Source organism: Azospirillum sp. Marseille-Q6669 (assembly GCF_965111635.1).
Map to the genome: position 1 here is coordinate 739,136 of NZ_CBCOOP010000004.1, position 111,239 is coordinate 850,374.

102 protein-coding genes and 8 pseudogenes (1 of these 110 cut by a window edge) are annotated in these 111,239 nt (G+C 67.7%); 52 read left to right on the forward strand and 58 right to left on the reverse strand.

Annotated features, from left to right (window positions below):
- Window positions 1-4,285, reverse strand: partial view of a trifunctional serine/threonine-protein kinase/ATP-binding protein/sensor histidine kinase gene (locus tag ACWPXE_RS24725; protein ID WP_454019954.1) — the 5' portion only. Its footprint begins 1,448 nt before the window's first position; only the first 4,285 of its 5,733 coding nucleotides appear in the window; its start codon is at window positions 4,283-4,285; its stop codon lies off the left edge, out of view.
- A gap of 292 nt (window positions 4,286-4,577) precedes the next feature.
- Here ACWPXE_RS24725 and ACWPXE_RS24730 point away from each other — a divergent pair, with 292 nt between their 5' ends.
- The gene (locus ACWPXE_RS24730; RefSeq protein WP_454019955.1) at window positions 4,578-6,872 is read left to right on the forward strand and encodes an NAD(P)-binding protein; all 2,295 of its coding nucleotides are present in this window, start codon (window positions 4,578-4,580) and stop codon (window positions 6,870-6,872) included.
- A complete protein-coding gene (locus ACWPXE_RS24735; protein ID WP_454019956.1) occupies window positions 6,869-7,834 on the forward strand; it encodes an acetoacetate decarboxylase family protein in 966 nt (321 codons plus the stop codon). The genes ACWPXE_RS24730 and ACWPXE_RS24735 overlap by 4 nt, the downstream gene beginning before the upstream one ends.
- A gap of 39 nt (window positions 7,835-7,873) precedes the next feature.
- On the opposite strand, the gene ACWPXE_RS24740 is transcribed toward ACWPXE_RS24735, so the two are convergent.
- The 4 genes from ACWPXE_RS24740 to ACWPXE_RS24755 all read right to left on the reverse strand — a co-directional run bounded on the left by ACWPXE_RS24740 (window position 7,874) and on the right by ACWPXE_RS24755 (window position 13,581).
- Window positions 7,874-9,253, reverse strand: a complete 1,380-nt coding sequence (locus ACWPXE_RS24740; RefSeq protein WP_454019957.1) for an OmpP1/FadL family transporter — start codon at window positions 9,251-9,253, stop codon at window positions 7,874-7,876.
- A 13-nt stretch (window positions 9,254-9,266) separates the two neighbouring features.
- Entirely contained in the window at window positions 9,267-11,276 is a 2,010-nt protein-coding gene (locus ACWPXE_RS24745) for an FAD-dependent oxidoreductase (RefSeq protein WP_454019958.1), read from the reverse strand.
- A gap of 116 nt (window positions 11,277-11,392) precedes the next feature.
- The gene (gene eutC / locus ACWPXE_RS24750; RefSeq protein WP_454019959.1) at window positions 11,393-12,190 is read right to left on the reverse strand and encodes an ethanolamine ammonia-lyase subunit EutC; all 798 of its coding nucleotides are present in this window, start codon (window positions 12,188-12,190) and stop codon (window positions 11,393-11,395) included.
- Window positions 12,187-13,581, reverse strand: coding sequence for an ethanolamine ammonia-lyase subunit EutB (locus ACWPXE_RS24755; protein WP_454019960.1), 1,395 nt, complete (start codon window positions 13,579-13,581; stop codon window positions 12,187-12,189). The genes eutC and ACWPXE_RS24755 overlap by 4 nt, the downstream gene beginning before the upstream one ends.
- Before the next feature lie 487 nt (window positions 13,582-14,068).
- Here ACWPXE_RS24755 and ACWPXE_RS24760 point away from each other — a divergent pair, with 487 nt between their 5' ends.
- The 13 genes from ACWPXE_RS24760 to ACWPXE_RS24820 all read left to right on the forward strand — a co-directional run bounded on the left by ACWPXE_RS24760 (window position 14,069) and on the right by ACWPXE_RS24820 (window position 35,181).
- Complete coding sequence (locus ACWPXE_RS24760) at window positions 14,069-15,547, forward strand: phage tail tube protein (RefSeq protein ID WP_454019961.1); 1,479 nt, start codon at window positions 14,069-14,071, stop codon at window positions 15,545-15,547.
- Window positions 15,548-15,683: 136 nt separating this feature from the next.
- Window positions 15,684-16,136: a hypothetical protein gene (locus ACWPXE_RS24765; RefSeq protein WP_014199165.1), complete on the forward strand. Its 453-nt coding sequence runs from the start codon at window positions 15,684-15,686 to the stop codon at window positions 16,134-16,136.
- A gap of 62 nt (window positions 16,137-16,198) precedes the next feature.
- Complete coding sequence (locus tag ACWPXE_RS24770) at window positions 16,199-16,531, forward strand: hypothetical protein (RefSeq protein ID WP_014199164.1); 333 nt, start codon at window positions 16,199-16,201, stop codon at window positions 16,529-16,531.
- Between the two features lie 86 nt (window positions 16,532-16,617).
- A complete protein-coding gene (locus ACWPXE_RS24775; RefSeq protein WP_454019962.1) occupies window positions 16,618-19,887 on the forward strand; it encodes a hypothetical protein in 3,270 nt (1,089 codons plus the stop codon).
- Window positions 19,887-21,611 carry a hypothetical protein gene (locus tag ACWPXE_RS24780; RefSeq protein ID WP_454019963.1) on the forward strand — a complete coding sequence of 575 codons (1,725 nt, stop codon included), beginning with the start codon at window positions 19,887-19,889 and terminating at the stop codon, window positions 21,609-21,611. Before ACWPXE_RS24775 ends, ACWPXE_RS24780 begins: the two co-directional genes overlap by 1 nt.
- Window position 21,612: 1 nt before the next feature.
- Entirely contained in the window at window positions 21,613-22,392 is a 780-nt protein-coding gene (locus ACWPXE_RS24785) for a hypothetical protein (protein ID WP_454019964.1), read from the forward strand.
- On the forward strand, window positions 22,392-26,471 hold the full coding sequence (locus ACWPXE_RS24790; protein WP_454019965.1) for a phage tail tip fiber protein: 4,080 nt from the start codon (window positions 22,392-22,394) through the stop codon (window positions 26,469-26,471). Before ACWPXE_RS24785 ends, ACWPXE_RS24790 begins: the two co-directional genes overlap by 1 nt.
- Window positions 26,468-26,935, forward strand: a complete 468-nt coding sequence (locus tag ACWPXE_RS24795) for a hypothetical protein (RefSeq protein ID WP_454019966.1) — start codon at window positions 26,468-26,470, stop codon at window positions 26,933-26,935. The genes ACWPXE_RS24790 and ACWPXE_RS24795 overlap by 4 nt, the downstream gene beginning before the upstream one ends.
- The gene (locus tag ACWPXE_RS24800; RefSeq protein ID WP_454019967.1) at window positions 26,925-27,152 is read left to right on the forward strand and encodes a phage tail assembly chaperone; all 228 of its coding nucleotides are present in this window, start codon (window positions 26,925-26,927) and stop codon (window positions 27,150-27,152) included. Before ACWPXE_RS24795 ends, ACWPXE_RS24800 begins: the two co-directional genes overlap by 11 nt.
- Complete coding sequence (locus tag ACWPXE_RS24805) at window positions 27,149-29,572, forward strand: tail fiber protein (protein ID WP_454019968.1); 2,424 nt, start codon at window positions 27,149-27,151, stop codon at window positions 29,570-29,572. Before ACWPXE_RS24800 ends, ACWPXE_RS24805 begins: the two co-directional genes overlap by 4 nt.
- Before the next feature lie 75 nt (window positions 29,573-29,647).
- Entirely contained in the window at window positions 29,648-29,893 is a 246-nt protein-coding gene (locus tag ACWPXE_RS24810; RefSeq protein ID WP_014199154.1) for a hypothetical protein, read from the forward strand.
- Between the two features lie 2 nt (window positions 29,894-29,895).
- Window positions 29,896-30,738 (forward strand): lysozyme, encoded by an 843-nt coding sequence (locus tag ACWPXE_RS24815; RefSeq protein WP_454019969.1) that lies wholly within the window; start codon window positions 29,896-29,898, stop codon window positions 30,736-30,738.
- A gap of 372 nt (window positions 30,739-31,110) precedes the next feature.
- On the forward strand, window positions 31,111-35,181 hold the full coding sequence (locus ACWPXE_RS24820; RefSeq protein ID WP_454019970.1) for a tetratricopeptide repeat protein: 4,071 nt from the start codon (window positions 31,111-31,113) through the stop codon (window positions 35,179-35,181).
- Window positions 35,182-35,208: 27 nt separating this feature from the next.
- Here ACWPXE_RS24820 and ACWPXE_RS24825 read toward each other — a convergent pair whose 3' ends face one another.
- The 10 genes from ACWPXE_RS24825 to ACWPXE_RS24870 all read right to left on the reverse strand — a co-directional run bounded on the left by ACWPXE_RS24825 (window position 35,209) and on the right by ACWPXE_RS24870 (window position 44,480).
- The gene (locus ACWPXE_RS24825; protein WP_454019971.1) at window positions 35,209-35,979 is read right to left on the reverse strand and encodes a short-chain dehydrogenase/reductase; all 771 of its coding nucleotides are present in this window, start codon (window positions 35,977-35,979) and stop codon (window positions 35,209-35,211) included.
- Between the two features lie 3 nt (window positions 35,980-35,982).
- Window positions 35,983-36,873: a polysaccharide deacetylase family protein gene (locus ACWPXE_RS24830; protein WP_145703885.1), complete on the reverse strand. Its 891-nt coding sequence runs from the start codon at window positions 36,871-36,873 to the stop codon at window positions 35,983-35,985.
- Window positions 36,870-37,637 carry an ABC transporter ATP-binding protein gene (locus tag ACWPXE_RS24835; RefSeq protein ID WP_454019972.1) on the reverse strand — a complete coding sequence of 256 codons (768 nt, stop codon included), beginning with the start codon at window positions 37,635-37,637 and terminating at the stop codon, window positions 36,870-36,872. Before ACWPXE_RS24835 ends, ACWPXE_RS24830 begins: the two co-directional genes overlap by 4 nt.
- Window positions 37,638-37,652: 15 nt before the next feature.
- Window positions 37,653-38,534 carry an ABC transporter permease gene (locus tag ACWPXE_RS24840; protein ID WP_035681614.1) on the reverse strand — a complete coding sequence of 294 codons (882 nt, stop codon included), beginning with the start codon at window positions 38,532-38,534 and terminating at the stop codon, window positions 37,653-37,655.
- Between the two features lie 79 nt (window positions 38,535-38,613).
- On the reverse strand, window positions 38,614-39,600 hold the full coding sequence (locus tag ACWPXE_RS24845; protein ID WP_454019973.1) for an ABC transporter substrate-binding protein: 987 nt from the start codon (window positions 39,598-39,600) through the stop codon (window positions 38,614-38,616).
- A gap of 51 nt (window positions 39,601-39,651) precedes the next feature.
- The gene (locus ACWPXE_RS24850; protein WP_454019974.1) at window positions 39,652-40,461 is read right to left on the reverse strand and encodes an enoyl-CoA hydratase; all 810 of its coding nucleotides are present in this window, start codon (window positions 40,459-40,461) and stop codon (window positions 39,652-39,654) included.
- Window positions 40,461-41,654 carry a CaiB/BaiF CoA transferase family protein gene (locus tag ACWPXE_RS24855; protein WP_183179329.1) on the reverse strand — a complete coding sequence of 398 codons (1,194 nt, stop codon included), beginning with the start codon at window positions 41,652-41,654 and terminating at the stop codon, window positions 40,461-40,463. Before ACWPXE_RS24855 ends, ACWPXE_RS24850 begins: the two co-directional genes overlap by 1 nt.
- On the reverse strand, window positions 41,651-43,024 hold the full coding sequence (locus ACWPXE_RS24860; protein WP_454019975.1) for an amidase family protein: 1,374 nt from the start codon (window positions 43,022-43,024) through the stop codon (window positions 41,651-41,653). The genes ACWPXE_RS24855 and ACWPXE_RS24860 overlap by 4 nt, the downstream gene beginning before the upstream one ends.
- Before the next feature lie 95 nt (window positions 43,025-43,119).
- Window positions 43,120-44,022 carry a LysR family transcriptional regulator gene (locus tag ACWPXE_RS24865; protein ID WP_454019976.1) on the reverse strand — a complete coding sequence of 301 codons (903 nt, stop codon included), beginning with the start codon at window positions 44,020-44,022 and terminating at the stop codon, window positions 43,120-43,122.
- Window positions 44,023-44,156: 134 nt separating this feature from the next.
- Window positions 44,157-44,480, reverse strand: coding sequence for an FCD domain-containing protein (locus tag ACWPXE_RS24870; RefSeq protein ID WP_454019977.1), 324 nt, complete (start codon window positions 44,478-44,480; stop codon window positions 44,157-44,159).
- On the opposite strand from ACWPXE_RS24870, the pseudogene ACWPXE_RS24875 reads away from it, so the two are divergent.
- The 3 genes and pseudogenes from ACWPXE_RS24875 to ACWPXE_RS24885 form a co-directional block, all read left to right on the forward strand.
- Window positions 44,416-44,712: pseudogene (locus ACWPXE_RS24875) on the forward strand (4-hydroxythreonine-4-phosphate dehydrogenase PdxA); the annotation flags it as partial. The gene ACWPXE_RS24870 and the pseudogene ACWPXE_RS24875 sit on opposite strands and share 65 nt — an antisense overlap.
- Before the next feature lie 104 nt (window positions 44,713-44,816).
- Complete coding sequence (locus tag ACWPXE_RS24880) at window positions 44,817-45,149, forward strand: 4-hydroxythreonine-4-phosphate dehydrogenase PdxA (RefSeq protein ID WP_454019978.1); 333 nt, start codon at window positions 44,817-44,819, stop codon at window positions 45,147-45,149.
- Between the two features lie 16 nt (window positions 45,150-45,165).
- Window positions 45,166-45,534 carry an SDR family oxidoreductase gene (locus ACWPXE_RS24885; protein WP_454019979.1) on the forward strand — a complete coding sequence of 123 codons (369 nt, stop codon included), beginning with the start codon at window positions 45,166-45,168 and terminating at the stop codon, window positions 45,532-45,534.
- Between the two features lie 15 nt (window positions 45,535-45,549).
- Here ACWPXE_RS24885 and ACWPXE_RS24890 read toward each other — a convergent pair whose 3' ends face one another.
- The 4 genes from ACWPXE_RS24890 to ACWPXE_RS24905 form a co-directional block, all read right to left on the reverse strand.
- The gene (locus tag ACWPXE_RS24890) at window positions 45,550-46,512 is read right to left on the reverse strand and encodes a bile acid:sodium symporter (protein WP_454019980.1); all 963 of its coding nucleotides are present in this window, start codon (window positions 46,510-46,512) and stop codon (window positions 45,550-45,552) included.
- A 52-nt stretch (window positions 46,513-46,564) separates the two neighbouring features.
- Window positions 46,565-46,996, reverse strand: a complete 432-nt coding sequence (locus tag ACWPXE_RS24895; RefSeq protein WP_237906923.1) for a MerR family transcriptional regulator — start codon at window positions 46,994-46,996, stop codon at window positions 46,565-46,567.
- An 84-nt stretch (window positions 46,997-47,080) separates the two neighbouring features.
- Window positions 47,081-48,451, reverse strand: coding sequence for an aminotransferase-like domain-containing protein (locus ACWPXE_RS24900; protein WP_454020060.1), 1,371 nt, complete (start codon window positions 48,449-48,451; stop codon window positions 47,081-47,083).
- A gap of 44 nt (window positions 48,452-48,495) precedes the next feature.
- Window positions 48,496-48,825, reverse strand: coding sequence for a GntR family transcriptional regulator (locus tag ACWPXE_RS24905; RefSeq protein ID WP_454019981.1), 330 nt, complete (start codon window positions 48,823-48,825; stop codon window positions 48,496-48,498).
- 522 nt (window positions 48,826-49,347) lie between these two features.
- Here ACWPXE_RS24905 and ACWPXE_RS24910 point away from each other — a divergent pair.
- The 3 genes and pseudogenes from ACWPXE_RS24910 (at window position 49,348) to ACWPXE_RS24920 (ending at window position 50,342) form a co-directional block, all read left to right on the forward strand.
- Window positions 49,348-49,842 (forward strand): hypothetical protein, encoded by a 495-nt coding sequence (locus ACWPXE_RS24910; RefSeq protein ID WP_454019982.1) that lies wholly within the window; start codon window positions 49,348-49,350, stop codon window positions 49,840-49,842.
- Between the two features lie 72 nt (window positions 49,843-49,914).
- Window positions 49,915-50,186 (forward strand): annotated as a pseudogene (locus ACWPXE_RS24915) (transposase); the annotation flags it as partial.
- A gap of 15 nt (window positions 50,187-50,201) precedes the next feature.
- Complete coding sequence (locus tag ACWPXE_RS24920; RefSeq protein WP_454019983.1) at window positions 50,202-50,342, forward strand: integrase core domain-containing protein; 141 nt, start codon at window positions 50,202-50,204, stop codon at window positions 50,340-50,342.
- A 101-nt stretch (window positions 50,343-50,443) separates the two neighbouring features.
- On the opposite strand, the gene pcaD is transcribed toward ACWPXE_RS24920, so the two are convergent.
- The 12 genes from pcaD to ACWPXE_RS24980 form a co-directional block, all read right to left on the reverse strand.
- Window positions 50,444-51,274 carry a 3-oxoadipate enol-lactonase gene (pcaD, locus tag ACWPXE_RS24925; protein WP_454019984.1) on the reverse strand — a complete coding sequence of 277 codons (831 nt, stop codon included), beginning with the start codon at window positions 51,272-51,274 and terminating at the stop codon, window positions 50,444-50,446.
- A gap of 4 nt (window positions 51,275-51,278) precedes the next feature.
- Window positions 51,279-51,962, reverse strand: coding sequence for a CoA transferase subunit B (locus ACWPXE_RS24930; protein WP_454019985.1), 684 nt, complete (start codon window positions 51,960-51,962; stop codon window positions 51,279-51,281).
- A 20-nt stretch (window positions 51,963-51,982) separates the two neighbouring features.
- Window positions 51,983-52,684 (reverse strand): CoA transferase subunit A, encoded by a 702-nt coding sequence (locus ACWPXE_RS24935; protein WP_454019986.1) that lies wholly within the window; start codon window positions 52,682-52,684, stop codon window positions 51,983-51,985.
- Between the two features lie 20 nt (window positions 52,685-52,704).
- A complete protein-coding gene (locus ACWPXE_RS24940) occupies window positions 52,705-53,556 on the reverse strand; it encodes a 3-keto-5-aminohexanoate cleavage protein (RefSeq protein WP_454019987.1) in 852 nt (283 codons plus the stop codon).
- 30 nt (window positions 53,557-53,586) lie between these two features.
- Window positions 53,587-54,972: an MFS transporter gene (locus tag ACWPXE_RS24945; protein ID WP_454019988.1), complete on the reverse strand. Its 1,386-nt coding sequence runs from the start codon at window positions 54,970-54,972 to the stop codon at window positions 53,587-53,589.
- Between the two features lie 223 nt (window positions 54,973-55,195).
- Entirely contained in the window at window positions 55,196-55,996 is an 801-nt protein-coding gene (locus ACWPXE_RS24950) for a 1,6-dihydroxycyclohexa-2,4-diene-1-carboxylate dehydrogenase (RefSeq protein WP_454019989.1), read from the reverse strand.
- Window positions 55,993-57,012 (reverse strand): benzoate 1,2-dioxygenase electron transfer component BenC, encoded by a 1,020-nt coding sequence (benC, locus tag ACWPXE_RS24955; RefSeq protein ID WP_454019990.1) that lies wholly within the window; start codon window positions 57,010-57,012, stop codon window positions 55,993-55,995. Before benC ends, ACWPXE_RS24950 begins: the two co-directional genes overlap by 4 nt.
- A gap of 51 nt (window positions 57,013-57,063) precedes the next feature.
- Window positions 57,064-57,588, reverse strand: a complete 525-nt coding sequence (gene benB, locus ACWPXE_RS24960; RefSeq protein WP_454019991.1) for a benzoate 1,2-dioxygenase small subunit — start codon at window positions 57,586-57,588, stop codon at window positions 57,064-57,066.
- Window positions 57,589-57,602: 14 nt separating this feature from the next.
- Window positions 57,603-58,952 carry a benzoate 1,2-dioxygenase large subunit gene (gene benA / locus ACWPXE_RS24965; RefSeq protein ID WP_454019992.1) on the reverse strand — a complete coding sequence of 450 codons (1,350 nt, stop codon included), beginning with the start codon at window positions 58,950-58,952 and terminating at the stop codon, window positions 57,603-57,605.
- 53 nt (window positions 58,953-59,005) lie between these two features.
- Window positions 59,006-59,932, reverse strand: coding sequence for a catechol 1,2-dioxygenase (gene catA / locus ACWPXE_RS24970; protein ID WP_454019993.1), 927 nt, complete (start codon window positions 59,930-59,932; stop codon window positions 59,006-59,008).
- A gap of 52 nt (window positions 59,933-59,984) precedes the next feature.
- Entirely contained in the window at window positions 59,985-60,275 is a 291-nt protein-coding gene (gene catC / locus ACWPXE_RS24975) for a muconolactone Delta-isomerase (RefSeq protein WP_454019994.1), read from the reverse strand.
- 17 nt (window positions 60,276-60,292) lie between these two features.
- Window positions 60,293-61,435, reverse strand: coding sequence for a muconate/chloromuconate family cycloisomerase (locus tag ACWPXE_RS24980; protein WP_454019995.1), 1,143 nt, complete (start codon window positions 61,433-61,435; stop codon window positions 60,293-60,295).
- Window positions 61,436-61,608: 173 nt separating this feature from the next.
- On the opposite strand from ACWPXE_RS24980, the gene ACWPXE_RS24985 reads away from it, so the two are divergent.
- Window positions 61,609-62,523, forward strand: coding sequence for a LysR family transcriptional regulator (locus ACWPXE_RS24985; protein WP_454019996.1), 915 nt, complete (start codon window positions 61,609-61,611; stop codon window positions 62,521-62,523).
- Window positions 62,524-62,728: 205 nt separating this feature from the next.
- Here the strand turns inward: ACWPXE_RS24985 and ACWPXE_RS24990 are convergent, their stop codons facing one another.
- The 5 genes and pseudogenes from ACWPXE_RS24990 to ACWPXE_RS25010 form a co-directional block, all read right to left on the reverse strand.
- The gene (locus ACWPXE_RS24990) at window positions 62,729-63,238 is read right to left on the reverse strand and encodes a plastocyanin/azurin family copper-binding protein (RefSeq protein ID WP_454019997.1); all 510 of its coding nucleotides are present in this window, start codon (window positions 63,236-63,238) and stop codon (window positions 62,729-62,731) included.
- Window position 63,239: 1 nt separating this feature from the next.
- Window positions 63,240-63,653, reverse strand: coding sequence for a DUF5602 domain-containing protein (locus ACWPXE_RS24995; protein ID WP_454019998.1), 414 nt, complete (start codon window positions 63,651-63,653; stop codon window positions 63,240-63,242).
- Window positions 63,654-63,702: 49 nt separating this feature from the next.
- Complete coding sequence (locus ACWPXE_RS25000) at window positions 63,703-64,419, reverse strand: RNA polymerase sigma factor (protein WP_454019999.1); 717 nt, start codon at window positions 64,417-64,419, stop codon at window positions 63,703-63,705.
- 168 nt (window positions 64,420-64,587) lie between these two features.
- The gene (locus tag ACWPXE_RS25005) at window positions 64,588-65,538 is read right to left on the reverse strand and encodes an IS630 family transposase (RefSeq protein ID WP_454020000.1); all 951 of its coding nucleotides are present in this window, start codon (window positions 65,536-65,538) and stop codon (window positions 64,588-64,590) included.
- A gap of 227 nt (window positions 65,539-65,765) precedes the next feature.
- Window positions 65,766-66,257, reverse strand: a pseudogene (locus ACWPXE_RS25010) (transposase); the annotation flags it as partial.
- A 209-nt stretch (window positions 66,258-66,466) separates the two neighbouring features.
- Between ACWPXE_RS25010 and ACWPXE_RS25015 the strand changes: the two are divergent.
- The 10 genes and pseudogenes from ACWPXE_RS25015 to ACWPXE_RS25060 all read left to right on the forward strand — a co-directional run bounded on the left by ACWPXE_RS25015 (window position 66,467) and on the right by ACWPXE_RS25060 (window position 74,332).
- Window positions 66,467-66,859 carry a GreA/GreB family elongation factor gene (locus ACWPXE_RS25015; protein WP_454020001.1) on the forward strand — a complete coding sequence of 131 codons (393 nt, stop codon included), beginning with the start codon at window positions 66,467-66,469 and terminating at the stop codon, window positions 66,857-66,859.
- Between the two features lie 33 nt (window positions 66,860-66,892).
- Window positions 66,893-67,330, forward strand: coding sequence for a nucleoside diphosphate kinase regulator (gene rnk / locus ACWPXE_RS25020; RefSeq protein WP_454020002.1), 438 nt, complete (start codon window positions 66,893-66,895; stop codon window positions 67,328-67,330).
- 89 nt (window positions 67,331-67,419) lie between these two features.
- Window positions 67,420-68,244 carry a pseudouridine synthase gene (locus ACWPXE_RS25025; protein ID WP_454020003.1) on the forward strand — a complete coding sequence of 275 codons (825 nt, stop codon included), beginning with the start codon at window positions 67,420-67,422 and terminating at the stop codon, window positions 68,242-68,244.
- A gap of 366 nt (window positions 68,245-68,610) precedes the next feature.
- Window positions 68,611-68,835: a hypothetical protein gene (locus tag ACWPXE_RS25030; protein ID WP_454020004.1), complete on the forward strand. Its 225-nt coding sequence runs from the start codon at window positions 68,611-68,613 to the stop codon at window positions 68,833-68,835.
- A 75-nt stretch (window positions 68,836-68,910) separates the two neighbouring features.
- Complete coding sequence (rnk, locus tag ACWPXE_RS25035; protein ID WP_454020005.1) at window positions 68,911-69,303, forward strand: nucleoside diphosphate kinase regulator; 393 nt, start codon at window positions 68,911-68,913, stop codon at window positions 69,301-69,303.
- A 76-nt stretch (window positions 69,304-69,379) separates the two neighbouring features.
- A pseudogene (locus tag ACWPXE_RS25040) lies at window positions 69,380-69,651 on the forward strand (transposase); the annotation flags it as partial.
- Between the two features lie 15 nt (window positions 69,652-69,666).
- On the forward strand, window positions 69,667-69,909 hold the full coding sequence (locus tag ACWPXE_RS25045) for an integrase core domain-containing protein (protein WP_454020006.1): 243 nt from the start codon (window positions 69,667-69,669) through the stop codon (window positions 69,907-69,909).
- A gap of 620 nt (window positions 69,910-70,529) precedes the next feature.
- Window positions 70,530-71,150, forward strand: coding sequence for a (2Fe-2S)-binding protein (locus ACWPXE_RS25050; RefSeq protein ID WP_454020007.1), 621 nt, complete (start codon window positions 70,530-70,532; stop codon window positions 71,148-71,150).
- 3 nt (window positions 71,151-71,153) lie between these two features.
- The gene (locus ACWPXE_RS25055) at window positions 71,154-72,155 is read left to right on the forward strand and encodes an FAD binding domain-containing protein (protein WP_454020008.1); all 1,002 of its coding nucleotides are present in this window, start codon (window positions 71,154-71,156) and stop codon (window positions 72,153-72,155) included.
- Window positions 72,152-74,332: a xanthine dehydrogenase family protein molybdopterin-binding subunit gene (locus ACWPXE_RS25060; RefSeq protein ID WP_454020009.1), complete on the forward strand. Its 2,181-nt coding sequence runs from the start codon at window positions 72,152-72,154 to the stop codon at window positions 74,330-74,332. Before ACWPXE_RS25055 ends, ACWPXE_RS25060 begins: the two co-directional genes overlap by 4 nt.
- 555 nt (window positions 74,333-74,887) lie before the next feature.
- Here ACWPXE_RS25060 and ACWPXE_RS25065 read toward each other — a convergent pair.
- A pseudogene (locus ACWPXE_RS25065) lies at window positions 74,888-75,358 on the reverse strand (transposase); the annotation flags it as partial.
- A gap of 62 nt (window positions 75,359-75,420) precedes the next feature.
- Window positions 75,421-77,037, reverse strand: a complete 1,617-nt coding sequence (locus ACWPXE_RS25070) for an ISL3 family transposase (RefSeq protein ID WP_454020010.1) — start codon at window positions 77,035-77,037, stop codon at window positions 75,421-75,423.
- Between the two features lie 658 nt (window positions 77,038-77,695).
- Here ACWPXE_RS25070 and ACWPXE_RS25075 point away from each other — a divergent pair.
- Window positions 77,696-78,817, forward strand: coding sequence for a hypothetical protein (locus ACWPXE_RS25075; protein ID WP_454020011.1), 1,122 nt, complete (start codon window positions 77,696-77,698; stop codon window positions 78,815-78,817).
- Here ACWPXE_RS25075 and ACWPXE_RS25080 read toward each other — a convergent pair.
- Window positions 78,802-79,704 (reverse strand): LysR family transcriptional regulator, encoded by a 903-nt coding sequence (locus tag ACWPXE_RS25080; RefSeq protein ID WP_454020012.1) that lies wholly within the window; start codon window positions 79,702-79,704, stop codon window positions 78,802-78,804. The two genes, ACWPXE_RS25075 and ACWPXE_RS25080, sit on opposite strands and share 16 nt — an antisense overlap.
- A 182-nt stretch (window positions 79,705-79,886) precedes the next feature.
- Here ACWPXE_RS25080 and ACWPXE_RS25085 point away from each other — a divergent pair, with 182 nt between their 5' ends.
- Window positions 79,887-80,879 (forward strand): MBL fold metallo-hydrolase, encoded by a 993-nt coding sequence (locus tag ACWPXE_RS25085; RefSeq protein WP_454020013.1) that lies wholly within the window; start codon window positions 79,887-79,889, stop codon window positions 80,877-80,879.
- Window positions 80,880-81,091: 212 nt separating this feature from the next.
- On the opposite strand, the gene ACWPXE_RS25090 is transcribed toward ACWPXE_RS25085, so the two are convergent.
- From ACWPXE_RS25090 to ACWPXE_RS25115, 6 genes are all read right to left on the reverse strand, one after another.
- A complete protein-coding gene (locus ACWPXE_RS25090; protein ID WP_454020014.1) occupies window positions 81,092-81,766 on the reverse strand; it encodes a TerC family protein in 675 nt (224 codons plus the stop codon).
- A 290-nt stretch (window positions 81,767-82,056) separates the two neighbouring features.
- On the reverse strand, window positions 82,057-84,435 hold the full coding sequence (locus tag ACWPXE_RS25095) for a glycoside hydrolase family 31 protein (RefSeq protein ID WP_454020015.1): 2,379 nt from the start codon (window positions 84,433-84,435) through the stop codon (window positions 82,057-82,059).
- A gap of 80 nt (window positions 84,436-84,515) precedes the next feature.
- The gene (locus ACWPXE_RS25100) at window positions 84,516-85,817 is read right to left on the reverse strand and encodes a TRAP transporter large permease (protein ID WP_237906947.1); all 1,302 of its coding nucleotides are present in this window, start codon (window positions 85,815-85,817) and stop codon (window positions 84,516-84,518) included.
- A 30-nt stretch (window positions 85,818-85,847) separates the two neighbouring features.
- Window positions 85,848-86,357 carry a TRAP transporter small permease gene (locus tag ACWPXE_RS25105; RefSeq protein WP_454020016.1) on the reverse strand — a complete coding sequence of 170 codons (510 nt, stop codon included), beginning with the start codon at window positions 86,355-86,357 and terminating at the stop codon, window positions 85,848-85,850.
- Between the two features lie 46 nt (window positions 86,358-86,403).
- Window positions 86,404-87,387 (reverse strand): TRAP transporter substrate-binding protein, encoded by a 984-nt coding sequence (locus tag ACWPXE_RS25110; protein WP_454020017.1) that lies wholly within the window; start codon window positions 87,385-87,387, stop codon window positions 86,404-86,406.
- A 14-nt stretch (window positions 87,388-87,401) separates the two neighbouring features.
- The gene (locus ACWPXE_RS25115) at window positions 87,402-89,246 is read right to left on the reverse strand and encodes a glycoside hydrolase family 2 protein (RefSeq protein ID WP_454020018.1); all 1,845 of its coding nucleotides are present in this window, start codon (window positions 89,244-89,246) and stop codon (window positions 87,402-87,404) included.
- 209 nt (window positions 89,247-89,455) lie between these two features.
- On the opposite strand from ACWPXE_RS25115, the gene ACWPXE_RS25120 reads away from it, so the two are divergent.
- Both ACWPXE_RS25120 and ACWPXE_RS25125 read left to right on the forward strand, forming a co-directional pair.
- Window positions 89,456-90,538, forward strand: a complete 1,083-nt coding sequence (locus ACWPXE_RS25120; protein ID WP_454020019.1) for a LacI family DNA-binding transcriptional regulator — start codon at window positions 89,456-89,458, stop codon at window positions 90,536-90,538.
- A gap of 194 nt (window positions 90,539-90,732) precedes the next feature.
- Window positions 90,733-91,035, forward strand: a complete 303-nt coding sequence (locus tag ACWPXE_RS25125; RefSeq protein ID WP_454020020.1) for a hypothetical protein — start codon at window positions 90,733-90,735, stop codon at window positions 91,033-91,035.
- A gap of 142 nt (window positions 91,036-91,177) precedes the next feature.
- On the opposite strand, the gene ACWPXE_RS25130 is transcribed toward ACWPXE_RS25125, so the two are convergent.
- Window positions 91,178-92,038 carry a LysR family transcriptional regulator gene (locus ACWPXE_RS25130; protein ID WP_174437644.1) on the reverse strand — a complete coding sequence of 287 codons (861 nt, stop codon included), beginning with the start codon at window positions 92,036-92,038 and terminating at the stop codon, window positions 91,178-91,180.
- Window positions 92,039-92,304: 266 nt separating this feature from the next.
- On the opposite strand from ACWPXE_RS25130, the gene ACWPXE_RS25135 reads away from it, so the two are divergent.
- The 10 genes and pseudogenes from ACWPXE_RS25135 (at window position 92,305) to ACWPXE_RS25180 (ending at window position 98,630) form a co-directional block, all read left to right on the forward strand.
- Window positions 92,305-92,604 carry an EthD family reductase gene (locus ACWPXE_RS25135; RefSeq protein WP_454020021.1) on the forward strand — a complete coding sequence of 100 codons (300 nt, stop codon included), beginning with the start codon at window positions 92,305-92,307 and terminating at the stop codon, window positions 92,602-92,604.
- Between the two features lie 260 nt (window positions 92,605-92,864).
- Window positions 92,865-93,740 carry an NAD(P)-dependent oxidoreductase gene (locus tag ACWPXE_RS25140; protein ID WP_454020022.1) on the forward strand — a complete coding sequence of 292 codons (876 nt, stop codon included), beginning with the start codon at window positions 92,865-92,867 and terminating at the stop codon, window positions 93,738-93,740.
- A 21-nt stretch (window positions 93,741-93,761) separates the two neighbouring features.
- Window positions 93,762-94,586: an oxidoreductase gene (locus tag ACWPXE_RS25145; RefSeq protein ID WP_454020023.1), complete on the forward strand. Its 825-nt coding sequence runs from the start codon at window positions 93,762-93,764 to the stop codon at window positions 94,584-94,586.
- Window positions 94,544-95,485 carry an alpha/beta fold hydrolase gene (locus tag ACWPXE_RS25150; RefSeq protein ID WP_454020024.1) on the forward strand — a complete coding sequence of 314 codons (942 nt, stop codon included), beginning with the start codon at window positions 94,544-94,546 and terminating at the stop codon, window positions 95,483-95,485. The genes ACWPXE_RS25145 and ACWPXE_RS25150 overlap by 43 nt, the downstream gene beginning before the upstream one ends.
- Window positions 95,486-95,602: 117 nt before the next feature.
- The gene (locus tag ACWPXE_RS25155) at window positions 95,603-96,133 is read left to right on the forward strand and encodes a VOC family protein (RefSeq protein WP_454020025.1); all 531 of its coding nucleotides are present in this window, start codon (window positions 95,603-95,605) and stop codon (window positions 96,131-96,133) included.
- A gap of 63 nt (window positions 96,134-96,196) precedes the next feature.
- Window positions 96,197-96,554, forward strand: a pseudogene (locus ACWPXE_RS25160) (ISL3-like element ISAzba9 family transposase); the annotation flags it as partial.
- A gap of 33 nt (window positions 96,555-96,587) precedes the next feature.
- Window positions 96,588-96,992: pseudogene (locus tag ACWPXE_RS25165) on the forward strand (alpha/beta fold hydrolase); the annotation flags it as partial.
- Between the two features lie 103 nt (window positions 96,993-97,095).
- A complete protein-coding gene (locus ACWPXE_RS25170; RefSeq protein ID WP_454020026.1) occupies window positions 97,096-97,203 on the forward strand; it encodes an alpha/beta fold hydrolase in 108 nt (35 codons plus the stop codon).
- Between the two features lie 63 nt (window positions 97,204-97,266).
- On the forward strand, window positions 97,267-98,112 hold the full coding sequence (locus ACWPXE_RS25175) for a helix-turn-helix domain-containing protein (protein ID WP_454020027.1): 846 nt from the start codon (window positions 97,267-97,269) through the stop codon (window positions 98,110-98,112).
- Window positions 98,113-98,213: 101 nt separating this feature from the next.
- Complete coding sequence (locus tag ACWPXE_RS25180; RefSeq protein WP_454020028.1) at window positions 98,214-98,630, forward strand: nuclear transport factor 2 family protein; 417 nt, start codon at window positions 98,214-98,216, stop codon at window positions 98,628-98,630.
- 63 nt (window positions 98,631-98,693) lie between these two features.
- Here the strand turns inward: ACWPXE_RS25180 and ACWPXE_RS25185 are convergent, their stop codons facing one another.
- From ACWPXE_RS25185 to ACWPXE_RS25240, 12 genes and pseudogenes are all read right to left on the reverse strand, one after another.
- Window positions 98,694-99,284, reverse strand: coding sequence for an IMPACT family protein (locus tag ACWPXE_RS25185; RefSeq protein ID WP_454020029.1), 591 nt, complete (start codon window positions 99,282-99,284; stop codon window positions 98,694-98,696).
- 307 nt (window positions 99,285-99,591) lie between these two features.
- Entirely contained in the window at window positions 99,592-100,077 is a 486-nt protein-coding gene (locus ACWPXE_RS25190; protein ID WP_454020030.1) for a DUF1810 domain-containing protein, read from the reverse strand.
- Between the two features lie 103 nt (window positions 100,078-100,180).
- Window positions 100,181-100,603 carry a hypothetical protein gene (locus ACWPXE_RS25195; protein ID WP_454020031.1) on the reverse strand — a complete coding sequence of 141 codons (423 nt, stop codon included), beginning with the start codon at window positions 100,601-100,603 and terminating at the stop codon, window positions 100,181-100,183.
- Between the two features lie 68 nt (window positions 100,604-100,671).
- A complete protein-coding gene (locus tag ACWPXE_RS25200; protein WP_454020032.1) occupies window positions 100,672-101,259 on the reverse strand; it encodes a hypothetical protein in 588 nt (195 codons plus the stop codon).
- Between the two features lie 394 nt (window positions 101,260-101,653).
- The gene (locus tag ACWPXE_RS25205) at window positions 101,654-103,750 is read right to left on the reverse strand and encodes a heavy metal translocating P-type ATPase (RefSeq protein ID WP_454020033.1); all 2,097 of its coding nucleotides are present in this window, start codon (window positions 103,748-103,750) and stop codon (window positions 101,654-101,656) included.
- Complete coding sequence (locus ACWPXE_RS25210) at window positions 103,747-104,106, reverse strand: YtxH domain-containing protein (protein ID WP_454020034.1); 360 nt, start codon at window positions 104,104-104,106, stop codon at window positions 103,747-103,749. The genes ACWPXE_RS25205 and ACWPXE_RS25210 overlap by 4 nt, the downstream gene beginning before the upstream one ends.
- Entirely contained in the window at window positions 104,099-104,443 is a 345-nt protein-coding gene (locus ACWPXE_RS25215) for a hypothetical protein (protein WP_454020035.1), read from the reverse strand. The genes ACWPXE_RS25210 and ACWPXE_RS25215 overlap by 8 nt, the downstream gene beginning before the upstream one ends.
- Window positions 104,440-104,805, reverse strand: coding sequence for a hypothetical protein (locus ACWPXE_RS25220; RefSeq protein ID WP_454020036.1), 366 nt, complete (start codon window positions 104,803-104,805; stop codon window positions 104,440-104,442). The genes ACWPXE_RS25215 and ACWPXE_RS25220 overlap by 4 nt, the downstream gene beginning before the upstream one ends.
- Entirely contained in the window at window positions 104,802-105,143 is a 342-nt protein-coding gene (locus ACWPXE_RS25225) for a cation transporter (RefSeq protein WP_454020037.1), read from the reverse strand. Before ACWPXE_RS25225 ends, ACWPXE_RS25220 begins: the two co-directional genes overlap by 4 nt.
- 17 nt (window positions 105,144-105,160) lie before the next feature.
- Window positions 105,161-105,640, reverse strand: coding sequence for a hypothetical protein (locus tag ACWPXE_RS25230; protein WP_454020038.1), 480 nt, complete (start codon window positions 105,638-105,640; stop codon window positions 105,161-105,163).
- A gap of 279 nt (window positions 105,641-105,919) precedes the next feature.
- Window positions 105,920-106,048 (reverse strand): DUF3325 domain-containing protein, encoded by a 129-nt coding sequence (locus ACWPXE_RS25235; RefSeq protein ID WP_454020039.1) that lies wholly within the window; start codon window positions 106,046-106,048, stop codon window positions 105,920-105,922.
- Window positions 106,041-106,508: pseudogene (locus ACWPXE_RS25240) on the reverse strand (Tn3 family transposase); the annotation flags it as partial. The gene ACWPXE_RS25235 and the pseudogene ACWPXE_RS25240, both read right to left, overlap by 8 nt.
- Before the next feature lie 971 nt (window positions 106,509-107,479).
- Here ACWPXE_RS25240 and ACWPXE_RS25245 point away from each other — a divergent pair.
- The 6 genes from ACWPXE_RS25245 to arsH all read left to right on the forward strand — a co-directional run.
- The gene (locus ACWPXE_RS25245) at window positions 107,480-107,617 is read left to right on the forward strand and encodes a hypothetical protein (protein ID WP_454020040.1); all 138 of its coding nucleotides are present in this window, start codon (window positions 107,480-107,482) and stop codon (window positions 107,615-107,617) included.
- 82 nt (window positions 107,618-107,699) lie between these two features.
- On the forward strand, window positions 107,700-108,056 hold the full coding sequence (locus ACWPXE_RS25250) for an ArsR/SmtB family transcription factor (RefSeq protein ID WP_454020041.1): 357 nt from the start codon (window positions 107,700-107,702) through the stop codon (window positions 108,054-108,056).
- Between the two features lie 42 nt (window positions 108,057-108,098).
- On the forward strand, window positions 108,099-108,602 hold the full coding sequence (locus ACWPXE_RS25255; RefSeq protein WP_454020042.1) for an arsenate reductase ArsC: 504 nt from the start codon (window positions 108,099-108,101) through the stop codon (window positions 108,600-108,602).
- Complete coding sequence (gene arsN2 / locus ACWPXE_RS25260) at window positions 108,599-109,492, forward strand: arsenic resistance N-acetyltransferase ArsN2 (protein ID WP_454020043.1); 894 nt, start codon at window positions 108,599-108,601, stop codon at window positions 109,490-109,492. Before ACWPXE_RS25255 ends, arsN2 begins: the two co-directional genes overlap by 4 nt.
- Window positions 109,493-109,547: 55 nt before the next feature.
- The gene (arsB, locus tag ACWPXE_RS25265; RefSeq protein ID WP_454020061.1) at window positions 109,548-110,579 is read left to right on the forward strand and encodes an ACR3 family arsenite efflux transporter; all 1,032 of its coding nucleotides are present in this window, start codon (window positions 109,548-109,550) and stop codon (window positions 110,577-110,579) included.
- Window positions 110,580-110,621: 42 nt separating this feature from the next.
- Window positions 110,622-111,239 (forward strand): arsenical resistance protein ArsH (gene arsH / locus ACWPXE_RS25270; RefSeq protein WP_454020044.1); only part of this gene is annotated, 618 nt, incomplete at its 3' end.

Below are 111,239 nucleotides of genomic sequence, written 5' to 3' on the forward strand. Positions count from 1 at the left end.
CGTTCACGGCGTCGGCCAGGACGACCGGCTCGCCGGTCTGGATGACCGCGTCGACGACGCCGCGCACCAGGACCGGCACCGCGTCGTCGAGGGGGTGGGATTGCAGCACCTCCGCGGCGTCGCCCTCGCTCGTGGCGTCGGCCTCGATCCGCCACGCGCCGTCGGTCGGCAGGAGCAGGCAACCCCGCGTCGCGCCGGCGTTGGTGATGACCAGCTTCATCAGCGTCCACAGCAGGTCGCCCAGGCGGATGTCCTGCGCCAGCGCCCGCGAGGTGCGGATCACCGTCTCCACATCCACCATGTGCGAGCTGGACCCGGAGGAGGAGCGGCGCCGCGACGAGGCGGTGACCGGGCGTTGCGGCGGGAAACCATCGTCGGCCGGGCTTTGGTCCACCGCCGTCTCGCCGAACAGCTCGGCCAGCCGGGCGTCCAGCGCCCTGACCTTCGCCAGCGCGTCCCAGCGCCGGTAGGCGTGGCGGGCCTGGAACAGCATCGCCTTCGCCGTGAAGCGGTCGCCACGCGCCAACGCGGCCTCGCCAGCGCGTTCGCAGGCGAAAGCCTCGTCGTGGGTGAAGCCCTGCTCGCGGGCGCTCTCGGCGGCGGTCTGGTAGTAACGGTGCGCCTTGTCCAGCCGCCCCGTGGCGCGCAGCCGCTCGGCCACCACGAGCGCCAGCAGGTGGCGGAAGTTGGTCGGCGCGTGGCGGACCGCGCCGCGGAGCCGGCGCTCCAGCCCGAGAGCCGCGGCCCGCGCCCGCAGCCGTTCGGCGGGGTGGAGGCGGTCCCAGGCGGCGAAGTCGATCAGGGCGGCGACCACCCGCATGCGCAGGTTCATCACCATGCCCATGGAGGCATCGGCGAACGGACGGCGCTTCGCCATGCAGCGCCGCGCCTCGTCGATCCGGCCGAACAGCAGGTTCAGATAGGCCAGATGGCTGTGCATCGTGTCCAGGGCAAGGCGGTTGCCGCTGGCGGCCAGGGCCGGGACGTCGCTCGCCTCCGCGACGTGGGGTCCGGCAAAGGCGGTGGGGTCTTCGGACTCGCCCAGCAGGTTGGCGATGAGCTGCTGGTGGGGCCGCAAGACGCCGGCCGCGGTCTGCTGGTTCAAGCGCGCGATGGCGGCGGCGTGGCCTGCCGCGGTCTGCTGGAGCTGCCGCAGGGGATGGCCGAGAAACAGCCCTTGCGCGACCGCGTTGTTCAGGCAATAGGCGGCGTACTCGATGTCGCCGGTTTCCAGGCCGATCCGGTGGGCGTCGAGAAGTCCGGCCAATGATTTGGCCACCGGCTGGTGCCACACCTCGATGAACAGATGGACCACGAACAGCGTCTGGGCGCGGCCCTGGTTGGCGTTCAGGCGGTCGAGCACGCGCAGCGCCACCCGCCCGTACATGGCGCCCGCCGGAACGTCGCCGAGCATCGCGCAGTGCAGCAGCCCGTAGGTGGCGTAGGTGATGCCGGAGGCCGGCAGGATGCCCTCGGTCGCCGACAGGCGGACCATGCGCAGCAGCAGCACCGTGTAGAGGTTGGTGTCGTGCAGATAGGCGCTGGCCAGCACGCGCGACACGATGCGTCCGATCGTCAGCAAACGCGGGTCGGTGAGGGGCGGGCGATTGACGAGATCCTCCTCTCCCTTGCTGCGCAGCGCCAGCTTGGTCGTGGCGAGTTCCTTGAGCACATGCCGGGTGTCCGCCCGCTCGGGGATCGGGCTGCCGAGCTGGCCCAGGGCGGTGCGGCAGGCACCGAGCGCCGCCGGCAGGTTCTGCCGCGACACGTGCATCTGGATCTGCGTCTCGTAGGCCAGGGCGCGGTCGAGGACGGTGCGGGCGTTGGCCTCGATGGCCTCGGCCAGCGGCGTCGCCGCAGCGACGTCGCCGTTCACCGCCGCGATCTCCGCCGCTTCGGCGTGCAGGCTGAGCGCCAGGTCGTACAGGCGCGACCAACCGTCCGAGGGGAGCAGCCCGACCCCGGTGAGGAGATAGTCGAAGGCCGGCCCCAGCGCCGCCGAGGCGCGCGCCGCCTGTCCGGCCAGAAGGTTGTAACGGGCCAGTCGCTCCCGCTGCTCCGGCGACAGCAGGGGCAGGGCGCGGTTCAGCTGGTTGGTGATCGCGAACAGCCGATCGGTCGTCCGATCGCCCGTCAGGCCCTGGCTGCGTTCCAGCACGAGGCCGACGGCGAGATGGCAGGCCAGGGCGTCGGCGTCCGGCAGCATGCTGTAGGCCGCCTGCTGCACCCGGTCATGGACGAAACGGTAGGTGGCGCGCGGCGACACGCTGTCCATGTCGGCGTAGCGATAGGCGTCGCCGACCGGGACCACCAGCCCGCTGCGCAGGGCCGGCCACAGCGCCGCCGCCGTCGCGGCGGAGGTGCGCCGGCTCGCGTCGGCCAGGGTGGCGAGATCGAAGGCGCTGCCGATGCAGGCGGCGGTCTGGATGACGGTCAGCGTCTCGGCGGGCAGCTCGCGGATGCGGCGGACCACGAAGGTGACGACGTCGTCGACCATCCGTTCCATCCGCTGGGACTCGATGGCCTCCAGGTTCCAGTTCCACACCCCGGCGAGGCTGTCATAGGCGATCAGCCCACTCTGCTCCAGCGACTCCAGGAATTGCCCGAGGAAGAAGGGGTTGCCCAGCGTGTTGGCGATCAGCCGTTCGGCCAGAGGGCGCACGTCGTCGGGGGCCGCGTGCAGCGTGTCGGACAGCAGGGCCACCACCGCGTCGGCGTCGAGCCCGCCGAGAGAGACGTCGCGAACGGGAACGCCGCGCTCGCCGAAGGTCTGGATCGTGTGGCGCAGCGGGTGGGTCGCATCGACCTCGGTGTCGCGGCAGGTGCCGACCAGCAGGAAGTGGCCGAGGTCCGGATCGCCCGCCAGCCCCTCCAGGAGCTTCAGCGTGGCGAGGTCGGCCCATTGCAGGTCGTCCAGGAACAGCACCAGCGGGTGCCCCGCCCCGGCGAAGACGCGGACGAAATTGCGGAAGACGTAGATGAAGCGCTCGTGCGCCTCCACCGGGCCCAGCTCCGGCAGGGGCGGCTGGGGGCCGATCAGCCGCTCGACGTGGGGAATGACGTCGGTGATGACCCGTCCGTTGGGACCGAGCGCGGCGAGAAGGCGCGCGCGCCAGCGCGCCAGCGACTCCGGGCCGCTGGCGAAGGTCTGCCGTACCAGGGTCTTGAAGGCCTCGATCACCGGCGCGTAGGGGATGTCGCGCTTCAGCGGCTCGAACTTGCCGGTGATGAAGAAGCCATGGCGGGCGATCACCGGCTTGTGCAGTTCCCGGACCAGCGCCGATTTGCCCACGCCCGAATAGCCGGAGATCAGCAGGGCCTCGAACCCGCCCGCGGCGGCGCGCCCGAAGGCGTCGAGAAGGACGCGGAACTGGGCGGTGCGGCCGTAGAGCTTCTGCGGGATGCGCAGCACCGGACGGACGTCCCGGCTGGCCAGCGCGAAGGGCTCGATGCGGCCGTGGCTGCGCCATTCGGTCAGGCAGTGTTCGAGGTCGGCGCGCAGGCCGAAGGCGCTCTGGTAGCGCTCCTCCGGGTTCTTCGCCATCAGCCGGGCCACGATGGCGGCCAGCGGCTCGGGCACCAGCGGGTTGAGCTTGTGCACGGGCACGGGCGTCCGCGCGATGTGGCAATGCACCAGCTCCAGCGGGTCGCCCGACGGGAAGGGGGGCTGGCCGGTCAGGAAGTCATGGAAGGTGGCGCCCAGCGCGTAGAAGTCGGCGCGGTAGTCCACCGACCGGTTCATCCGCCCGGTCTGCTCCGGCGCCATGTAGGCGAGCGTGCCCTCCATGGTGCCGACGTCCGGGTCGCCCGCCTCTTCCCGCGATAATTCCGACGCGATGCCGAAGTCGATCAGGTTGAACTGGCCGGTCGCCGGGTTCCAGATCAGGTTGCCGGGGCTGATGTCCTTGTGGACGACCCCGGCGTCGTGCACGGCGGCCAGTGCGTCGACGGCCTGGAGCGCCATCCGCAGGAAGACCGCGATGTCCTCCGTCCGCACGTCCGGAAGGCTGTCCAGCGCGGCGCCGCCGATGTCGCGGAACACCATCAACAGCCCGTTGCCGTGGGGGACGCAGTCCAGCGCCTCCACGATCCCGGCGTGGCGCAACCGGCGGGCGATGGCGAATTCGCGCAGGAACGCCGCCTTGTCCTCGCCACCGATGTCTATCCCGGACAGCAGCTTGCAGATGACGGGCAGGCCGTCGTCGCGCCGGACGGCGCGCAGCACGGTGGAGCGCGACCCCACATGCAGCGTCTCGACAACGCGGAAGCCCGGTAAAGCGGGCAAGGTTGCGGTGGGGATGGCCCCGATCACGACGCAGCATCCTTATGTCGCGTGGTTGCGGTATCCGTTATAGAAGGTCGCGCCACGGTGGAGCAAGCGCAGGGCGTGCCGGCCGGGGTTTTGTACGATTTTTGCTTGGCGATCGCACGGGTCATAGACCTGTAGCATCGGCGAAACGGCGTAATAGTTCAATTGCGGTAAGACAATTTATGCTAATCTCCCCCGCAATTTCCGACGAGTGCCGCGAAATTCCGTGGCGCCGTCGCGGGGATGCCGGATCTGCCGGGGGGAGAGCATGGCGAAGACGAGAGTTGCAATTCTGGGTGGTGGCGTCGGCGCCCTCACCACGGCGCATTTCCTGTCCGACACGGACGAGAAGCGGGCACGCTACGACGTCACCATCTACCAGATGGGCTGGCGGCTGGGCGGCAAGGGCGCCACCGGGCGCGACCAGTGGAACCGCATCCAGGAGCACGGCCTGCATGTCTGGTTCGGCTTCTACAACAACGCCTTCAAGATGATCCAGGACGTCTTCGACGTCTGGAAGCGCTCGCCGGACAACACCTTCCAGTCCTGGCGCGATGTGTTGAAGCCGCAGCGCTTCACTCCCATCGGCATGGTGCTGGACGGCGGCAAGCCGGCCTATTGGCCGCTGACCTGGCCGGTGCTGGGCGGTGAGCCGGGCTCGGCCAACGTCATGCCGACCCTGCCGCAGGCCATCGCGTCGCTGGTCGGCGTGGTGCGCGACGTGTTCGAGAACTGGGACGAGCTGAGCGGCCTGATCGTCGACGGCAAGCTGGTCCACATCGACGGCCGCACCGTCGCGCCGATCCCCGTCCTGCCGCCCGACCGGCAGGTTCTTCCAGCGCCGCTCACCACCCGCTTCGCCGAGGCGATCCGCAGCTGGAAGGACCGCGAGGTCCGCCATCTGGCGCAGGCCGAGGCTCTGCTGAAGGGCGCCGCGGTGACCACCGCCAAGGACGCCGCGGTGGCCGCCCACCGGTTGATCCGGGCGCTGGCAGACGGGGCGCAAAATGGGCCTGGGTCCAACCCGTCGGCGGCTCCGCCGGTGGAGCATTTCCACGACCTGATGACGCTGTTGCGGCTGATCGAAGCCGCGGCGGCCACCCTGCCGAGCAACCATGTGGCCCGTGACCTGCTGGCCTTCGTGCTTCCCTTCACCATCGGCATCATCGCCGATTTCGGGATCGAAAAGCGCACCGCCGATTCGCTGGACGAGCTGGAATTCACCGACTGGCTGATCCGTCACGGCGGCGACGCCGAGGCGCTGAAGCAGAGCTGCTCGCTGCGCACCTGCTACGACACCTTCATGCAGTACAAGGACGGCGACTACCGTCAGCCCAACTGGGGCGCCGGCGTCGCGGCGCAGTCCTGCGTGCGCATGTTCGCCACCTGCCGCGAATCGGTGATGTGGAACATGGAAGCGGGCATGGGCGAGGTCATCATCGCGCCCATCTACCAGACCCTGCTGCAGAACGGCGTGAAGGTGAAGTTCTTCCGCCGCGTCGAGGACATCGGCCTGTCCGACGACCACGCACTGGTCGAAACCGTGCGCCTCGCCCGGCAGGTCGATCTGGCCGACGGCGGGGACGACTACCAGCCGCTGATCACCGTGCCGCTGGAGGACAAAAAGTTTCTCCTGGCTTGGCCGCTGGAGCCGCTTTGGGACCAGATCAAGGACGCCGACAAGGTCCAGGCGGCGCTCGCCACCAACAACTCCTCGCTGGAGTCGCACTGGTGCGCGTGGGAGCCGGTCGGGACCGAGACGCTGCAGCGCGGCCGCGACTTCGACGTGGCCGTCCTCGGCATCTCCATGGGCGGCTTCAAGGCGATGAACGACCAGCCGACCCTGGCGGCGGAGTTGCAGGCGGCCTCGCCGGCCTTCAACGCGATGACCAGCAACATCGGCATCATCCCGACGCTGTCCATGCAGCTGTGGTGCGGTCCAGACCTCCAGGGGCTGGGCTGGGAACCGGGCCAGCCGGCCGCCGTCGCCGGGCCGGAGCCCTGGTCGATCTGGGCGGAGATGGGGCAGACGCTGCCCTACGAGTTCCGCCCCGGCGAGACCGGCGCGCCGAAGTCGGTGCATTACATCTGCGGCGTCTGGCAGACCGGTCTGGTCGCCCGTCCGACCACCGACCTCGCGGTGCCGAAGGAGGCGCTGGACACTGTGACGGACAGCGCGGCGGAGTGGCTGGACGCCTACATGGGCAATTTCTGGCCGAAGGCGACGGTCTCCGGCCATGGCGGCGTCGGCTTCAACTGGAACGTCCTCTACGACCCGTGGAACGGCACCGGGCGGGAGCGGCTGTCGCACCAGATCATCCGCGCCAACGTCGATCCCACCGAAACGCTGCCGGGCAGCGCCGCCGGCTCCACCCAGTACCGGCTGCGCACCGACGCGAGCGGGTTCTACAACCTGTTCCTGGCCGGCTGCTGGGTCCGCACCGGCTTCAACACCTCCTGCATCGAGGCCACGGTGATGTCCGGCATGCAGGCGGCGCGGGCCATCTCCGGGACGCCGCTGTTCATCTCCGGTGAGAACTTCCTGAACGGGGCGCCGTCGTGACCGCCCCCCGCTACGTCTCCTTCGCCGGGCACGGCGAGGTGTCGATCGCCGCACCCGGCGTCTTCACCGACAGCCTCGCCACCGCCTTCGTCGTGCGCAGCAACCCGGTGAACACCCAGGCGCTGGTCGACAAGCTGCTCAACGTGGCGCCCGCCGGGGCGGTGCGCTACACGGTGGCCGGTCCGGTGGCGCTGTGCACCTTCCTGTCGGTGGGGCGCTGCACCAGCCCGACCGAGCCGTTCGGCTGGATTCCCTACCGGGAGGCCTCGCTGTGGCTGCCGCTGATCGAGCATCGGCCCGGCCAGTGGCCGCGGCTGGTGCTGTGGATGCCCTACGTCTTTCCGGACGCGACCATTCCGCTGGTCTGCGGGCGCGAGGGCTGGGGCTTCGCCAAGTCGCTGGGCCGCGTCACGCTGCCGGAGGAGGGGGCCGAGGCCCCGCGCTTCGTCTGCGAGACGACGCTGTTCCGCACCCTGTCCTCCGACTGCGAGGGGGTGTTCGCCCCCTTGCTGACCGTGGAGGGCGGGCCGTGGACCCCCGGCTCGGCGTGGCAGAGCCTTGAGGATCTCGCCGCCGACCTCGGCGACGCGCTGAAAGCCCTGCTGCGCCCCGGCGGTCTGGTCGAGGGGGTGGAGGTCGCCGTCAAGGCGGTGGAATCGCTGCTGGCCGGCACGGTGCCGGTCATCAACCTGAAGCAGTTCCGCGGCGCCCCGGACAGCGAGCTGGCCTGCTATCAGGCGCTGATCGACTGCCCGATGCACGTCGACCGCTTCCGCGGGGCGTGGCCGATGCGCGGCGACTGGACGCTGCGGGTGGCCGACTACGCCAGCCATCAGGTCATTTCGGACTTCGGCTTCACGGCCGGGCCGGACGGCAGCGCCACCGTCCATGTGGATTTCGCCATGCAGATCCACATGGACTTCCGCGCCAATCCCGGCCGGGTGGTCTGGCAGGCGGAGTGAGGGACAGGGCGCCGGCTCCGGAAAGGGCCGGCGCTCTCTTCAGAACGAGGCGCTGAGGCTCAGCGCCACGATGTCGGTACCGTTGCAGAACTTGCCCGGATTGACGGCGGAGCCGTTGGGCGGCGTGCTGTTGCTCACGCACTCCTGGAAGCCGTGGGAAAAGGCGCCGTCCAGCCGCAGCGTGTCGGAGAAGGCGTAGCCGACGCCGAAGCTGGCGTGCTTGGTGATGACCACCGGGATGACCGAGACGATGTCCTCCGCCGGGGCGATTTTGTCGGCCCAGCGGAAGCCGGCGCGCAGGGTCAGCGCGTCGGTCACCCGATAGGCGCCGCCGATGGCGAAGATGTTGATGTCGCGGTAGCGTTGCGGCAGCGTCTCCCACACCGTGCCGAGGCCCGGCACGTCGACGCGGATGTTGTACTGGCGCAGCGCCTGCGCCCAGAAGGCCCGCCGGTAGTCGAAGGCGACGGTCAGGTCGGGCCGCAGCCGGTGGCTGACGCCGACGCCGAACTCGGCGGGGAGCTGGAAATTGCCAAGCGTGTATTTCGCGGGCTGGGTCAGCCGCGACCCGTCGGGCGCCAGCACGATCACCGAGCCGTCGCCGGTCAGGTTGTTGAGCGCCGTGCGGAACTGGTAGAAGGCGCCGACGGTGGTGTCGGCCTGCGGTTTCCAGGTCAGGCCGAGCCGGCCGCTCACCCCGTCGCCCTCCACCCCGGCGCGGGTGATGGACGGGTCGAAAATGTCGAAATAGACGCCGCCGCCCATCCCGACCATGGCGCTGGCCGCGCCCAGCATCGGCCCCTGTCCGGCCAGCCGCCCGGTGGCGGCCAACGCGCCGAGCTGATCGGCCCCCTGGAGGACGCGGAAGCCGAGCCCCGCCCGCACGTAATCGACCGCTCCCGCCACCGTGACTTTCGGCGTCACGTCCCAGGCGGCGGCCAGCGGGACGCGCATGAACATCGCCTCGCTGCTGGTGCGCAACCCGCTGTCGACGCCGGAGGGCAGGCGGGCCATGAAGCTGCCCTCGCCGTAATCGGTGCCGAATCCGCCCTGTGCGTAGGCGCCCAGCCCGAGGGCCAGAGTCTCATGCCGCCAGACGAAGCCGCCCTGGGGGATGTAGTAGCCCTGGAAGGGGAAGGTGTCCTTGCCGTGCGCCACCTCGCCGGTTTGCGTCTGGGTGGCGCGCAGCCTGGTCGGGGCGGCAACCACCAGCCCGCCCTCCAGGTAGGAGGAAGAGCGCTGCGTCAGGGTCGCCGGGTTGAAGATCATGGCGGCGCCGCCGATGTCGGACGCCGCCCCGGTGCCGCCCATGCCCATGGACACGGCCCCGAATCCTTCGAAGGTGTAGACGTCGGTGGCATGGGACGGAAACGCGGCGGCCAGAGTGGCCGCCGCGGCAAACGCTGCGATTACGCGCATTGAATCAGGGTTCTCAATCGGACGGGGTGAGGTCGATGGTCTGGCGGGCGATGGCCTCGGCGGCCTGCTTTCCGGACAGGACGGCGATCTCGGCGCTGCCCGCGCTGAACCAAGTCCGCGTCCAGTCCCCCGCCAGGAAGGCATTGACGAAGCCGCTGTCGCCCGGCGTCAGGCGGGTTTCCACCGTCGCCGGGAAGCACTGCACGTAGAGTTCCGACGGGTCGAGGTTGTAGCGGTAGTAGGAGGAGTAGACCTGGCTCTGGTCGAACACGCCGTCCTTGACGGTGTTGGGCCACAGCACCCCGATGTTGGCGTTCAGCCACTCCGTGGCGTCGCGGCGGACGTCCGCGGCCATCCGCTGCGGCAGGCCGCAGGCGTAGGGCGGGGCACCGGCCGGCCAGCGGGCGGTGCCGCAGAAATACTCCACGGCCTTGACGGTGCCGGGCGGCCAGGATTCGGCGGGGATGAGGTGGCTCATCTCGCCCCAGCTGTCGAGTTCCTCGACATAGCTGGTCATGGCGGTCGGGCCGGCCTTCCAGCCCATTTCCTCGATGCTCGGCGTCATCCAGAGCTGGACCGCCTGGGTCGGCACGGCCGGGGTGACCTCGACCATCTGCTTGAAGCGCAGATTGGCGTCCATCAGCTCCGCCGCCGGGTCGGCCAGCGCGGCGGGCGGCATGGCCAGCACGACGAGATCGAAATCCTTGCCGACCTCCAGCACCGATTCCCCGGCGGTGCAATGGCAGAACACCGATTCCAGGTTGATTCCGGCGTCGCGGATCTTGTCGCCGTCGACGATCTGGCTCCAGTCCGGCTCGGACGGCCAACAGTAGAGCCACTTCCCGTCGTCGCCGTAGCCGACCTTGACGAACGGGTCATAGGCGCCGTTGACGAGATCGACCTGCCGGTTCAGGCGCACCCGCTCCACCCAGGCGCCGTTTTCGGAGGTTTCCAGCTTGGTCAGGCGGTGGAACAGCTTGATGTCCACCCCGCGCTGCTTCAGCACGAACCAAGCGGGCGTAAAGACGGTGTCGCCCATGCCGGCGTTCATCTTCCACAGCGGCGCGCCCTTGTAGGCGAAGCCCATCAGCAGAAGGATCTCCGCCGCGGCGCCGGCGGCGAAGCGCGCGTTCTCCGGCCCGTCGGTCGCTTCGCCGTTCTTATAGGAGAAGCACATGTCGTAGAGCAGGCGCACCGGGGCCGACCACGCGAAGGTGTCGGAGATGCCGTTCTTCTGCAGCCATTCGCGGAAGTCCTCGCCGTTGATGCGGTCGAAGCCGTCCTTGCCGTAGGGCAGCACGTCGGCGAAGCAGCCGATGGCGAAGGCGAGGCCGAAATCGGCGAAGCAGGCGAATTCCCAACCCTCGTCCGACAGCTTCAGCAGCGGTTCCAGGACCGCCTGGAAGCCCTTCTGGACGATCTTGAGCAGATCGACGATCAGCCCGTGGTCGAGGGCGCCGTCGCCGGCTTCCTCGATGTGGGCGCGCGCCTTCTCAAGGGCGTCCAGCCCGAGCTTCGCGGTGAGGTGGCCGGGCAGATGGTCGTGCTTGGCGACCAAGTTCTGCAGCGCACCGATCAGGAAGGCCTCAAAGCCGTTCGGGCCGAGCGACCGCGGGTCGCCGGGGGTGCCGGAGCGCTTGGGGAAATCGAGGTTCCAGGAATGCCAGCGGGTCTTGCCGAAGCGCGGGATGTCCTGCATCAGCGTCACCTGATACAGCGGGCGGAAGGCGTCCTGCCAAGTCTGGAAGGCGTAGTCGGCGGGCTCGTCCCACTCCGCGTAGGCGCCGCGCACCATCCGGAAGGCGTTGTCGTAGAAGCCCAGGAAGATGTGCAGCCCGTGCTCCTCGATGCGCTGGCCCTGCTTGGCGTTGCGGCCGCTGGCCCCCTTGCCGCCCAGCCGCCAGCCGTGGCTGACCAGCGTCACGTCGAACTTCTCGCGCAACGCCTCGGTCGCCGTGAGAGTCAGCGCGGCGGACACGCCCCCAAGCCCGCCGCCCAGCACCAGCACACGCGTCTTTCCCATCGCAGCCACCCCGAGCCCCCGGTTGTTTTGCCGGGGGATTGTGCTTGGCATCGCCGCTTGTCGCAATGGCATTAAGACGAATGCGAACATTCCGCCGCCGCACCGGTGCGGATCGGTTACGGAGCGCCGTCGCCCGGCAGGACCGGAGGGGTGGCGGGAGCCGCGCTGTCGAGCAGGATACCCGACCGCCGCTGGGTGAACATCGCGCTGAGCAACGCGGCCGCCTGGGCGGCGGCGGCGGTGGGGGCGAGGCCGCCGACTCGGACGTTGGAGATGCAGTTGCGCTCGCTGTCCACCCGGCCGGGCCGCGGTTCCCAGGTCAGATAGAGGCCCAATGAATCGGCGGCGCTCAGTCCCGGCCGCTCGCCGATCAGGACGACGCTCGCCCGCGCCTGGAGCAGCGCGCCGACCGGATCGCCCAGCGCCACCCGCGCCTGCTCCGCCACCACCACCGGCCCGACCCGCAGCCCGGCCGCCTGGAGCTTCGGGATCAGGGCTTCCAGCACCGCGACGGCGTTGGCCTGCACGGCGGTGCCGCTCAGCCCGTCGCCGACCACCAGCACGACGTCGGGGGCGCGGACCGGCTCCGACAGGCGGCGCTGCGACTCCTCCGACAATTGCCGGCCGAGGTCCGGGCGCTTCAGGTAGGCGGCGCGGTCGGGCGCCGCGCTGGTCACCGGCACCGCCGGCCAGCCGCGCTCCTCCAGCGCCACCAGCAGAGCCGCAACGTCGAGCGGGGTGTGCACCGCATCGCGCGCCCGGGCGTGGGCGGCCTGGAAGGCGAGGTGGGCGGCGGTGGGCAGGCCGCTTCCGGCGTGGCCCAGCGCGATCCGCGCATCGGTGTGGCGGCGCAGATGCGCCCAGCGATCAGGCTGGGCCGGGGAGGAAAGGGGCACCGGTTCGGACTCGGTCATGGCTGCTCCTCCGGCAGGGGCAAGGCGGGCAGAAGGGACGACGCGGCGGGGTCGAAGCGCAGGCGCCCGGCGGAATCGGTGATGCCGGCGGCCTGCTGCCACGCCTCGAACTCCGGCGCGGGGCGGCGGCCCAGCACCTGACGCACATAGAGCGCGTCGTGGAAGGAGGTGCTCTGGTAGTTCAGCATGATGTCGTCGGCCCCCGGCACCCCCATGATGAAGGTGCATCCGGCCACGCCGAGCAGGGTCAGCAGGGCGTCCATGTCGTCCTGGTCGGCCTCCGCGTGGTTGGTGTAGCAGACGTCGCAGCCCATCGGCAGGCCGAGCAGCTTGGCGCAGAAATGATCCTCCAGCCCGGCGCGGGTGATCTGCTTGCCGTCGTAGAGGTATTCCGGCCCGATGAAGCCGACCACCGTGTTGACCAGAAGCGGCCGGTAGCGGCGGGCGACGGCGTAGCAGCGCGCCTCCACCGTCTGTTGGTCCACCCCCTCGTGCGCGCCGGACGACAGTTCGCTGCCCTGGCCGGTCTCGAAATACATCAGGTTGTCGCCGACCGTGCCGCGGTTCAGCGCCCGTCCGGCCTCCCACGCCTCGTCCAGCAGGGCCAGCGAGACGCCGAAGGCGCGGTTGGCGGCCTCCGTCCCGGCGATGGACTGGAAAACCAGATCGACCGGCGCCCCGCGCTCCATGGCCCGCAGCGCCGTGGTCACATGGGCCAGCACGCAGGACTGGATCGGCGCGCCGGTGCGCAGGCGAAGCTCCTCCAGCATCTCCAGGAGGGTGGTCATCGCCTCCACGCTGTCGGTTGCCGGGTTGATGCCGATCACTGCGTCGCCGCTGCCGTACATCAGCCCGTCGAGGACGCTGGCCGCGATGCCGCGCGGGTCGTCCACCGGGTGGTTGGGCTGCAGGCGGGTGGAGAGGCGCCCCGGCAGACCGATGGTGTTGCGGAATCGCGTGACGACGCGGGTCTTGGCGGCGACGGCGATCAGGTCCTGCAACCGCATGATCTTCGACACCGCCGCGACCATTTCCGGCGTCAGGCCGGGGGCGAGCGCCGTCAGGGCCGCCGCGTCGGCCTCCTCCGACAGCAGCCAGTCGCGGAATCCGCCGACGGTCAGATGGGCGACCGGGGCGAAGGCGGCGCCGTCATGGCCGTCGACGATCAGCCGTGTCACCTCGTCCGTCTCGTAGGGAACGACCGCCTCGGTCAGGAAATGGCGCAGCGGCAGGTCGGCCAAGGCCATCTGCGCGGCCACCCGCTCCGCGGCGCTGGCGGCGATCAGCCCGGCCAGCGCGTCGCCCGAGCGCGGCGGCGAGGCGCGGGCGAGCAGCGTCTTCAGATCGGGAAACCGGTACCGCGTCCCGGCCAGAGTGTGGGCGAATGCCATGGCGTCCCCTTTTCCCCTTGTCGGTTCGTCCGTTCGACCCGCCGCCGTAGAGTTTGGCGATGCCGCCGCGCCCCGTCCAGCGCCCGCCCGAGCATCGACGTATCGATGATCCCGACCGCCGGACCTGGACCGCGCCGTTGGCGGTGAATATGGCGTTCGGGCGATGTCGCCGAAGCCTCTGCTGGGCGGGGCAAGAAAGTGCTTTACAAAGCAAGGAATATAATCCAATCTATAGGAGACAATGCGTTACCCGCGCCCGCCCGGCTCCGCCGCGGCGGGCGTCGTTGTTTTGATCGTGCGTCTCCTCGCCGGGGTGGAACCCGTGTTCCCGCCGGCGGAGGAACCCAAGGACCTGGGCGTTCCCTTTGCCCCATCGGGCGAACCGGAACGGCACGATCCCAACGGAGGGGCCGTCCCACGACCGGTCCCATCCGCCGTCAAGCCGCCTTCAGGCGGCTTTTTTCATGGCCGAAAGGAGCCGTTCAACATGACCAGTTCGAACCGGGTGCGCCTCGCCGGTGTCCTCGAAGCGGTGCCCGGCACCACCCCCGTCACCCCGCGCCTGCGCCAGCAGCGGGTGACCTCGATCGGCCTGACCTACAAGACCGATTATGAGGAATCCGGGGAACTGCGCGACGACCGCATGAACGCCGATCCGCTGAGCGTCGGCCAGAGCAACGGCGGCCAGATCGGCATCGAATGGCATTATCCGGTGCCGGGCAGCCTCCTCGACTCCGAGATCGCCAGCGCCTTCTGCGCCGACTGGGTGAACACGCCGTTCCGTGACAACGATGGCCTGCCGGCGTCGGCGGTGACCTCGGTGAGCGCCGATGCGCAGGTCGTCGCCGTGACCGACGGCCCGGCCTTCGCGGCCGGCCATCTGGTGCGCTTCACCGGCTTCGAGGCCGCCAACAACGGGGTGCGCAAGGTGACGGCCGGCTCCGCCACCTCTCCGGCCTTCGCGGGTGGCGGCCTGCTGGACGAGGCCGCTCCGGGCGCCGCGGCGCGGCTGAAGGTGGTGGGGTTCGAAGGTGCCTCCGGGGATCTCGCCACGACGCTGACCGGCCTCGGGTCCACCGTTCTCGACTTCACCACGCTGGGCCTGTCGGTCGGGCAGTGGATCAAGATCGGCGGGACGACCGACGCCTACCGTTACGGCACGGCGGCGTGCAACGCCTGGGTCCGCATCGTCGGTATCGCTCCGCATGAGCTGGCCCTGGACAACCGGCCGGCCGGCTGGGCGGTCGATGCCGGCCCCGACAAGACGATTCGCGTCTGGCACGGCGACGTCATCAAGAACGGGTCGCTGGTGCGTTCGGTGACGCTGGAGCGCGGCTTCATGGAGCAGAACCCGCCGAGCTTCATCGCCCAGACCGGCATGCGGGTGAACAGCCTGGAATTCGGCGGCGAAGCGAAGAAGCCGGCGACCGGGACGGTGGCCTTCATGGGTATGAAGGGCGGCTCGTCCGGCGTCGCGCTCGACGTTGCGCCGGCCGACGCTCCGGACATGGTCGACTATCCGGCGATGGCCTTCTCCGCGAACTGCGGCCGGATCGGCGTCGGCGGAGCGGCGCTGGGCAATCCCGACTGGGCCCGCGCCATCAAGTTCACGGTCACCAACAACCTGAGCACCCGCGACGCGCTGTCCGACGGCGACGGAACCGCCCCGGCGGCGGTGGCGATCCGCGATGGCGCCTGCGACGTGAAGGTGGAGCTGGACACCTATTTCGGGTCCCGCGCCCTGCTGTCGCGGATCGAATCCGGCGAGAAGATCGGCGTCAACTGCCGCCTGCAGAAATGCGGCCGGGCGATGATCTGGGAGTCGCCGCGCCTCACCGCCCGTGAGGGCGATCCGGGCGTCGGCGGCAAGAGCCAGGACGTCACGCTGCCGGCGCAGCTGACCGCCTCGCGCGATCCGCTGACCAACGCGCAGCTGATCCTGAACCGGATCGAATTCTTCCAGTAACCGGCCTCCCGGCGACCAACGGGAACGAGGCTGCCCCACCGGGCGGCAGACGGTTCGCGCGAACCGGGGCGGGCGTTTGGTCGGCGCCCGCCCGCTTGCGCGCATCCCGACCAACGACCAAGCACGAGAGACGCTCATGACCTTCGAACATGTTTCGCACGGCCTGCCGGCCGCCGCCCCGCAGACCGACGACCTCGGCGACCTGCTGGTGGATGAGCGCGTTGCGCGCGACGGCGTGTGGATCACCCCGGACCCCGACCGCAGCCTGCGCATCAGGACAAAGGGCCTGCCGGACGCCTACTACGACGCCCAGGCCCGACAGCAGCGCCAGGCGGCCAAGGGCTTCAACGGCGACACCAACCGGTTGCCGGTGTCGCACAAGCGCCGGATCAACGCCCGCTGCCTGATCGACCACAGTCTGGTCGACGTGGAGGGTTGCGTCATCGGCGGCCGCGAGCTGCCCTTCGCCGAATTCTGCGACCTGATCCTGGAGCCGCGCGGCGCCAGGCTGCTCGACCTCGCCTTCGGTGCGGCCACCACGGCGCAGGACGGCAAGGCCGAGGAGTTGGAGGCCGCCCGGGGAAACTGACCGCGGCGCTGCGGGACTGGCTCGACCGACGGGCCGAGACCGACGACCTGCTGGACGAGCTGATGGATGAGGATCCGGACGCCGTGGCGATCGTCGCGGCGCGCCGGGCCGGGCTCGGGGAGGCGGTGGAGGTCGAGCCCTGGTGCCGATGGGTCTGGCGCGCGTGGCACGACCTTGCCGACGACCGGCATTGGCGGCCGGGCGGACTCGGTCCGGCCATGCCCTGCCGGATTCCCTGGTCGGTGGTGACGGCCTACGCCGACCGCAACGCCGTCGACGCCGACCTCCTGCGGACGCTGCTCCATCACATGGACGAGCTGTACCTCGCCTGGTGGGCCGAGACGTCCAGGCAGAGCGCCGCCCAGACCGGCGGCGAGGCCGGGGAGGGAGCGTGAGCAACGCCCCCTCCATCCTGCCCGCCACGCCGCCCCACCGGCGGATTCGTCCGCCCTGATCATCACCTCTCGCCGCTGAGGCAGCCATGGCAGCAGAACAGCTGGTCGTCGGCTACGACGACTGGATATCCACCACCGTCCGCGCGACCAAATCCGGTGAGCAGCTTGCCCGCCAGTACGGGGATGTCGAACGGCTCACGACCAAGGTGACGGCGATCACCAGCCGCTTCGCGGATGAACTCACCAATCTGGAAGCCAGCGAACACGCGCTGGCCGACAAGGAACGGCTTCGCGCGGCCATCCTGTCCCAGCAGGACGCCGCCGTCCGGAAGGCCACCGCCGCGCACGAGCGGTGGGTGGCCGGCATGCGGGCGGCGGAAGCCGCCGCCGGCGCCCAGGCGGCCAGCACCGCCACCGCGACGGCCTCCGCCGGGTCCTGGGCCGGTGCGATGGCCAAAATCCACGAGAGCGCCGCCCAGGCCGCCGCTAATCTCAACGGTCCGGCCTTCGAGGCGCTGTCCGGCCGGATCGGAGACCTGACCAAGGCGCAGGGCTCCACGGGGTCTCTCCAGACCGCCGCGGTGCGGCAATCGGCCCCGGTGCAAACCAGTTCCGCCGGTGAAAAACGCGATGCCCCGGTTGCCGCCGCCAATAATTCGTCGGCCAATCCGAAGAAAGCCGAGGAAGCAGTTAATAAGGCCGGGATTGCTCTGGCCGAAAAGCTGGAGAAGGCGTTCGACAGCATGGGTGACACCCTGGTGAAGGCGTTCGTCACCGGCAAGACTGCGGCGCTGGACTGGGGCAAGACCACGAAGGCGATCATCGGTGAACTCGCCATCGATCTGGTCAAGATGGCGGCCATTCAGCCGCTGAAGAACGCGTTCTTCGGAACCAGTGGTCCAACGCTGTGGGGTGCCTTTGCGACATCGGGCAACAGCCCAGCCCAGGGTGGCAGCAATCCAACCGGGCAGGTTTCCTCCATGGCGAGCAATTGGGCCGGGGGGAAAGCGCTGTCATGGGTGGGAGACAAGTTGGGGCTGTCTGGACTTTACGACAGTGTGATGAACACCACACTTTGGGGCGGCACGGTGGCATCGGCGGCCTTGCCCGGCAGCATCACCGGCAGTGGGTCTATCGCCATGGGTTCGGTGACCGGTGGCGGAGCGCATGCCGCCGGTGTGGCTGCTTTGCCAGGCGGGATGACCAATGCGATGGCTGGTGCCGGGAATACAACCGTAGGCCTGGGAAGCGTCCCGTCCGGTGCAAGCACAGGCGGAGCGACCATTGGAGGCGTCCTCGGCTCGGCTGGGGTTGGCTTTGCGGCTGGTTCGTTGTTCGGCGGCTGGGCCGGCACTCAAAGCAACAGCAAGGTGGTGGGGGCCGGGGCTGGAGCCTTGTCTGGTGCGGCAGCCGGTGCGGCCTATGGTTCAGTCGTTCCTGGCATCGGAACGTTGGCCGGTGCCGTGGTCGGTGCCGTCGCCGGTGCATTGGGCGGCGGCATCGGTGCGCAGAAAGCCTCCGTCGGCCCGAACGCCGCCGCGACCTTGCGGGTCGAGAACGGCAAGCTGGTCCGGATCGGCGCCGATGCGGACAACGGCGGGAGCACCGACCGTGTGGTGGCGGTGACCGATGCCGTGGCCACCGCGGTCAACACCATGACCCAGCTCGGTGTGCAGGTCCGCGAGGGGCAGCAGTATTTCTTCGTGGACGGTGGCCCCAAGGTCGTGAACAACGGCAAAAAGGCCCAGACACCCGAAGCGTTCATCCGCGAGGTGATGGGCACGCTGACCGCCGATGGGCTGGTCGGCAAGGCCCTGGCGTCCGATGCCGCGCAGAACAGCGGCGATCTGAACAAGATCGTCCAGGGGCTGTCGCTGGCCAAGGCGATCGAGCAGACGAATTCGGCTCTGTCCAACCTCGACACGTCGCTGCACGCGGTCCAGAAATCGGCCTTTGCGGCGACCGCCGAGAGCCTCCAGCCGATGGTCGACCAGTTCAGGCTGGCGCAGGAGTTCGGCCTGGAAGCGGATTACGCGTCCATGGCAACGGGCCAGCTGACCGCGATCCTGGACAACATCCGGGACCCGGTGCAATGGCAGACGGTGCAGGTGGCGGTGGCGGAGCTGGACGGGCAGATGGCCGCCTTCCGCGATCAGGTGGGGAAGGTGAATCCCGCCCTGGTCGGCCTGATCAACGATGTCGAAGCCGCCGCGAAGGAGAAGATCTACGGCGATTACCGGAAGACGTTCGACGCCGGGCTGAACAGCGCCCGCGGAGCCGACTACCTGAACCAGCTGACCGACGTCCGGACCTGGTGGAACAACAATTGGGCCAACAGCCTGATGTCGGGCCGCAACCCGAACGACATGTACGAGGCCCAGGCTAAGGCGATCTTTGCCGGCCTCGACGTCAACCAGCTGGGAAAGGCGGTCGAGTATTTCGCTCAGCTCGACCCGGTGATGTCGGGGCTGGCTGCCGCGGCGCGCGACATCGCCCGCCAGGACTCCCTGGCCGGCCTGGATCAGCGCTACCGGGCCGCCCAGGTGGCGTTGGGCCAGCTGTCCCAGGCGGAGTTCGACCGTTACCAGACCGAGCTGGAGCAGGCGCGGGAGCTGTCGGCGGTCACCGATCCGGTCGTCCGCGCCCGCCTGCAGGAGGTGCAGACTCTCGAGAAGCAGGCCCAGGCTTATGAAAAGGCGCGGCAGTCCGGAGAATCGCTCACCGACTGGCTGACCAACAAGCTGGGCACCAGCTCCGCCGGGGTCTCGGCGTCCACCGCCTACACCAACGCGCTGGGCGCGTACCAGACGGATCTTGCGAAGGCGGCCGCCAACGACAACGACGCGCTGGGACGGATGGCCAGCACCGCCGATCGTCTGCTGACCGCCTACACCGATTATTTTGGCAGCCAGGGCGCCACGGCCTTCTGGCAGAAGATCATGGGGGAGGTCGCCAACCTTCCGGCCGTCAAATCCTACGACAGCTCCATCGTCGACGCGATCAACCGGCTTCCCCATGGCGCCGGCGGACCGGCCACCGGCCTCACCATGGTCAACGACGCCGGGCCGGAGCTGATCCGGCTGCCGACCGGCTCGATGGTGATGACCAGCCGGGCCAGCGTCGATTTCCTGCGGCGCGGCGGCGGCACCACAACCACGATGCCCGCCCCCGACACCGCGGTGGTGGAGACGCTGCGGCAATTGCTCCGCGCGGTCGTCTTCAACGGCGCCGACCTGACCACGGTCCTCGAAGGGCTGAAGGACAGCGGCTTGCGCCAGGAGAAGGCGCTGGCCGCGCTGCGCGGCCAGTTCAAGCGGGCCGGCGACGCCGGCACGCTGCCGGGGCGCGCGGCCTGATGCGTGTCTTCCTCGTCCGGATCGAGGAGCAGCCCTTGACCGTGACGGAACCGGCGCCGCTCGATCTGAGCGGCGTCGTCCGTCCGCCGCCCCGCGTCGAAGCGGGGCGGTCCCTGGCCATGGTCCGCGCCTTCACCCGCCGGCCGGTCTGGCGCCCCCCGGTGCCGACCGCCGTTCCGCCGCCGTTGCGGGCCTCCGCCCGCACCACCCTCGCCACCGTCCAGGGGTACGTCATGTTCGGCGCCTCTCCCTTCGGCGCGGCCCCCTTCGGCGCCCGCCGCGACCGCCTGTCCCTCGCCATCGGAGACGTCATGCTGCGTTACGGGACCATGAATTACATCGACCGCGACCACAGGGAGTTCGAGGACGGGTTGCGGACCCCCTCCTTCAGCCGCACGCTCCTGACCGGTGGCACGGTCGGCGGCTGGGCCAACGCCAGCCTCGGCGACCTCGAACTGGACAATCTGGAGGGCGAGCGCAGCGACCTGCTGCGGCGCGTCGCCGTCGACGGGCGTCCGGTCGAGGTGCTGCAGCCGCGGCCCGACGGGACGACCGAGGTGGTCTTCGAATGCACGGCCCGGGACATCGTGCCCGGCGACGACGACACGGTGCGCATCCGGCTGCGGGATTGGGATTACCTGCTCGACAAGCCGGCCCAGACCGCCACCTACCCGGACGACGCCCCGCCGGAAATCGCCAACCGCCGCCGGCCCTTCGGCTATGGCCCGTGCAACAACGTGACGCCGACCCGGATCGCAACGACGGTTCCGGCCTATCAGTTCAACGACGGCCCGTCGCGCGCCCTGCGGGCGGTCTATGTCGCCGGCGTCCCGCAACTGCCCACGGACCTTGCGGCCATCGATCTGGCGGCCTCGACCTTCACGCTGGCGGCGGAGCCGGCGGGCGACGTGACCTGCGATTTCGACGGTCTGGTTGTGGACGGGGTGTATCTCAACACCACCGCCCTGGTGATCGACGATCTGGCCTTCCGGCGCGGCGGGCTGCCGGCGACGCGGAAATCCGTCCGCCATTTCGAGCGTTTCGCGGCCGACATGCCCGGCGAGGTGCAGCTTTACGTCTCCCACGGCGAGGAGCCGACCGTCCTGTCGCTGATCCAGCGCCTTCTGGCGCCTTGCGGCTGGGGGGCGTTCTCGTGGCGCGGCCAACTCCAGGTCGGTGTCTGGAAGGTGGCGACGGGATCCCCGCGCTGCCTGCTCTCCAAGGCCGAAGGGACGCTGATCAGCCTGCAGCCGGCCGAGCTTCCCACGGAGGTCTATCCGCCGCCGTGGCGGTTGCGCGGCGGCTACGACCGCAACTGGACGCCTCAGACGGCCAGCCAGCTCAAGGGCGACGACACCCCCGGCGCGGCCGACCCCGTCGGCGGGCCGGAGCGGCGCCGCTGGCTGGCGCGTGGGCAGGAGATCGCGGAAGCGAAGGACGAGGTCACCCGCGACCGCCTTCATCTGGGCGCGCAGGATCCGGCCGTCGTGGAGACCTGCCTCGCCGACAAGATCGGCTGCGAAACCGTCCTGCAGGCGTCCCTGGCCCACTGGCTCGGCAACCGGGCCCATTACCGGGTCGTGCCCGACACGCCCCCCTTCTTCTTCGACATCGGGGACGAGGTGGCGATCCAGTGGGACGGCCATGGCCTGGAGGGCGGCCAGATCGGCGTGGTGGCGGAAGTCGCCGAGGGCGAATGGACCGAACTGGTTATTGAGGTGTGACATGGACAACCTGACGGCACGGGTCGGCTGGATCAACCACGCCGACACCGCCACCCTGACCGCCCTCCACCCCGGACCGGACACGCTGGGTGTGGAGCGGTTGCAAATCAAGCACGTGGCCCGCTATCACGAGCAGACCGGTCCCGAACTGGCGGTTCGTGCCGATCTGCACGCCGGCAAGGCGGTGGACGCGGTGGTGCTGCCTCTGGTCAATGCCGGGCCGGCGGCCACCCTGAGGGTGCGCGCGGCCGCGACGGTGGCCGATCTGTCGGCGGCCCCGGTCTACACCTACGCCGGGCCGGGGCACGTCGACGACGCGCACAACTACGCCATCCATCTGCTGCCGGCGACGGTCACCGCACGGGTGTGGGAGGTGGCCGTCACCGATCCGGACCGGGAGGTTTCGCGCGCCGGCCGGCTGGTCCTGACGCCGCTGCATCGCTTCGCCTTCAATTTCAAGGCGAACTGGGGCGTGCGCTGGGAAGACCTGTCGGAGGAGCGCGACGGCGCCGGCGGCCAGATGTACTCCCGCGCCGGGCCACGGCGCCGCGTTCTGAGCGCGGAATTCGGCGAGATGACCCGCCGGGAGCGCGACGAGGTCGCGCTTGAGATCGAGCGGCTGGCCGGCAAGACCGGCGACATCCTGATGGTGGCGCGGCCCAACGCCCCGAACCTTGCGCACTACACGGTGTGGGGAAAACCGGTGGACACCGGCGGCGTCAACGAAAGCCGCCTCGGCATCTTCACCAAAACCTTCCAGATCAAAGAACGGCGGTTCTGATGGCCTTCGTCTATCCTGACCGCGCCTCGGAAGTCACCACCTCGACCGGTGACCAGGGCGACATCATTCTTCAGGGGCCGGAACCGTCCTTCTGGTCCTTCACCAGCCGGATGGCCGTCGGCGACGAGACCACGGTGTGCCGGGAGGACGGCCTCACCTCGGAGCTGGTCCGGGTGCGGCTGGTGGCGCCGGACCGTCTGCGCTATCTGGCGGTCTACGGCTCGTCCAACGGCGGCGCCCGCGTCGTCTGGCCGGCGGGGCAGCAGCGGGTCTACGCCACGCAGCTCGGGCGCTACGCTCTGCTGCCGCCCGACGCCGGACAGGCCGGGCGGCCCGTGGTGGTGCAGCCGGATGGGACGTACGGCGCCGGGGCGCTGACCGTACCGGTACCGACCGGCCTCACTCTGGGCACGCTGCTCGACGCGGCTTCTGCCGGCGGGCGACCGGACGGGGTGGTGCTGATCCGGCTGGTGGTGACCTGGGACGAGGTCCCCGGTCTGGACTACGAGTTGGAGATCCGCGACGGCCTGACCACCGGCTGGCCGGGGACGGCGTCAAACCCGACCCCCATCCCGGCGGGCGGTGGGCGCTGCGTCGTCAATGTGGTCGGGGGCTACACCTACGGGGTGCGGCTGCGTGCCCGTGCCATCAGCGGGGTGTCCGGCTGGACGCCGGAAAAGACCATCGCCGCGACGGGCGACGACGTACCGCCGGGGCCGCCCACGGACATGGCGGTGACCGAGGTCTACGGTGGCGCGGTGTTCACGTTCACGCCCCCCGCAGACGCCGACACTCTGGAGGTCCGTTTCTACGCGGCGCCCGCCGACGATAAGACCGCCGCCATGCTAGTCGGGGCGGGCCTGCGCCGGGTGACGCTGACCGGCTTGCCGGCGGGGGCCACCCGGTGGGTCTGGGCCGCGTCCGTGGACACCAGCGGCAATGAAGGCGAGTGGATTGCCCTTGGCCCGGTGACCGCGCTGCGCATCGAGCCGGGGGACCTTGCGGAGGAGCTGGGCGAGCGCATCGAGCGCCTACCGGCGAGCCTGGATTTGGCCGGTGAGGCCGCCCTTGAGGCTGTGCTGGCGGCTCAAGAAGTCCGGCAGAGCGCCCAGGCACGCCTGGACCGGACGGCGACGTCCATTGATAGGACGATTGATGACGTGCGGACGCTGCTGGACGGCGTTGAGGGGGACGTCAAGACCCTGATCCGGACGGAGACCTCGACCCGCATCCTCGAGTACGAGGCCCTGACCGAGAGCATCAGTACGGTGGCATCGTCCGTGGGGGATGCCGTCTCCCTTATCTACGACGAGGCGCTTACCCTCGCAAACGAGGACCTAGCCCTCGCTGAGAGGATGACATTCATCGCCACCCAGATGGGTGAGGAGATCTCCGCGGCCATCCAGATGGAGGCCTCGGCCCGCGCCGACGAGGACGGGGCCCTTGCCCTCCGCATCGACACAGTCATCTCCCAGATGGACATAGACATCGCGGCGGCCATCTACACGGAGGCCTCCACCCGCGTCTCCGAGGACGAGGCCCTTGCCCTCCGCATCGACAGCCTCACCACCCAGATGGGCGAGGACATTGCGGCGGCCATCCATACGGAGGCCCTGGCACGAGCCGACAAGGACGGGGCCCTTGTTATCCGCATCGACAGCCTCACCACCCAGATGGGCGAGGACATCGCAGCGGCCGTACAGGAGGAGACCAACGCCCGTGTGACAGCCCTCGATGCGGTGGCCCAGGACATCACCAAGCTGTTCGCGCGGTTCTCCGGCGGGACCAACCTTGTGCAGCGCTTAAACCGCTGGACGAGCCCCTTCCCTGTCACAGAGGACGTGGCCTTCGCCAGCCGGTACCGGGTGCGGGTCTCAGGCAACGCCCAGAGCGTCGTCTCCCCGGCCCTCGCCGAACTGAAGCCGGACACCGACTATGTTCTGTCCTTCAAGGCCCGGCTGGTGGCAGGGGCCTCGAGCGAGCTGCACGCCGACCTGAACCCGGACACCCTCCCCGAGACGGCGTTCGCCGTCACGTCCTCGGAGTGGACGACCTTCAGCACTGTGTGGAAGTCGTCCCTGGCGGCGATCAGGAACTGCCGGCTGCGCTTCTTCCAGTACAACCTCGCGGGCGCCCAGGTGGACGTGACCGACGTCCAGCTTGAGGAGGGCAACACCCCCTCCGCTTGGTCGCTGGCTCCGGGCGAGATGGTGGCGCTGGTGCAGCAGGAGTCCGAGGCCCGGGCGTCCGCCATCGGCACTGTGTCTTCCCTCGTCAGCACCGTGGAGACTACTGCCAACGGCAACTCCGCCACGATCCAGGAGCAGGCCTCGAGCATTGATGGGCTGGAAGCCCAGTACACCGTCAAGGTCGACGTCAACGGCTACGTCTCGGGCTTCGGCCTCGCCTCGACGCCTATCAACGGCGTCCCGTACAGCACCTTCACCGTGCTGGCAGACAAGTTTGAGGTCGTCATGCCCGGGGCGGCCAAAACGGCCCCGTTCACCGTGCAGAATGGCAAGGTCTACATCAAGAGCGCGGTCATCGGGGACGCCTGGATTGCCGACACCCACATCGGCCCGAACGGCATCGACGCCGCCAAGCTCCGCGCTGGGACCGTTCTCGCGGGCACCATCACGGTCGGTGGCACGGCCCTGTCAACGGTCGCCAGCAATGCGGCCACGGGCGCGCAGGACCCGGTGACCCGCATCAATGACGGCGACACGTCCATCAACCCGGGCAAGATCATCGTCAAGGGGTCTAACACCCTGACGACTGTCGGAGGCTGGCTTTACGGGGACACCACCGAGATTAACGGGGGCAAGATTGCCGCTGAAACCGTAACTGCGCGGGAGATGAAGACCGGCACGCTCACCATCGACCTGTTCGCGGAGTTCTCCACCGGAAACCAGCTGGCAAACAGTGACTTCTCTGCCGGCTGGGAGTGCTGGGATAGGGCGCGATACCTCAGCGATGGGGAGCAGTCGATCATCTATGTCGCCGATCAGGAGGGCTGGCACCCGAAAGGAGGCCACTGCCTTGCCATATTCCAGAACAATGCATATGGCGCAGGGTTCTGCGACATAAACTACACCCACCCGGCGTCCAACTGGTCTGGTATTCCCGTGGTGCCGGGCACGTCCTATGAGTTCTCCGTCTTTGTCAGCACCCATAGGTGCATCGGGCAAATCTTCATCTCCTGGCTTGATGTCAATGGGAACGAGATTGCGTACGCCATTCCCGACGCAGATGGGCACTCCAATAATGAGCCGGGCGACCCCAGCGACGGCACGCGCATAGAGGCTTGGAGACGCCTATGGGTTCGCGGCGTCGCGCCTGTCAACGCGCGTATGGGCCGCCCAAAAATCCGCAAGCACGCGACCCTGTCCAACCCGTCCCACGTTGACAGCTGGCTGTTCGCGGCGCTGGCCCTGTTTGGTGAGTGCGCTCCGAACGCCACCTTGCCACAGTCCTGGCAGCCGGGGGGAGTGACCCGGATCACCGGCGGCCAGATTGCCTCCGACAGTGTCATCATCCGCAATAACTCCCAGCTTGGCGATGCGACGGTGAGGACGCTGTCCATCGGTGAAAATCAAGTGACGGTACCGGTGTCTCAGTATTTTCCTGGGCAAATCGAAATGGTCCAAGATTTCCAAACCGTGGCGGAGATTTACAATCTGGTGTCGATTGGTCAGCCCATCCTTATTATCGCGTCGCTGATGCATATCCTGCAAGGAAACTATGGGCTAAATGAGGATACAGCCCGGCCAATGGCCGAGCTTCGTCTTCTTCGTGGAAAACAGAACAGTGCACAAAATGGGTGGGATTGGGTGCCATTGCTGGAAAATCTTGGAGGTTCTCTTAGCAACATGAGTGCGTATGATGCTTGTTCTCGGCCCTGGACATATACTGTTGTTGATAATACTCAAGGGTCCGGAAATTTTGCATACGCGCTCCAAGCCAGAAAAGCTCCGGCATTGGATAATGCCAGAGCTTGGACTCCTTACGGGTATGCCAGTCTTCTTTCCAAAAGCTTCATGACCTACCGCTCCCTGACCGCTATTGAGGTGCGCCGATGACCGTCGCCATCCCAATGACGTCTCCTGCTGCGTCGGCTGTTCCGCGCGAAGCACAGGAGACTCCAGCAATGATCGACATGACGCTTTACGACCCGGCAACCGGTCGCATCGCGGGCGTGGCGACTTGCATGAATGTTATGCTCGATCTCGCATATCCTGATTATGCCAAGCATCTGGGCGAGAAACTTGACGGCAGAACGCTGTACATTGATCCAGTTACGAAAGAAGTGTGCAGACGCCCTCAGATTTCTCTTGTTGTCGACAAGACTAGGATCGCCGCAGATGGAGCGGATAGTGCGACTATCACCGGCTTGCGGACGGGCACGATGCTATACTTGAACGGGCGCAAGACTGTCGTGAATGATAGCGAAATAATTTTTTCAACACCACACCCTGGCCTGCACCGGTTGAATTTCGAGTCCTTTCCATACCAGGATATCGAGGTGGTGATCCATGCGACTTAACTTTGTACTGGCCGATTGGACCGGCATCAATGGCGAGGTCAGGCGTCGCCTCGACGCGACCCAGCATCTGGTGGCTGGCGACTACCCATTGACCGACGAGAGCCGCGCCGCGCTGCTTGCATGGCGGCAGGCGCTGCGCGACCTCAACCACACCTTCACCAGCCCGGCGGAGGTCGTATTTCCCCCGCAACCCACGATCGAGAAGGTGAAAGCATGAGCTGGTACAAAGTCGGCCGCGTGGCGGTCACCAACGGGTCCACGACCGTCCTCGGCTCCAACACGCGCTGGTCCGGCAAGCTGAAGGCCGGTGACGTCTTTACCCTGGACGGTGGGCGCCTTTACGAGATCGTGTCGTTCGAAGACGACCGGCTGACCCTGGCCACCCCCTTCGCCGGGACCTCCGGCGGGGCTTTGCCGTACGGGATCATTCAGAACTTCACGGCGTCCATCACCGCCGATCTGGCGGCCCGTACCAGCAACATGATCCAGCTCTACGAGGCGGCGGTCGCCGCTCCGCAAGAGGCGCTTTCGTCGTCCCAGGCGGCCCGCCACAGCGAAGAGGTTGCGGCGGAGCATGCCCAGGCGGCGGCGTCCTCGGCGGCTCAGGCCGCTGTGACCGCTCAGCAGGCGGTCCAGGTCGAGACCACCCGCGCCCAGGCGGCGGAACAAGCGCTGGCCGCCCAGAAGGCGGACAAGGCGGCGCTGGGCTCGGCGGCGGCCAGGAACGCCCCGGCCGGCGGCAACGCGGCATCGGGCGAGGTGGTGCTGGGCAGCGACAGCCGCCTCTCCGACGCCCGGACCCCGACGGCGCACAGCGTGACCGCGCACAGCGACTGGCCGGCGGCGGTGAGCGTGACGGAGTTGGGCTGTCTCGACGGCGTGACCGGGCCGATCCAGGCCCAGATCAACGGCAAAGCCACGGTCGGCACGACGGCTGGCTCGGCCGCGGGCACGGCCTCCGCCGGCACGGCGGCCACGGCGGCCCGGTCGGACCATGTCCATCCAATGCAGACCAGCGTGTCGGGCAACGCCGGCACGGCGACCAAACTGGCCAGCGCGGTGACCATCAACAACGTCCCCTTCGACGGCAGCGCCGGCATCACGATCAACGCGGCGGACAGCACGGCGCGGATCGCGGCCAGCGAGAAGGGCGCCGCCAACGGCGTGACGCCCCTCGGAAGCGACGGGAAGGTGCCGGCGTCCTATTTGCCGTCCTATGTGGACGACGTGCTGGAATTCTCCGCCACCGGCAACTTTCCGGCTTCCGGCGAGACCGGCAAGATCTACGTCGCCACCGGGACCAACAAGACTTACCGCTGGTCCGGATCGGGCTACGTCGAGATATCGGCCTCGCCCGGCTCCACCGACGCGGTGCCGGAAGGAGCGGCCAACCTCTACTTCACGACGGCCCGCGCCGCCGCTGCGGCTCCCGTGAAGACTGTGGCGGGCAAGAGCGGCGATGTCACCCTGAGCAAAGCCGACGTCGGCCTGGGCAGCGTGGACAACACCGCCGACAGCACCAAGGCGGTGGCGTCGGCGGGCAAACTGACCGCCGCGCGCACGATCACCCTGACCGGTGGTGTTACCGGCTCCGTGACCACCGACTTGTCCAGCGCCGTCAGCATCAACGCGACGGTCACACAGGATACCAACAACCGGTTCGTGACCGACGCCGAGAAGGCGATTTGGAACGGCAAGGCGACGGTGGGCAGCGTGACTCCCTCGGCCCCCGGCACGGCGGCCGTCGGCACCTCGGGGCAGGCGGCCCGTGCGGACCACGTCCACCCCGCCCAGACGTCCGTCTCCGGCAATGCCGGCACCGCCACCAAGCTCGCCACCGCCCGGACCATCTCCCTGAGCGGCGGCGTCACGGGGACGGCGACCTTCGATGGCTCCGCCAACGTTGCCATCGCCGCGACGGTCGATCCATCCAAGCACTCCCACCCCCTGCCCTTCAGCCTGCTCGATGACGGGGGCGCGGGTTTTGAACTCGACTCCACCAACCTGGGGTATTCCACCCAGTACACGTCCCCCGAGGACATCCGGTCGATGGTCGGGGCCGTGAACGTCTATGACGCAGGGTGCCGCGGGAACGCAGTCGGGATCACTGGACTGGTCCCCCTCCTCGTTGACATGCAGGTGGGCATCGGCAAGCTCGACAACCTCCTGACCACGGACACCTCCAGCCTCGTCAACGCGATCAACGAGCTGAAGACCAACGGCGGGGGCCGGCACTCCATCGTCTTCGACAACCACGATGGGATGTTCATGACCACCCTCAAGGTCAATAACGACACCTACGGGGACCAGGAGTTCCAGCTCCCGGATCAGTCTGCGGCCATACCCGTCATGGCCCAGGTCCAGAACCAGTTCGTGGAGATTGAGCGCTTCGGGAAGCGCCTGGACGGCGTCCTCTATGAGGGCGCTACCGATTACACCATCGATTACATGATGTTCGGGTACAACGACCCGAACACCAGCGTGGTGGTGCCCCTCATGGTCGACTTCACGACGTTCGTGCAGGCCGCCTTTTCGAAGCTCCCCGTCTACTCGTCCAACGCAGCTGCGGCGGCCGGCAACTTGCCGGTGGGCGGCGGGTATCGCACCCCCACGGGCGAGGTCCGCGTCCGGGTCTGACGCCCGCGACAACACCCCAACCGTCTGATGCCCGGCCGCCCTTGAGGCGGCTTTTTCATGCCCGCAGGACCCGCCATGACCGCTCGCACCGCCTTCGACCTTCCCGCTGGCACCGTGGCGGCCACCATTCCCCTCTGGGCCGCCGACCTGACGCTCGGCCTCCAGCTCGCCACCGCCGCGCTGGGGCTGATGCTCGTGCTGGTCCGCCTCGCCCTGGCGCTCGGCGACGTCGCCAAGCGCCCGCCGGTGTGGTGGACGCGCCTGCGGGCGCGGCTCCGCGCGCGCCGGAACGATACCCGCCCCGAACCATTACAGGAGTGACCATGACCGCCACCCTTCGGGCGGCTCCCCCGCCCGCCGCCCTCGATCTGGCCCGCCACTTCGAGGGACTGTCCCGAACCGCATACCGCTGCCCGGCCGGCGTGTGGACCATCGGTTACGGCCACACCCAGGCCGTGACCGCGGGCGACGCCATAACCACCGATCAGGCGGAGCGTCTGCTCGCCAGCGACTTGGCCGAGGCGGCCGCGGTCGTGGACGGCGCCGTGACCGTCCCCCTGACCGACGGACAGCGGGCCGCTCTGATCGATTTCGTCTTCAACGTCGGGCCGGGCCGGGCCAGGAAGGGCAAGGATTCCGGAAAGGACGGCTTCATCCGCCTGCGCAGCGGAAAGCCCTCCACCCTGCTGCGCAAGCTGAACGCCGGTGACAGTGCCGGGGCCGCCGCCGAGTTCGGCGCGTGGGTGTATGGTGGCGGCCGGGTGCTGCCCGGCCTGGTGCGGCGTCGGCGCGCCGAGGAACTGCTGTTCCGTGGGGCGGACTGGCGCCGCGCACTCGACGACGGTCCGATGGCGCAGACGGTCGAGCCGGCCACGCCCTCCGTCCCAACCGCCGCCGTCCGCGCCGCTGCCGGGACGCTGGCGATCGGCGGCTCGCTCGGCGTGGTGGCGGAGGTGTTGGCGCCGGTGCTGCAGGTGACCCAGCAGGTGCAGGACCTCGCCGAGCAGGCGCAGGGCGTGGCGGCCCAGGCGCAGGGCGTGACCACCCAGATCCACGGCCTCGCCCGGCTGCTCGGGTGGGCGCCGTCGCCGGCGGTCGCGGTCCTGGCCACCGGTCTGGTGGTCACGCTGGCGCTGCTGTGGCGGGCGCGCCGGACCCGGGGCTGACCGCAAGGACGGCTCTCGGATGCACTCATGGCAAGGCACGGAGCGAGTCCCGTCTTCGTGCCTTCGTCGCCGATCACGCAACCGTTGAGCGGCGTACCACGCCGCTCAACGGGTTTTTTAAAGCTGGCGGCACAATTCAGTGGAGAAAGCGGGCTGATCCCAGGATAGCATCTGTCCTCTGCTCGGAGCCTCTGCATGATGCCAACCTCCCTTGACGATCCGTCCGCCCTGGTTCGGAGCCGTTGCCCCCGCCGGGCCTTCGCCGCCGTTCGCGGCTGCGACGCCGTCCCCTCCGGCGGCGCCGGCAGCCGGACCGCCGCGTTCGCGCCGCAAGCCCTGCCGCATTTCCACGGTCCCTGATCCAGCGATACCATGTCTCCCTCCCCCCCCGCCGGCGCGATCGTCAACCCCATCGCCGATGTAATCCGGTTCCAACGCGCCGGCCATCCCGATGCGGCGGAGGCGCTGCTGCGCACTATGCTGTCCATCGACGGTTCCGACGAGGAGGCGTGGCTCCGGCTCGGCGGCATCGCGCTCGGGGACGGACGGAACCGTCTCGCCGCCCGTTGCTTCGCCCGCGTCATGCTGTTCGCGCCGGACCGCGCACAGGCCATGCACAATCTCGCCGAAGCCCTGCGCATGACCGGGCGGAAGGCGCAGGCGACCATTGCCTTCACGCGGGCGCTGCGGCTGCGCCCGGCCTATCCCAAAGCGTTGGCCGCCTTCGGGCTGATGATGAAGGACACGGGGAACGGGCGTGCGGCACGGCATCTGGCCGCACGCGCCCTGATCCTCGACCCGGCCTTCGCCATCGGATGGCGCAATCTGGCCGCGATGCTCCAGCCGATGAACCAGCCGGACACGGCGGCTCGCCTGCTCCGCCGGGCGGTGCTGTCCACTCCGGACAGCCCCAGCCTCCGGGCCGCTTACGGCGTCGCCCTGTGCGAGGTGAAGGAAACCCGCCGCGCCCTGGACGCGCTGCGCCAAGCCGTCGCGCTGGCCCCGGGCCATGCCCAGACGATGAACCATCTGGCCTTCGGCCTGATGCACGACGGCAACCTGGAAGGGGCCTTGCGGACCACGGGGCGCGGCCGCCGCATCAACCCCATGGCGGCGGAAGCGGACGCCCAGGATTCCCTGACCTGGATGATGAAGGGAGAATTCGCGCGCGGCGCCACCGCCATCCGGCGCGCCCTGATCCTCGACCCGGGCAGCTCCGGCATCCTGGTCAACCTCGCCCTGCTCCTGCACGCCGGGAACGAGGGCAAGGAGAGCATCCGCTGGAACAAGCGTGCCCTGCGCCTGGACCCGGACAGCACGGTGGCCCGTTTCAACCTGTCGATGGCCTTGTTGCAGCGCGGCGATTTCGCCCGCGGATGGGCGCTGTACGAAGCGCGCTGGTCGATGTGGGGCGCCGGCTACCCGCGCCATGCCCCGGCCTGGGACGGTGGCCCTCTGAACGGGCGGAGCATCCTGCTGACCGCCGAGCAGGGGCATGGCGACACCCTGCATTTCGTCCGCTACGCCACCCTGCTGGCCGAGCGCGGCGGGCGCGTGTTCCTGCATGTGCAGCCTATGCTGAAGCGGTTGCTCGCCAACACCCCCGGCGTCACGGCGGTTTTCGGAATGGACGAGGAGCCGCCGGCCTGCGATCTGTGCGCGCCGCTGCTCAGCCTTCCCCGGCTGGTCGGGACCCGGCTGGACAGCATTCCCGACGCCATGCACTATCTGCGCGCCAGCGAGGGCGACCGTCCGTCCTGGCGGGAACGTCTGGCCGGGGAGCGGCGGCTGAAGGTCGGCCTCGTCTGGGCGGGCGAGCCGCGCAAGGGGGATCTCAAGGCCAACTCCGTCGACCGTCGGCGCAGCCTGACGCTGGACGCTCTCGCGCCCCTGGCCGCCATTCCGAACATCGCCTTCTACAGCCTGCAGATCGGGGAGGCGGGCGCCCAGGCCAAGGCGCCGCCCCCGGGGATGGAGGTCATCGACTGGACCGGCCACATCCGCGACTTCGCCGACACCGCGGCCTTCATCGATGAACTGGACCTCGTGGTGACGGTCGACACCTCGGTCTGCCATCTGGCGGGCGGGCTGGGCAAACCGGTCTGGGTGCTGTCGCGATTTGACGCCTGCTGGCGCTGGCTGGGCCATCGGGAGGACAGCCCCTGGTACCCGACCATGCGTCTGTTCTACCAGGAGGAACCGGGAGCCTGGGACGCCCCGATCGCGCGGCTGGCCACCGCGCTGGCCAAGCTGGTCTCCGGCGGCGATGGTCCCGGACCGGCCGCCCGGCGGACGACGGACCGGGCGCCCGATCCGGCGGGCGCGTTTCGGGGCGATCCCCTCGGGGCGGGTTTGCAGGCGGCGGTCGCCGCCCACCGCTCCGGACGCCTGACGGAAGCCGCCGCCGGCTACCGCCGGGCGTTGACCGCCGACCCGGCGAGGGGGGACGCGCTGCATCTCCTCGGGTTGACGAATCTGGTCGGTGGGGACCAGGCCGCGGCGGAGCGCTGGATCGACCGCGGCGTGTCCGTCGAGCCGGGCCGCGCCACCTTCCGCAACTCGTTGGGCGAGTGCCGCCGCTCCGCCGACCGTCTGGAAGCCGCCGTCCTGTGCTTCCGGCAGGCCGTCGCGTTCGACCCCGCCTATGCCGAGCCGTGGGTCAACCTCGCCAAGCTGTCGGTGGCCGCCGGCCGGCCGGGCGATGGTGACCGACAGGCCCGGCGCGCGGTGCGCCTGTCGCCCCTGTTGCCGGACGCTTGGCGCACGCTCGGCCATGCGGCGCTGGAACGGGGTGGAGCCGGCCTGGCCGAGCGGGCTGGACGCCGGGGGCTGGCGCTTCTCCCCACCGACGGGGAGGCGCTGGGCCACGCCGCGCGATTGGCCGGGCAGCGCGGCGACCGGGATCTGGCCGAACGGCTGCTCGGGCGCGTCCTCCGCCTCGATCCGGAGGCGGCTCACGCGTGGCGCGAGCGGGCCGATCTGACGCTGAAGGTCGGCGCGCACGCCAAAGCCCTGCCAATGCTGCAACGGGCGCTCGCGCTTGCACCCGATTTTCCGGAGGCGCTCAACAACCTCGGCGGTGCGCTGCTCGGTCTGCGGCGCCGGGAGGACGCGGGACGCCACTACCGCCGGGCCATCCAGCTCCGTCCGGGCTATCCCGACCCCTGGAACAACGCCGGCAGCGCCTTGCAGGAGCGGGGCGACACGGCCCTGGCTCTGGACCATTACCGGCGTGCGGTGGCGCTGTCCCCGGTGCATCCCGTGGCCTATGCCAACATGGGCGAAACCATCCGCTCCTCGGCGGCGGGGATGCCGGATTTCCGGGTGGCGGAGGCGCTGTGCCGCCGCGCCCTGACGTTGGTGCCGGGTCATGGCGCCGCCCTGAACGCACTGTCGGTGCTGTGCCTGGACCTGCGGCGCCTGGAGGAGGCGGAGGCCGGCTTCCGCACGCTCATCGAGCGGAACCCGGAGAGCGCCCAGGCCGGCTTCAACCTGTCCTTGGTCCTGCTGACCAGCGGCCGGTTGCGCGAAGGGTGGGAGCATTACGAGGAGCGCTGGCGGATCGGTGAGATTCCCGTTCCCAAAGCGCCGGGCCGGCTGTGGATGGGCGAGCCGCTGGAGGGCCGGAGCATCCTGCTGCACGCCGAACAGGGCCATGGCGACACGCTGCAGTTCGTGCGCTACGCCCCGATGGTGGCGGAGCGGGGCGGCCGGGTCCATCTGGCCGTCCACAATGGTCTGCGACGCCTGATGGAGCGCATTCCCGGACTGGAGGGCGTGTACGACCTGTACGGCAGGCTGCCGGTGACGGACTTCCATTGCCCGCTGCTCAGCCTGCCGCGGGCCTTCGGAACGGAACTCGGCAGCATCCCCGCGGCGGTCCCCTACCTGAAGTCCGATCCGGCGGAGGTGGAGCGGTGGCGGGCGCGCTTGCCCGCGGACGGGCGGCTCAAGGTCGGCCTCGTGTGGTCCGGCGATCCGCGCCCGCACAGCCCCAAGGCCAACGCGGTGGACCGGCGGCGCAGCCTGACGCTGGCCGCTCTGGCCCCGCTGGCTGCCGCCGGGGATGCGCTGTTCGTCAGCCTGCAGAAGGGAAGTCCCGCGGCCCAGGCCAAGGAGCCGCCCCCCGGCATGGACCTGATCGACCCGATGGACGCGGTGACGGATTTCGCGGACACCGCGGCGCTGATGCGTTGCCTGGACCTCATCGTCACCGTGGACACGTCGGTGGCGCATCTGGCGGGCGGTCTGGGCCTGCCGGTCTGGGTGCTGTCGCGACACTCCGGCTGCTGGCGTTGGCTCACCCGGCGGACGGACAGCCCCTGGTACCCGACGCTCCGGCTGTTCCACCAGCCCAGTCCCGGCGATTGGGAGCCCGCCGTCGCCCAACTGGCGGAAGCGCTTGCGGAGCGGGTGCGATCGCACGGGACCCATCCGGCATGACCGGGGAGGGCCGTCGCGCGATCCGGTTCAGCGGAACCGTCCGCCGCCGTCCATGTCGACCACCGAGCCCGACAGGTAGGCGACGCGCGGCGAGCTGAGGAGCGTGACGAGGGAGGCGATCTCGGACGGTTCGGCGAGACGCCCGAAGGGAAGATCGCCCAGGGCTTCGGCCCAGCGTTCCTCGTCGTCGAAGCGCGTCTTGGCGCGCTTGCGGTAGACCGCCGCGACCCGGTCGGTGCGCGTCGCCGAGGGATTCACCCCGAAGACGCGGACGTTCCAGTCGGTGCTGCGGGCGCCCACCGCCTGGGTGAAGGCGATCAGGGCGGCGTTGCCCGCCGAGCCGCAGGCGTAGTCCCAGCGCGGCGTCATGCCCATCATGCCGATGACGTTGACGATGGTGCCGCCGCCGCACTGGCGCATTGCCTCGACGAAGAGCTTCGTCATGTGGATGTAGCCGAAGACCTTGAGCTGCCACGCCGCTTCCCATTCGGCCATGCCGAGGTCGAGGATGCTGCCGCCTGGGATCGCCCCGGCGTTGTTGACCAGCACGTCGATGCCGGGAAGCGCCGCGGCGAGGCGTTCGCGCGCCGCCCCGTCGGCGAGGTCGGCGGCCATGGTCTCGACCGCCACGCCGTGACGCGCGCGGATGCCCGCCGCCGCCGTCTCCAGCGCTGCCGCGTCGCGGGCGACCAGGACGGGCAGGGCGCCCTCGGCGGCGAAGGCCTCGGCGCAGGCGAGCCCGATGCCTTTTGAGCCCCCGGTGACGAGGACCCGCTTGCCGGACAGGTTCAAATCCATCGCTCAGCCCCCCGCTTGTTCCGCTGCCGGCTCCGCCGCCGCGTACCAGTCGGCGATCTGCGGGCCGGTGGCAAAGGCGACGTGCGGCGAGGCCTGCAACAGGTCCAGCATGGCTTCCAGCTCGTGCAGCCGGTGCGGCACCGCGATCAGGTGCGGGTGCAGGCCGATGGCCAGAACGCGCGGGTTCTCCGCGCATTCCCGCTCGAACAGCCGCAGGGTGTGGCCGAGTCGGCTCAGCATCTCCCCCGTCGCGTGCTTTTCGATGGCGTAGACGATGGAGTCGTTGATCTCCAGGTTGTAGGGCATGGCGAGCAGCGGGCCGTGCGCGGTGCGCATCCAACTCGGCAGGTCGTCCACCACCCAGTCGAACACATGGTCGATGCCCTGGCGGCGCAGCAGGTCGGGCGTCTGCACCGTCTCGCGCAGGCCGGGGCTCAGCCAGCCGCGCGGGCGCGTGCCGGTGAAGCGCTCGATGCGGTCCAGCGCCGCCTCGATCAACGCCTCCTCGCCGTCTCCGGCGTGGTTGATCGCCTTCTGGTGCATGCCGTGGCCGATGAACTCCCAGCCGGCGGCGAGCATGGCCTCGGCGGCCTGCGGGTAAGCGTCGATGACGCCGGCGTTGAGGCTGGTCGAGGCGGGCACGCCGCGGTCGCGGAACAGCGTCAGGATGCGCGGCAGGCCGCTGCGCATGCCGTAATCGGCCCAGCTGAAGTTCGGCACGTCCGGCACCGTCTCCCGCCCATGGGGCGGGGTGATGATGGTGCGCGGCATCGCCTCGTCGAAGCGCCAGTTCTCCACGTTGACGACCAGATGGGCGATGATCCGCCGCCCCTGGAAGTCCGGCAGCGCCGGCCGCGCGTCGGACAGGCGGTAGCTGATCCGGGGGTTGGTCATGCGTGTTCCTTCTGGGCTTCGCGCATCTCGGCCATGATGGCGGCCTTGTGCCGGATGAAGGCCGGGTCGGTGAGCTGGTCCACCGAGCGGGGCCGCGGCAGGTCCACGGTGATTTCGCGGGTGATCCGCCCCGGCCGGGCCGACATGATGCAGATGCGGTCGGCGAGCAGGATCGCCTCGTCGATGTCGTGCGTGACGAACAGCACCGTGGTGCCGAGCGTCTGCCAGACGTCGAGCAGCAACTGCTGCATGCTCATGCGCGTCTGGGCGTCGAGCGCGCCGAACGGCTCGTCCATCAGCAGCGCCTTGGGGTCCATGACCAGGGCGCGGGCGATGCCGACGCGCTGGCGCATGCCGCCGGAAAGCTGCGATGGCAGAGAGTGGGCGAAGCGTTCCAGCCCGACGAGGCGGAGCAGCTCGCGGATCTTCGGCTCGTACTCGGCGCGCGGGCGCTTCTGCACGCTCGGCCCGAAGGCGATGTTCTGCTCCACCGTCAGCCAGGGCAGCAGGGCCGCCTCCTGGAAAACGACGGCGCGTTCCGGGCCGGGGCTGTCGACCGTGCCGCCGTTGAAGGACAGCGCGCCGGAGGTCATCTCCTCGAAGCCGGCGATGAGGTTGAGCAGGGTGGATTTGCCGCAGCCCGAGGGGCCGAGCAGGGCGACGAACTCGCCCTCGCCGATGTCGAGGTTGACGCGGTCGAGCGCGACGACCGGCTGTTTGCCGGGATAGGTCTTCACGACCTCGCGGAAACGTATGGTGCCCATGTGTGTCTCCGTGCTTTAGCGCGAGGCGGATTGGAGCCGGCGCCAGCGCAGGGCCCAGTGCTCGACGGTGACGATCAGGCGGTCGCTCAGAAGGCCCATGGCCCCGATCGACAGCATGTCGGCGATGACGACGTCCATGCGCCCGACGTAGTAGGCGTCCCACAGCACGTAGCCGAGCCCCGACTTGACCGCGACCATCTCGGAGACGATGACCGCCGTCCAGGCGATGCCCAGGCCAATGCGCAGCCCCGTGAAGATCGCCGGCAGCGCCGCCGGCAGGACCACGCGCCGCAGCACGTCGAAGCGGCTGGCGCCCATCATCTCGGCCGCCCGGATCCAGTTGCGGTCGACGTCGCGGGCGCCGTGCGTGGCGTTCACCACGATCGGGTAAAAGCCGCCGAGAGCGATCAGGAAGATCGCGCCCATGTCCTGGATGCCGAACACGGCGATGGAGAAGGGCAGCCACGCGGTGATGGGGATGGGGCGCAGAAGCTGGATCGTCGGGTCCACCGTGCCGGACACGGCGCGGCTCCAGCCGATCATGACTCCCGCGGGAATGCCGATCGCCATGGCGAGCACGAAGCCCTGGGCGACGCGCATCGACGAGAACAGCACGTTGCTCAGCCAGGTGCCGCTGTAGGGGTTGAGGCCCATGCCCTGCGGGCCGAAGGCCCAGACGACCCAGGCGTCCCACACCCGGTCGGGCGTCGGCAGCACCCCGCCGGCCAGCGAACCGCCCGATCCGGCGAGCTGCCACGCCGCGATCACCAAGACGGGCAGCAGCGCCGCGCGCATCGCCGCCCCGGTGCGGCCCGCCGGGAACAGGCCCCGGCTCTTCACCTTGGGAGCCGCCGGCACGGGGGCCGCGTCCAGGGCTCTTGCGGGCGCGTCATTCATCACTCCAGTCCTCCGCCATTCTTGTCGGCCGCCACGCTGTCGGAAGGCCGCCCGCCGAAGCGGGCGGCGGCTTGCCGTGTCACTGAGCCTTCTCGACGAAGGAGGCGTCCCAGTACTTCTCGATGTCGCCCGACACGTCCTTCGGGATCACGCCCAGTTCGTTGAAGGCCTTGGCCTGACGCTTGATCTGGTCGACCGTGGTGACGGAGCCAAGCTCGATGACCTTGGACGCCTCGGCGGCGAGCTTGGTGTCGAGGCCGGTCAGCGACGCGTAGGCCTTGGTGAACGCGTCCGGCGAAGCGGCGAGCGTCTTCTGCGCCTGCAGATAGGCCCAGACGAACCGCTCCATGGCAGGCCGCTTCTCGGCCATCGACTTGCGGTTGGCGGCCAGCATGCCGAGTTCGGCGCCGACCGACTTGGACTGGCTGTATTCGAGATTCTTGGCGAAGAAGCCGTAGCCTTCCATCACGGGGATGGATTCGAACGGCTCCCAGGTGACGATGGCGTCGACCTCGCCGCGCTGCAGGGCCTGGTCGAAGTTGGCGCCGCCGCCCTGGATGTTCACGGCCTGGAAGCTGTTGTAGGGGATGTTCTTCTCGGTCAGGGTCGCGGCGAACTGGAACCACACCGCCGAACCGGGGGCGATGGCGACCTTCTTGCCCTTCAGATCGTCCCAGCTGTCGAGCTTCACGCCCTTGCGGCCGATCACGTATTTCGGGGAGCTGCCGACGCCCATGACGCCGACCATGTCGGTGGCGCCCTGGGCCAGCGAGATCGCGAGGTCGGCCGGCCCGACGGTGGCCATGTCGAGGGAGCCGGCGAGGAGTGCGGTGCGCGCGTCGGCGTAGCGGGCGAACTCGACCGTCTTCAGCTCGACCCCGAGCTTCTTGAGGTCGTCGGTGATCATCACCACCGGGGCGAGATGGCCCACCTTCTGATAACCCACCGTCAGCTCGACCGGCTTCGGCAGGGGAGCGGGTTCCGCCGCGCGTGCGGCGGGTGACAATGCCAGACATCCGGCGATGACCGCGCCGATGGTGTTGAGACCCAGATGCTTCCAGTCCATGACTTGTCTCCCTGTTTATGGTTCGCCGCCCCGTGGGGCCGATCCTCCGCCTTACTCTCCCTTGAACACGGGTTCTCTTTTTTGCGCGAAGGCGGCACGCCCCTCCGCGTAATCGGCGCTGGCGAAGCAGCGGGCGACCAGCGCGTCCACCGCTTCGGTGTCGGCCGGACCGTCGGTCCGCAGCGCTTCCAGCATGGCCCGTTTTGCCGCGCGCAGCGTCAGCGGCGCGTTTCCGGCGATCAGGCCGATATAGTCCTCCACCGCGCCGTCGAAGGCGGACGCGGCGGCCACGCGCTGGACGATGCCGAGGCTCGCCGCCTCGTCCGCCGTCACGATGCGTGCGCTGAACAGCAGGTCGGCGGCGGCGGCGGCACCCATCCGCTGCACGACGAGGCGCACCAGGGGGAAGCCGTAGCCGAGGCCGAGCCGGGCGCCCGGCATGCGGAACCGCGCGCCGTCGTCGCTGAGCCGCAGGTCGCAGCACAGCGCCAGCTCCAGCCCGCCGCCGAAGCAGATGCCGCGGATGGCCGCGACCGTCGGCACCGGGGCGTTGAGAAGCGCCTCGGTCGCCGCCGACACCGCTTCCTCGTAGGCGGCAGCTTGGGCGGCGTCGGCGCGGACGTTGCCGAATTCGGAAATGTCGGCCCCGGCGGAGAAGGCGCGCTCCCCGGCACCGCGGACCAGCAGGACGCGGACCTCGGGGTCGGCGACGGCGCGGCCGATGCGCTCGGGCAGGGAGCGCCACATCTCCAGCGTCATCGCGTTCAGCCGCCGGGGCTGGTCGAGCGTCAGGCGGGCGATCCCGCCGGACACGTCGAGTCCCACCACGCCGCCAACCGCTCCCGGTTCCTGCTCGCTCATCAGACGATCCCCTGCGCCTTGAGGGCGGCGACGTCCGCCGGGGAGAGGCCGATGGCGCCCAGCACCTCCGCCGTGTGCTCGCCCGCGTCGGGGGCGGGCCGCTCGATTCGGGCCGGGGTGCGCGACAGGCCGACCGGTTGGCCGACGAGGCGCATGGCGCCGCGGGCGGGATGCTCGCAGGGCACGGCGATGCCGAGATGCCCGACCTGCGGGTCGGCGAAGACCTCGTCCATGCGGTAGATCGGCCCCGCCGGAACCCCTTCCTCCTCCAGCCGCGCCAGCCAATCCGCGGTCTTGCGGGTGCGGAACACCTCCTCCAGCAGCGGCTTCAGCGTCGGGCGGTTGCGGAAGCGCTGTTCCTGCGTGGCGAATTCGGGGGCGTTGGCGAGGTCCTCGCGCTCGATGGCCCGGCAGAAGGACTGCCACTGGCCGTCGCCGCCGACGCCGATGTTCAGATGGCCGTCGGCCGTCGCCATCACGCCCATGGGGGTCGAATAGGGGTGGTCGTTGCCCGCCGGCTGCGGAACCTCGCCCTCCACCAGATAGCGCGCCGCCTGGAAATCCATCAGGGCGATCTGGGACTCCAGAAGCGAGGTCTGGACCCACTGCCCCTCGCCGGAGCGGTCGCGCTCCGACAGGGCGACCAGAATGCCGATGGCCGCATACAGGCCGGAGGCGCTGTCGGCGACCGCGATGCCCGCCCGGACCGGACCCTGGCCGGGAAGGCCGGTCACGCTCATCAGGCCGCCCATGCCCTGGGCGATCTGGTCGAAGCCGGCGCGCTCGCGGTAGGGGCCGGTCTGACCGTAGCCGGAGATGGAGGCCAGGATGATCCGCGGATTGACCGCCCGCAGCGCGTCGTAGCCGATGCCGAGGCGGTCCTTGACGTCGGGCCGGTAGTTCTCGACCACCACGTCGGCCGTGCGCACCAGCTCCAGGAACAGGTCCCGCCCCTGCGGGGTGCGGAGGTTGAGCGACAGCGACCGCTTGTTGCGGTGCAGGTTCAGCATGTCGTAGCCGTGCCGGGGGCCGCTCATCCCCTCGTTGCGGTCGACGCCCGGCGGCGCCTCGACCTTGATGACGTCCGCCCCGAAGTCGGCGAGCACGCGGCAGCAGGTCGGGCCGGCGCGCACGCGCGTGAGATCCAGGACTCGGATGTGCTCAAGAGCTTTTGCGGGTTCGGATCGGGTCATGAGCCACGCTGTGCAAGAGGGCTGGGAAAATCGGTGATCTCGCTGGGCCGCCGCCGGTGCCAGCCGGTCCGCGCCTGCAGCGCCGCGGCGAGCGCCAGCAGCGGGCCGTCCGTCCCGGGACGGCCGACGATCTGGAGCCCCACCGGCATCCCGCGGTCGTCGAAGCCGGCCGGGACGGCGACCGCCGGCAGTCCGAGGGCGTTGACGAAACGGGTGTAGGCGCTGAGCCGGTAGAGCGTCGCCGCGTGGAAGTCCGGGGAAGACGGATCGGCCATGGCGACCGGCGGCGTGCGGATCGGCATGATCGGCAGCAGGAGGGCGCCGGCTTCGCCGAACAGGCTGTCCAGAATGGGCGCCGTGGCGCCGGACAGCGCCGCCTTGGCCGCGGCGAGGCGGTCGGCCGCGATATCCCGGCCCTTGGCGAGTCGCCGGGCGAGGGTCGGGTCCCGCGCGGCGAGGGCAAGCCCGCCATGCTGGGCTGCCGCCTCGGCCTGGAGAATGAGGAAGAGGGGGTCGGACAGCGCCTCGATGGCGGGCAGGCCCGACCGTTGCTCCAGGAAGACGCCGCAGGCTGCGATGGCCTCCGCGCCATTGCGGCAGGCCGCCTGGATCGGCGCCTCGGATGCCTCGACCGCGTCGGACAGAAGGGCGACGCGGGCCGGCGGTTCGGATGGGAACCCCATATCCGTCGCCAGAACGGGCGCCAGGAGTTGGATGTCGCGCGCGCTGCGGGCGAGAAGCCCGATGGTGTCGAGGCTGGGGGCAAGCGTCATCGCCCCGGCGACCGGCACCGCGCCGTAGGTCGGCTTCCAGGCGGTGACTCCGCAGGCCTGCGCCGGAATGCGCAGCGAGCCGGCGGTGTCCGACCCCAGCGCGGCGAACACCGCGCCGGCCGCCACCGCGACCGCCGACCCGGAGGACGAGCCGCCGGGGACGATGTCGCGATTCCAGGGGTTGAGCGCCTTGCCCACGCCGGAGGGCTCGTAGGCCAGAGCCGTCATGGTGGTGAAGCCGATCCGCCGCGCCCCGGCCCGGTCGAGCCGCTCCAACACCACCGCCGCCCGCTCCGGTGCCGGGCCGGATGCGTCGTCCGCCGCGCCGGGAAGGCCGCAGCCGGGCGAGCGGCCCACGCTGTCGAACATGTCCTTGGCGGCGTAGGGCAGCCCGGCCAGCGGGCCGGCGGCTTCCGCTTCGGCGGTGCCAAGCGCGACGAAGCAGCCGAAGCGGGCCTGAACCTCCGCCGCCAAGGCCGCGCAGGCCGCCGCGGCGTCCTTGCGTGCCGCCGACGGGAGCCCGCTCCAATCCGCGAAACCGGGCTCGGCCCCGCAGGGGTCGTCAGGAACATCGGGGTTCTGGATGGTCCAGGACATTCGGCCCACTCCCTCATCGCCGGACCTGATGATGAGGGTCTGCACAGTTGCCTAGAAGAACAATTGCGACACACCTGATTTCGAATTTCTCGAAATCATGGCTTCGGCACGGCCTGCTCCCGCAGGAAATCCAGGAGCCGTTGGCTCGGCGCATCCAGCGCGTCGGGTGAGCGGACGCAAATCTCGAAGCTGCGTTCCGCCCATTCCTCGTCGAGGGCGACCAGTTCGACGCCGAGCGCGTTCGACAGCGGCAGCACGGCGCGCTTCGGCAGAACGCCGACGCCCAGCCCGAGGCTGATCATCTGGCACATCACCTCGAAACTGCGGACCTGGACGCGCACCTTGATGAAGCGGCCCTCCGCCCGCGCCCGCTCGGCGAGCAGGCCGTGCACGGCGGTGCCACCCTCCAGCGCCACATGCTCCTCGTCCAGAAGCTCGGCGAAGCGCAGGCTGGGCCGGCCGGCGAGACGATGCCCGCGCGGCAGCGCCACCCACAGCCGGTCCTTGGCGTAGGGGTAGCGGACCAATCCCTCCGTTCCCCGGCCGCCGACGATGACCCCGATGTCGGCCTTCTTGCGGTAGAGCGCGTCCAGCGTGTCGGCGCTGGGGCGTTCCTCCAGCTCCAGCTTGATGCCGGGATTTTCGGCGGCGAAGCGCGAGAGGTCGGCGGCGAGGCATTCCACCAGCGCCGAGGAGGAGGCGTAGACCCGCACATGGCCGCGCACGCCAGACCGGTATTCGGCGAGCATCGCCTCCAGCTGCGCCCCCAGATAGACCATGTCGTGGGCGTAGCGCAGCACGAGCAGCCCGGCCGGGGTCGGCTCGATGCCGTGCGGGCGCCGCTTCAGCAGCGGCATGCCGGCATCGTGCTCCAGCAGCCGGATGCGCCGGCTGGCCGCGGACACCGCGAGATTCAGGGCCTCGCTCGCGCGGCTCAGGCTTTTCAGCTCGCAGGCTTTCACGAACAGCCGAAGCGTCGCCAAGTCATGGTGAAGCACGGTCCACACACCCCATCCGCAAGTCACCGGCCATCCGCAATCCGCCGGTCCCGACAGAGTGCCATTCCGGGCGCGGGCGGGCGAGCGCGATGACAGGGGGAGGGGATTCGGTGACAGGATTCAGGGCGCCCGGATCACAGCGACAGGTCGAGCACCCGTCCCTCGAACACGCGGTCGCACGACCCTTCCAGATTCCGGCGCATGCGCGCCCGCGCGGTGTCGGCCTCGCGGTTGCGGATCGCCTCGAAGATGCCCCGATGTTCCTCCAGAACATGGGACAGCCCGCCGCTCGGCCCCAGCAGCGACGAGCCGTGGAACTTCATGCCCACGGCGATGTGGTCCTTCAGCGCCTGCATCGACGACGCGTAATAGTGGTTGTTGGCGGCGTCCGCGATGGCGGCGTGGAAGGCGAAATCAGCGTCGTCCCGGTGCCGGTGGGCGCGGGTCGCGTCGGCCATCAGGTCGAGCCCCGCGAACAAGGCCGGCTACCACTTCGCCGGCCACACCGACCTGCTGGCCGAGCTGACCGGCGCCCGCGGGTCGGTGATGATGCTGGCCCACGGCAACATGCGGGTCAGCCACGTCACCACCCACATCGCGCTGGAGGACGTGCCGAAGCGCCTGACGCCGGAGCGGCTGCGCTATGTCATCGACCGCACCGACGAGACGCTGGCCGGGCTGGGGCTGGAGCGCCGCCGCATCGCCAGCGCCACCCTGAACCCCCACGCCGGGGAAGGCGGGCTGTTCGGCCCCGGCAGGGCATCGAGATCACCACCCCGGTCATCGAGCGCTGCGTGGCCGAAGGCTTGGACGTGGTGGGGCCGGTGCCGGGAGACACGGTGTTCGTCAAGCTGCGCGCCGGCCAGTTCGACGCGGTGGTCGCCATGTACCACGACCAGGGGCACATCCCAGTCAAGCTGCTGGGCTTCCACGTCGATCCGGCGACCGGCCGGTGGGACGCGCTGAACGGGGTCAACATCACGCTGGGGCTGCCGATCATCCGCACCTCCGTCGACCACGGCACCGCCTTCGACATCGCCGGCAAGGGCATCGCCAACGAGCTGAGCCTGATCGAAGCCATCGATCACGCCGAGAAACCGGCCGCCGCCCGCCGGCGGACCGGCTGAGGAAGGAGCACCCGCCATGACGGAGTCCATCCACGCCACCCCGCCCGAAGCCATGCCGTCCGCCTTCGCGCCCATCGAGCAGGTCCGGCCCCCGCGCGTCCTGTTCGGCGGCGGTCTGGTCGCCTCGGTCGGCGCCTGGGCGCGCGAGAACGGCATCGCCCGCACGCTGGTGGTGGCCGACGCCTTCAACGCCGCCCGCGTCGGGCTGCTCGACCTGCCGGGAGCCGTGACGGTCTTCGACCGCGTGCAGCCGAAGCGGCCCCCCATCGGCCGCTTCGTGAAACCGGAGGAGGTGGCGGCGCTGACCGCCTTCCTGCTGTCGGACTCGGCGGCCAGCATCACCGGCCAGCGCATCGTGGTGTGCGGCGGCGCCTCTCTGGTGTGAAGCGCCTTTTCTGGTTCAGCGCGCCGGCACGAGGCGCGGCACCCAGCGGACGTAGGTGAGCATCGCCGCCAGTTCCACCAGCGTCTGCGTCACCACCACCGCGGGCACCAGCGCCCCGCCGTCCGGGACGGCGAAGGCCAGCGGCAGGACGACCAGGGAGTTGCGCGTGCCGCCGCTGAAGACGACGGCCCGCGCCGCCTCGGTCTCAAGCCGGAACAGGCGCGCCACCGCCCGGCCGGCGTAGGGCATCGCCAGCGCGAAGGCGATGTAGAGCGGCACGGCGAGGGCCACCGCCCGCGCCTGGGCGGCCACGTCGGCGGCGACCGCCGCGACGACCAGGAACAGCACCAGCGCCATGAGCGGCACCGGCAGCCACGCCAGGGCGCCCGCGACGGCCTTTCCAGTACCGCTGCGCGCAGCCCAGGCCTGCGTCACCCCGGCCAGCGCCAGCGGCACGGCGATCAGTCCGACGAAGGCGTCGACGAACGGACCCGGCTGCATCAGCGCCGCCGCTCCCTCCCCGGCGAACAGGCCGAGATAGACGGGCAGAAGCAGCATCTGGACGAGCAGCAGCACCGGCGTCGCGGCCAGCACCAGCCGCGCGTCGCCGCGCCCGAGATGGGTGAAGACGACGACATAGTCGATGCAGGGCGCCAGCAGGACCAGCAGCACGCCGAGCCGCACCGCCGACTGGTCCGCGGGCAGCACGGAGACCAGCCCGAAGACGACGCAGGGCACCACCGCGAAATTGACCAGCAGCAGGGCCGACAGGAAGCGGGTGTTCGTGACGCTCCGCCGCAGGTCGCCCAGCGGGACCTGAAGAAAGGTGATGTAGATCAGCGCGGCGAGGGACGGGTTGATGCCCGCTTCCCAGGCGTCGCCCGGCACAACGGCGGCGGCAAGCAGCCCGGCGACGACCGCCGCGAAATAAACGGGGACCTGATGGTTTTCCAGATCCGCGCGGGTGATGGCGGCCATGTCTCGGCTCCCGGTCATGGAATGTGTTTCTGGCCGTGCCGGACCCGCCGGGTCACGGGCAGCAGCGGCCATCCTCATGGTGCGGCGACAGCGCCTCGATGATGCGGCACTCAGCGATCCGGCCGCCGCGCCGGCACTGGTGGGCCAGCCGGTCCAGCTCCTCGCGCAGGCGTTCCAGATCGGCGATCTTGCGCTCCACCTCGTGAAGCTGTTCGAGCACCAGGGCATCGACCTCCCCGCAGGGGCGGTCCGGCTGGTCGGCCAGATCCAGCATCGCCCGGACGGTCTCCAGCGGAAAGCCGAGATCGCGCACCCGCCGGACGAAGGTCAGCCGCCGCACATGGTCGTGGCCGTAGCTGCGGTAGTTCCCCGCCGTGCGGGCGGGCGCCGGCAGGATGCCGATCTTCTCATAGAAGCGGATGGTCTCGACCTTGGTGCCGGTCATCTTGCCGAGCGCGCCGATGGACAGATCCTGCTGCGCCATCACAAACCCCTTTGACCCTGTAGTGACTTCAGGGTGGAGGATAGCGCAGAGCGGGCATCCGCGCATCCGCCGCCGAACGGGACCTCATCCTTCCGCCGCCGCGATCGCGCGTTTCAGCACTTCGAAAACGCGCGGATCGCTCATCTGGGCGACGTTGAACCGCAGATAGCCGGCGGCCGATTGGCTGACGCTGAAGACGTTGCCCGGGGCGAGAACCACCCGCTCGTCCAGCGCCGCCCGTGCCGCGTCCGCCGCGTCCCGGCCGTCCGGCAGGCTGCACCAGAGATAGAAACCGCCGCGCGGCATCAGCCAGGGGTGCAGGCCGAGGGCCGCCAGCCGGTCCGCCGTTTCGCGCCGCGCCCGAGCCAGACGACGGCGCAGGCCCTCCAGATGCTTGCGGTAGCCGGCATCGCCGAGGGTCGCGAGGACGAGTTCGGCGGCGACCGGACTCGGCCCGCCGAAGTTCGTCGCGACCTGCAGATCGACCAGCGCCTCCACCCAGTCCGGCCGCGCCGCGAGATAGCCGCAGCGCACCGAGGCGGAAAGCGTCTTGGAGAAGCTGCCGATCCGGATGACCTGGGACAGCCCGTCCAGGGCGGCGAGGCGCGGGGAGGGGTCCGGCTCGAATCCGGCGAAGATGTCGTCCTCGACGATGGTGACGTCGTGGGCGGCGGCGGCCTTGAGCAGCCGGTGCGCCGTCTGCGGCGACATCGTCGCCCCCGTCGGGTTGTGGAGCGCCGCGTTGGTGATATAGAGGCGTGGCCGATGTTCGGCCAGCGCTTTGGCGAAGAGCGCGGTGTCCGGCCCGTCGCGGGTGTAGGGCACGCCGACGATGCGGACCTGATGGGCGCGCAGCAGGGCCTGGAAGTTGAAATAGCAGGGGTCGTCGATCAGCACCGCGTCGCCGGGGCGCAGCAGGAAGCGGCAGATCAGGTCGATCGCCTGGGTTCCCGACCCGGTCAGGAGAATCTGGTCGGCCCCCGCCGCGATCCCTTCCTCCGCGAACTGCCGCGCCAGGAGCCTGCGCAGGGCGAGAGAGCCGCGCGTGCTGCCATAGTCGGCCAGCACGGCGTCGTCGGCGTGGGCGAGACGGCGGATGGCGCGGCGCAGGGTGGCGTTGGGCATCCAGTCCGCCGGCAGCCACCCGCATCCGGGTTTCAGCATCTCCGCGTCGGCGTCGAGCGACTGGCGCGACACCCAGAAGGGATCGATGGCCCGGTCGCGGCGCGGTTCGGCCTCGGCCAGGGCCAACGGCGGCAAAGCGCCGGACACGTAGAAGCCGGAACCGGGCCGCGAGCGGATCACGCCTTCGGCGGCGAGACGGTCGTAGGCCTCCACCACGGTCGACGGCGACACGCCCATGGCCGTGGCGAAGCGGCGGATGGACGGCAGCCGGTCGCCTGGGAACAGTCGCCCGTCCGCCATCCTTTGACGGATCGCGTCCATCACCTCCATGGTCCGGGTGACGTTGCGCGGTTCCGGCAAGGGCGAGCCCGTCCTCACCCGGTCTCCCGCAGGGATTTCGACGCCTTGGCGCGGCGGGCTTCCAGGGCGCCCCGCACCTCGATCGGCATCTCCGGGCTGGTGTCGTCCGCGTTGAGGGTGTTGTTGATGAGGCCGCGCAGCACATGCTCGCTGAGATTTTCCACCACCGTGCCGCGGCTGACGTCGAAGCGCCCGGCCAGCACCCGTTCCGCGGGCAGCTTCTGTCCCGCCTCGATGATCCGGCGGGCGATCAGGCCGTTGAACTGCTCGATGATGATGTCGGGCGGGCGTCGGACCTTGATTTTCTGCAGGTGGCGTGAGACGTCGGAATCAGGGTCTTCCATGCCGCTCTCCAGTCGCTGAACTGGTTCGCTGGTACGCAGCGGTTCCTGTTGTTTAGGCATCCCGGGTGGACAAGTCAATCGCACGCCATGGCCCGGGATCCCGGACCGCCGGCCATGAACGCGCGGACGGCTTGTTCACCGCTCCGTTCGGCATCCCGACCCGGGACGGAGCGGCGGAGGTTCAGCCGACGGTCTTGGTCCGTAGATGGTCATGAAGCCGCCATCGGCGAAGATGAACTGGCCGTTGACGAAGTCGGAGGCCGGGAACACCGCGATGCTTATGCCTCCGGCAGGTCTGGCCGGCAATTTGTGCCCATGGGCAGAGTCCCGCCAAGCGAAAGACGTCCGCACCGGCGTCACGGGTGCCCGGCATAGTGTTCATCGGCGGGAGGCGATGTGGCACAACTTTTGCTTTTGCTCGACACCGCATGGCCCGAGCCATGAACCGCAGTGGAGGTGAACATGCACGTCCTTGGGCACCCTGTGGCCGTTGGACAGGCTGCCGTTTCGGATCGGGGTCGGATGTCGGGTGCCGGCCAACCGACCGGTTCGACCAGCTTCTCGGATCTGCTGTCGGCGAACGCTTCCGAAGCGCCGGCTCCCATGACCGCGCCGGCATCGACCGAGCCGGCCGAGAGCGAAGAGATCGCCCGGCTGCAAAAGGATCTGGATGCTTACAAGCGCCAGCGGGAGAAAGTCGTCCAGAGCCGAACCAGCGACCCGCCGGCGTTTCAGATGGCGCTGCCTGTCAACGACCGCGGTTACATGCCCTACGTGACGGCCGACCAGCAGAAGCTGATGGACCGCATCACCGACTCCTATCTTGGCCGGCCGGAGCACGAGATGGAGAGGATGTGGGAGGAACTGCGGGCCAACGGCCTCACGCCGGAGCAACTCGTGCGGACCGCGACGTACTTCGTCAATCTTGACGGCGAGGTCGTCAGCCGTGCGGTGGCAACGGGAGGCCAGCGATCCGTCCAGCACGGGAGCACCGCCTGGATGGCATCGAGCGTTTGAGGGATCGTGACTGACCTGCTCCCCAGAAACTCCTCCAGGCTGAGTTAGAGTCCGTCGAGCAAGGAGACGGACATGAAGAAGAGCCGGTTCAGCGAGGAACAGATCATTGGAATCCTGCGCGAGCAGGAAGCTGGCAGGCCAACGGCGGAGGTCTGCCGGCGGAGGTCTGCCGCAAGCACGGGATCAGCGAGGCGACGTTCTTCCGGTGGAAGGCGAAGTAGGGCGGTCTGGAGGTGTCGGAAGCCAAGCGGCTGAAGACGCTGGAGGACGAGAACGCCCGCCTGAAGCGTCTGCTGGCGGAGGCGATGCTCGACAACGCGGTGCTCAAGGATCTCGCTGCAAAATAATTGGCCGGCGGTGTGCGTATCGGACAACGGCGCGACGAGTGCCTCAACGAGACGCTGTTCACCTCGCTCGTCCATGCCCGTGCCGTCCTGGCGGCGTGGCACAGCGATGACAACCACGTCCGACCGCATTCCGGCCTCGGCGCCGCCATCTGATCTCCGCCACCGAGTACCGTGCACCCGAGCGCGCCTTCACCATCTGGCGCGAGGTGACCGGCCTCGCCCTGACCGCTTGAACCATCCAGAACGCGGGTTCTTCAGACCCTCAGCTCGTCAACAGACCGTGAAGTTGACAGTACCCGTGTGAGCGTGTCCAGAAATCCGAGAAGATGCTGGTTCACGCGATCAGCGCGTTCAACGGCGAGGAGATGCGCCGCGCGGGGTAGGACGACCATCTCGGCGCCGCTGATGCGCGCGCGGATGTCCTCCATCAAGGGCACTGGGGTCGCGGGGTCGTCGGCTCCCGCGACGATCAGGGTCGGCGACCCGATGGCCGGGATCGCCTCCCTCAGGTCCATGTCCCGGATAGCGCGACAGCAGGCCGCATAGCCGCGAGGATCGTTCTTCAGGAACCGCTCACGAATCGCGGCGACCGCTTCCCCCGAAGATTCGATGAACGGGGGGGTGAACCAGCGGGGAATGATAGCGTCCACGATGGCCTCCATGCCGTCCCGGCACACCGTCCGCGCCCGCTGCTCCCAGCCCTCGGGCGGCGGCAGGCAGGCGGCCGTCGCCATGAGAACGAGGCCGGCGACCCGGTCTGGGTGTTCGATCGCGAAGGCCTGCGCCGTCATACCCCCCAGCGACAGGCCGACGACATGGGCCTTTTCGATGCCGAGCGCGTCCAGCAGCCCGGCAAGGTCGGCGGCCAGATCGCCGATGGTGGCGGGGCGGTCGATCACGGCCGACCGGCCATGGCCCCGGCTGTCGTACCGCAGGCAGCGATACCGCCCAGAGAGCGCCGGCACCTGGGCATCCCACATTTCCAGCGTGGTGCCGATGGAGTTGGAGAAGACGACGACGGGTGCCCCCGCAGGGCCGGAGAGTTCATAATGCAGTTCGACGCCGTTGGCGTTGATCGAAGGCATGGGACTATCCCTCCGCAAGGCAGAGCGAGGTTTGATCGCGGAAGCGGTCCGTATCGACGCCGAAGTCGGCTTCGGTCTTCTCGCGGACCTCAATCACGGTGACGCCGGGGGCCAGCTCGATCAGCGTCAGGCCGCCGTTGTGCTTATCGATGGTGAAGACAGCGAGGTCGGTGACGACCATGTCCACCACGCCCACCCCGGTCAGCGGCAGGGTGCAGCGCGTCAGCAGCTTGCGCTCGCCGTCCTTGGCCGTGTGGTCCATGACAACGACCACCCTTTTAACCCCGGCGACGAGATCCATGGCGCCGCCCATGCCCTTGACCATTTTGCCGGGGATCATCCAGTTGGCGAGGTCGCCGTTCTGGGCCACCTGCATGGCGCCCAGGATCGACAAATCGATGTGCCCGCCGCGGATCATCGCGAAGCTGTCGGCCGAGCTGAAATAGCTGGTGGTTGGCAGCTCCGTGATGGTCTGCTTGCCGGCGTTGATCAGATCCGGGTCCTCCTCCCCATCGTAGGGGAAGGGACCCATGCCCAACAGGCCGTTTTCCGATTGCAGCGACACCGTCATCCCCTCGGGGATGTGGTTCGCCACCAGCGTCGGGATACCGATGCCGAGATTGACGTAGTAGCCGTCGCGCAACTCCTTCGCGGCGCGGGCGGCCATCTCTTCGCGGGTCCATGCCATGGTTCGGTTCTCCCTTCTTGTCAGGCGCGCTGGCGCACGGTGCGCTGCTCGATGCGCTTCGCCACGCCCGGCGCGTGGACAATGCGCTGCACGAAAATGCCGGGGGTGTGGATGTGGTCGGGGTCGATTCCGCCGGGCTCGACCAGCTCCTCCACCTCGGCGACGGTGACCTTGCCGGCAGCCGCCATCATCGGGTTGAAGTTGCGCGCGGTCTTGCGGAAGACGAGGTTGCCCTCGGTGTCGGCCTTCCAGGCCTTGACGACGGCGAGGTCGGCCTTCAGCGCCGTTTCCATGACGTGGGTCTCGCCGTCGAACACGCGCAGTTCCTTGCCTTCGGCCACCAGCGTGCCGGCGCCGGTCTTGGTGAAGAAGGCGGGGATGCCGGCACCGCCGGCCCGGATGCGCTCGGCCAACGTGCCTTGCGGGTTGAACTCGATCTCCAGTTCGCCGGCCAGATACTGCTTGGCGAAGGTCTTGTTCTCACCCACGTACGACGAAACCATCTTGCGGACCTGCCTCGTCTCCAGCAGGACGCCCAGGCCGACGTCGTCGATGCCGGCGTTGTTGGAAATCACGGTCAGGCCTTCAACGCCGGAGTCCCGGATCGCCCCGATCAAGGTTTCCGGAATGCCGCACAGTCCAAAGCCGCCAGCCATGACGGTCATGCCGTCCTTGAGCAAGCCGGCCAGTGCCGACGTCGCGTCGGGATAGATCTTTCTCATGTCCATTTCTCCCTCGGGGATCACGAAGCGGTGACCGCGGTTTCCAGGGCCGGCAGGCCCAACATCGCCCTGGCCTCGGCAGGGGTCGCCGGGCGCGCATCGTGTTCGGCGCAGAGGTCCACCGCGACCCGCACCAGCTCGGCGTTGTTCTTCGCCAGCCGGTCCCTGGTGATGCGGACATTGTCCTCCAGCCCGGTCCGGACGCCGTCGGCGCCGCGCTCCAGCACCCAGCGCATCACTTCGGACTGGTGGCGGCCGATGCCCGCCGCGGTCCAGGTCGCCTTGGGCAGGACCCGCTTCAGCTCGATCAGCAGAGTGTCGAGAAGACGTTCCTCGGCGGGCATGGCGTTCTTCACGCCCATCACGAACTGCACGTGCGGACGGTCGTTCATCAGCCCCTCTTCCACCAGACGCTTGGCGCCGTGAATGTGGGAGAGGTCGAAAATCTCGATCTCCGGCAGCACGCCGTTGTCCCGCATCTTGGTCGCAAGATCGCGCACCAGGGTCGGCCCGTTCTCGTAGACGATGGTCGGGAAGTTGACGGAACCGGTCGAGAGCGAGGCCATGTCGGGCTTCAGGTACAGGGCGCTGCCGCGCGCCGCCGGATCGCGCCCGCGCCCGCCGGTCGAGAACTGGACGATCATCCCCGGGCAGTGCCTGACGATGCCCTGCTGCACGCGGGCGAAGAGTTCGGGGTCGGAGGAGGGGCTTTCGTCCGGGTTCCGGACATGGATGTGGACCAGGGATGCGCCGGCCTCGAACGCCTCGTGCGTGGACTCGACCTGCTCCGATACGGTAACCGGCACCGCCGGGTTGTCCTTCTTGCGCGGAACGGAGCCCGTGATCGCGACGGTGATGATGGTGGGTTTCATGACTAGGATCCTTGAACGCTGGGGCGGAGATCAGGCGACCTCGGCGGCCGGTTGATCAGTGGTTCGCGTATCGGGGAGGACATGAGCGGCCGTGGCGTGCGTCGGCTGGGGTGCGAGCCATCCCTTCACGAGCATGGCGATGCCGGCGATGACCACGGGGAGGCCCACGATGGCGAAGGCGGTCGACAGGCCCAGGCCACTGGCGAGGATCGCGCCTCCGACCATCGACCCCAGCACCGAACCGCTGCGGCCGATCCCGTTCGCCCAGGCGACGCCGGTCGCGCGGCTGGCCGTGGGGTAATAGCCGGCAGCCAGAGCGTTGACCCCGACCTGCGATCCGGCAAGGCAGAAGCCCGCACCGAAGACCGCAACCCCCAGCAGCCACGGCGACACCGTCGCACTGCCGATCAGGGCGATGAACAGGGCCGCCGAGGCGTAGGACACGCCGAGCACGCGATGGGGGTCCATCCGGTCCATCAGCGCCCCGATCAGCAGCGCACCGATGGTGCCGCCGATTTGCAGCAGCATGGCCATCAGGGACGCGTCCTTCAGGGACATGCCGGCGCCGCTGATCACGGTCGGCAGCCAGCTCGCCAGCAGGTAGAAAACCAGCAGGCTCATGAAGAAGGTGAGCCAGAGCAGAAGCGTGCCCTTGATCAGGTCGGGCCTGACGAGTTGCGCCACCGGCGAGCCCTTTGGCTTGGCGATCCCGACGAAGGTCGCACCATCGAGATCCGCATCGGGCGCGAGCTTGCGGAGCACGGCGGCGATCCGCTCGGACGGAGCGTTCCTCAGCACCAGGAAGCGCACGGATTCAGGCAGGGCGATGAGGAGGAGCGGAACCATGGCGAGCGGCGCAATGCCACCGATCAGCAGAACGGAAGGCCATCCGTAGCTGGCGACGAGCTGCGCCGCGGCGAGCCCGCCCAGGGCCGAACCCAGCGTGAAGCCGCAGAACATCACCGTGGTCAGGAAGGAGCGACGCTTCTCCGGACAGAACTCCGACGTCAGCGTGATCGCGTTCGGCATCGCCCCGCCCAGGCCCATGCCGGTCAGGAAGCGAAGCACGATCAGCATCTCGAGCGACGTTGACCAGGCGGAGAGCAGGCTGGTCGCGCCGAAGAACACGACGGTCAGGATCAGGGCGTACTTCCGACCGATCCTGTCGGCGAGCGGGCCGAAGATGAAGGCACCCACCATCAGGCCGAAGAGACCGGCGCCGAACACGGGCGCGAGCTGCCCCGGCGTCAGTTGCCAATCGGCCCTGAGGGCCGGCGCGATGAAACCGATGGCCGCCGTGTCGAAGCCGTCGATGGCCACGATGATGAAGCACAGGGCGATGATCGTGATCTGGAATCGCGAAAGTTTGTGCGAATTGATGAAGTCTTGGACGTCGATGGTCCGGGCGTGCGCCATGGTTTCCTCCCTCTTTGTGTTGTGATGGACGCCGATGCGGGATCAGACCGCGTCGCGGTGGATCTGGAAGCCGGCGAAGGACCGGCTGACCGGCATGATTTCCAGGCCGCTGACGTTCAGGGACGCGCGGGGCCGGCATCCGCCCGGCCGCGTTCGTTGGCATCCCAGGGGACGACCCGTTGACTGTCTCGATGATCTGTAGATGTGCCGTGGAGGAGGCGGCTCAGCCGAGGTCGCCGCCGGCAACCGGCAGTATGGTGCCGGTGATGTAGGAGGCCTCGTCGGAGGCCAGGAACAGGATCGCCGCCGCCTGTTCCTCAAGCGTCCCATAACGCTTCATGAAACTCGATTTGATCGTCTGGTCCACGATGCGCTGGTACCAGACCTTCTCCTGCTCGCTCTGCTCGCCGGGGTTCCGGGGAACCCGGCGGGTCGGCGCCTCCGTGCCGCCGGGGGCCGTTCCGACGACGCGGATTCCGTGCTCGGCGTATTCGAAGGCCAGGGAAGCGGTGATCGCGTTCACTCCACCCTTTGCCGCCGCGTAGGGCACGCGGTGCACGCCGCGCGTGGCGACCGACGACACGTTCACGATCACGCCCCTGCGCCGTTCGAGCATGTGCGGCAGCGCCGCGCGGCAGCACCACAGGGTCGGGAACAGCGAGCGGCGGACCTCCGCCTCGATCTCCCGCTCCCGGTACTCGGCGTAGGGCTTGGCCCAGATCGTTCCGCCGACGTTGTTGACGAGGATGTCGATGCGGCCGAACCCTTCCATGGCGGCGGCCATCGACGCCTCGGCACCGGCGTAGGTTTCCAGGTCGGCGGTAACCGCCAGCGCCTCGCCCCCATGTGCGCCGATCTCCTCGCGGACCTCGTGGACGAGGTCGGAACGATCCACCAGGACCACTCGTCCACCCTCGTGGGCGGCGTTGACGGCGACCGTGCGGCCGATGCCCTGCGCGGCGCCGGTGACGACCAACACCTTGCCGTCGAAACGCTGACGCCCCCCTTTGACAAATGGGCTCATGATGCGCCTCCCTCGCTCGGCGCGAACTTCTCATAGTGGAAGTTCACGGGGGTGATGCCCTGGTCGCGGAAGAAGGCGCGTACGGCTTCGACCATCGGCGGCGGGCCGCAGAGGTAGACGTCCACGTCGCCCGCGTTCAGGTGCCGCTCGTCGAGGTGATGCGTGACGTAGCCCTTCAGCGGGTGGTTGCTGTCTTCGCTGGCGACGCAGGTCGCGAAGGTAAGGCCGGGGATGCGCTTGGCGTGGTCTGCGATGGTTTCCACCTCAACGAGGTCGCCGTCGTTGGTGACCCCGTAGACGAGGTGGATCGGGTGGTCGCAGCCGGTCTCCACCATCGTGCCCAGCATGGACAGGAATGGCGCCAGACCCGTGCCGCCCGCCAGCATCAGAACCGGCCGCTTGGTGTCGCGCAGATAGAAGCCGCCGAGCGGCCCCTTGACGGTCAGCCGGTCGCCGGGCTTGGCCCGTTCGGCCAGATAGCCGCTCATCAGGCCGCCCGGCACGTTGCGGATCAGAAAGGTGGTGATATCCGCACCCGGCGGGGAGCTGAAGGAATAGGAGCGGGTCTCGCTGGTGCCCGGCACCTGGATGTTGACGTACTGGCCCGGCAGGAAGGCGAGCCGGCCGGCGTTCTCCAGCTTCAGGGACAGGTTGAAGGTGCTGTCGGAAAGCTTGTCCACACCGATGACCTCGGCGGCATAATCGGTCGCCTGCGTCTTGCACATCTCCGAAGAGGCTTCGATCCGCAGCACGATGTCGGATTGCGGCCGCATCTGGCAGGTCAGGCAGTAGCCTTCCCCGGCCTCCTCGTCGCTCAGCGCGTCCTCGATGTAGTCGCCGCCGTCGTAGCGCCCGGCCTCGCAGAAGCTCTTGCAGGTGCCGCAGGCGCCGTCGCGGCAGTCGAGCGGGATGTTGATCCCCTGGCGATAGGCGGCGTCGGCCACCGTCTCGCCGGGATTGCTCTGAATGAAGCGGGTGATCCCGTCTTCAAAGTTGAGAGCGATGTTGAAGCTCATGGTCGCCTCCCTGACCCCAAGTCCTCCAGCCCAAACACCGGAGCGAACGGATCAGACGTGATAGATGTCGATGACGTGATGGATGTAGTCGTTCTTAAGGACGACTTTCTTGTTCTTGATCAGCGGCGCCTTGCTCGAAACATCAAGCGTGTAGAACGAGGTGCCGAAGTAGATATCCGTGGTCTTGTAGCGGTGGTTCAGCGTGAACCAATTGAAGCGCAGCTTGACCGTGCCGCCCTGCCGCTCCAGAACCTCGACGTTGCTGATGTTGTGCGAGGTGCGCGGCTCGGGCAGGCTGGTGGCGCTCGACCGCTCGGTCTTGATGCGGAACACCCGGTCCTCCAGGCCGCCGCGATTGGCGTAGTAGATCAGCGAGATTTCGCGGTGAGGGTCGGCCACCAGGGTGCCGTCGTCGTCCCAGGCCGGCATCCAGAACTCGGCGTCCGGCGCGTAGAGGGTCAGCCACTCGTCCCATTGCTTGTCGTCGAGCAGACGCGCCTCGCGGTGGAGGAAGGCCAGGAGGGTCTCATAGGAGACGGTCGCGGGGGCAACGCTGGTCATTTCGGAAACAGTCATGGCGCAATCCTCCTTCAGGACGTCTTGTCCGCGTTGGCCGCCACGGCCTTGCGCATCGTGTCCTGCCAATGCTGGTGCTGCACGACGAACAGCCCCTCGTCCTCGGTCTTGACGCCGCTCATCAGCGGCTTGAGGCCGATCGTTTCCGCATTGGCGTCGGCACCCATGACCCAGTGGGCGGCACCGCGGGTCATGTCGTTCCACGCCGCCGCGCTGCCCATGTAGCCGATCTGGCAGGACCGGAACTCCTCCAGGTCGTCCGGCGTCGCCATACCGCTGGCGTTGAAGAAGTCCTCATACTGGCGGATGCGCCGGGCGCGCGCCGCAGCACTCTCGTTCTTCGGCGCGATGCAGTAGATCGTCACCTCGGTCTTATCGACGCTGATCGGCCGGTAAGTGCGGATCTGCGAACCGAACTGGTCCATCAGGTACACATTGGGGTAGAGGCACAGGTTGCGCGAGATGCCGATCATCCAGTCCGCCCGCGCCTCGCCATGCTGCGCGACCAACTCGGCGCGGCGCTCGTAAAGCGGACGGTCCTCCGGATTCGACCAGCGGCTCCACAGCAGCAGGTGGCCGTTCTCGAAGGAGTAGAAGCCGCCGCCCTGCTTGGCCCAACCGCCCGCGTCCATGGCACGCGTCGTGTCGGGGATGGCGGCGGTCTTGCGACGGCCGGTTGTCGCGGCGTAGTTCCAGTGGACCGCGCTGACATGATAGCCATCGGCGCCGTTTTCGGTCTGGAGCTTCCAGTTGCCGTCGTAGACATAGGTGGAGGAACCGCGCAGCACCTCCAGCCCGTCCGGCGACTGATCGACGATCAGATCGATGATCTTCGCCGCCTCGCCCAGATGTTCGACCAGCGGCGGGACGTCCGGGTTGAGGCTGCCGAACAGGAAGCCACGGTAGGATTCGAAGCGCGGAACCGTCTTCAGGTCGTGCGAGCCGTCCTTGTTGAAGGACTCCGGATATCCGGCACCCTCCGGGTCCTTCACCTTCAGCAGCTTGCCGGAGTTGTTGAAGGTCCAGCCGTGGAAGGGGCAGGTGTAAGTCGCCTTGTTGGCCCGCTTGTGCCGGCACAGCATGGCGCCGCGATGGCTGCAGGCGTTGATGAAGGCGTTCAGGTCTCCGCTCTTGTTGCGCGCGATGAAGATCGGCTGCCGACCCATGTGGGTCGTGAAATAGTCGTTCTTGTTCGGGATCTGGCTTTCATGGGCCAGATAAATCCAGTTGCCCTCGAAGATGTTCTTCATCTCCAGTTCGAACAGCTCGGGATCGGTGAAGATGTCGCGCTTGCAGCGGTACAGGCCGCGCTCCTTGTCCTCGACGACCGCACCCTCGATCCGTTCCATCAGGTCGATGGCCATGGCGTAACCTCCTCTTGCGTTCCGGCTCTTGCGCTCCGGGTGTGCGGATTGGCTCAGGCCACTTCGGCCTCGGCTGCGGCGCGGGGGCGCTCGATCAGGCCGCTGGGTAGACCTTCGACGGCGTGGGGAAGCGTGAAGTCGAAGGCGATCGCGGCGAACGGCCGGTCCACGCCCTTCTCGCGCCGCGAAGCTTCGTCGGCATGCCGCACCACGTCGGGGACGAGGCCGTCACGGGTGGCGAAGGCGAAGTCGTCGTTGACATACGGATCGTCCTGGATGTTGATCTGCGTGGTGAGTGTCCGGAACCCAGGCGCCGACACGAAGAAGTGGATGTGCGCCGGGCGCCGGCCATGACGGCCAAGCAGGGTCAGCAGTCGCTGCGTCGGGCCGTTCGGCGGACAGCCGTAGCCCGAGGGCATGATGCTGCGGAAGCGGTAGCACCCATCGGCATCGGTCACGATGGTGCGGCGCAGGTTGAACGGGCTCTGCGACGTGTCGAAGAACGAGTAGTTGCCGTAGGAGTCGGCGTGCCAGACTTCGACCTGGGCTCCGGCGATGGGGTTGCCCTGCGTGTCGGTGACCCGGCCGTTCATGAACAGGGGCTCACCGTTGTCGGTGCCGTCGTCCAGGCGCGCTTCGCCCCGGCAGACCGGGGCTCCGGCGACGTAGAGCGGCCCTTCGATGGTGCGCGGCGTGCCGCCTTCCATGCCGGCGGCCTGCTCCTTCTCATCGAGCCGCAGGTCCAGGAAGTGGTCGAAACCGAGGCCCGGCGCCAGCAGCGCGGATTCGTTGGCCTTGCCGAGTTCGGACAGGTAGTTGACCGCCGACCAGAACTCCTCGGGCGTGACGTCGAAGTCCTCGATCACGTTGAACAGGTCGAGCACGATGCGGTCCACGATGGCCTTGACGCGCTCGTTCGCGGGGCCGCTTTGCGTGGCGGCGATGCGACCGGCGACGTTCTTGATCTGTGCCTTGTTCATGGGTTTCCTCCCTAGCGTGTGTGGTTGTGCGTTCGGGTGCCCGGCAGCGGGGCTACCGGTCGTCTTCGTGGATGGAGGAGGGATGGCGGCAAAGGGCCGTGACCTTGACCGCCATGTACGGAAAGAGCGGCAGCGAGGTGAGAAGTTCGTGCAGTTCGTCGGCGCTGCGCACGTCGAAGATGCTGGTGTTGGCGTAGCGCCCGGCGACGCGCCAGAGGTGGCGCCAGATGCCGTCGCGCTGAAGCTGCTGCGCGCGCGCGCGCTCGATCCGCTTCAGCTCCTGAGCGACGTCCGGCGCCATATCCGGCGGCAGTCGGACATCCATTTCGACTTGAAAGAGCATGGGTTGCCTCTTTGGGATTAAGCGCTGTAAGTCCGCGTCGCGACGCGGTCCCGGCGGAAGAAGGCGACGCGGTCCTCATCCAACTCGATGCCGAGGCCGGGCTTGCGCGGCACCTTCAGCGCGAAGTCGCCGTAGGACAGCGGCTCGACGAGGATTTCCTCGGTCAGCAGGAGGGGGCCGAAAAGTTCGGTGCCCCAGGCGAGCCGGGGGAAGGTTGCGAAAAGGTGGGCCGACGCGATGGTGCCGATGCCCGCCTCCAGCATGGTGCCGCCGTAGAGCCCGATGCCGGCGGCGTCGGCGATGGCGGCGACGCGGCCGGCGGCGCGGGGGCCGCCCGACGGCGCGATCTTGACCGCGAACACCTCCGCGGCGCCACGGCAGGCGATGTCGAACGCATCCTCAGGCCCGTGCAGGGTCTCGTCGGCCATGATCGGGACGGCAGACCGCATCGCGAGCCGCGCCAGCCCGGCGCGATTGCTCCGCGCGATGGGCTGCTCGACCAGATCGACCCCGGCATCCTCCAGCATCGCGAGCCCGCGGCTCGCGCTGGCCTCGTCCCAGGCCTGGTTGACATCGACGCGCACGCTCGCCCGGTCGCCGAGCGCCTTCTTGATCGCAGCCACATGGGCCACGTCGGCGACGATGGCGCGCTTGCCGATCTTCAGCTTGAAGATGTTGTGCCGGCGGGAGCTGAGCATCTGCTCCGCCTCGTCGATGTCCTTGCCGGTGTCGCCGCTGGCAAGCGTCCAGGCGACCGGCAGTTCGTCGCGGAGTCGCCCGCCCAGCAGTTCGGAAACCGGCAGCCCGACGCGCTTGCCCATGGCATCGAGAAGCGCCGTCTCGACCGCCGACTTGGCGAAGTGGTTGCCGACCACGAACCGGTCGATGGCCGCCATCGCCGAGGCTGCCTGAAGGGCGTCGCAGGTCCGCAGGAGGGGTGCGATGTAGGTATCGATCGCCAGCTTGATGCCTTCCGGGCTCTCGTCGCCGTAGCTCAAGCCCCCGATCGTGGTGCCCTCGCCGATGCCGACGACTCCGTCGGAACAGCGGATGCGAACGACCACGATGGTCTGGCGATGCATCGTCGCCATTGAGAGAACATGCGGCCGAATGGTGGGGAGATCGACCAGAAAGGTCTCGATCTCTTCGATCTGTGCCATGAGCTTATTGCTCCCATAGCGGAATGTTTCTGCACTGACTGTTGGGTAACGAATACGGCTTGCTTAACGGGAAGTAAAAGACCATGTTTGTCTGAGTTCATACCCACCGGGTATGGACGGGCGGGTGCCCGAGAAAGGTCAGGGATCGCCGCGTCAGCAGCCGGAGGTGCCCCTTGGAACTCCGCCACCTGCGTTACTTCGTGGCCGTCGCGAGCGAGCAGAGCTTCACGCGTGCGGCTGAGAAGCTGCACATCGCGCAGCCGCCGCTCAGCCGCCAGATTCAGCAGCTCGAAGAAGAGCTCGGGCTTGTGCTGATCGACCGGGACAGCCGGCCGCTGCGTCTCACCGATGCCGGGCGCCTCATGCACGAACAGGCGGTCCAGGTTCTGGAGCGCGTCGACGAGATCCGGGCGATGGCCAAGCGCCTGCGTACGGCCGGGCGTGACCGGTTCGCCATCGGCTTCGTCACTTCGACGCTCTACGGTGGCTTGCCCGAGGTGATCCGCCGCTACCGGGCCGCACGGCCGGAGGTCGAGCTGACACTGCTCGAAATGACCACCATTGAGCAGGTGGCGGCGCTGAAGGAGGGGCGCATCGATGTCGGCTTCGGTCGCATCGCCCTGGACGACCCCACGGTGGACCAACGGCTCCTGAGGAACGAGGCGCTGGTGGTGGCATTGCCAACCGGCCATCCCCTCGCTACCCACGAGGATCCGCTGTGCCTGGACGACCTTGCCGGAGAAGGGCTGGTCGTCTTCCCAAAGGCTCCGCGACCGAGCTTCGCCGACATGGTGCTGTCACTCTTTCGTGAACGCGGGCTGCGGCCGGGCGCCGTGCACGAAGTGCGCGAGCTGCAAACCGCGCTGGGGCTTGTCGTGGCCGGTGAAGGGGTCTCCTTGGTGCCGGCGTCCGCGCAGCGGCTGCGGCGCGATGACATTGTCTACAGGCCGCTTCACGGGAACAAAGCGGTCGCGCCGGTGATCATGAGCCACCGGGCAAAGGATGGCTCGCCGGAAATCGGTATTTTGCTGGATCTCATCTACGATATGTACCAAGCGTATGGCATCCAGCATGAGCCGCGGCGCTGACCAGACGGTTCTGTTATGTGTATCTTTGGTTCTTTGATTGCGGGTACGGGAGGTAAGCCCTCGAAAGAGGCGTTGGTGCATTGAGGTCCGCGCAGGCACACTGATGCCAACCAGGACCCTTGATCAGGCCCTGCGGACGGAGTCCGGGCGTGCTTCCATGCCGATCAGGGGTCCCTATCTCAAGCCGATTGACAAAGACTCTGCCTTATCGGTCGATGCGCACGATTCCGCGGCGGACGATCTCCTCCACCGACGGGAGCAGCAGCCGCGCCGGCTCCGGCAGCGTGGCCGCGGACGAGCCACCTTGCGGACGGCCGACGACGAGGCGTCCGACCATGCCAGCTTCCTCGTGCGGAAGGCAGAAATAGTCGTAGACGCCCCCCACAATGAGGCGCAGCTCAAAGCTCTGGTCCGGCAGCAAATAGTCGGAGTGCCACGGCGTCGCCCCTTCCGGGATGCGCAACGGGTGGCCGTCGTTCACCGGGTGGTAGGCGGTGCTGGTGTGCGAATTACCGGGATCGGCGTTGATCCAACGGATCGTCTGGCCGGGCTCGACCAGCACGCCGATTGGATCGAACCACACCTTCGAGCCGTCGGCGTTGCCGCGCATGTGGATCTCCACAGCCCCTTCGGCCCCTGCTGGTGGAAGCGGGCCGAGCAGCGCCAGGCCGGCGGCCCAGCCGCCGGCCTGCAGCACGGTGCGTCGCGTGATCATGTTACTTCGCCACGCGCGCCTCGTCGGCCTCGGCGATATGCCAGAGGACGACGTGGTAATGTGGCTTCTCCACGCCTGGATGGCCGGCGTTGAAGTACATGTCGACATGGTCGACCTTGCCGCCGGAGGTCTTCAGGTTGTCGAGCTTCTTCTGCGCCTGGATGTCCTCGACTGGAACCATGTAAATGGTGCTGGCCAGCCGCCCGTCGCGGTCGTAGGCCAGGAAGGGGCCGACCGGAAGCGTCTTCGGGTCGACATAGAGCGTGCCCATGCCCGGCAGGAAGTCGGGCAGTTTCACCAGTTCGCCGACCTTCTTGTAAGCGCCGCCGGGTGGAGCCTTGTCCAGGCTTTGCGCCTGTGCGGGTACAGTAGCCATGGCGAAGGCTCCGGCGACCAGGATGGTGCGGATCAGCATGTTTGTCCTCCCTTGATGAGGGCCCGACGCCGGGTCGGACCGATAGGTGTCACTCGCCGTCGGGCGGCGGTGCTGGCAGGTCCAGGCGGTCGAGTACCCGGGCCACGATGCGTGCGCAGCGCTCACCGGCGAACGGGAACACGCCAGCCAAGTCGGGCGCGAGTTGCTGCCGCAGGCTGTGGCCGAGCAGGCGGCGGGCGCGATGCAGGCGGGTTTTCACGGTATCGGGCGGGATGCCGAGGGCAACGGCCGTCTCCTCGACGCTCATCTGCTCGATCTCACGCAGCACGAAGACGATGCGGAACGGGTCCGGAAGTGCATCGATGGCACGCTCCAGCAGGCGCCGCGTCTCGGCGCGGGCGGCGTTCTCTTCGGGCGTCGCGACAGGCTGTTGGCTCCCTGGGAAGGGGATCACCGCGGCGCCCGCCGTTTGACCGTCAGCGCCGCCCTCGTCCAACTCGGTCATGGGCCTCCTCTGCCGCAGCCGCCGCAGCGCCTCGTTGAGGACGATGCGGCCCAGCCAAGTTGCCAAACTGGAATCCTCGCGAAACTGGCCGATGCGCGTGAAGGCCAGGATGTAGGCGTCCTGTACGGCATCTTCGGCCTCGGTGGCATCGCGCAGCACACTGCGTGCCATGCGGAAGAGTCGCTGGTTGTGCCGCTGCATCAGAATGCGGAAGGCGTTGGCGTTACCGCGCCGGATCATTCCGGCCAGTTCGAGGTCGCTGTACACCGTGTGCCGCCCGCTGGCGTTTGCCTGATCCATTCCGCGCTCCCTGTCTTGTGGATTTGATCCACGACGTGGCGATTAGGTTCCCGCGTAGACGGAGTGCCCATTCCGGATAAGAGACGAAGTGGCAAGCCGCCGGCTCCGAAGCCGCTGTCCCATTTGCAACATGGCTCTGGTCGCGGTCGGCCCTAGAGCAGATTCCGATCATTCTGGTTCGTAGCCGGCAGCGGTGAAGAAGGCTCGACTGTCGGTTGGCGTCACGCTGTCGATTGCATCGCGGATGGCATCCGACAGTTCTGGGAGCGTCCTTGCGGCGGCTTTCCTGAGGTTCGCCTTGATCTTCGAGAATGCCATCTCGACGGGGTTGAAGTCGGGGCTGTAGGGCGGCAGGAGTTTCAGAACGGCGCCTGTCCGCTCGATTGCCGCCCGGACGGCCGGAAGCTTGTGGGCGGGCAAGTTGTCCATCACGACGACGTCTCCGTGGCTCAACGTCGGCCCCAGGATCCGCTCGACATAAGCGAGGAAGGCCGCGCCGCCCATGGCGCCGTCGAGCGTCATCGGGGCGGTGATCCCGGACAACCGAAGGGCGCCGACGAAGGTCGTCGTCTTCCAGTGCCCATGGGGAACCGCAGCACGGCAGCGTCCTCCTCGTAACGCGCGGCCATACATCCGGGCCATCTTGGTGGAGGTGCCGCATTCATCGATGAACACCAGGCGCTCCGGGTCCAGGCCTGGCTGGGCGTCGAACCAAGCCTGGCGGCTGGCGGCTATGTCCGCTCGATCCTGTTCGGCAGCGTGCGCCGTCTTTTTTTTCCGCGTTACGCCGTGACGCTGGAAGAACCGGTGCACGCTGCTGGGCAGCGGCCGATACCCCACCGCTGCGTCCAGACGCGCGGCCACCTCCGCCAAGGTCAGGTCGGACTTCTCTTCGATCCAGCCCAGAATGAGGTCCCGGTGCTCGTCGATCCGATGTGAGCGGACATTGCCACCACGCTTGTCCGGAGTCACGTCGCCGCGCGTCCGTGCATGGGCAACCCAGCGGATCGCTGAGGAAACCCCGACTTCGAAGCGTGCCGCGGCTGCCCGACAAGAGGCTCCAGCCGCAACCGCCTCCACCACGCGCCGACGAAGATCGACCGACAGTGCTTTCGCCATCCAGACCGGTCTCCTCCAACCAGTCCGAACCGTGAATCACAACGGCCCATCCTGGGGAATCCCCGATTCAGATGGCCGGCAATCCGTTCTAAGGCTGGAACTCATAAAAGGGGTTTCCAAGGATGGGCGGTCGTAATTCAAGGTTTCCGAAAGGAGACCTTTGTTGGACCGAGACTTTTTCTGGCTGACCGACACGCAGTTTGCGCGGCTTGGGTGGGGAGAGCTCAAGCGCACAGGCTGCGTCCGATCACAACCTTGTACCGGAGCATCGTCACCTCGGCCAAGGAGCGGCGACCGTACTGGACCGCCGTCTGCCAGCCGAGCCGACCACGCCGGTTGATCATCTGGATGTGGCGATCGTGTTGGCTGGGGGGCGCCCCCGGCCGTGTCCCTCGGCACCGCGGTCGCGCCCGGCGGGATGATCACCTCGGCGTCTGGGGCACGCTCGGCAATGGGTCGATAAACGGGCTCGCCATCGTAGGCGCAGTCCGCCAAGTCCGCGCTGGTCGGGGGCTTGATCTGGTCGAGCAACGAGGTGACCAGAGAGGCGTCACCCCCTCGTTGCTCGTCAACTCCGAGGTGAGAACCTCCCCCATAGTGGGGTTGACCGCCAGATGAAGTTTTCTCCAACTTCGGCGCGTCGTGCCGCCGTGCTTTTTCAATTGACAATCACCCTTGCCGAACACCTTCAGCCCCGTGGAGTCGATCACCACGGTCACCACCGGCCTTTTCTGCTCAGGAAGTGCTCGGATCAAAATATCCGTATTAATTCGGATAGCAATTAACTATTTGATCTTACACAAGAAATTTTTTGGAAAGCGAGCCGTGGAACAGGTTCCGTAATGATACGGATGGCGGCGGACGATGTGCGTGGGTGAGAATTCGTCCCGGCCTGCATCGCAGTCGCCGTTCATCCGAGGACGCACCAATGACCGAGGGAGCTGACCGACCGCTGATCTGGATCGGACGTACGGACTATGGCCGTCTGCTGAGGGCAATGGGTCGGCTGGCCGTACAGGCTCCGGATGTATCGGCGCTCCTATCCCGGGAACTGGATCGCGCGATCGTCCGTCGGGAAGGCGATCTGCCCCGGACCATCGTGGGCATGGGCAGCCGAGTGCTGTTTCTCCGCGACGACGACATGCCGTGCGAACGGGGCAAACCGGTGCACCCGGACCAGTCGGCCATAGAAGGCCAGATCAGCCTTGCATCACCTTTGGGCGTGGCCTTGCCCGGCCTCCGGGAGGGAGCCCGCATGCCCTACAGCGATGCCGACGCAACCATGCGCTGGCTGTCGGTCGAGCGCGTTCTGCCAGCCTGAGCCGCTTTCTCTTTCCCCTTGCAGGATCGAATTATGAGCACACCGCCGCGGCCCAGCCGGCTGCCGACCATCACTTTGGCCAACAGCGTTCACGAGCGGCTGTCCGAACTTGCCTTTGCCGCTGGCGACCGGATGCCGGAGGTGGCGGAATATCTGGAACGCGAATTGGAGCGTGCCCGCGTGGTGTCTGATGAGGCTTTGCCGCCGTCAACCGTCACCATCGGTTCGCACGTCACGTTCGTGGATTGCGATACCGAGCAACGGCACAGCGTTACACTGGTGTGGCCTATGGGGGAGGATGTCTCGCACCAACGGCTGTCCGTCATGACGCCGGTGGGTGCAGCTCTGATCGGGCTTCGCGCCGGTCAAAGCATCGGTTGGAAGAACCGCATGGGGACGTGGCGTCGCCTCAAGGTTGAGGCGGTTTCTCAGCTCGACGGCACAGAGGGCGCTGGAAATCAGATTCTCTGATCCCGCCGATCATCCGCGGCTTGGCGCCGGCGTGCCGGAGCCTATGGCATTACGCTGTTCTCCATGATTGAGGCAAGGACGACACCATCATGAAAAGGCCACCCCCATCGTGGGGAGTGGGTGGATTGAGGCGTCCAGATGGCGCCGTCGTCAGCCTGCCTCGCGCCCTGTCAAAACTCGGATTCTGTTCCCGCACGCAAGCCGAGGCTTTGATAGCCGAGGGGCGCGTGCGCGTCGACGGTCGGGTTATCCGCGCCGCGACGGCCCGCGTCGATCCCGGCCGCGCCCGCATCGCCGTCGATGGCGCGCTGGTCGTGGCCGAGCGTAAGGTCTACTTGGCGCTCAACAAGCCGCGGGGCCTTGTCACGACCCGGGATGATCCGCAGGAGCGGGCGACGGTCTACGATTGCCTTGAGGGGCTCGATCTCCCATTTGTTGCGCCTGTGGGGCGTCTCGACAAGGCGAGCGAGGGCCTTCTGCTCCTCACCAACGACACCCGCTGGGCGCAACGCGTCTTGAATCCCGCATCGGACGTCGAAAAGACCTATCACGTCCAGATCGACCGCCTGCCGGACGAAGGCATGCTGGAACGCGTGCAGGCGGGCATGGTGCTTGATGGCGAACGCCTTGTCGCGAAGTCGGCAAGCCTGCTCCGTGCCGGCGCACGCAATGCATGGCTCGAAGTTGTCCTCAGTGAAGGCAAGAACCGCCAGATCCGGCGCCTGCTCGGCGCTGTCGGGGCAAACGTGCTCCGCCTCGTGCGCGTCAATGTGGGCGGAGTGCGGTTGGGCGATCTCGCAAAGGGCTCGGTCCGGCATCTCACGCCGACGGAAAAGGCGATGCTTGATGTTCCAATCCCGACTGTTCCGGCATGTGTGAATGATGTGGTCTCTGTTCCCCGGGCAGTCGACTAGTCCGCTGCCTCGGTCAGGTTCGTCTTACCGACGTCTGGGCGCCCAGGACGATTGGCGCCGACGGCACGGATGCGGACCTCGGTTCCAGTCGGGGAGGGTGCTCCGTCCTGTGGAGCGCCAACGCGAACGGAGAAGCCCGGCAACACCAGCTTGCTACCGGGCCCGGCATCGGCCATGATTGGAGCTGCCATGATGATCGTCGCTCTCCAGAACCGTCCTCTTTTGCGCGCTGGTTGCGTGCATTCAGGCACGTCCGCCCCGGATCTGGACCGCTAGGCAGCGCCACGGTCCAGAACCGGGGCTCCACATTCCCGACATCGCCGCAGCTGGGGAGGACCCGCGTTTCATGCGGGCAATCCCCCTGGCTTGTTCCTGCTGACCGCCGTCGAGGCCGCCATCGCGACCTTGGACGTCAACTTTGGAGGTGATCCGATGATGACGGAGCGTGACGTGACGCCGCCGAACCGCCCTGCTGAAGCCGAAACCCGCACATCGCAGGTCGTGCCGTTCAAACAAAGGCCGCAGCGGCCGGCCGCTTCCCAGCCTCGCCCGCAGAACGGCGGCGATGACACCTCGCCGCCCGCCGCGTGACACGGTCCCTGGCGGGTGGGGATGTCTCCCGCCTCGCCATCAAATTTCCGGGCCCACGTGTGAAAGGATAGAACCATGCCTTCTCCCGACCTGTTTCCGGCTGTCACGCTGTCATCCGACGACTACGTCCGCCTGCTCGGTCTTGCCGCCGCTTCCGCAGCATCGGAACCTGATGTCTCCGACTATCTGGGCGCGGAACTCGAGCGAGCGATGGTGGTACGGTCAGGCGAGGTCATGCCGACCGTGGTTGCGATGAACGCGCATGTCACCTTTCGCAACGAGGCGACCGGACGGGTTCGGACCGTTACCCTCGTCTATCCCTCGGAGGCCGATTTGGCCGCAGGAAAGGTGTCTGTCCTGACACCGATCGGCGCCGCGCTCATCGGTGTCGCCGAAGGGCACTCGATCTGCTGGTACACGCGTTCGGGCGAGGCCAAGACGCTGACCGTGCTGGAGGTGGAAAAATGAGGGCGCAGCGTTCCTTGACCTGCTCCCCTGAAACTCCTCCACCCTGAGTTAGAGTCCGTCGAGCAAGGAGACGGACATGAAGAAGAGCCGGTTCAGCGAGGAACAGATCATTGGAATCCTGCGCGAGCAGGAAGCTGGCAGGCCAACGGCGGAGGTCTGCCGGCGGAGGTCTGCCGCAAGCACGGGATCAGCGAGGCGACGTTCTTCCGGTGGAAGGCGAAGTAGGGCGGTCTGGAGGTGTCGGAAGCCAAGCGGCTGAAGACGCTGGAGGACGAGAACGCCCGCCTGAAGCGTCTGCTGGCGGAGGCGATGCTCGACAACGCGGTGCTCAAGGATCTCGCTGCAAAATAATTGGCCGGCGGTGTGCGTATCGGACAACGGCGCGACGAGTGCCTCAACGAGACGCTGTTCACCTCGCTCGTCCATGCCCGTGCCGTCCTGGCGGCGTGGCACAGCGATGACAACCACGGCCGACCGCATTCCGGCCTCGGCGCCGCCACACCGATCGAGGTCGCCACGCGGATGTCGCCGAAAGCGGGGCTGGGGCATGCCCCGGTTGCCATCAACGCCCGGTCAGGGCATCACATGAGAGGACTCCCACTCTGAGCGGAGGAAACTTGGGGAGCAGGTCACCGGTTCCAGCGTCATCAGCCTGATCCACCCAAAGTGCGCGAGAACCGAAACGGGGACCCGTTCAGAAGAAATCGCCAGCTACAGGCGGCCAGTCCGCAGCGCGACCCCGAAGCCGCAGTGGTCATTCCATCAGGTGCTACCGCCGTTTCCACCGGGCTTTCCGGAGGCCATTCGGGGTGAGCCACGCCGCCATGCGGTGCTGTGTGCCACATCAGCCCTTCCTGATGGGCCTGGTAGACGGTTCTTGCGGTGGATCGGAAGCCGAGAGCGCGCGCCAGCGAACCGTCGACATGAAGATACCATGGATGTGAGAGAGGGGCGGAGTTCGCAGCCATTCCCGTGTCCAGCAAACCCGCAAGCTCGAAGATGCTCGGCGCCTGAGTTGCGCCGCCTGAATTGTCTCGTGAGCACCCGTCGGCATGGCCCGCATCGCCAGCCTCATCTGATTGCACAGAACAGCTTACCAGCCTGATCAGGATGAGACGCCTTATTCTATCGGCCCTCGCGAACCACTCTCAATGACCTGCGATCCCAAGGCGCCCGTCCGACCCACGGCCGGCGGCCAACATGGTGCAATCATCAAGGGAGTTCCGATGCCGGACCCGCAAGACAGGCAACCTTTCGACCTCACCCGCCGGCAGGTTCTGGAGGCCGGGACCATCGTCACGTTGACGGGAACGATGCTGCCCGCCGCCGGGCTCGCCCAGCACGCCGGTCCGCAACCCTCACCGGAGAACGGCATGACGCTCCATGTGTCCTTCCGCGTCAACGGCCGCCCGATGGCGTTGGACATCGATGCCCGGGCGTCCCTGCTGGACCTGCTGCGCGAGCGGCTGGGCCTCGTCGGCGCGAAGAAGGGCTGCGACCACGGTCAATGCGGCGCCTGCACGGTCCATCTGGACGGCCGCCGGGTCGCCTCCTGCCTGACCATGGCCGCCAAGGCCGATGGCCGCGACGTGACCACCATCGAAGGCATCGCCGGGGCGAACGGTCTTCATCCCATGCAGCAGGCCTTCATCGATCACGACGCCCTGCAATGCGGATACTGCACGCCCGGCCAGATCATGGCCGCGATCGCCTGCGTCAAGGAGGGACACGCGTCGACGCCGGAGCAGATCAAGGAATACATGAGCGGAAACATCTGCCGCTGCGGCGCCTATGTCGGCATCGTCGCGGCGATCGAACAGGCCGCTCCCCAGATCGAGAGGAGCTGAGCCATGAAGCCCTTGTCCTACGTTCAGGTCCGAACGGCCCGTGAGGCGATCGAGGCCTTCGTCGCGGCCGGCGAAAGCGCCCGCTACATCGCCGGCGGCACCAATCTCTACGACCTGATGAAGCTCGGCATCGAGAAGCCGGCGCATCTGATCGACATCGCCGACCTCGATGGCGCCAACCGCATCGACACCGACGGCGACCGGCTGTTTTTCGGTGGTGCTGCGCTGATGGCGGACGTCGCCGAGCACCCGGTCGTGCGCGACGATTATCCGGTGCTGGCGGAGAGCCTGTCGAAGGCGGCCTCCCAGCAGCTGCGCAACATGGCGACCGTCGGCGGCAACCTGCTGCAGCGGACGCGCTGCCCCTATTTCCGGAACGGCGCGAACGGCGCCTACCCGTGCAACAAGCGGGAACCGGGCTCCGGCTGCGCCGCCGTCGGCGGGCTGGACCGGTCCCAGGCCGTGCTGGGGGCGAGCGCGGCGTGCAACGCCGTGTCGCCTGGGGACTGGCCCGTCGCGCTGATGGCGATGGATGCCGCGATTGAGCTGCAGGGGCTCGACGGAACGCGGGTGATCCCGATCTCCGAACTCTACCGGCCGCCCAGCCGGACGCCTCACCTCGAATTCACCATCGGCTGCGAGGAGATCGTCACCGGCATTTCGGTGCCGAAGACCGCCGCCGGTCGGACTTCCACCTATCTGAAGGTGCGCGACCGCGAATCCTACGCTTTCGCGCTGGTGTCCGCCGCGGTGGCGCTGGAGATGGACGGCGATCGCGTGCGGCAGGCGCATGTGGCGCTCGGCGGGGTGGCCACCGTGCCCTGGCGCGCGCGTCCCGCCGAGGCTCTCCTGCGCGGTGAAACCCTGGATCGGGAGCGGGCGCTGGAGGCCGCCAGGGCGGCGTTCGCCGAGGCCCGGGCCGGCCGCCACAACGCCTTCAAGATCGAACTCGGCGCGCGGACCCTTGCCGACGCCATCATCAACGCCGGGAGCAAGAGCCAATGACGCCGAACCGCAACGTGGACCGTCCCAGGATCGACGCCCATGAGAAGGTGCTCGGCCGTGCCCTGTACGCCGCCGACCAGCCCTTTCCCGGGCTGCTTCACGCGATGACCGTGCCCGCGACGATCGCCAAGGGGCGGATCCTGTCCATCGACACGGCGGCGGCCCTGCAGGTTCCGGGCGTCGTGCGTGTCTTCACCCATGATGATTTTTCGCAGATCCGGACGACGCCCGCAGCCCGCGGCGCCTATGGGCGGCCGGGAAAGGGCTACCAGCCCATGACCGCCCCACAGGTCCGCCACCGGGGTGAACCGGTCGCCCTGGTGGTCGCCGAGACGCTGGAGGCGGCGGTCGAAGGCGCCGAAGCCGTGACGGTGCGCTACGCCGGGGAACCCTTCAGCGCGCGGATGGACGATGACCTTGCGAGCCCCGAGCCGGAAGCCGCCGGCCAGCTCGCGCCCGGCGATGCCGAGGCCGCCTTCGCCAACGCCGCGCACGTTGTCGACGTGGAGTATCGGCATCCCCAGCAGCATCACAATCCCATCGAGCTGATCTCGACCACCGCCGCCTTCGAGGACGGCACGTTGCGGATTTACGAGGGAACGCAGTCCGCCGCGGCCTTTGCCGGCGGTCTGGCCGGCATGATGGGGATGGAGCCGCAGGCGCTGCGCGGCGTGAGCCCCTACACGGGCGGAGGGTTCGGCCAGAAGAACGGCGTTCAGGAACAGAGCGTGCTGGTGGCGAGCGCCGCCCTGCTCCTGCGCCGCCCGGTCAAGCTCGTCATGCCGCGGGGCCAGCTGTTCCACACGGCGTCCTACCGCCCGCAAAGCCGGCATCGCGTCCGGCTCGCCGCGGACGGTGACGGCCGTCTGCTCGCCGGCATTTATGAAACGGTGCAGCAGAACAGCCGGTATGACGGCTTCGGCAGCGATCACGGCGCCACTCCGCCGCGCATGTACGGGTATGGCGCGTGGCGGGGAAGCGAGCGCATCGTCCGGGTCGACACCCAGACCCCCGGGCACCAGCGCGCCCCGCACGAGCATCCGGCCAGCCACGCCACCGAATGCGCGCTCGACGAACTCGCCGGGGCGCTCGGCATGGATCCCGTCGCGCTGCGCCTCGCCAACGACACCCAGCGTGACCCGATCACCGGCAAACCCTTCTCGTCCCGCCATCTTGCGGACTGCCTGAGGCGCGGGGCCGCGCGGTTCGGCTGGGAGCGATGGACGAACCAGCCGGGCGCCCTGGTCGCCGGAAACGGCGACCGCATCGGCCTCGGCGTCGCCTGCGGCAGCTACAAGGCGGCGATGACGCCCTCCGTCACCACGCTTCGGCTCTCCGCCGGCGGCCAATGCCGGATCGCGACGTCCGGTCACGAGATGGGACAGGGGATACGCAGCGTCATCGCCGCCGAGTTGATCGACGTCCTCGGCGTCGACCCCGATAAGCTCGACATCCGGATCGGAGACACCAGTTACGCCCCCCAGCACCTCACCGCGGGCTCCTGGGGTGCGGGGAGTGCCGCCCCGGCGGCGCGGGCCGCCGCCCTGAAGCTGCGCGAGGAGCTGGCCCGATTGACCGGAGCGGCGTTGTCGGACGAGCCCGTTCATGTCCAGCTTGCCCGGACCCGGCGCCCTTATCTGGAGGTGTCGGTCGACACCGTGCCGCTCGGCAAGGACCGGCAGGCGATCGAGCAGCTGCGCCGGGGCATGCCGGTGCCGACCGGGCCCGAATACCCCAACTTCCTGGCCTTCAGCTGGATCGCGCATTTCGCCGAAGTCCATGTCGAGCCGTCGACGGGTCGCGTGCGGGTCCGACGGGTCGTCAGCGTCGCCGATTGCGGACGGGTGATGAACCGCCGCACCGCGGAAAGCCAGGTCCGGGGCGGCGTGGTCTGGGGCATCGGCGCCGCCCTGCGCGAGGCCGCCGAATGCGATCCCCGGTTCGGCGGCGTTCTCAACAACGACCTTGCCGACTATGTCGTGCCGGTCAACGCCGACATCGGCGCCATCGACGTCGACTTCATCGACGAGCCGGACAGCCGGCTCAACCTGTCGGGCGTCAAAGGGCTCGGCGAAGTGGCCATGGTCGGCGCGGCGGCGGCCATCGTCAACGCCGTCCACAACGCGACCGGGAAGAGAATCCGGCATCTGCCGATCCGGATCGAGGACCTGCTCTAGCCCGGATCATTCATCAGTGTTTTGGAACGTCAGCCCGAAGGCGTGTCGATGGGTGGCGCCAAGGGCGCGGGATGACGGGGCTGGAGGGTTGCGGGGTCAGGTTCGTTCGGGGGCACGTCGCCCCGGCATTCACGGCGGCAGCTTGACGGTACGGGCGGCCAGCCCCGTCAGGCTCTCCTGGTAGGAGAAGCTGCTCGGCAGAGACACCTTGACGCGCGTCACCATCTCGGTGACCCGTGCCGCCACCTTGATGAGGCCGAGGCGCAGCGTGTCGAACTGGGGAACGACGCCTTCAGCGCCAAGCTGCGCAAGGTGTGCAGCAGCCAGCAGGCGGCGGTGTGGATGAGCAACCGGAACTGGTTCGCCGTCGCCTTGCTGCAGGAGGTCCGATCGGAAGCGAGGTGCAGCTTGTGGGCCTTGATGAGGTTCTCCATCTGCGCCACGGGCGCAGTAGATTGTCTCGTACAGCGCCTTGGGCGTGCCGGTCAGGTTGGTGACGATGAAGCGCGTGTCGGTGCCCTGGGCCGACGCCTCGATCCGGGCGATGATGTGCATCGGCAGGAAGCAGCGCCCGTCGTAATAGGCGTGGAAGAGGGACAACTGCTGGGCGCCGTGGACGCGGTCCTCGGTGTCGTCGATGTCCAGCACGATGCGTCGCGGCACCGTGGCGAAGCTGTCGCAGAACAGGTCCACCATGGCCGCCATCATGCGCTTGAGCGCCACCGGGCTGGGCAGGTTCTCCAGGGTCGGCTGCGAGCAAAGGTCGCCTCCGCTCTCGGGAAGTCGGCCGACCGCCATCTTGAAAGCGGGGTCGCTGCGCAGGGCGTCGCAGTCGTTGGCATCCGGGTAGCCGGCGGCGATCAGCAAGGCGCGGAAGCGGATCATCTCCGCCAGCGTGTGCTGGACGCGCTCGGGAGCGCGCGGGTCCTCGATGCAGCGCGCCAGACGCTCGCAGACGCCAAGCCGCCGATCGATCTCGGCCAGCAGCAGGACGCCGACGTCGGAGGTGAGACGGCCGCCATCGAAGGGTTCTTCCGCATTTCTGGTGCAAGACAGCCGCCGGTAGCTTCGCTTCTCGGGCAACAACTTTATGCGGCGGCCAACACTCGGCTTCGCAGCAGGTCGTGCTTCGCTCGGCCGTACATTTGCCGCTTCAGCCCTTTCAGCCGGTTGATCTGCCCTTCGACCGGGCTGGTACTCCACGATTCGGTGAAGGCGGCGCGAACCGCCGCTTCGTCCCGCATCAAGCCGTTCGCAAAGCCGCGCAACGTGCTGTCGCGCGCGGCGGCGATCCAGGCGTCGAACCCATCGGCCCGGCGCTCCTGGAGCAAGCCCGTGAAGGCCTTGGCCAAGTCCGCCGCCTGCACGAGATCCAGGGCGGTGGTGGCCAGACCGGCCACGAAGGCGCTCTCCTCTGGCGTGAGGTGCTCGGCCGCCTGGGTCAGCAGCCACGCACACCGCCGACCCGAGGGCGGTTTCCAGGCGGCGGTGATCGTCGCTTCCATGACGGCCGCGACGACGGGCTCACGGGCCGGGTCGCGGGTGCGCTGTCCGTAAGCCCACCGCCCGACGGTCTGGACACTGGCGGTGCAGCCTTGCTCCTTCAGTTCCCGATGAAGCTGGACGGCGTTGTGGCACCCCTCCCGCCAGCGGCGCTCCAGGTACGCCCGAAAGCCGTCGAGCACCGTTGGCCCACGGGGACGTGCATGTTCCGGGGCGCCATCGGCGGCGAGCCAGCGTTCGACGGAACGGCGGCTCATCCCCAGTACCGGAGCGATCAGCTTGGGCGGCACCCCTTGGTCGCGCAGACGCCGGATTTCCGCGAAGCGCTCCTCGCGGTGGTGCCGGTTGGCTTGCCGGGTCCGCTCCAGTTTGGTCCCGGAAACGGCCAATTCGTCCGGCGGTGCGGCCCTCTCGACCGCCCCGGCGATGCCGCGGGCGGCGTGGCGGATCGCACGGCGATGCCGATTGGCCACCGTGCGCAGGGCGTCGCCAAGGTTGCGCAACAGATGCCAGCGGTCACAAACCTGCTTCGCCTGCGGAGCGCCCTGGCGGATCCCGTCGGCGAAGACGCCGGCCCGATCCCGGGCGACGATCTCAACACCGGGGTGCCGGCGCAGCCACGCGGCCACGCTGTCCGCTTGGCGGTCCGGCAGCAGGTCCAGCACCCGGTTGTGTTCCAGATCGACGAGGATCGTGCCGTAACGCAGACCGCGGCGCCAGGCCCACTCATCCACGCCGACCACGCGCGGCGGCGGATACGCCGCGATCGGGGCGGCGCGGATCAGGCGCAGAAGCGTGTCGCCGCTGACCGGCATGGCGAGGCGACCCGCCAGGCGCGATCCGGGCTCGCCGCCCAGAGCCAGCCCGACCTCCCGTTGCGCCTGGGCCAGACGGGGCGTGCGTCGGGCCTTGGGCCGAGCAACCTCGGGCAGGCGCTCGGTGAAGATGCGGCGCCGGCACGTGGTGACCGAACAGCGGAACCGACGTGCAAAAACCTGGAGTTCCGCACGTTTGCCCTGCCAGGGCAGATCGGCGAGCCTGCGCACATAGGTGCTGTGAACGCGAGCGGACATGTGGCCGCACAACGGGCAGATGGACTCCCTTGCCGTCGGCTTGACGACAAGAACAATGCGGTCTGCGGTTGGGAGAAGCTGAACAACGGAGAGACCGGTCGGAAGAACCGCGTGGGGATCGAAAGGCAACGGTTACCCGGAGGCTGGAGAGTGCTGCGGCCATCTATATGAGCATGCGGTGACGATATGGCATCTCCATCCGCAGCACGGTGAGTGAACTTGACCGTCGCATAAAGTTGTTGCCCGAGAAGCGAAGCTACCGGCGGCTGTCTTGCACCAGAAATGCGGAAGAACCCATTTGAGGTGAGATGGCCGCCATCGAACGCAGCGATAACCAGCTTGCCGACAACCGGTGACAAGACGGGCAGAGCCCAGGTGCTTTCGGCTATCGCGGGCGTGAACTCCGTTGATCCGTGGTGAGACTGCTTCAGCACCAAAATCATACACGAACTCAGCGGCTTAACCTCGCACCCGCCACTTCAAATTCAGCTCTGGTGAATTATCTGGGTTGGCGTCCGCTCCGGTCCGTGGCCGGCGGCCGTGATGACGGCACGGCGCCGTTTGTCACGGCCGCGCGGTCCACCCAATGGAGTGGACCGCCGGCCATCGGATCAACCATGCCCTGAGATATCATCCCGTGCAAAATTGCTGGGGTCGCGGACGTGTTTGATCCCAACTGGAGGCAATTCTTCTTCCGCCGTTTTCATCGGGACATCACCCTGTTGTCGCGGCTGTCTTCCCGGCTGGACGACGCCTTGCAGCATTTTGCAGTGGAAGGATGGACAGCATGGCGGACCAGTCGATAAAATTCTCCTACGAGTACGGGAAATACAAATATTTCGAATTTTCCGGAAACAACAACAAGGTGGATGTCGAGTTCTCCTGGGACTCCCCGAAAACCGATCCGTCGGGAAAGCCGATGCCGAAGAAGGTGATCGATCTTTTCAACAAGAATGTGCGCGAGGCCATTCAGGAGTTGATGAAGACCGAAGAGAAGACGGTCGCCGAAATAAAGAAGCAGATCCAGGCGTGGGATCAAAAGATCGACAAGCACGAGATCGACGGCCGCAACCTGTTTTTGTTCATGAACACGATCAACGATACCATGGAGCAGCGGGCCGCCGACCGCTTCGGGGGAATCGTCGGCGGCATCGCGACGGTCATGAAGCTGATCGTGAAGAAGGCCTTTGCCGGCCTCGACGCGGCCGTGCGCAAGATGCTCGAAGACATGAAGTGGAAGGTCTACGCCAAGACGGTGGGAAAGATCGTTCTCGCCCTGACGGCGACCGCCCTCGCCATCACGGCCACGGTGCTGACCGGGGGTGCTGCGCTGCCGCTGGTCGTGGCGGGCGCCAAGATCACGCTCGACGTGGTCAAGGAAGGGAAGGCGGCCTACGACAGTTTCAACGATGGCGCGGACGAGGTGGTCGCTCTGCAAAGCGCCGTGAAGAAACACAGGGCCAGCGCGCAGGAGGCGATGAAGGCGGTCGAGCGGGCCGAAAGCCGACGCTACCTCATGGCGGAGTCGGTGAACAAGCTGGAGCGGCAGCTTAGCGCGGCGGAGGCCAAATACGCGGACGTGGAGCGGATCCTCAACCAGAAGAAGATCGACGGGATCACCATCACCGCGGATTCCACTCTCCTGGGTCTGGTCAACAAGGTGAAGCGGTACAAGGATCTGATCGACCGCCTCACCCCGCTGCTGAACGCGGCCCGCGCCGACCTGAAGCGCCTGGACGCGCTGATCGACGGAGCGCGGCGGGCGTTCGACCCGTCCACCTACGACGCGATTCCAAACGCCGACTGGAAGACGATCCTCAAGAAATACGCGGACGAGTACGGCGCGACGGTCAAGACGCTGGGTGATTTGGGCTCCAGCATCGCGACCGTCGTTCAGAAGCTGGCCTGATCCCCGGACCGCCAGTCGTAGCCCTTCATGTGATCGAGGAAGGCCCGCATGGCCGCGCTCGGAAGGCGGCGGTTCGGGTAATACAGAAACCAGTGCGGCAAGGTGGGGCTCCACTCCGGGAAAAGCTCCACCAGCCGACCGTCCCGGACATGGGGTTTCGCATAGTCGTCCAGGACGTGGGCAATGCCCCGGCCGGCCAGGGCGGCCTGAAGCTCGTTGTGCACCGTGCTGACCGTCAGGCGTCCGGCGGGCGTCACCTCCAGCGCGTCGCTCCCGCGGGCGAAGCGCCATGTGACGAGGGTCCCGCCGGGGAATCTCCGCCTGATGCAGTCGTGGTAGACCAGGGCATGCGGCGTCACCGGCAGCCCATGCCGCGCGATGTAATCCGGCGACGCGACGATCGCGTATCGGAGCGATGGCCCGAACGGGACCGCGATCATGTCTTGCGCCAACTGCTTGCCGAAACGGACGCCGGCATCGAAGCCCTGCTCCACGATGTCGATCACCGCGGCATCGCTGATGATCTCGATCTTCACCTCGGGGTAGGCGTCCATGAAGTCGAAGACCAGCGGACAGAGGAGATGATCGACGGCGGGCGCCGGCGCGTTGATCCGCAGCGTTCCCGATGGGCTGTCCCTCAATTCGCCGACCTCGGCGATCGCAAGCTGGATATCGCTCAGCGCCGGGGCCAAGCGATCGAGGAGGCGCTGCCCGGCCTCTGTCGGCGATACGCTCCTCGTCGTCCGATTGAGCAGCCGGATGCCGAGAGCCTCCTCCAGGGCGTTCATCGTCTGGCTCAAGGCCGATGACGAGACGCCCCGTTCGAGCGCCGCCGCGCGGAAGCCGCCACAGCGCACGATCGCCGCGAACACATCGAAGCTGTCCAAGCGAATTGGGCTCATTGCGAAGCAGGCCTAATCAAGCCGATCACATTTGACGAGCTTATCAGCGCAATCTTGCCGTGTCATGGTCGATCTGCGGTTGATCGTCGCGCCCGGATCGCCGTCCGTCACCGGTCCCCCCGGTCCCGTGGCTGGAAGCGGGGCGCCCCATTCGGGAGGAAACACCGATGAATGCCCTCACTCTGAACCGACGCAGGATCATGCTGTCCGCGGTCGTCGGCGCCTCGACCCTGTTCGTTCCCGGTGGTGGTGGCGCGTCTGCGCAGCCGACGCCAACGCCGACGCCCGCGACCGGCAACGCCGGCCACTACCGTTTCCGGGTCGGCGACATCAGCGCGACGGTGTTGAGCGATGGCGTGATCGGCGGTCCGCCCCGCGTCTACGCGAGCGACGCGCCCGAAGCGGAGCTTCAGGAGGTGCTGCGGCGCGCCTTCCTGCCGACGGACCACATGACGTTGAATCTGAACACCCTTCTGATCGATACCGGCGGACGGCGCATCCTCGTCGAGGCCGGCGCGGGCGCGACGATGGGGCCGAACGGCGGGCGGATTTTTCAGAACCTCGCGTCGATCGGGCTCGGTCCCGCGGACATCGACGCCATCGTGATCTCGCACACCCATCCCGACCATGTCGGCAATCTCAGGACCGCGAACGGCGGCCGGGCGTTCCCCCGGGCCACCGTCTTCGTGCCGAGGGCGGACTGGGATTTCTTCGTCCGCAACGATCCGGATCTGTCCTACATGCCCGTTCCGCAGGATTTCCGCCTGCGCTTCGCCGCCGCGATCAAGAGCAGCCTCGAACCGGTCAGGGAGGATGTTGAGCTTTATGAAGCCGGTGCCGAGATCGTGCCGGGGCTCACGACGATCGTCGCCTCCGGCCACACGCCGGGCATGGCGACCTTCCTCGTCCACTCCGGAAACGACCAGCTGCTGCTCACCGCCGACCTCGCCTACCACCCGGTCGTCAACGTCGACAACCCCTGGCGTCCCGGACCCGATCGCGACAAGGACACCGCGCTCGCCTCCCGCCGTCGCATCTTCGACCGGGCCGCCGCCGACCGTATTCCCGTGCTGGGTTTCCATTTTCCGTTTCCGGGCCTCGGCCGGATGCTCAAGACCGACGGCGGGTACGCCTGGGTCCCCGCGACCTGGCAATTTTGAGATCCGCCTATGAGACGCCCCGGCTCCTACACCACGCTCAGGGACGTGACCTTGCCGAGCAGGGCCGTCAGCGCATCCTCAATCTTCTCCGGCTGATGCAGCCGGACAACCTTGCTATCCCAGACAGTCCCCTGAAACGAATGAGGGCGCCCGGCACCGTCATGGTGCGGGCGCCCCCGGTCAACGACCCCGACCGTGATCGGCGGTCAGCCTCACGCCATGTGGCGGAGGACTTCGTTGCTGCCGCGCCAGATCATGTCGAGCGCCACGTAGGAGATGATGGCGAGGCCGACCCAGCCGATCCAGCGGTGCTTGTGCAGCACATGCGCGATCATGTTGGCGGCGGCGCCCATCAGAACGACCGACAGGACCAGACCGATGACCAGGATGGTCGGGTGTTCCTTGGCGGCGCCGGCCACCGCCAGCACGTTGTCGAGCGACATCGACACGTCCGCCACCACGATCTGCCAGATCGCCGCGCCGAAGGTGGTCGCACCGGCTGCCGCGACGGCGGCGTTGCCCGCCATACCGGCGGTGACGGTGACCGAGGAGGGGTCGGGCGCGTCCATCGCCTCGTCGGGGGCGATCTCGTCCGCGCCGTGGCTGCGCAGCTCACGGTACATCTTCCAGCACACCCACAGCAGCAGGACGCCGCCCGCCAGGGTCAGGCCGATGATGGCGAGGAGCTGCGTGGTGATGAGGGCGAAGAACACGCGCAGCCCCATGGCGGCGGCGATTCCCCAGAAGATGACCTTGCGGCGCTGGGCCAGCGGCACCGCCGCGGCGGCCATGCCGACCACGATGGCGTTGTCGCCGGCCAGAACAAGGTCGATGGCGATGACTTGGAGCAGCGCGGCGAGCGCGTCGGCTGTGAACAGATCGGTCATGCGGTGCCTTCCTCTTACATAGGGCAAGAGAGCAGCACCCACGGGCGGGACCAGGCACAGGGCAGAAACGCTGCCGGCAGGGGCGGGCGGGTGGGGCCACTCTGAATGTCTCCAGTCCGACATCACAGTTCAGGGAACTGTCAGAGGGGCCCGGCCTGGTAAGCCGGTCTTTATACCAACACTTCCGACACCACAACGTCGGTTTCGCCGGGGCGGCCATGCGATCGTGTGTGGGGTGAGGACGGCACGCCCATGGACGTGGGCGTGCCGTTTCGCTCAAAGCGGCCCTATCAAAGAGGCAGGGTGCCGACCGGCGTGCCGTCCGCCGTCTCGATGGACAGGGAGGTCCAGCGCGGCGCGCGGCCGCCACTGCGGCTCACCGACAGGGCGGCCGCGTCGGTGCCGGCAATGGTCAGCAGGCAGATGGTCTCGTCGCGGCACACGCTCTCCCCGTCGTCGTCGAACAGGGTCAGCGGGGCGTAGCCCTCCGGTCCGGGGAAGCAGCGCACCGTCAGCGGACCCTCGGCCCAGGAGGGGGCGGGGCCGAGCGGCAGCAGCGTGCCGGCCCGGACGAAGGCTGGGGCCACGCCCGGCGGCGCCGCCACGGTGACGCGCCCGCCACCGTCGTAACGCCGCCCGTCGCGCAGGTCGTACCAGCCGCCGGGCACCGCCGGCAGCCAGACCTCCAGCTCCGTCCGGCCGGGGTCGAGGACCGGGGCGACCAGCAGCCGGTCGCCGACCATGGTGCTGTCCTCCTCCCCGTAGGCGGCGGGCTGGTCGGGGAAATCGTAGAACAGCGGCCGCATCACCGGCGCATGGTCGCGGTGCGCCCGCCACAGCAGCGTGTAGAGCAGCGGCACCAGCCGCTCCCGCCAATCCAGCGCGGCCTTCACCCGGGGCAGCAGCTCCGGATAGGTCCAGGGCTCGGTAACGCTGCCGTCGTCGTTCCAGGAATGGATGGTGAAGCGCGGCCACCACACCGCCTGCTCAATCCAGCGCATCAGCAGTTCCGGCTCCGGCCGGGGACCGGCGAAGCCGCCCACGTCGTGGCCGTAGTCGAACAGGCCCGACAGGCTGAAGCCGTGCCCCATGCGCAGGTTCCAGCGCAGCGTCTTCCAGCTCGTCCGGTTGTCGCCCGACCAGGTCTGCACATAGCGCTGGAGGCCCGGCCCGCCGGAGCGCGAGATCAGGTAGGGGCGCTTGTCCGGCGCGTGCGCCACCTGGGCCAGATGCGAGGCGCGGATCATCAGATGGGTCTGCACCGGGCGCAGCGTCGCCATCGTGCCGCCATGGCCGTTGACGTCGCAGACCGCCGCGTCGTCCCAGATCTCGAACTCGTTGTTGTCGTTCCAGGTCGAGCCGATGCCGCGCTCCAACAACTCCTTCGTGACGTTGGCCATCCACCAGCGGGTGGTCGCCGGGTTGGTGAAGTCGAGATAAGCGCCGTCGCCGCCCCAGAACTGGGTGATCTGCGGGCTGTCCGGGGCGTCGCTGTCGCGCACGAAGCCGCCGAAGCCCTGGACCTCGGCGAATTTCGGATGGTCGTTGAGCAGCGCCGGCTTGATGTTGGCGACGAGATGGACGCCGGCCTCGGCGAACTTGGCGGTGACCGCCTCCGGCTCGGGGAACTTGTCGCGGTTCCAGTGGAAGACGTAGCGCTTGTCGCCGATCATCGTGTAGCCGGACGACATCTGGAACGAGCCGCAGGGCAGGCCGTGCTCCTTCAGCGCGTCGAGGAAGCCGAGCAGCCGCACCCCGGCGTCCGGCGCGTCGGTGTACTGCATGGTCGAGCCGGAATAGCTGATCGCCCAGCGCGGCCGGAAGGAGGTGCGGCCGGTCAGGGCGGTGAAGTTCGCCACGACCTGCGGAACGCTCGGGCCGAACAGGACGTAGCAGTCGAGATCGCCGTCCGACGCCTCGAACCGGATGAAGTCGCCGTGGTAGGCGTCGATGGTCTGACCGAGGTCGAAGAGGCCGCGCGACAGGTTGTCGTAGAAGACGCCGACCGCCGCCCCGCCGCGCTCCGGCCGCACGCTGAGGCAGAAGGGGATGTGTTTGTAGAGCGGGTCGCTCGTCTCGGCGTCGTAGCCGAGCGCGTCGGTCGTCCCCATGGCGAGGCGCCGTCCGCGCTTGTCGGTGCCGCCGCTCTTGTCGCCGAAGCCGTGGTAGCGCTCCCCGGCGTGGCTGACCAGATGGTGGGCGAAGCGGGGCGAACGGTCGTCGAACAGGTAGGGCTGGGTCGGCCGGTCGGCCAGGACGAGGCGCCAGCCGTCGCCCTCTGCCGCCGGCTCGTACCAGCGCAGCGCCAGGGGCGCGCGCTGGACCACGACGCGCCAGCCGGGGGTGGTGACGGTAACGCTGTCGGCGCCTTCCTCGACCGCCGCCGGCGTGCCGGGGAAGCCGGTCAGGTCGCGGCGGTCGCGCCCGTCGATGGGGTCGGCCAGCGCGGGGTCGGTCTCGCCCGACAGCTCGGGCGCCAGCGACCAGGTGCGCGGCGTGCGCAGCCCGTTCGGCCGCTCGATGAGGACGCGCGCCAGCGCGGGCCCAAGCGGGAACAGGGTCAGGCGATAGCCGCGGTCGAGGTCGAAGGCGATCCCCTGGGGGCCGGCTTGCGTCCCGTCGCGGGATGGGGCAGGCGCTGCGAGGGAGGCGCCGGTCAGCGTGCGCATGGCGCGTGAACTCCTGAAGTCATGAGACCTGAGGTTTGCGGGGGCCGGTTCCTGGGGGCAGGGCCCGGCTTGCGTCCCGCTTACTTGATGAGGCCGAACAGGCTGGGCAGCCAGAGCGACAGGCCAGGGACGTAGGTGACCACCAGCAGCGCCGCGGTGCTCCAGGCGAAGAGGGGGATCAGCGGCCGGATCACCTGCTCGATCGACACGCGCGCCACGGCGCAGCCGATGAACAGGGCGCTGCCGGTCGGCGGCGAGACGATGCCGAGCGACAGGTTGAACACCAGGATCACCCCGAAATGCACCGGGTCCACCCCCAGTTCCACCAGCACCGGCAGGAAGATCGGCGTGAAGATCAGGATGCCCGGCGTGATGTCCAGGAAGGTGCCCATCAGCAGCAGCACGATGTTGACCAGCAGCAGCGCGATGATCCAGTTGCCGGACACCGACTGCACCCAGTCGCCGATGATCTGCGGGATCTCGGCCAGCGACATCACGTAGGCCATCGCCATGGAGGTGCCAACCATCAGCGCCACCACCGCCGTCGCGACGATGGTGTCCACCAGGATCTGCATGATGTCGTCCATCGACAGCTCCCGGTAGGCGAGCGCCAGGGCGAGCGCGTAGACGACGGCGATGGCCGATCCCTCCGTCGCGGTGAAGACGCCGCCGACGATGCCGCCGATCACCACGATGATCAGCCCCAGGCTGGGCAGGGCGGACAGCAGCGCGCGCGAGGACTGGGACAGGGTGGGGGAAGGCAGGCGGGCGTAGCCGCGCTTCTTCGCCATGATCCAGGCCGGGATCATCACGGACAGGCCGAGCAGGATGCCCGGCAGGTAGCCGGCGACGAACAGCGCCGCGATGGAGGTGCCGCCCGACACCAGCGAATAGACGATGAAGGCGCCCGACGGCGGGATCAGCAGACCGGTGATGCAGGAGGAGATGTTGACCGCCGCGGTGTAGCTGCGGTCGTAGCCGGCCTTGTCCATCGACGGCTGCATGGTGCCGCCGATGGCCGAGGCGGCGGCCACCGCCGACCCCGACACGCAGCCGAACATCATGTTGGCGAGGATGGTGATCTGCGCCAGCGGTCCGGGCATCCAGCCGACGAAGACCTTGGCGCAGTCAATCAGGCGGCGGGCGATGCCGCCCCGGTTCATGATCGAGCCGGCCATGAAGAAAAAGGGGATCGCCAGCAGCGCGAAGCTGTCCAGGCCGGTGGCGATGCGCTGCGCCGTCACCGAGATCGCCGGCAGCGGCGGCATGATGGTCAGCAGCGCCGTGATCGAGGCGAGCCCGGTCGCGTAGGAGATGGGCACGCCGAAGGCCAGAAGGGCGACGAAGGCGGCGCTGAGGACGAGGGCGGGGGAGAAGTCCATGGCTGCGTTTCCGCGACGGAAGGGGGGGCGTCAGTCGAGCGAGACGGCGTGGCTGGTCACGCCCGGCCCTTCGCGCAGGCTCTCCATCAGGGCGATGACCATATAGATCAGGGTCAGCACGCCGGAGAGCGGGATCACGGCGTAGACCACCCACATCGGCAGCTGGAGCGCCGGCGTGACCTGGCCGAGCGTGCGCGCCTTGTCCACCAGCAGCCAGCCGCCGCCGCACAGGATCGTCACCGTGAACAGCGCGACCAGCGCCGCGATGGCGATCTCGACGCCGCACCGCGGCCGGGCCGGCAGAAGATCCACCAGCCCGGTGATGGCGATGTGCCCGCGCTTGCCCAGCACATAGGCCGAGCCGAGCAGGCTGACCCAGATGAAGGCGAAGCGGGCGATCTCGTCCGTCGCCGACGTCGAGACGTTGAGCGCATAGCGGGCGACGACCTGCCACACCACGCAGCCCAGCATGGCGACCGTCAGCGGGATCGTGATGGCGAGCACGACGCGGTCGAGCGTGCGGTGGATGGTGGCCAGCATGGAGGCGCTCCTCTGTTTCGACGCGGCGAGCGGGCGGGGCGGGGGCTTACTTGACCGCCTGGATGCGGTCGGCGAGCGTGGCCAGCGCCGGGGTGGCCTTCAGGTCGTCGTACATGGGCTGCACCACCTGACGGTAGGCGGCCTTGTCGGCGTCCACGAACTTCACGCCCATCTTCACGGCCTCGCCCTCGGCCTTCTCCAGTTCGGCCGTCCAGCGGGCGTTGTGGGCCTTGGCGCTGTCGCGGGCCGCCTGGCGCAGAAGCTCCTGCTGCTCCGGCTTCAGACGGTCCAGCGTCGCGGTGGCGACCAGCACCACATCGGGCACGCGGGTGTGCTCGTCGCGGGTGTAGACCTTCATCACCTCGCCGTGGCGGGCCAGGGTCAGAGCGGTCACGTTGTTCTCCGCCCCGTCGACGACGCCGGACTGCAGGGCCGTGTAGACCTCGCCCCAGGCCAGCGGGGTGGCGGTGGCGCCCAGCAGGTTGATCATGCGGGTGGCGATCGGGCCGGGCTGGACGCGGACCTTCAGGCCCTTCAAATCCTCCGGCTTGGCCAGCGGCTTGTTGGCGTAGAAGCTGCGCGTGCCGTTGTCGTAGTAGGCGAGGCCGACGAAGGCCTTGGCGCGGCTGGAGGTCAGGATCTCGTCGCCCACCGCGCCGTCGACCACCTTGAAGAAATGGTCGCTGTCGCGGAACAGGAAGGGCATGTCGTAGACGCCGAAGCTCGCTTCGAAGGCCGCGAGCGGCGAGGCGTTGGCGTGCACGAGGTCGAGCGCGCCGTTCTGCATCTGCTCGATCAGTTCGCGCTGCTGGCCGAGCTGGCCGGCGGGAAACACCTTGATGTCCAGATCGCCCTTGCTGCGCTCGCGCACCAGCTTGGCGAACTCGTCCAGCGAGACGTCCACCGGGTGGCCCTTGGCCAGCCCGTGGCCCAGGCGCAGCGTGGTCTTGGCGGCGGCCGGCCCGGCGAGGGTGAGGCCCAGAACGGCAGCGGCGAGAAGGGCGGCGTGACGACGGTTCAACGCGAACATGACGGTTCCTCCGATTATCGTGATTTGGCTGTATCGGTGTGCGGCGATGCGGGCGCCTCGGCGTCGGCCATCGCCCGGTAATGGTCCGCAAGGACGGCGAAGGCGCGCTTGCGGGTGGTCTTGTCCTCGGCGATCAGCCCCTTGCGGTTCCAGCCGCGCTGGAAGGCGGTCTGCCGCCGCTCGGTGCGGAAGTCGTAGAGGACCCAGGGCGTCATCCCGCGCACGTAGGGGGCGGTGGCGAGGATGGCGAGCTGCTCGCGGTAGACCGCCTCCTGGCAGTCTTCGGTGAAGAGCTCGCGCGGGCCGCCGCGCAAGCCCACCACCGCGTCGGCGCCGAACTCGGAGATGATCACCGGCTTTCCGGGGGCGGAGTTGGCGAGCAGCCGGCGCAGCCCGTCGAAGGAGGGCTCGTACCAGCCGAAATATTCGTTGAGGCCGATCACGTCGAGATGGTCGGCCAGCCGGTCGGCGATGGCGAAGCGCTCGCGGTCGATCAGGCAGGCCGCAGTCACCAGCCGCGTCGGGTCCAGCTGGCGGGCCAGTGCGGCCAGCCGCGCCATGAAGGACAGGCGGGCGTCGGTGTCGGCGTTCTCGTTGCCGACGCCCCACAGGATCGTGCTGGCCCGGTTGCGGTCGCGGGCGATCAGCTCGGCAAGCTGGTTCGCGGCGTCCTCGTAGGTGTCAGGGTTGGCGAAGTCGATGGCCCAGTAGACGGGAATCTCCGACCACAGCATCAGCCCGACCTCGTCGGCGATGGCCGCCGCCCGCGGGTCGTGCGGGTAATGGGCGAGGCGGAGGAAATTGCAGCCCAGCGCCTTGGCGTCGGCAAACCGGCGGCGGATGTCCGCCTCGTCGCTGGTCTTGCCGAGCGACAGGTCGTCCTCATGGACGGAAACACCGCGCAGAGTGATGTCGCGCCCGTTGAGAAGGATGCGCTCGCCCGCCACGGCGATGTCGCGGAAGCCGACGCGATCCGACACGGAGTCGGCGCCGAAGCGCAGGGTGACGCCGTAGAGGCGCGGCGAGTCCGGCGACCACAGCTCCGGGGCGAGGTCGAACTCCACCCGTCCTCGTCCGGCGATGACGGGAAGAGGGGAGGGCGGCAGCAGCCCGTCGATGGCGACGGTCGCCGTTCCGTCCACCGGGTCGGACAGGGTGACGTCCACGGCGACTCGGCGGAAGCCACTGCCCGGCACCAGTGCCACGCCGAAGTCCCGGATGAACAGCGCGGGCAGCCGCAGCAGCGTGACGGAGCGGTAGAGGCCGCCGTAGTTGAACCAGTCCGTGTGGCGCATCGGCACCCGGTCGGTCCGGCGCGCGTTGTCGACCTGGATCTGGAGGCGGTTCGGGCCGGGGCGCAGATGCCCGGTCAGCTCGACGCAGAAGGGCGTCGAGGCGCCGCGGTGCGCGCCCAGGAACTGGCCGTTCAGGAAGACGCGCGCCTCGTAAGCGGCGGCGCCGATGTGCAGGACAGTGCGCTCCCCGGCCTCGCCGGGTGTGAGGTCCAGCGTCCGCGTGTACCAGGCGCCACCCTCGTAATGCCGCCACTCCGGGTGCAGCATGTTCCAGCAGGCGGGAACCGGGGCGGTCTGCCACGCGCCGTCGTCGTAATCGCGCGGGGCGGTCCATTCCGAGGCCGGCACCGGCTCGTCGGCGTACCATGTCTGGCGCAGCCCCTCGTCATGAGGGTCGATGGCGAAGCGCCAGTCGCCATCCAGCGACTCGACGGAGCGCCCGGCGACGGTCACCAGGGCCGCGGAGCCCACCCGCCCACGGGTGAAGACGTCGGCGTAAGCTTCGTCATGCAGATGGTCGTAAGGGTCAACGACCGTGGCGCGGTCGGCGCCTTCGGCTGTCATGAGCGTCCTCTCCCTCGTCTTTCTTTCCGCGCCCGCATTGTTGAAGGGGCGAGGTTGGGCAATTCGTCCGTCCGCCGGCATCGTTACCGATATCACGACCGAGGGAAATCGATTACCCTTGCCGAAACAATAGGCGCGCGTGCATTTCTACGCAACCGGTTTTCACGCCGGCGCCGACCGCCAACCCTCTTGCGCAAACCGAGGTGCCGATGCCCCCGCCATCCGACCGCAACCGCGCGACGCGCACGGGGCGTGCGTCGCCCGCCCCGTCGCTCGCCCAGGTGGCGGCCCGCGCCGGGGTGTCGGTCGCCACCGCCTCGCGCGTCATCAACGGCGTCGCCAACAAGGCGACGGAGGAGACCGCGGAGCGGGTGAGGGCGGCGATCCGCGAGCTGGGCTACCGGCCGGGCAGCGTCGGGCGGGCGCTGCGCCGCCGGGAGAGCCGCATCGTCGGCGTCCTGGCCGCGAATCTCGCCAACCCCTCCATGGCCGCCATCGCCTCGTCCATCGAATGGTCGCTGCGCGGGGAGGGGCTGGTGATGTCGCTGTGCGACACGCACGAGCGCGCCGACGTGCAGGACGAGTACATCCGCGAAATGCGCGCCCAGCTCGTCCGCGCGATGATTCTGGTGGGTGCGGTGGACAGCCCGGCGCTGGACGAGGCGCGGGCTGCCGGCGACACGCTGGTCTTCGTGAACCGCCCGGACCCCGGCGACCCGTCCTCGCCCTATGTCGGGCTCGACAACGCCGGTGCCGGGGCGGAGATCGCCGAGCGGCTGCTGGACCGCGGCGTGCGCCGCATCGGCGTCCTCCACGCCTCGCTGGACCGCACCGCCGGTCACTGGCGCCTGCTCGGGCTGTTCGACCGGCTGGCCCAGGCGGGAGTGGACACGGCGACCATTCCCTGCGCCACCGGGCCGGGGCTGGATCACATCGTGGCCGGCTACCACGCCATGGGAACGATGCTTGAGCGGCCGGACCGCCCGCCGGTGATCGTCTGCCTGAGTGATCTGCTGGCCTATGGCGCTTTCCGCCGCGCGCGGGAGGCTGGGCTGGAGGTGCCGGGCGACGTGGCCTTCTTCGGGTTCGACGACAACCCGATCAACCCCTGGATCGCCGACTGGCTGAACTCGGTCCGTGTGCCGTCCGACCATTTCGGTCCGGCCATCGTGGGCATGCTGCACCGGCTCTGGGACGGGGAGGAGCGGCCGGCTCCGTTGCTCCTGACCCACCAGCTGACCATCCGCAACCGCCGCCTGCCGGGTGAGACGGCACCGGTCTCGGGGAGTTGATCCGCACGCCGAGCCCCGCAAGCCGGGGAGCTGTTGCACTGATGCCAAGCTTGCGCTTTGATACGGTGTTTGGTTTTCATTGGCACATAAATCCCATAAGATAGCTTATGGAAAGTATCGTGATCTTGATGCGCGTTTGAGGCACGTCGCTGACAGGCTTACCCTGGGTCTGTCAACGACGCAGCGGCTTCGCCATGTTCCTCCAGCGCGTCGTCATGCCATCGGGTTCGGTCAATCAGACGGCCTTTGACGACACCGGCGCCGTGGTGTCCGAGTTCCGCCTGGGCAACCATCTGAAGACTCTGGACAAGTGCTTCGCCAACCTGACCGCGCCGGAATTCGATCGCTTTCTCGCAGCCATCGAGCCGAAGATCGTGCCGCTGCATGGTCAAAGGTGCGCAACTTCCTACGCCCGGCAACCCGGCGCAACCAGCCCGTCTCTGCGGCGCAGCGACGGGCGATCCATGTCCAAAGAGTCTCTGCTCTGCGCGATATGATCGGCCTCGCGTGGTTCACGGCGCCCGCCGCCAGACTTTCGGCATCGTCGACTCAGGTATGGCGCGACACCTGACGGAACCGAGACGACTGCAGCGATCTTGGAGTTTCTCGGGCAACCTTGAATCATCTCCGGGCCGCACGTCATGCGGTCGCATTCACGAGATGGCCCGATACGGTCGAGATGAACGCACGAAGACGCTGAAGACGCCGTAGGTCCCGGTGATATCCCATCCAGATGTCTCGCGCCGGCGGCGGTGTCGGCAGGTCCAGTCTGCGAATACCCGGGATCTGATTGCCGACCACGCGGGGCAGGACGGCGATTCCGACGCCTTGCCTGCACATGCGCCCCTGGACGTTCCGGTTGTTCGATCGCAGGACCGGCCTCGCGTTGGGGAAACTCTCGATGAGCCACGCGATGTCGGGGAAATGGCCGGTGGACGTGTCGTGGGTGATCAGCCGGAAACCGGTCCCATCGCCATATTTCGGCTCCTGCGCCTCTTCCGCGATGTAAACGCCGTACTCAAGGCGGAAGAGCCGTCGCTGAACAACGTCAGCGGTGTCGAACGGAACGATACGGAAAGCGACGTCGGCCTCCCGCTGGGCGAGATTGAACAGGCGCGTGCCGGTCAGGATCTCGACGTCGACATTGGGGTAGGCTTTCGAGAAATCCGCCAGGATGGGAGGCAAGACATAGGCCCCGAACCAGTCCGCGGATGAAATGCGCAGACTGCCTTTGAGGTTCTGCTCCTGCCCCGCAAGCCGGCGCTCCATCGCCAGCGCGCTTTCCTCCATCTGCTCCGCCAGCGCGATGATCCCGTGGCCCTCTTCGGTCAGAACAAGACCGTCCGCGGTGCGCTGGAAGAGCGTGTGACCGATCGCCTGCTCAAGTGCGCGGAGGCGCCGGCCGACGGTCGGATGGCTTGTCTGAAGAGAACGCGCGGCAGCGCCGAGCGTGCCGGATCGCGCAATCGCAAGAAAGACTCTGACGTCACTCCATTCCATCACAACCACCCACACAAAACTGAACGCCGAGAGTACAGTTATGTCACTTATCGAACAAATCTAAATGCCTAGATTGCCATCATCGTCTGGAGATGCGTCCTTCTGCGGATTCGCCAGACCCATGCGGGCCGCCGCTTGGGTGAAGGAATCGTGACCCTGGCTGCGGGGTCCAAGGAAAGCTCGTCCGGACGTAACCGAGAGGAATTTCCTGAGGGGTCGCGGAACGCGGCGGCCCGCCTCGATACTCGCAAATGAGGACCTCGACGATGATCACGATGCTGGTGACCTATGCGGGCGATGAGGAAACACCGTTCGACCGCGACCATTGGATCAACGTGCACTTCCCGCTCGTGCGGGAAAGCTGGGGACGTTATGGACTGGTAAGCGCCGGTGGGTTCTTCCCGCAAGGTGATGGTGCCGGGCTAACCGCGGTCGGGGTCGTCAACTTCCGCGACGAGGCCGCCATGGAAGCGGCGCTCAATTCGCCGGAGACCGCCCAGGTCATGGCTGACGTCAACATCGTCACTGTCGTCAAACCGCAGCGCAGCATCGTGAAGCCTCTCTGAGCGGCACGGCGGTGCCTGTCAATTGCCGGGGCCGCTGATCCCTCCAGTCTGCGCCCCGGCGCGTCGCCGCGATCGGCGGTGCCCTCTGTGCGCTCAGCGGGGCGTGCGCCGATGCTGGCCAACTTGCTCACGTCTTCATTGTGGCTCTCCTCTGCATCGCCACCCGCCAACTCGTCGGCGCAGGTCTCGGCCTCACGATCGCCTGGCAGCCTGCGTCCGATCCCGCGCACAGCTCTCATCTGAACAACAGGAGATAGAACATGCAGATCGGGTTTGTCGGTCTCGGCAATATGGGCTCGGCAATGGCCCTGAACCTCGTGAAGGCAGGCCATGACGTGCGGGGCTGGAACCGTAGCAAGGTCGCTCAGGACAGCGTTCCCGGGGTAACGCTGGTCAAGCGCGCGGCGGATGCATTCCAAGCTGACGCAGTCTTCACGATGCTATCCGACGACCCTGCCATTCGGGAGGTGATCCTCGATGCCGGCCTTCTGGCAAGCGCGCAACCAGGGCTGACCCATGTTGTCACATCGACGATTTCGGTCGCCTTCGCGCGGGAACTGGAGCTGCTGCACGAAGAGGCAGGCCTTGGCTATGTGTCCGCACCGGTCCTCGGGCGACCGAACGTAGCGGCGAGTGGCCAGCTTAACATCCTGGCGGCCGGGAAGGCCGATGCCGTTGCCGCGGTCGAACCGCTGCTCGCTTCACTCAGCAAAAAGGTCTGGAGGTTGGGGCAGAACCCCGCTCGGGCGAATACGGCGAAGCTCGCCTGCAATATGATGATCGCCATGGCTATCGAGGCGATGGCTGAGGGTGTCGTGCTGACCGAGAGCGTCGGCCTCGACCGTGCGGATTTCTTTGAACTCATCCTAGGCACCCTTTTCTCGGGTCGCGCCTACGAGAGCTACAGCGCGCAGATCACGGAACGGTCATTCGAGCCGGGTTTCAAAGCCGAGCTCGCGCTCAAGGACATGCGTCTCGCGACTGAGGCCAGCAACGAGATCGGACGCACGCTCCCGATGCTCGATGCTGTCCGCGAGGGGCTCGGCAAAGCTGTCTCGGCGGGCTTCGGAAACAAGGATTGGTCGATCATGGCCGACATGACGGTTCGCGGCGGCGACAGCTTGGCTGTCGTCTGAAGCCAACTCGGAGAAGAAACAATGAAGACTTGGCTCATCACCGGCTGCTCGAGTGGCTTCGGACAGCGCCTCGCGCTCGCCGCGGCACAACGCGGCGATCAGATCATCGCGACGGCCCGCGATGTCGAAACAATCGAAGACATGGCCGAGCCTTTCGGCGGCCGCATGATCACCTTGCCGCTGGACGTGACGGATGTGGCGGCCGCCAAGGCAGCGGTCGCAAAGGCGGTCGAGACATTCGGCGGGTTTGACGTGCTCGTGAACAACGCCGGCTACGGACTGTTCGGCGCGATCGAGGAAGGCACACCCGAAGACTATCGGCCGATGTTTGAGGTGAACGTCTTCGGTCTGATCGAAACCACCAGAGCCGCCCTGCCCGTCCTGCGACATTCGGGCGGAACGATCGTCAACATGTCGTCCGGCGCCGGCATCGCGGGCAGCGGCGGCGGAGGTTATTACAACGCCGCCAAGTTCGCCGTGGAAGGGATTTCCGAAGCGCTCGCCAGCGAGCTGAAGCCCTTCGGCATCCGCGTGCTGATTGTCGAGCCTGGGCCGTTTCGCACCGATTTCCTTGGCCGTTCGATCAGGATGGCGGCCAACGAGATGCCGGAATACGCCGCGAGCTCGCGCAAGCACTATCGCGAAACCAACAACGGCAATCAGGCGGGCGATCCCGACAAGGCGATCACGGTGATCCTGCAGGCAGTCGACGCCGATGACGCCCCGCTTCATTTGCCACTCGGCCCCATCGCGCACGCGATCGCCGAACGAAAGCTGGCTGCGTTCCGCAGCGATATCGACGCTTGGCGCGACATTTCGATCGCCACCGATTTCGATCAGCACTGAGCGCTGGCCGCGAACTTTGTTTAAACGTCAACATCGACTGGAAAGCGATCATGATCGCAACTTTGAAGGGGTTCACCCAGCAGCTGGTGCCGGTGAATGGCATCAAGATCAACGCTGTCATGGGAGGCTCAGGCCCGCCGATCCTTCTGCTTCACGGCTGGCCGGAAACATGGTGGGAATGGCACAATGTGATGCCGCTGCTGGCCGAGCATGTCAGCGTGGTGGCCATCGATCTGCGCGGCGCGGGCTTTTCCGACTGCCCGCTCGACGGCTATGACAAGGCAACGATGGCGCGCGACGCGCACGAGGTCATGATTGCCCTTGGGCATGAACGCTACGCCGTGTGCGGACATGACATCGGCGGAATGGTCGCCTTGCCGCAGGCCGCCATCTACCGGGAGGCTGTCACCCACTTGGCCGTCCTCGACGTTCCGCTTCCCGGCTGGACCGGATGGGAGGCTACGACCGCAGGGCTCTGGCACTTCAGCTTCCATATGAACCGGGATCTACCCGAGCGCCTGATCCATGGCCGTGAATATGACTATGTTTCGACCTTCATGGCAGAGCGTTTCTACGATCACAGCACCTTCAATCCGGCGGACATCGAGATCTACGCGAAGGCGATGGCTCTTCCTGGCCGCACGCGCGGCGGCATGGAATGGTATCGCACCCTCGCCGCCGATCACGCGGCGGCTCTTGAGTACAAGAAGCACCCGCTCGGGATACCGGTGCTCGGTCTGGGTGGGGACCAGCGGTTCGGTGCGCAGATGGTGCCGATGCTCAAAGAGTTTGCCAGGAACGTGACAGGTGGCTCGATCGCGCGGTGCAGCCACTATGTCGCGGATGAGCGGCCCAATGAAGTCGCGGCCGCCCTGATCGATTTCCTCAAGGCCAACTGAAACTAAGACCAGCTGAAACTCTGCGCCCGCGCCGTCGCGGGCTGGGCGGATCGCGACGCTGCGGGCGAATTGCACCCGAAGCGGTCGCGATGGATCGACAAAATCAAGGAGACTGTCATGACCGCATCCCTCATTCGCGGCGTCAATCATATCGGCATTACGGTGCCCGACATTGAAGCGGCAAAATCGTTCCTGGCGGAAGCCTTTGGCGGCCAGGTGATCTACCAATCCTTCGGACCGCAGGATCCACCGCGGCAGGGACCCGAATTCGAGCGGGCCGTCGGCGCTTTCCCCGGAACGGTCGTGCGTGCGCAGGCGATGGTCAAGATCGGAACCGGACCCGATATCGAGCTCTTCGAAATGCACGGCCCCGAGCAAGCCCAGCCGATCCGGGCGAGCGACTTCGGCATCACGCACTTCGCTCTCTACACCGACGACATCGACGCATCGGTCGAGCGCTTCGAGAAGGCTGGAGGCACCCCCCTCACCGCGCCGCGCGCTATTCCCTATGCTACCGAGAAAGGTCCTGGAAACAAGGTCTGCTACTGCCGCATGCCCTGGGGCACGACGATGGAATTCATCACCACGCCGGACCGTATGCCCTATCATGACCGGACTGATCTGCGCAGGTGGCAGGACGAGGACTGAGCAGGGCACGATCGGACAGAACAGCGTCGTGTGGGATTAGGGAATCCGGCGCCGGCGAAGCAGTCCGAACCTCCAACGCCCGGGCATGCGGTTCGGCTCCTGGCTGACGATCCCGACAAGTTGACCGACGAGGACCGCCGCTTTGTCCAGGCGTTGCGGGAGCGCTCGCCGTCGATCGCGACGGCTGCCGAGTTCATCACCCGCTTCTGCGAGATGGTGAAGGGCAAGTTGCCCGACCCATTCGATGGCGGGCTGCGCGAGGCAGAGGTCAGCGCGCTGCGCCGGGATCCGCCGCAACGAGGACGCGGTGCGCGCCGCCCTGAGCGAGCCGTGGAGCAGCGGGCAGGTCGAGAGCCAAGTCAACTGGCTGAAGGCGATCAAGCGCGCGATGCATGGCCGGTTAACTTCGGCAGGACATGACCGTCGCGGCCATGGCCGGTCGAGCGACCCGGGAATCGGCTTCGACTTCGACAGGCTGGCCGACGACCTCGCAACCCTGCTCGACACGCTGGATCTGGACGGTGTTACGTTGGTCGGCCATTCCACGTCCTGTGGGGAAATCATCCGCTACCTGAGCAGGCACGGCAGCCGCCGCGTTTCCCGCACGGTTCTGGTCGGCACGATGACACCAACACTTTCCCGGACCGACGACCACCCCGACGGAATTGATCCTGCCATCTTCGAAGCCTTCCGCTCGGATTGGCTGATGCGGGACTTTCCGGCATGGCTGGAGGACAACATTCGCCCCTTCATGACGGCGAACAGTTCGCCCGGCATGATGGCGTGGATGAAATCGATGGCCTTGCAAGCCTTGATGAAGGCGCTTCTGGACTGCCATCGGGCGACGACGTCCACCGACTTCAGGCGGGAGCTTAGGGACATCACCGTGCCGACCCTGCTGATCCACGGCGATTTGGATGTCTCCAGCCCGCTTGGCATCGCCGGAAGGAAAACCGCCGAGCTTGATGCCGAACGCGGCGCTGACCGTCTACGAGGGGGCGCCGCACGGTCTGTTCCTGACGCATATGGACCGCTTCAACCGCGACCTGCTGACCTTTCTGGATGCATGATCGGCAGCGCTGGCATCATGTGGAGCGCAAAACACCGACAACACCGGACCGGAGGCCGGAACAATGCCGCAAACAGCCACCCGGCACCGACCGACCCCGAGGACCGTGCCGCGCCAGCCGGTCGGCGAGTTGCTGCGCGCGTGGCGCAAGCGGCGTGGCTTGAGCCAACTCGACCTCGCCTGCGAAGCCGACATCTCGACCCGGCACGTCAGCTTCCTGGAAACGGGACGCTCGCAGCCCAGCCGGACCATGCTGCTCCATTTGGCGGAGCGGGTGGACATTCCGCTGCGCGACCGCAACGCTCTGCTCGCCGCCGCGGGCTTCACGCCGGTCTTTTCCGAACACCGGCTGGGCGATCCGGAGATGCAGGCCGCCCGTCAGGCGGTCGATCTCGTGCTGACCGGGCACGAGCCTCACCCGGCGCTGGCCGTGGATCGGCACTGGACGCTGGTTGCGGCCAACCGGGCGGTCGCCCCGCTGCTCGCCGGAGCCGCGCCGGATCTTCTCCAGCCTCCGGTGAACGTGCTGCGCCTCAGCCTCCACCCCTCCGGGCTGGCACCGCGGATCGAGAACTTCGCCCAGTGGCGGGCGCACGTGCTGCACCGGCTGATCCGGCAGATCGACGTCAGCGCCGATCCCGTACTGGCCGCGCTGTTCGGTGAGTTGAAGGGCTACCCGGTGCCCGACGGGCAGGCTCCGCACAGCCGGAGCGAGCCGCTGTCGTCGCATGATGGCGTGGTGGTTCCTCTCCGGCTCAGGGCGGAAAGCGGGATGCTCAGCTTCTTCAGCACCACGACGGTGTTTGGAACGGCGGTGGACGTCACCTTGTCCGAACTGGCCATCGAGGCTTTCTTCCCGGCCGACCTCGCCACGGCGGAAGTGATGCGGCAGACCCTTGCCCAGTTGTGAGGAGCAGCCCCGCCCAACAGAGGCACCGCCTTTGCGCCGGCATGGCGCACGGGACCCGGCCCTATCATGGCGGACCATCCCATGGCGGGCGGAGATGCGGCATGGCGCAGACCGACATCGAGTTGCTTCGCGACCTGTACGACCGCTACGCCGTGGGCGATGTGGCGCCGCTGTTCGAGCATCTCGCGCCCGACGTCGAGTGGATATCCTGCGGCCGATCCCCGGCCCTTGCGGCCTTTTCCGGCATCTTCCACGGCCTGGATGGTGTCCAGCGCTATTTCCAGGGGTTGGCCCAGGAATGGACGATCACCAAGCACGAGATGCGGGACATCGCAAGGGACGGAGATCAAATCGTCACGCGCAACCTCGTTGAGGCCTTCAGCAAGGTTACCGGGAAACCGGTGGCGGTGACGACCGAACACCGGTGGGTGCTGCAGGACGGCCGAATCCGCCGCTTCGAGGAGCGTTGCGACGATGAGGCGGCCCTGGAGGCCGCTTGCCGCCCGTCCGAGCCCTAACGGCCCGGTTGCCCAACGGAGCGCAGTGATAGGACCGGCACTCGCCGGACGGATTCTCATTCGCTATCCGGGCGACTTTTGGACCTTGGCTTGACCGCGAGACGCATCCGAGATCATGCAAACGACATCGTCCAGCTGCCCGCAAGGAACCTTGATCTGGAGTTGCACGCCTTGGGGCGTGAAGCCGTTGGTCTCGGCAGAGGCTGCTGGGAAGGCGCCAAGCCCCGACCTGATCCTGGCCTCGTCGGCGAAGGCGCACGTGACCGTCAGGGCTGCAAAGCGGATGATCGGCTGACGTTCAGCGGCATGGAGACACGCCGCTGCGGTGCCGCCGTAGGCACGCACCAGCCCGCCTGCACCGAGAAGAACGCCACCGAACCAGCGGCTGACCACCAGCGCCACCCGATCCAGCTTCTGGCCGTCTATGGCCTGAAGAATCGGGCGTCCCGCCGTTCCCCCCGGTTCGCCGTCATCGCTGGACCGGTAGAGGTCGCCGATCCGGAAGGCCCAGCAGTTGTGGCCCGCATCCCGTTGGCTGCACGCAGCGATAAATCCACGTGCCTCCTCTTCGGTCGTGACCGGACCCGCCGAGGCCAAAAAGCGGCTCTTCTTGATCTCCTGCTCGAATTGCTCTTTCCGTTTAAGTGTGAACATTACCTTTTGCCACGATCATTCCTGCATGGGCCAGAAGCCGCCCCGGCCAGGGACCGATGGAATTTATTCATTCCATGGGGAGATTGCGACGTCGACGCAACGATATCCGCAACGAAACCGGCAATGACGGAGCTGTGCCCCTCCATCCATGTCCGCCATCAGCAAGTCTGCCGATGAGCGTGGGCTCAACCGTAGCGCCGCTCCAGTCAATCGACCGCAAATGTGGTGGTGGCGACCGCCTCGACCATCATGCTGGGCGCCTCCCCCACAGTCCCCTTTCATACTATCGGGCGTAAATCCTGACACATCAGGATTTACGCCCGCCCTCAAACGGCGGCCGCGGCCGCGCGGCCGCCCCGGGACTCCCCAATGCTGTTAGCGTCGCCTTGTCCATTCGGCCATCGAAGCAGAGCGCAAGCGCCTCATGGTAAAGGGGAACAGACTCCTTCGCAGCCAAGGCGAACAGGGTCATGCAGGAGTGGAACTTCATGTCGTCCGGAGAGCCGAAGATCTCATGAAGCGATCGCCCCCGGATCGCAAGAACGGCCCGCGTCGCGGCTTCCAATCGTGGGCCGAGCGTCGGATGCTCCAGATAGGCGCGCGCCTCGTCGAGTGAGGCGATGCCGTAGAACTCAGCGGTTGCCGAGCGGCCGAGGCCGCGCAGTTGCGGAAAAATGAACCACATCCAATGGCTCCGCTTGCGCCCGTCCTGCAATTCGTCGAGCACCGTCGTGAACACCGGCTCCTGTGCGGTCACGAAGCGTTGGAGATTGAAGGGATCGTCCAGTTGCATTCTAGCCCTTCCGACTGAGGAGTCCGCAGGATCGTCGCTCCGGTGATCTGATACCTGGTGGACGACTTGCCCCAGTCAACATTCCGCCCTTTCGCGACAGCACTCAGCACTCCTTGTCACCTTCTGCCCAGCGCCGGAGTTGGGCGAAGTCAGCTATCAGCCTTTGTCCTTCTACGCTGACTTCGCTGCCACGCGGCGTGTTGCGGATCATTAAGTATCCGATTCTCAGGGGGATTGTGCTGTCGATGACGAAATTTTTCGCACCGTCCGGTAGCTCCTGAACATCCATCGGCCCCTGATCCAAGAACTCTTTCCGGCATGCGGTGATCATGGTCTTAAGCCGAAGAACAATGAGGGTCGGCTCATCCGCAACTAGAAACCATGGTGCTCTGGGATGGATAAGAGTTGCAGTCGCCATTCGCGGCGGCTCTGCACAAGCGGACAGCGCTAAAGCTGCAAATACGGGAAGGGCCGGGCGGAATTTTGAGCGTACACATTCGGCAGCACTGACGAAAAAATCAATCATTACGCGCCTTTTCGCGACAGATTGCTTGACCATTCCCGCAGCGTGCCTGTGCTCTCGCAATACGTTGGTCACCGCATCGACCCTTTTTGGGAAAAGACTAATACTGCGCAGTTTGTAAAATTAAATACGAACTTTGAGGTCAATTGATCAGATTGATAAATAATGCTATACAGTATATCCTCGCTATTCACTGCTTTCATACTTTTTACCAAGCTTGTTAATGGGCCAAATCTCTCAATGAAATTCGGTTCGCCGAACACTCTCTTTATGTCATCAATCTCAATGCACGTATATTTAGTTTCAACAACCACACTAACGGCAAAATGTTGGGCCTTATCTTTGCTCTGGCATTGTATCAATATTTGAGAAATTATCTTTGCATTACTTGCATTCTGATACCAAGAATGGACAATAACACCATCAATAGATGTTGTATTTTCATACTTAACAGGACTTGAAAAAAGATACTCTGCAGTTTCCGCTTTGCAAGCCTCTCTATATTCGCCTATCGTTCTCACGGCGTTCAAAAGATCTTTTTTTGTTTCGATATTCTTTGATAGAATAACTATACTCTGCTTGTTGTGAGTAGAGCACCCTGATATGACAAAAATAGTTAATATTACAAGATAGTATTTAGCTTTTATCATCGATTTCATTTTGCGCCTCACCAAATAGCTTCAATCTACCGCACCTATTTTTAAGCGGATTTGATAATTATTTTCGCACGTCGCTCGTCTTAGCCATCATCGTGCGGTTCCGGCACAGGGCGCCTAAGTTATCGCTTTCGCCACTAAGCAGGGGGACGATAATGCGTAGCTGAGCTTAAGTTCATGCCGCGTTCTCATACCCCGGAAAATTTGTACACTTTCGTGTAATGGCCCCAAACTGACATGTCAGCGACGTGCAACCCCTTATTCCACACCATTAATCCGAACTTCACCCTAGGTAAATGGGAAATAGCAATGTCCACGATCCTCCGATCCAACGATGAGGCCGACAGACTGGATCGTGCCGACGGAATCGCGTTATGTCAGTGTCAGTGCGCTAGGCTCAAGGTACGGCCGACGGCGCGCGGCGCAGCGCGTTCAGAAGAATCCCGATCGTGGTTCCGTTGTGGAGCACGGCAGTGCTCACCGGAGACAGCAGACCCAGCGCGGCGGCGCCGAGGATCGCGCTGTTCAGACCGACAGTCAGGCGGTAGTTGCGGGCGATCAGCGCCATGGCGGCGTTCGCCGTCTCCTTGGCATCGGCCACCCGTTCGATCCGGTCCTCCAGAAGCGCCACGTCGGCGGTCAGCCGGGCGATATCGGCTCCCTTCTGCATGGCGATCCCGACATGGGCGCCGGCCAGCGCCGGAGCGTCGTTGATGCCGTCGCCGACGAAGGCGATGCGCGCGCCCTCGCGGCTTAGATCCTCGATGATGCGAGCCTTGTCGGTGGGCAACAGGTCGGCGTGAAAGCCGTCGAGATGCAGTTCCGCGGCCAGTTCGGCGGCGCGGTCGCGGTGGTCGCCGGTCAGCATCAGCACCTGCCTCACCCCGGCCCGCCGCAGCCGCGCGATGGTCGCCGCGCTGGTCGCGCGCACGCTGTCTTTCAGCGCCAGAACGCCGGCCAGCACCCCGCCGAAGCCGATGAACAGCAGCGTCTTGCCGTCACGGTGCAGCGCGTCGATGGCCTCCCGGTGAGCCGTGGTGTCGATCCCCTCGTCATCCTCGATGAAATGGCGGGAGCCGACGACGATGCGCTTGCCGTCGATGACGCTGGCCACCCCGTGGGCGACGATGAACTTCACCTCCTGATGGTCGAAGTGGCGGTTGTGCGTCTCCTTGGCGGCGTTGACCACGGCCATCGCCAGCGGGTGGAAGTAATGCTCCTCCACCGAGGCGGCGAGGCAGATCAGGTCGTCGGGGCTGAAGGTCGGGTCGAAGGCGATGGAATCGGTCACCTGGAGATCGCCGGTGGTCAGCGTGCCGGTCTTGTCGAAGATGACCGTGTCGGCCTGGGCCAGCCGTTCCAGCGCGTTGGCGCCCTTAATCAGGATGCCCGCCTGCCCTGCCCCATACATGGCCGACTTGAAGGCCACCGGGGTCGCCAGCTTCAGCGCGCAGGAATAGTCGGCCTGGAGCACCGACGCGGCGCTGCGCCAGTCGCCGGTCATCAGGAAGGAGCCGCCGGCCAGCTTCAGCACTGTGGGAACCAGCCGGTCGGCCAGCCGCGCCGCGTCGAGCTGCGCCTCGCTCTTGGCGGTCAGCGACTGTTCGACGTAATCGGCGATGCGGGCGGCGGCGGTGTGGCTGCCGACATGCTCGGCGTAGACGACCAGCCGGCCCTCCTCCATCAGCGTGCCGGACAGGACGGCGGAGCCGCGCTGTTTGACCACCGGGGCGCTCTCGCCGGTCATGGCAGCCTCGTTGACGGTCGCCTCCCCGCTCAGCACCGTGCCATCCACCGGGATCACCGTCCCGGCGCCGATGACCACGCTGTCGCCGACCATGACGGTGTCGGCGGGCACCTGAATCTCCACCCCGTCGCGCAGCAGCCACACCTGATCGCTCGACGGGCGCAGCAGCCGCTTCAGCAGCGCGTCCGACCGGCGGGCGATGGACTCCTCCATGTATTCGCCGAGCGCCAGCATGAAGACGGTGGTGTTGGCCGCGGTGAAATCCCGCCGCGCCAGGGAGATCGCCACCGCCGCCGCTTCCAGCACATGGGAATTGACGCCCTCCCGCCCGTAGATGGCCATGCCCTCGCGCAGCATCGGCATCGCGACGGCCAGCGACAGCGGCAGGCGCAGCGGCATGGGCAGCAGGAAGCCGCCGGCCAGCGTGGCGAGGCTGCGGACCAGCGTCGCGACGTGATTCTCCCCGCCCTCCTCCGCCGCCGCGGCGGGCGGCGGTTCCGGAATCGGCAGGGCGGCCAACGCGAGGCACAGCGCCGTGGCGTCCGTCATCGCCGGATCGTAGCGGACAGCCAGCGACCGCGCGGCGCGGCTCGCCCGGACCGACGTCACGCCGGCGACCGCCTCCACCACCCGGTGCAGGGTCGCCGCGTCGTCGGGGGCGCCGGGGCGGCAGGCGTAGCGCAGCCGGATGCGCCCCGGAACCCGATGGACCGGCTCCAGCCGCAGGAACCAGGGCAGGCCGCTCATAACGGTCCGGCCTGTTCCGCCTCCAGTTCGGCCTGGAGGTCGGCCATCTGCTCCTTCATCTCGGCAAGGCCGCCGGCGAGGTTGCCGTACAGCTTCAGGCCGGACTTCACGATCTTGCCGCGCAACTCCTCGTCGGACAGCACATAGGCCGCCGCCGCCCCGACCAGGAGCCCGACCAGGAACTGCTCGGACCGGCGCGACGGGAGAAGACCGCTCAGCCCGCCGAGAAGCCCCTGCCCCCGCGCCATGCCGGCCCCCATGCCACCTCCAATGGGGGCGCCGGCGGCCATGGCGGCTTCGTACTGGCGCTGCTGCTTCTTCAGCTTCCTCAACGCCTTCTTGGTCTTCTTAGCCATGGGAGCCCTCGTTCTTCGGCAGTTCTTGCGGCGGCTCGTCCGCCGGATTCAGCAGATGTTCGATCATGACCACGCCCGCCGCCCCGGCGGCGACCGCCAGGGCGAGGCGCGCGTAGTCGCGGTTGCGCAGGGCATCGGCGGCGACGCTGGCGGCGGCCAGCGCCGCACCGCCCTGCAGGCCGTGGCGCAGGATGGTGCGCGGCGCGGGAGGCTCGGCGCCCGTCACCCAGCGGTCCTGGACGGCGGTCAGCAGGCCGGTCGCCACCATGCCGCGGGTGAAGTCGGCGGCGAGCGTGCCGGAGCCCCGCGCCGCGCCGCGCCGCTTCGCGCGTTTCACGCGGCCCCCGGTGCGGCGGACGGCGTCGGCTCGGACTTCACCGGTTCCGCCACATCTTCCTTTGCGGGCGCCACATCCGCTGGGGCTTCCTCAACCGGCTCCTCCGCTGCCGCGTCCACGGGCGTGGCGAGGCGGGAGCGCAGACCGGCGGAGGTCCGCTCGATGGCGAGCAGGCCGGTGACCGCGGCCTCGCGCACCGCGGTCTGGGCCTTGCCGGCGCCCTCGCGGGCGGCGGCCTTCACATCGACGGACTTTAGGTCAGCGATCTTCGGATCGGCCTTGACCTTGGCGTTTTTCATCATCCGGACGCCGATGGCCCCGGCGATCACGCCGGACGCGAATGTCAGAAGCGGCAGCATCATGGTCTCCTTTCCGGCGCACCGCCCGCAAACCCGGCGGTGGCGATGCGCAGCAGCGTCCCCGCCGCCGCGCTGGCTTCCCCCCGCAGCAGATCCGGCCACGCCGAGGGCGGGATCACCGTGGGGTCGTATTCGATGGTGCAGGAGCGGGCGAGCGGGTTCAGCGCGACGGAGCGGATGCCCTCCGCCCCGGTGAGCGCCCGGTGCAGCGCCTTGGCGTCGTCCGCCAGCGCCGCCAGACCGCGCTCCGCGGCGCCGTCGAGCTTCAGCCGCACCCGGCCCGGAATGTGGTGCGCGATGGTCAGGGCGGCGGCCAGCCGGCTCAGGAAATCGTCGGGCATGCTTGGGTCACAATCCTTCATTGGAACAGGCGTTTGCGCTGCACGGTCATGTGGACGATCATGAAGGCGACGAACAGCGTGCCGAAGCCGGCATGGACGCGCTTGCCCACCCCCAGCGCCGCCAGGGTCGCCGCCATGCTGCCCATCATCCCGATCTTGGCCGTACGGTTGATCCGCCATTTCAGCTCCGGAGCGGCCGGCTTGCTTTCCGCGACGGGGGCGGGGTCGTCCGGTACCGGAGAAGCCTCAGCGGGGTGCAGGACCGCCGACAGCAGCGCCTCCACCTGGGACCGGGCGTCATTCGGCATCAACACGGCGGGATCGTAGCTCAGCAGAACACTGCCCACCGCCGGGTTGCTCCCGGTCACCCGGACGGCATTCAGAGTTTCCAGGCGGCCCAGCGCCTCCTGGAAGCGGTCGGTCCGGCGCAGCAGCGGGTGGCGCACGCGGATGCGTCCGGGTACCGCCGATGCGATGGGAGAGGTCCGTCCGCTCATTGCCCGTTCTCCTGTGTCGGCCACGGTCCGCTCACACGGCCGGGGGCATTCCACGGTTGTGCAGGATATCCATATTTTCACAATGGTGAAACATTTCCTCGGCTTCGCGCACAGGCGCCGGACGCAAGGCGGCGTTGCGGAAAAACCGCGTCCTCATCCAAGAAGTGCAGGGAACGGGGCGCAGAGCAGCGCCGTGGGACCGAGCCTCAACGCAGCCCGCGGCGCGTGTGGGAGCATCGACACCAGCACCGCGGGCGACAGCGACAGCACGAGCCCCAGTCATCCCGCCCACCCCAGCAGGCGGCTGGTCCGGACGGAAGGGCGGCGGGCGAAAACCTGCTCGTGATGGCGGTCCATGGCGAGCGCCAGGGCAAGCAAACCCGCACAGGGGTCACTACACGACGGCATGGCCCTGGCTTGCCAACTCGGCCAAGGCAGCTTCGAGATAGCGTGTGTTCCACAGGATGATCGCCGACACCAGCAGGTTCAGCCCCGAGGCGCGGAAGACCTGATTCTCGAAACTGCGATCACGCATTTCCCCCAGGCGATTGAAGAAGATCGCCCTGGCCGGGGCATTCCGTGCCTCTCCCTTGTTGAGTCAGGCGTTGGCGCGTCGACGAAGTTCAGGTTCACGCAACCACTGAAAGGTGAACGCGCTGCGTTCAATACGGCACAGTTCCCGAATTGCCAAGGCCAAGCCATTTTGCCGTGGGTAAGCCGCAAGCCGCCGTAGTATGGCCGAGGCCGTCGCAGTGCCCGAACGGATCGAGGTTGCCAGCCGCAGCAGTTCCGTCCAATTGGCCGTGGGGTGGTCGACGTCGATGGTTCCGCCGACCAAAGACTGCAGGATTGTTGGCGCCTCTCGGCCCGGCAGCAGAACACCTCGATAAACCGCCTCTGAGTGCGGGTTGATGGTAACAAGGGGCCACGGGAAGGGAAAAACGGCGTTTTTTTTGGGGGGATGAGCTCTCGGTTTTGGCTGAAAAGTCGGAAGTATGCGACGGTTTTGGCGCTATACGGGCGCAATTCGCCCCTCGAGCCAGATCAGGCGTCGAAACTTGTAGGCAACGTTGGCGATGCCAATCTTCACCGTCGCGCGACCGAGGCCGATGGTGCGGATGAACAACGCCATGCGCTCCTTCTGGTCCGCGAAGACATGCTCGACAACGGACCGCACCGCCGAGCGGGCACGGTTGGCGCGCTGGTGCGGCCCCGGCCCTGGCCCTCCCCCTGGGTGGAGACTCGGCCCAATCCAAACTCGATCACCTGCAGGCTGAGGATGCCGGCGGAAATTTCCTGCGGGGGAACGCTGACCGAGACGAACGGGTCGCCGACGTCCCGATGGACCCCTGCGACGGCCGCTCGCGCGTTGGCGATCAGCGCCATGGACAGCGGCCGGCCGATGAAGCCGGCGAGTGCCGTGCGCAACTCGCTCCGCAAGGCCGGATCGGGCTCCACACCTCCCAGGCCATATGTTGGCCGGCCGAAAGGCGAGTAGCGGCCCGTCCCACGGCATGTCCCCATCGATACCGGCGCTGACGGCCCCAGATACCACGCGGACGATCGACGCGGAGTTCCAGGTCACCGCCGAGGAGGCCGACGATGTTCCTCTCGATCCACCATCACATCGCGCAGGCCGTCCAGTTCGCCTTGGACGCCCATGGCCCCTTGCCGACCGGAAAGCTCCGAGCGCGCCAACGTCGTGCGGTGCTGCGCCAACTGTCCGCGACGGCGGTCCGATGCTTGAATCAAAAGGCATGGCGCGAAATGGCTGATGCCGCTCCTCACCACATTTCCACTCCGTCCCGGAGAACACGTTGAAGCCAACCCGGCTGGGTGTTGGCCAACATGGTCAGGGCGGGCGTGCTGACCGTCGGCGAAACGATCAAGGCGTTGACCGTGGTGACGCTGTTCTCCGTCTTCAAGCTGCTGGAGAGGGTGGTCGCAGGCATCGGACATCCACAACCGCCACATTGAGCGGATCGGCCAGAGAGCGAGGGGTGATGCACAGAGAAGCAAACCACTTGCCTCATATCGATGATTCGACTATCGTCGAAATATGGAAACGAAGAACGCCATCGATGCCTTCGCCGCCCTGGCCCAGGACACCCGCTTGGCCGTGTTCCGCCTGCTCATCCAGGTCGGACCGAACGGGCTGACCGCCGGGGACATCGCCCAGCAGGTTGGCGTGCCCGGCTCGACGCTGTCGCACCATCTGGCGACGCTGGAACGCGCCGGGCTGCTGCGCTCCTGGCGGGTCCAGCGGCAAATCTTCTACGCCTGCGACTACGAGGGCACCCGGCAATTGATCGCCTTCCTGATGGAGGACTGCTGCCAGGGCCGTCCCGAGCTGTGCTCAACCGACCTCCTCCAGGCGGGTGCTTGCAGCCCGGCGAGCTGCGGCCCCGACACCTGACCCGACCCGCCGCCCCCGCGGCTTGGAAAAGGCGATCCCGCAATGACCGACCACGTCTACAACGTCCTGTTCCTGTGCACCCACAACAGCGCCCGCAGCGTCATGGCCGAATGCCTGCTCAACCGCGAGGGCCGCGGCCGTTTCCGCGCCTACAGCGCCGGCAGCCAGCCGACCGGGCGCCTCAACCCGCACGTCCACGACCTGCTGGAGCGCCTCGACTTTCCGACCGCCACGCTGCGCTCCAAGAGTTGGGACGAGTTCGCCCAGCCCGGGGCGCCGCATATGGACTTCATCTTCACCGTCTGCGATAGCGCCGCCGGCGAGGTCTGCCCGGTGTGGCCGGGCCAGCCGATGACGGCGCACTGGGGCTTCCCGGACCCGTCGAGCGCCCAAGGCTCGGACGCCGAGAAGGCCGCCTTCACCGCCACGGTGTTCGGACAGATCCAGCGCCGCATCCAGGCCTTCGCCAGCCTGCCCTTCACCTCGCTCGACCGGCTGGCCCTGAAGCGCAGGCTCGACGACATGGCCGCGGGGAACGACGCATGACCAGGTGCGTCACCCCGCTGGCCGACGCGGAGCGCCCGGCGCTTGCCCGCCTGCTGGCAGCCAACGGCTTGCCGACCGACGATCTCGGCGAGCCCGGCCGGCGCTTCTGGCGCGTTGCGGACGATCAGGGGACGCTCGGCTATGGCGGGCTGGAGGTCCATGGCGCCGATGCCCTGCTGCGTTCCGTGGTCGTGCCGGCCGAGCGGCGCGGCGCCGGCGGCGGCCGCATCGTGGTGGCGGCCGTGTGCGCACAGGCGGTCACACTGGGGGTCGAGCGGCTGTGGTTGCTCACCACCGGCGCCGCCGGCTTCTTCCAACGTCTCGGTTTCCAGCGGGTGGAGCGGGCTTCGGCTCCGCCGGCGATCCGTTCCAGTGCGCAGTTCGCCGGCCTGTGCCCGGGGAGCGCCGTCTGCCTGCGCGCGGACCTCGCGCAGCCGGCCGAGGATCTGGTGGCCGGGAGCGTGGTGACCATCTATCACAACCCCAACTGCGGAACGTCGCGCAACACGTTGGGGCTGATCCGCAACAGCGGCGTCGAGCCGACGGTGATCGAGTACCTGAAGACGCCGCCGAGCCGTGACGAACTGGTGACGCTGATCCGCCGCATGGGAATTCCGGTGCGGGCCGTGCTCCGGCAGACGGGCACCCCCTACGCCGAACTCGGTCTCGACAATCCCGCGCTGACGGACGCGGCGCTGCTGGACGCCATGATGGCGCATCCGATCCTGATCAACCGGCCGATCGTGGTGACGCCGCTCGGCGTGCGCCTGTGCCGGCCGTCGGAAGCGGTCCTTGATCTCCTCCCCGCTCCACAGCGCGGCGCCTTCGCCAAGGAAGACGGCGAGCCCGTCGTCGACGCCGCCGGGCGGCGCGTCGCCCCAGCCTCCTGACAGGACCACCGACATGACGGCTGACATTCACACCGCCCCGGCGGAACGCCCCGCCATGGGCCTCTTCGAGCGCTACCTCAGCGTCTGGGTGGGCTTGTGCATCGTCGCGGGCATCGCCTTCGGCCATCTGGCACCCGGGCTGTTCCAAGCCATCGCCGCCGCCGAACTGGCCCAGGTCAACCTGCCGGTGGCGGTGCTGATCTGGCTGATGATCGTGCCGATGCTGCTGAAGATCGACCTCGGCGCGCTGGGCCGGGTCAAGGAGCACTGGCGCGGCGTCGGCGTGACGCTGGTCATCAACTGGGCGGTCAAGCCCTTCTCGATGGCGCTCCTCGGCTCCCTGTTCATCGGCCACCTGTTCGCTCCGCTGCTGCCGGCGGAGCAGATCCCCTCCTACATCGGCGGCCTGATCCTGCTGGCGGCGGCCCCCTGCACGGCGATGGTTTTCGTCTGGTCGAACCTGTGCGAGGGCGAGCCGCATTACACCCTGAGCCAGGTGGCGCTGAACGACCTGATCATGATCTTCGCCTTCGCGCCGCTGGTCGGGCTGCTGCTCGGAGTCTCGTCGATCACCGTGCCCTGGGGGACGCTGCTGCTGTCGGTGGCGCTCTACATCGTGCTGCCGGTGGTCGCGGCCCAGTTCTGGCGCCGCATGCTGCTGGCGTCGGGCGGCGAGCCCGCCCTGGCCCGCGCGCTGTCGCTGCTGCAGCCGGTGTCGCTGGTGGCGCTGCTGACCACGCTGGTGCTGCTGTTCGGCTTTCAGGGCGAGCAGATCCTGGCCCAGCCGCTGGTCATCCTGCTGCTGGCGGTGCCGATCCTGATCCAGGTCTACCTCAACGCCGGGCTGGCCTACTGGCTGTCGCGCCGGTTCGGGGTGGCGTGGTGCGTGGCGGCGCCGGCGGCGCTGATCGGCGCCTCGAACTTCTTCGAACTGGCGGTGGCGGCGGCCATCAGCCTGTTCGGCCTGGGCTCCGGGGCGGCGCTCGCCACCGTCGTCGGCGTGCTGGTCGAGGTGCCGGTGATGCTGTCGGTGGTGAAGATCGTCAAGGCGACCAAGCCCTGGTACGAGGGGCGGGCCGGCGCCTGATGGCCCGGCTCCGCCATGGAACCATCACCGGAGAGTGTCGGCATGTCTGAGCATGATAGTGAGAATGGCGCGGACCTTCCGAGCCTGGACGAGCGCTATTTCGAGCCGCCGGACCTTGGCAAGCTGACGCCTGGGCATGTGTCCACCCACCCGCCACGCATCCTGCTGCTCTACGGCTCCCTGCGCGAGCGCTCCTACAGCCGCTTCCTCACCGAGGAGGCCGCGCGTCTGCTCCAGCGCATGGGGGCGGAGACGCGCGTCTTCGATCCCCGCGACCTGCCGCTGCCGGACAGCGTACCCCCTGACCACCCCAAGGTGGCCGAACTGCGGGCGCTGTCGCAATGGTCGGAGGGGCAGGTCTGGGTCAGCCCGGAGCGCCACGGCACCATCACCGGCATTCTGAAATGCCAGATCGACTGGCTTCCGCTGGAGAGCGGCGGGGTCCGGCCGACGCAGGGGCGCACGCTGGCCGTGATGCAGGTGTCGGGCGGGTCGCAGTCGTTCAACGCGGTCAACGCCATGCGGGTGCTGGGGCGCTGGATGCGCATGGTGACCATCCCGAACCAGTCGTCGGTGGCCAAGGCGTTCCAGGAGTTCGACGAGGCCGGCCGGATGAAGCCGTCGCCCTACTACGACCGCGTGGTGGACGTGATGGAGGAG

Coding starts and splice junctions, on each gene's coding strand:
- ACWPXE_RS25015 (WP_454020001.1), top strand. CDS start 66,467: ATGACCGAGGGAGCTGACCGACCGCTGATCTGGATCGGACGTACGGAC.
- arsB (WP_454020061.1), top strand. CDS start 109,548: ATGGGCCTCTTCGAGCGCTACCTCAGCGTCTGGGTGGGCTTGTGCATC.
- ACWPXE_RS25110 (WP_454020017.1), bottom strand. CDS start 87,387: ATGTTCGCGTTGAACCGTCGTCACGCCGCCCTTCTCGCCGCTGCCGTT.
- ACWPXE_RS25225 (WP_454020037.1), bottom strand. CDS start 105,143: ATGCCCGACGATTTCCTGAGCCGGCTGGCCGCCGCCCTGACCATCGCG.
- ACWPXE_RS25200 (WP_454020032.1), bottom strand. CDS start 101,259: ATGAAATCGATGATAAAAGCTAAATACTATCTTGTAATATTAACTATT.
- ACWPXE_RS25085 (WP_454020013.1), top strand. CDS start 79,887: ATGAATGCCCTCACTCTGAACCGACGCAGGATCATGCTGTCCGCGGTC.
- ACWPXE_RS24895 (WP_237906923.1), bottom strand. CDS start 46,996: ATGGCGCAGCAGGATCTGTCCATCGGCGCGCTCGGCAAGATGACCGGC.
- ACWPXE_RS24940 (WP_454019987.1), bottom strand. CDS start 53,556: ATGAAACCCACCATCATCACCGTCGCGATCACGGGCTCCGTTCCGCGC.
- pcaD (WP_454019984.1), bottom strand. CDS start 51,274: ATGCCTTCGATCAACGCCAACGGCGTCGAACTGCATTATGAACTCTCC.
- ACWPXE_RS24980 (WP_454019995.1), bottom strand. CDS start 61,435: ATGGCACAGATCGAAGAGATCGAGACCTTTCTGGTCGATCTCCCCACC.
- ACWPXE_RS25135 (WP_454020021.1), top strand. CDS start 92,305: ATGATCACGATGCTGGTGACCTATGCGGGCGATGAGGAAACACCGTTC.
- ACWPXE_RS24945 (WP_454019988.1), bottom strand. CDS start 54,972: ATGGCGCACGCCCGGACCATCGACGTCCAAGACTTCATCAATTCGCAC.
- ACWPXE_RS24800 (WP_454019967.1), top strand. CDS start 26,925: ATGCGACTTAACTTTGTACTGGCCGATTGGACCGGCATCAATGGCGAG.
- ACWPXE_RS25100 (WP_237906947.1), bottom strand. CDS start 85,817: ATGGACTTCTCCCCCGCCCTCGTCCTCAGCGCCGCCTTCGTCGCCCTT.
- ACWPXE_RS25230 (WP_454020038.1), bottom strand. CDS start 105,640: ATGAGCGGACGGACCTCTCCCATCGCATCGGCGGTACCCGGACGCATC.
- ACWPXE_RS24910 (WP_454019982.1), top strand. CDS start 49,348: ATGTCGGGTGCCGGCCAACCGACCGGTTCGACCAGCTTCTCGGATCTG.
- catA (WP_454019993.1), bottom strand. CDS start 59,932: ATGAACAAGGCACAGATCAAGAACGTCGCCGGTCGCATCGCCGCCACG.
- ACWPXE_RS24900 (WP_454020060.1), bottom strand. CDS start 48,451: ATGGAGGTGATGGACGCGATCCGTCAAAGGATGGCGGACGGGCGACTG.
- ACWPXE_RS24870 (WP_454019977.1), bottom strand. CDS start 44,480: ATGGCCGACGCGACCCGCGCCCACCGGCACCGGGACGACGCTGATTTC.
- ACWPXE_RS24730 (WP_454019955.1), top strand. CDS start 4,578: ATGGCGAAGACGAGAGTTGCAATTCTGGGTGGTGGCGTCGGCGCCCTC.
- ACWPXE_RS24830 (WP_145703885.1), bottom strand. CDS start 36,873: ATGACCAACCCCCGGATCAGCTACCGCCTGTCCGACGCGCGGCCGGCG.
- arsN2 (WP_454020043.1), top strand. CDS start 108,599: ATGACCAGGTGCGTCACCCCGCTGGCCGACGCGGAGCGCCCGGCGCTT.
- ACWPXE_RS24815 (WP_454019969.1), top strand. CDS start 29,896: ATGACCGCCACCCTTCGGGCGGCTCCCCCGCCCGCCGCCCTCGATCTG.
- ACWPXE_RS25185 (WP_454020029.1), bottom strand. CDS start 99,284: ATGTTCACACTTAAACGGAAAGAGCAATTCGAGCAGGAGATCAAGAAG.
- ACWPXE_RS24765 (WP_014199165.1), top strand. CDS start 15,684: ATGACCTTCGAACATGTTTCGCACGGCCTGCCGGCCGCCGCCCCGCAG.
- ACWPXE_RS24885 (WP_454019979.1), top strand. CDS start 45,166: ATGACGGAGTCCATCCACGCCACCCCGCCCGAAGCCATGCCGTCCGCC.
- ACWPXE_RS24860 (WP_454019975.1), bottom strand. CDS start 43,024: ATGTCCTGGACCATCCAGAACCCCGATGTTCCTGACGACCCCTGCGGG.
- ACWPXE_RS25210 (WP_454020034.1), bottom strand. CDS start 104,106: ATGGCTAAGAAGACCAAGAAGGCGTTGAGGAAGCTGAAGAAGCAGCAG.
- ACWPXE_RS25175 (WP_454020027.1), top strand. CDS start 97,267: ATGCCGCAAACAGCCACCCGGCACCGACCGACCCCGAGGACCGTGCCG.
- ACWPXE_RS25005 (WP_454020000.1), bottom strand. CDS start 65,538: ATGGCGAAAGCACTGTCGGTCGATCTTCGTCGGCGCGTGGTGGAGGCG.
- ACWPXE_RS24845 (WP_454019973.1), bottom strand. CDS start 39,600: ATGGACTGGAAGCATCTGGGTCTCAACACCATCGGCGCGGTCATCGCC.
- ACWPXE_RS24755 (WP_454019960.1), bottom strand. CDS start 13,581: ATGGCATTCGCCCACACTCTGGCCGGGACGCGGTACCGGTTTCCCGAT.
- benA (WP_454019992.1), bottom strand. CDS start 58,952: ATGGCCATCGACCTGATGGAACGGATCGAGGGTGCGGTCGTCGAGGAC.
- ACWPXE_RS25090 (WP_454020014.1), bottom strand. CDS start 81,766: ATGACCGATCTGTTCACAGCCGACGCGCTCGCCGCGCTGCTCCAAGTC.
- ACWPXE_RS24855 (WP_183179329.1), bottom strand. CDS start 41,654: ATGACCCGATCCGAACCCGCAAAAGCTCTTGAGCACATCCGAGTCCTG.
- ACWPXE_RS24990 (WP_454019997.1), bottom strand. CDS start 63,238: ATGATCACGCGACGCACCGTGCTGCAGGCCGGCGGCTGGGCCGCCGGC.
- ACWPXE_RS24890 (WP_454019980.1), bottom strand. CDS start 46,512: ATGGCCGCCATCACCCGCGCGGATCTGGAAAACCATCAGGTCCCCGTT.
- ACWPXE_RS25120 (WP_454020019.1), top strand. CDS start 89,456: ATGCCCCCGCCATCCGACCGCAACCGCGCGACGCGCACGGGGCGTGCG.
- ACWPXE_RS25115 (WP_454020018.1), bottom strand. CDS start 89,246: ATGACAGCCGAAGGCGCCGACCGCGCCACGGTCGTTGACCCTTACGAC.
- ACWPXE_RS24795 (WP_454019966.1), top strand. CDS start 26,468: ATGACCGTCGCCATCCCAATGACGTCTCCTGCTGCGTCGGCTGTTCCG.
- ACWPXE_RS24745 (WP_454019958.1), bottom strand. CDS start 11,276: ATGGGAAAGACGCGTGTGCTGGTGCTGGGCGGCGGGCTTGGGGGCGTG.
- ACWPXE_RS25255 (WP_454020042.1), top strand. CDS start 108,099: ATGACCGACCACGTCTACAACGTCCTGTTCCTGTGCACCCACAACAGC.
- ACWPXE_RS24825 (WP_454019971.1), bottom strand. CDS start 35,979: ATGGATTTGAACCTGTCCGGCAAGCGGGTCCTCGTCACCGGGGGCTCA.
- ACWPXE_RS25060 (WP_454020009.1), top strand. CDS start 72,152: ATGACGCCGAACCGCAACGTGGACCGTCCCAGGATCGACGCCCATGAG.
- ACWPXE_RS25075 (WP_454020011.1), top strand. CDS start 77,696: ATGGCGGACCAGTCGATAAAATTCTCCTACGAGTACGGGAAATACAAA.
- ACWPXE_RS24820 (WP_454019970.1), top strand. CDS start 31,111: ATGTCTCCCTCCCCCCCCGCCGGCGCGATCGTCAACCCCATCGCCGAT.
- ACWPXE_RS25140 (WP_454020022.1), top strand. CDS start 92,865: ATGCAGATCGGGTTTGTCGGTCTCGGCAATATGGGCTCGGCAATGGCC.
- ACWPXE_RS24810 (WP_014199154.1), top strand. CDS start 29,648: ATGACCGCTCGCACCGCCTTCGACCTTCCCGCTGGCACCGTGGCGGCC.
- ACWPXE_RS25055 (WP_454020008.1), top strand. CDS start 71,154: ATGAAGCCCTTGTCCTACGTTCAGGTCCGAACGGCCCGTGAGGCGATC.
- ACWPXE_RS25125 (WP_454020020.1), top strand. CDS start 90,733: ATGTTCCTCCAGCGCGTCGTCATGCCATCGGGTTCGGTCAATCAGACG.
- catC (WP_454019994.1), bottom strand. CDS start 60,275: ATGCTCTTTCAAGTCGAAATGGATGTCCGACTGCCGCCGGATATGGCG.
- ACWPXE_RS24780 (WP_454019963.1), top strand. CDS start 19,887: ATGCGTGTCTTCCTCGTCCGGATCGAGGAGCAGCCCTTGACCGTGACG.
- ACWPXE_RS25250 (WP_454020041.1), top strand. CDS start 107,700: ATGGAAACGAAGAACGCCATCGATGCCTTCGCCGCCCTGGCCCAGGAC.
- ACWPXE_RS24785 (WP_454019964.1), top strand. CDS start 21,613: ATGGACAACCTGACGGCACGGGTCGGCTGGATCAACCACGCCGACACC.
- ACWPXE_RS25155 (WP_454020025.1), top strand. CDS start 95,603: ATGACCGCATCCCTCATTCGCGGCGTCAATCATATCGGCATTACGGTG.
- benC (WP_454019990.1), bottom strand. CDS start 57,012: ATGAGCTTCAACATCGCTCTCAACTTTGAAGACGGGATCACCCGCTTC.
- ACWPXE_RS24805 (WP_454019968.1), top strand. CDS start 27,149: ATGAGCTGGTACAAAGTCGGCCGCGTGGCGGTCACCAACGGGTCCACG.
- eutC (WP_454019959.1), bottom strand. CDS start 12,190: ATGACCGAGTCCGAACCGGTGCCCCTTTCCTCCCCGGCCCAGCCTGAT.
- ACWPXE_RS24740 (WP_454019957.1), bottom strand. CDS start 9,253: ATGCGCGTAATCGCAGCGTTTGCCGCGGCGGCCACTCTGGCCGCCGCG.
- ACWPXE_RS24905 (WP_454019981.1), bottom strand. CDS start 48,825: ATGGAAGACCCTGATTCCGACGTCTCACGCCACCTGCAGAAAATCAAG.
- ACWPXE_RS24935 (WP_454019986.1), bottom strand. CDS start 52,684: ATGAGAAAGATCTATCCCGACGCGACGTCGGCACTGGCCGGCTTGCTC.
- ACWPXE_RS25190 (WP_454020030.1), bottom strand. CDS start 100,077: ATGCAACTGGACGATCCCTTCAATCTCCAACGCTTCGTGACCGCACAG.
- ACWPXE_RS24790 (WP_454019965.1), top strand. CDS start 22,392: ATGGCCTTCGTCTATCCTGACCGCGCCTCGGAAGTCACCACCTCGACC.
- ACWPXE_RS24775 (WP_454019962.1), top strand. CDS start 16,618: ATGGCAGCAGAACAGCTGGTCGTCGGCTACGACGACTGGATATCCACC.
- rnk (WP_454020002.1), top strand. CDS start 66,893: ATGAGCACACCGCCGCGGCCCAGCCGGCTGCCGACCATCACTTTGGCC.
- ACWPXE_RS24840 (WP_035681614.1), bottom strand. CDS start 38,534: ATGAATGACGCGCCCGCAAGAGCCCTGGACGCGGCCCCCGTGCCGGCG.
- ACWPXE_RS25095 (WP_454020015.1), bottom strand. CDS start 84,435: ATGCGCACGCTGACCGGCGCCTCCCTCGCAGCGCCTGCCCCATCCCGC.
- ACWPXE_RS25000 (WP_454019999.1), bottom strand. CDS start 64,419: ATGGATCAGGCAAACGCCAGCGGGCGGCACACGGTGTACAGCGACCTC.
- ACWPXE_RS24930 (WP_454019985.1), bottom strand. CDS start 51,962: ATGGCATGGACCCGCGAAGAGATGGCCGCCCGCGCCGCGAAGGAGTTG.
- ACWPXE_RS25220 (WP_454020036.1), bottom strand. CDS start 104,805: ATGATGCTGCCGCTTCTGACATTCGCGTCCGGCGTGATCGCCGGGGCC.
- ACWPXE_RS24770 (WP_014199164.1), top strand. CDS start 16,199: ATGGATGAGGATCCGGACGCCGTGGCGATCGTCGCGGCGCGCCGGGCC.
- ACWPXE_RS25180 (WP_454020028.1), top strand. CDS start 98,214: ATGGCGCAGACCGACATCGAGTTGCTTCGCGACCTGTACGACCGCTAC.
- ACWPXE_RS24835 (WP_454019972.1), bottom strand. CDS start 37,637: ATGGGCACCATACGTTTCCGCGAGGTCGTGAAGACCTATCCCGGCAAA.
- benB (WP_454019991.1), bottom strand. CDS start 57,588: ATGACTGTTTCCGAAATGACCAGCGTTGCCCCCGCGACCGTCTCCTAT.
- ACWPXE_RS25025 (WP_454020003.1), top strand. CDS start 67,420: ATGAAAAGGCCACCCCCATCGTGGGGAGTGGGTGGATTGAGGCGTCCA.
- ACWPXE_RS25235 (WP_454020039.1), bottom strand. CDS start 106,048: ATGCCGTCGTGTAGTGACCCCTGTGCGGGTTTGCTTGCCCTGGCGCTC.
- ACWPXE_RS25195 (WP_454020031.1), bottom strand. CDS start 100,603: ATGATTGATTTTTTCGTCAGTGCTGCCGAATGTGTACGCTCAAAATTC.
- ACWPXE_RS25105 (WP_454020016.1), bottom strand. CDS start 86,357: ATGCTGGCCACCATCCACCGCACGCTCGACCGCGTCGTGCTCGCCATC.
- ACWPXE_RS25050 (WP_454020007.1), top strand. CDS start 70,530: ATGCCGGACCCGCAAGACAGGCAACCTTTCGACCTCACCCGCCGGCAG.
- rnk (WP_454020005.1), top strand. CDS start 68,911: ATGCCTTCTCCCGACCTGTTTCCGGCTGTCACGCTGTCATCCGACGAC.
- ACWPXE_RS24950 (WP_454019989.1), bottom strand. CDS start 55,996: ATGAGCCCATTTGTCAAAGGGGGGCGTCAGCGTTTCGACGGCAAGGTG.
- ACWPXE_RS24850 (WP_454019974.1), bottom strand. CDS start 40,461: ATGAGCGAGCAGGAACCGGGAGCGGTTGGCGGCGTGGTGGGACTCGAC.
- ACWPXE_RS25130 (WP_174437644.1), bottom strand. CDS start 92,038: ATGGAATGGAGTGACGTCAGAGTCTTTCTTGCGATTGCGCGATCCGGC.
- ACWPXE_RS25205 (WP_454020033.1), bottom strand. CDS start 103,750: ATGAGCGGCCTGCCCTGGTTCCTGCGGCTGGAGCCGGTCCATCGGGTT.
- ACWPXE_RS24995 (WP_454019998.1), bottom strand. CDS start 63,653: ATGCTGATCCGCACCATCCTGGTCGCCGGAGCCTTCGCCATGGCTACT.
- ACWPXE_RS25145 (WP_454020023.1), top strand. CDS start 93,762: ATGAAGACTTGGCTCATCACCGGCTGCTCGAGTGGCTTCGGACAGCGC.
- ACWPXE_RS24760 (WP_454019961.1), top strand. CDS start 14,069: ATGACCAGTTCGAACCGGGTGCGCCTCGCCGGTGTCCTCGAAGCGGTG.